Here is a 115343-nt window from a genome sequence, read left to right on the forward strand (position 1 = left end):
CTCATAGCGCGTTAGCCTGTTTGAATACCAAAGTGATGTTTGATTGCTTTGAGGTAGCGTCGGCTAACGGGCACCTTATGACCAGACCTTGTGGCCTGTGATTGGTGAGTGATGATACTTACGCAGGTATTGCTATCTCATAGCGCGTTAGCCTGTTTGAATACCAAAGTGATGTTTGATTGCTTTGAGGTAGCGTCGGCTAACGGGCACCTTATGACCAGACGGCGTAATAATGTCTGCGCTGGCATTCTCGTGTAGTTGAATTTCTTTGATGGCTTGCTCGGCGATTAGGTATTGCTTGTGGCAGCGTAGTAGCGCACTTTTTTCTTCTAAGGTTTTTAGAGTGAGATGAGTGTGGCTTTGTCCCGCAGCGGTAATGATGTGGATCCCGCTATGATCGCTCATCACATATTCTACTTCCGACAGCTGGATCAGCTTAATGGTGTGGTGATAGTAGCAAGGTAAGACTGTTAAGTTAGGCTTGTCATCAAAAAGCATCGGCTTAGGTGTGTGATCTTGTTTTAAGCGGGTCAGTGTCTGCTGTAAACGCGATACTTCAATAGGCTTTAAAATGTAGTCAAAGGCCTTTTCTTCAAACGCTTTAATGGCGTATTCATCATAGGCGGTAACGAACACTATGCGTGGTAGTTGGTTGTCATCGAGCATGCTGGCGAGTTCAAGGCCGGTGATTTTTGGCATTTGAATATCCAAAAAAATCAAATCGGGCTTGAGTTTATTAATTAAACTCAAGCCGGCAATAGCATTGGCTGCTTCGCCGACGAATTCAAACTCGCTTTCTTGCTCAAGTAAATGCTTGAGTTCATCGCGGGCCAAGGGCTCATCATCAATGATTAAATAACGGATCATGAGCGGGGCTCCTTGCTTGTATTTGTTAGGGATTTGGGTAAGTAAATATTCACTTTAGTGTAAACATTTGGCTCACATTCAATGCTTAAACCATAGTCTTGACCATAGGCATTTTTGATTCGTTTATCGACTATGTCTAAGCCCAAACCATCACTGGTTTTGCTGCGATAAAGGCCCGCGTTATCCTGCACACAAAGGCATACTTGCTTTGGGTGTTCGTTTAAGTCAATAGTGATGCAACCTCCCTCTAGTAAGTGAGAGGTGCCGTGTTTGATGGCGTTTTCAATAATAGGTTGTAAGGTAAAGCAAGGTAAGCTCAGCGAGTAGTCATCAGGGCTGATATTGATCTTAACGTCAAGCCTGTCGCCAAAACGAGCGCGCTCTATGGCGAGGTAGGCTTCGACATGTTTAAGCTCTTCCTCTAGTCGCGTAATGTCACAGCTGCGTTTTAAGTTTTTGCGAAAAAAGTGCGACATAGACAACAGCAGTTCGCGGGCTTTATCCGGATCGGTTCGGGTCACTGCACTGATGGTGTTGAGAGCATTAAACAAAAAATGCGGATTTACTTGGGCATGAATCAGCTTGAGTTCTGATTCAGTAAGTAAACGCTTTTGTTCTAAAAACTGGCCAAATAGGATTTGATTGGAGAGCAATTTTGCAATCCCTTCACCTAAGGTGCGATTGATGTTAAGAAACAATTTATGTTTTGGCTCATAGAGTTTAATGGTGCCGACGACTTCACCATCGCCAATGCGTAGCGGAATAATAATTGCTGAGCCCAATCGGCAATGTTTGTCGACACTACACTGATAAGGTAAATTCACGCCATCGGCAAACACAATTTTGTTGTCTTTGATAGCGCCTAATGTCAATGGTGAGCTGATAGCTCGACCGGGTTTATGGTGCTGATGGCCAATACCAGTGAAGGCTAAAATGTGCTTTTTATCGGTGATCGCAACGGCACCGACCTTGGTTTCCTCTAAGATAATATTGGCGATTTGCTCGGCGCTTTGCTGGGTTAATCCCTTGGCCATTATTCCTACTGTACGCTCGGCAATCAACATGGCTTTGGCTGAAAATGCACTGGAAAATTTATCAAACATGGCCTTTTGATCGCGGATCATATGCATAAACAAAGCGGCGCCAAGGGCGTTGGCTATCAGCATCGGCGGGGCGATAAGGGTGACCAGTTGCCAAGCTTGGGCAAAAGGCTTCGCCACAATAAGGATGACCGCCATTTGCACTGCTTCGGCGGCTAAGGTGATGAAAAAAGCAATCAAAGGGCTAAATAGGGCTTCTATGTTACGTTTTCGCACTAAGTACAGGTGCAGTAACCCCCCCATTAATCCTTCTAAAGTTGTGGAAATAGCGCATGCTACATCGGTAAAGCCCCCCATGGAATAACGATGTAAGCCGCCTGTTAAGCCGACAAAAAATCCCACCACGGGGCCGCCTAATAATCCGCCCAATACCGCGCCGACGGCACGGGTATTAGCAATGGCATCTTGTACTGCTAAACCAAAATAGGTTCCCATGATACAAAAGCTACTGAACACCAAGTAAATAACCACTTTGTGAGGCAAAGACACGGAGATCGAAACCAATGGCTTAAATATTGGCGTTTTACTAAAAAGGTACGCGATCACCAAAAATACGCTGAGTTGTTGAATCAATGAAATAATAAGCGCCATAGTGCGATTTTTACCCCGTTTGAGCTTAATGCGTTGTCAACGCCAAGAAATAAATAGGAAAAGGGAAGTCATCTAGGATTACTTAATCTTACAACAGCTTTGTTTATCACTTTGTTAAATAGCCCGCATAAAACCCTATCGATACTGAGTTTTACTGTGCCTTGTTAGTTCGAAATTTGTTCATAAAATTAATAAAAACTAAAACTGGCTTGCAAATCAGGCGCTGATTGGTATTTTGTCATCTCGGCTTGCGCTGAATTATCTACAAATAACCAATGTCGGATTGGTTAAACGATAGGCGAGGCAAAGGAATATGTGTTTCTTTAAGGCCTCATTTTTCAATCCTAAACAAATTTTAAGTTGGGTTTATCATGCAAAAAGACAGTATTAATAACGTTCACATAAGTTCAGAACAAGTTCTGATCACGCCAGCAGAGTTAAAAGCGAAACTACCTGTATCAGACAAAGCGTTACAATTTGTGCAAGATGCACGTAACACCATTTCTGATATTATTCATGGTAAAGATCATCGCTTATTGATCGTCTGTGGTCCTTGTTCCGTCCATGACCTAGACGCTGCTAAAGAATATGCCTATCGTTTAAAGAAATTGCATGATGAATATAAAGACACTCTGTATATCGTAATGAGAGTGTATTTTGAGAAGCCAAGAACCACCGTTGGTTGGAAAGGCTTTATCAATGACCCACATATGGATAATTCATTTGATGTTGAAACAGGTTTGCACCTAGGTCGTGAATTATTGGCTTGGATCGCTGAATTAGAATTACCTGTAGCGACAGAAGCGTTAGACCCGATTAGCCCACAATATTTAGCTGAACTATTCAGCTGGTCAGCCATTGGCGCGCGTACGACTGAATCACAAACCCATCGTGAAATGGCCAGCGGTCTATCAATGCCTGTCGGCTTTAAAAATGGTACCGATGGCAGCTTAGCGACAGCCATTAATGCGGCGCAATCGGCGGCGGCGTCACACCGCTTTATGGGGATCAACCAAGAAGGTCAAGTAGCACTGCTACAAACTCAAGGTAATCCAGATGGTCACGTTATTTTACGTGGCGGTAAGCAGCCTAACTACGATTCGGTAAATGTTGCGTTAGCTGAGCAAGAAATGGAAAAAGCGGGCTTACGTCCTGCCATTATGGTCGATTGTAGCCATGCTAACTCAAGTAAAAATCATGAGTTACAGCCTAAGGTTTGTGACAATGTGATCAGTCAAATTCAAGCGGGTAATCGCTCGATTATTGGTGTGATGATTGAAAGCCATATTAATGCAGGCAATCAAAGCGCTGATTTACCACGTGAAGAAATGAAGTATGGTGTATCAGTGACAGATGCCTGTATCGATTGGGATACCACGGCTGAGTTGTTAAAGAAAACCAATGACAATTTGGTTGCTCCGCTAAAAGCGCGATTAGGTCAATAATAGGTAAGCTTATGGCGCATCCACTAGATAATTTACGCAACCAAATAGATTCTGTCGATCAGCAGTTGGTTGATTTATTGGCGCAACGGCTCGCTTTGGTTGCGCAAGTCGGTGAGGTGAAAACCGAACACGGCTTGCCAATTTATGCACCCGATCGCGAAGCGGCTATGTTAGCGAAAAGGCGTGAAGAGGCAGATAAAAAAGGGGTACCACCTGATCTGATTGAAGATATTTTACGCCGCACCATGCGTGAATCTTATGCCAGTGAAAATGATCACGGCTTTAAGATAGTGAATCCGCAGTTGCGTAATATTGTTGTCATCGGTGGTGGCGGCCAGCTTGGTAAGTTGTTTGTTAACATGCTGCGCTTGTCTGGTTATCAAGTGGATGTGCTAGAAAAAGACGATTGGCAGCGCGCTGACGACTTACTCGGCAATGCCGGTTTGGTCTTAGTGGCGGTGCCAATTGAAATTACCCAAGAGACCATTGCGCGGTTAGGTAATTTACCCAAAGATTGTATTCTAGCGGATATTACTAGTACGAAATCAGGCCCTTTACAGGCGATGCTGGATGTACACTCTGGTCCAGTGGTTGGCTTGCACCCTATGTTTGGCCCAGATATTTCAAGTTTTGCTAAGCAAGTGATTGCTTACTGTGATGGTCGAGATGCGCAGCAATACCAGTGGTTGATTACCCAAATGCAAATTTGGGGGGCACGCTTGTATCGCACTAGTGCTCAGGCACATGATGAAGCGATGACTTTGATTCAAGCATTGCGCCATTTCACTAGTTTCGCTTACGGCGTGCACTTGGAATCGGTCAATGCTGATGTGAAGCAATTACTTGAGTTATCATCGCCAATTTATCGCTTAGAGTTAGCGATGGTTGGGCGCTTGTTCGCGCAAGATCCTGAGCTCTATGCTGATATTATTATGTCGAATCCAGACAACCTGAAGATGATCCAAGCTTATCATCATTCCCTAGGAGAGGGCGTGAAGTTACTTGAAGCGGGAGACAAAGAAGCTTTTGTCGCATCGTTTAACCGGGTAAGTGATTGGTTTGGTGATTATGCGCAAATGTTTATGAAAGAAAGTAAGGCGCTACTCCAGCAGGCTCATGATAGTCGTCACTATCAAGAGGATTAGTCAGTAACCTGTACTCTGGATAAGCATAAGAATATATTTCCCTATACGCTTTGCGCTTTCATCTCTGAAAACGAAAAAGGAGTCTTTGGCTCCTTTTTTCATTTTTATCTTTTGAAAGAGTGTCTTATTAAAGCTAGTGGTTGGTTTTTGTACAGCCTAAATCAAACTTGCTTAGCTTGGCTTCGATATCAATAATCTTACGTTTGTAAGTGCCTTTCACGAATTGGTAGTCCAGCTCTGGTGCAAACCATAAATACAGCTTGCGGTCTTTCTTTTTGATTTGTTGAACTTTGATGGTGCGATAGTTTTTACCTAGTATATTAAGCTCTTCTTCACCGACAACACTGAAGTAGTAATGGCCTAATTCATCACTCTTTTGCATCAGAAAGTCGAATTCTTTCGTGTTGTTTATCAGGTTTTGACGCATTTGTGCGGAAATAGCCTCAAAGTCTAAAATGGGTTGATTGAAATCAGAGTACTCAGTTTTTTCATCATTCGCGGTGACTTTACTGACTAAGCCATTATCACTAAACCACGCACTGACTTTTGTATCTGTTAAGCCCTTTACTTCTTGTTTAAATTCTCGGGTTAGATATTGCTGTTGTGTATTGCTCCAGTACACCTTAGATTGATGTTTACCGGTGAAGTTGAACATTAAAAATGACACTTTACCTGAGGTTGTCATGTCAGCTTGTTGCCGCTGCCATTTTTGTTGACGATGAATATTTCCGACATGACTGTTTTTGTAAAAAAATTGATAGCTGAATGAGTTAGTACAACCTGTGCTGGTGGTACTTGACACCTCGGTTGTGGCACCAGGACTCTGTTGTTGAGTTTGGCTTGTTGTGATTGTTTCGTTGTCTGCTAATGCTGCGTTGGCTTGCATGGTCAATGTCATGCAGCAGGCTAACAGGCTTGCTTTGCTGTAACTCAATAATGGAACGAATGCGCCCTTTGAGGTGTTAAGTAACCACATAAATTTTTGGCTCCTGCCTATTCGTTATGCTTTTTTAGGTTGTTCACTTGCTTACTCAATGCGCCTAACCGTTGTAATTGCGTTGACTCATTGGGCTTAGTATCAATAATAGAGCCATTTAAACCTAATGCATATAAGTCTTTATTAAATAAAAGAAACTCATTGTCGGTTATGTCGCCAAAGGCATGCACTAAAATGGGCAATGATGTATGCGCTTTTAAGCGGCAAGTTTGCATTAAATTTAGTTGGGTGTGCTCTCCTTGGTATTGGCCTTGTTCACATAGTAATACTTGTTGGTTTCCTTGCTCCATAATGGTGGTTGCACAGCTAAGCCAATTATCGTTATTGGCTGTTTTTCCTCGCACTAAAATAACAGGCCGGTGCTGACGGCCCAGTTGTTCTAACAGCTCGCTGTTATGCATTTGGTCACCCGCAACATAAAGTAAGTCGGCATATTTGGCGGCGTTATTAAGCTCATGTAATTGGTGCACCGGTAAAATGAGTAATATGTTAAGAGCCTTTGCCCGTTGCTGGCATGCCTGCCATAGCCCTTGTTGGTTTTGGTTTGAATGGGTTGTATCTTGGTTAATTAAAATGGCCTGTGCACCGGCATTTTTCAGCTGCTGTGCTTGGTTGGCAAAATCATCTTCATTAATTACTGTGGCACATGCAATTAGGTTAAATTTTTGATTGAGTCGACTGAGTGCCGCCGAGTGCGATTCGTTATCTGGCACAGGTGTTACCAATTCGGCACTGTGATGAATTTCAGCCAGTTGGGCACCGGGCACCTGAGTCGCTTTTACTTCATTACTTGGGTAGCAGCCAAGCACTTTGAGATATTGAGTTTGTGGGGTTATCTCGGCTAATGCTTGTGACATGGCTGGGCTGTCTAAATTAGCCGCTAGATCAATATAAAACATTTCCTCCCAAGGATTGCCTTGGATTGGGCGTGATTCTAGCTTAGTCATGATCAGGTTATATTTTTTAAACACACTTAAAACGTTGAGTAATGCGCCAGCTGTTTGCCCCGTTGCCAGTACTAAAGTGGTTTTAGCAGGAATTTGACTGGTCACGTTAATGGCTTTGCGCGCCACCAAAATAAAGCGACTAAGGTTTTCTTGTTGGTTAGTGATATGATTTTTTATGTTAACCAATTCAGTGCAAAACTCTTCTTCAATATTGCAAATAACCGCGGCGTGAGCGTTGTTTTTTACTTGCTCGGCGGCTTGGGCACTGGTTAGGGTATAAACAATATTTATGTTGTCTAGCTGTTGGATGAAGTGGCTAGATTGCTGTGCTACTTGTGGCGTGCAGTACAAGGTATCAATTTGCGTTATTGGCAATTCACGGTTGGCGTACAAGGCATATTCGGTATTAACGACAATTTCACCGACGATAGATAAGCGAGTGTGTTGCAACAGATCGTAAACTTCATTAATGCTGCCTGCACTGGTATTTTCGATCGGTAAAATGGCGCAGTCAGCGCAACCTTGTTCTACTTCTTGTATGGCTTGTTGAAAATGTTTACATGGCCATTGCACTAGGGTTTTACCTTGGCGATTGATGTACTTGATACCAGCGAATAAACTTTCAGTTTCAGCGACAAAGGCCAGCTTGATTTGTGGCAGGCTATGCTCAGGGTTAACTAATTGCTGCAGGTAAACTTGTTGAGAGCGAACCGAGTCTTCTAAAATTGTGTGATATATTTCAGTGATATAGTGTGCGTCTAAGCCAAGATCTTTACCTTGAATAATTAGCCGCTCAAGTAATGCTTGCTCACGCTCTTGGTCGCGTACTGGCCTTGGATTAGCCTGTTTGCTGCGAGCCACATCAAGGGCAATGGCTTTTCGTTTCGCTAATAAGGTTAATAAATCACTATCGAGTTCTGTGATGGTGCGTCTAATTTCTTCTAAGTCTAAGCTAGCCATACTGTTTCCTGAATATAAAAAAACCTCCCAGAGGGAGGTTTATTATGTCGTTTTTATTAATATTTACCAAATTGGTTTTTATGCGGCGGCTTCTGTCTCTTCTTCTACGACGCGCTTATGTATAGCAGTGCGTTGGGCATTCGGTTTATCAACGTGTTTATGCAGCTGTTTTTCTAGCTTTTGCCCCAGCTTATTAATGGCACAGTACAAATCATCATGGGTAGCAGTGGCAAATAAATCTCCGTTGGGAATGCCGATAGATGCTTCAATTTTAAAGCCTTTTGGCTCTTGAGTAATGATGAAATGTGGTTTGATTAACGGTAGCTGCATTTTTTCTAATCGGTCATAACGAGCGCTTATTTTTTCACGCATTGGGGTAGTGATAGCCATATGTTTACTAGTAATTTCTATAGTCATAAATAATGCCCCTTTTTGATAACTATTTTCTGTTGCTCCATTTCAGGTTACGACTTTATAGAAATAAAAAAGTGATCTTGATCACTCTTTGTCATTACAAAGAGAATAAAGAAATCATTTTATGATCTGGTCTTGTTTCTGCTGCAGAATATCTTTTTTGTCCTTGTTTTAAGCTAAGGGGTGTAGCAGTATCAATAAGGATAAGGTGGTGCTGCAGCAAGGCGTGCCTGTGCAATAAATCACTCTTCTGATTAAGATCGTTTTGAGATATAGCTCCTCAAAGTAGGTGAAGTGGCGATTGTTTAGTCAGTTCTTTCTCTTTCTTGCTGTATTAATCATATTAACTACATTTTCTCACCTAATTGATGTGTGGCTAAGTTAATATAATAGTATTAAAGTTCTAAAAGCTATTGGTATATGTTCAAAGGATTATTTAACAAGAAGGCTGGCCATATTACTAGTGAAGAAAGCCATCATTTAGACTCTTCTCCCGAGCAAACTACTAGTAGCAAGTTAGTCGACTCTCGCTCAGATGCTAACCCGTACGAAGGGCAATGCGTTTTTTGGTATTGGGATTTTGCAGATGACAAGATTTATTTTCAAGGTTGCAATTCCACTAAACTGGCCAAAATTACCGCACAATCATCCCTAAAGAGCAGTGAACTTATTGCGTTTGTTTGTCCAGAAGATAGAGCCACATTTCGCGTTTTTTTAGACGAAGCTTGGCGTGGTGAAGCGCCTGCGCCACTTGAATATCGAATGCTCAGCCCGGAAGGCGAGGAATTTTGGGTGGTGACTATGCTCAGTCAGCCCATATTTGATGGTTTAAACAAGCCGAAAATCTTGGCGACAACAACCGAGCAAACTTTATATCGCAGTGCCAATGAATACCGTCAACAGCAAAATAACTTATTATTACATTTAGCGACCGATCCGGCTTTACATCAAGGTGACAGTGCTAATTTTTTTGCCCACTTGGCGGAGCATTTAGAGCCTGTTTTTCAGCTGCAACACATTAGTATTTGGATTGCTAACGAGACTTTGTCTTCGCTTACTTGCGTTGAGTATTCTGGTGATGGCTTTGGCAAACTCGGCGAGGTATTACTACGTCAAGATCATCCCAGTTTTTTTAAGTCCGTTGCTGAAAACAAAACCATAGTGGCCAGCGATATGGCTTTTGCTCCCCATACCCAAAGCTTAGATGTCCCCCAACATATTAGTTCTAGTATCCAAACCAGTATTGTTTCTGAAGGTGTGGTTAAGGGGGTTATTTTATGTCAGTCCGCTGGAAAAATGCGTCAATGGAGTATTGATGAGCAAGCATTTTTAAAATCTGTGGCGGCGTTGGCGGCGCGAGTGATGGAAATGGCGCAACGTGGACTGCAGGAAAAAGCGCGGCTACAGCGTGAAGGATTGATTGATATTATTGCCAGTGCCATTTCGGCTGAAACGGGACAGGGCTTTTTTAATGCATTGGTTAGTGAATTAGCGAAAGCATTAAAAATGCGCAGCGTGATGTTGTGCGAGATTGAATCGGAATATACCGCGCGTACGTTAGCGATGGTGGAAGATGGTGAACTGCAGCAAAGTATGATTTTTTATACCGCAGGCACCCCTTGCGAGAGAGTGGCCAGTGCGGGACCGCAGATTTTTAAAAGAGAGGTGGGAAAATACTATCCCGATTGTGGTGAATTTGTTGATTGGCCAGTAGAAGGATATGTTGCTTGGCCGTTGATTAATGGTCGCGAGCATATTATTGGTTACTTGGTATTAATGAGTGACGATGTGATTGTGGATGAAGCCAATGTAAAAGTGTTGCTGCAAACATTTTCCTTACGGGCGTCGGCAGAGCTGGTACGTAAACAAGACGAAGCACAATTAAAGCTTTCTGCAGTGGCGTTTGAAACCAACGAAGGTATCATTATCGCTGACCCTAATGCTTTGATTTTAAGGGTTAATTATGCTTTTACGGAAATAACAGGCTATGCTGCTGATGAGGTAGCAGGGCAAGACATTAGCATCCTAAATGGTGAGCGTCGTAGCGACCAAGATATTTCTTTGTCACAGAAGTTAGATGAAGAAGGAAAATGGAGTGGTGAGTGTTGGCGGTTACGCAAAAATGGCGAGCTGTATCCACAATGGGAAACCATTACTTCAGTGCGTGATGATGACGGCAACGTAACCCATTATGTTATTTGTTTTGAAGATATGTCAGAGCGTAAAGCTGCTGAAAAGCGTATTGAAAATCTTGCTTATTATGACGAGTTAACTGGCCTACCTAATCGACGCATGTTACTTGAAAGTTTGTCTGATGCATTTGAACATGCTCAGGCGCACAACATGATAGGTGCTTTACTGTTTATCGACTTAGATCATTTTAAAACCATTAATGATTCTTTAGGTCATGCCGCTGGCGATTGGATTTTAGAGCAAGTGGCAAGTCGATTACGTAACATGATCCGCGATGGCGACATTTTGGCCCGTTTAGGTGGTGATGAATTTGTGCTGCTGCTACCGGATTTGTCTGAAAACCCACCTCATGCTGAGCAGCAAGCTAATATTGTGGGTGAGCGCCTCATCCAGATCGTTTCTGCGCCGTATCATTTTGGTGAGCAGATACTTCATATTGGTGCGAGTGTGGGCATCACGCTATTTCCAGGTAAAAAACAAAATGCCAGTGACTTGTTAAAGCAAGCGGATACAGCCATGTATCAAGCCAAATCAGCAGGGCGCAAAACCTTAATGTTCTTTGATATGGACATGCAAAAGCAGGCGGATAAACGCTTAACTATCCATAATGCGCTGCGCTCAGCGATTGAGAAAAATGAATTACTGCTGCATTTCCAGCCTCAGCATATGGTTAAAACGGGCGAAATAGTTGGTGTTGAAGCCTTAGTACGCTGGCAGCCGGAAGGTAAGATGCTGATCAGTCCGGTTGAATTTATTCCCATTGCTGAAGAAAGCGACTTGATCATTGAAATTGGCTATTGGGTGTTACTAGAAGCATGTAAACAGTATATGAAGTGGGTCGAGCAGGATATTCAGTTGCCGCAAATCGCAGTGAATGTTAGTGCAAAGCAGTTTCACCATGTTGATTTTGTTGAGCAAGTAGAAGAAGCGTTGCACTTATCTGGGATGGAGCCAAGCTACCTTAACCTTGAAATTACTGAATCTGTGGTGCTTGGTCATGCCGAAGAAACTATCCGTAAAATGACGCTGTTAAAAGAAAAAGGTATTAGCTTTTCAGTGGATGATTTTGGTGCAGGTTACTCTTCTTTATCTTATTTGAAGCGCTTACCGGCTGATGAGCTTAAAATTGATCGTTCCTTTATTCGTGATATTCCACGCGATGCCAGTGATATGGCCATTGTTGAGGCGGTTTTGGCCCTTGCCAAGCATATGGGGTTTAGTGTAACTGCTGAAGGTGTGGAAACTCGTCAACAGTTAGAGTTTTTACAAAAGCAGGAATGTAACTTCTACCAAGGGTATCTTGCCAGTAAGCCAATCACGGGCGATGCCATTGTCCGTTATGTGAAACGGCTAAAAACCATCTAACCTCTTTCTCTCGTCATATATAGGGGATTTTAGCTTTTACGGTTAAGATCCCAGCAATCTGTTACAAGAATGCCGATCTGGTTTCAACTTAGCGTAAAGATGATTGCATTTCACCTTTGATTAGCTATGGTTGAATGAAACATTTACAGTTGATTTAATTAACTGTTTTTATATCGTTTCAATACCTTAAGGTGTATTACTTGTGATGCAAATTCGACTGACTTGGTGTTGCCTGTGGTTGGGCTTAGCCGCCCCATTTTCTTCTTTTGCAACCACTTCTGATCTTCCTCCCCAACACGGCATTGCCATGCATGGTGACTTAAAGTATCCAGCTGGTTTTAGTCATTTTGATTATGTTAATCCCGAGGCTCCTAAAGGGGGGACGATGCGCCAAGCTGCGCGAGGAACCTTTGATTCATTTAATCCATTTATTGTCAAAGGAACCTATGAGAGTGGGCTGATCACGGCTTATGGTAATTTTTTGATTTATGACACCTTAATGGTTCGATCTGATGATGAACCATTTTCTAAATATGGCTTGATTGCTGAAGGGATTAACGTTGCCGAGGATTTTAGTTCAACGACATTTTATTTAAATCCAAAAGCGACCTTCCATGATGGTCACCCGATTACCAGTGAAGATGTGATTTTCAGTTTTAATACCTTAATTGAGCAAGGCAACCCGCAATATAAATCCTATTACGCTGGGGTTGATCAAGTGACTGCGATAGATCCCCTTACGGTCAGGTTTGACTTTAAACCTGGCGATAATCGCGAGTTGCCACTTATCTTAGGTGAGCTGCCAATTTTACCTAAACACTACTGGCAGCAACGTGATTTTTCTCGCTCAAGCCTAGAGGTGCCCCTTGGCTCGGGGCCTTATAAAATAGCCTCGTTTGATGCCGGGCGTAAGGTGGTTTACCAGCGTGTTAAAAATTACTGGGCCGCTGATTTAAACGTTAACAAAGGACGGCATAATTTTGATCGCTTAGTGTTTGATTATTTTCGTGATACCACGATAGCTTTCCAGGCCTTTAAGGCTGGGGTATTTGATTATCATCAAGAGTATTCTGCCAAAAACTGGGCCACGGCTTATACCGGCGAAGTGTTTGATAATAAAAAAATTATTCGTCGTTTAGTAGATGATGCCAACCCGCAAGGCATGCAAGGCTTCTTTTTTAATTTACGTCGTGACAAGTTTAAATCGCGGGAAGTGCGTCAAGCCATAGGTTTAATGTTTGATTTTGAATGGTTAAATCGGCAATTTTTCTATGGCGCTTATACCCGCAGTGACAGTTTTTTTGCCCATTCAGAACTAGCAGCAACGGGCTTACCCAGCCCTGCTGAGCTTGCTATTCTTGAGCCATATCGAAAGCATTTACCTGAAGATGTGTTTACTCAAGTTTACCAACCACCCGCGACTCAAGGTGACGGTAACATTCGGCCACAAATGCGCCAAGCAGTGGCTTTGATGGAACAAGCGGGTTACCAACTTAAAAACGGAAAGATGCTGGATAAGCAGGGTAATCAGCTGTTCTTTGAATTTTTGGTTTATGACAAAAGTTTCGAGCGAGTTATCCAGCCTTATCGCCGTAACTTAAGTCGCATTGGCATTGCTAGCGAAATTCGTTTAGTTGATGTATCCCAATATATTAATAGGCTAAATAGCTTTGATTTTGATATCACCACTATACGTCAGGGGCAGTCCATTTCACCGGGAAACGAGCAACCAATCTATTGGAGCTGTGACGCGGCCAGTACGCCGGGCTCTCGCAACTATGCCGGCTTATGTAATCCTGTTGTTGATGAATTAGTGCAACAGCTGATTCGTTCTAATACTCGTGAAGAGCTTGTGCTGCGTACTCGGGTGTTAGATCGGGTGTTGCAGCATCTGCATTTTGTGGTGCCGCAATTCTACAGTCCCTCGGATCGAATTGCGTATTGGGATAAGTTTAGCCAGCCAAAGATAAAGCCTGCTTACGCTATTGGTTTAGATACTTGGTGGGCAAAAGAGCAGGGTGCGCTATTAAGCCATTCCAAGGAGGATGCCCATGAGTAGTTATATTTTTCGCCGTTTATTACTGATGATCCCAACCCTCATTGGTATCATGACCATTAACTTTTTTCTTGTTCAAGTCGCGCCTGGTGGACCGGTTGAGCAAGCCATTGCGAAAGTTCAGGGAATTGGCGGCGATGCCACTAATCGCATGGGAACGGGTAATAGCAGTGAGTTGATGACCCGAAATACCCAAGCTAATGCAAGTTATCGCGGCGCCCAAGGCATCGACCCTGAATTTATAGCTCAACTTGAGCGCCAGTATGGTTTTGATAAACCGTTGCTTGAGCGTTATTTTATGATGTTATGGAATTATGCCCGCTTTGATTTTGGTGATAGTTTTTATCGCGATATTAAGGTCACTGATTTATTACTTGAAAAAATGCCGGTGTCGATTTCGTTGGGGTTATGGACTACTTTGTTGGTTTACTTAATTTCTATTCCTCTTGGTATCAAAAAAGCTTCTCGGCATAACTCCCAGTTTGATATATGGACCAGTACGCTAGTGATTACGGGTTATGCGATTCCCGCTTTTTTGTTCGCTATCATGTTGATTGTGGTCTTTGCGGGGGGGACCTACTTTAGCTGGTTTCCCTTGCGTGGTTTAACTTCTGACAACTTTGACCAGCTTAGTTTAGTTGGCAAAATAACTGACTATTTCTGGCACCTTGCCTTGCCGGTTACTGCCTCCGTTATCGGCAGTTTTGCCGCGTTAACTATGCTGACAAAAAATGCCTTTTTAGATGAAATTGGTAAGCAATATGTGGTGACGGCTAAGGCCAAAGGTTGCACTGAGAAACGCGTGTTGTATGGGCACATTTTTCGTAATGCCATGTTGCTGGTGATAGCGGGTATGCCAGCCGCGCTGATTGGTATTTTTCTCACCGGCTCGATGTTGATAGAAGTGATTTTCTCTCTTGATGGATTAGGTTTATTAGGGTTTGAGTCGGTGGTGAACCGGGATTATCCAGTGATTTTTGGTTCGCTCTATATTTTTACCTTAGTGGGACTCTTGCTGAAATTGGTCACGGATATAGCCTATACCATCATTGACCCTCGAATTAACTTTGCGGAGCGCAGCTAATGATGAAGTGGTGGAGTGAAGTTAAAAGTAACCCTATTAATCAGCGTCGTTGGCAGCAGTTTCGCGCCAATAAACGCGGTTACTATTCGTTATGGATTTTCGTGTTTTTATTTGGTCTGAGTTTATTTGCTGAAGTCATCGCGAACGATAAGCCGGTGTTAGTGTATTACCAACAGCAGCTGTTTATGCCGATTATAAGTGATCATCCTGAGACGACTTATGGTGGTGATTTTGATACTTGGACCGATTTTAGTGACCCTTATATTCAACAGCAGATTAATCAAGATGGATGGATGGTGTGGCCGTTAATCCCATTTTCATATGATTCTATTAATTACGCGTTAACTGAGCCAGCCCCATCGCAACCCGATAATGTTAATTGGCTGGGCACCGATGATCAAGGTCGTGATGTGGTGGCGCGCCTGATTTATGGTTTTCGTATTTCGGTGTTATTTGCGCTTGTTTTAACCCTTTCCAGTTCGGTTATTGGCATTACGGCGGGGGCGATTCAGGGCTATTACGGTGGTTGGGTTGATTTGCTAGGTCAGCGATTTATTGAGATTTGGGAAGGCTTACCCATGCTGTTTATGCTGATTATTTTAGCCAGTGTGGTGCAGCCTAACTTTTGGTGGTTATTAGGGTTAATGCTGCTATTTAGTTGGTCTAGTTTAGTCAGTGTGGTACGAGCGGAATTTTTGCGCGGCCGAAATTTGGAATACATCAAGGCAGCAAAAGCGTTAGGAGTGAAAGATCGGGTGATCATGAGTAAGCATATTTTACCCAATGCGATGATCGCGACCATGACCTTTATGCCTTATGTATTTACCGGTGCGTTAACCACCTTAACCGCATTGGACTTTCTTGGCTTTGGCTTGCCGCCGGGCTCTGCCTCACTAGGAGAAATGGTGGCTCAGGGGAAAGCTAATCTGCAAGCGCCTTGGTTAGGTATAACGGCGTTTGTTTCTTTATCGACTATTTTAGTGCTGCTGGTTTTTATTGGTGAAGCGGCTCGCGATGCCTTTGATCCGAGGAAAGCATTATGAATGAGACCCCAGTGACAAAGATGACAAAGCCAGTGATGACAGATCAGCCGCTATTAATTTTAGATAAGCTTTGCGTCAATTTTGCTGATAAAGCCGTGGTGCAAGAAGTGAGTTTTAAGCTAGCTCGTGGCGAAACCCTAGCGATAGTGGGCGAGAGTGGTAGTGGAAAATCGTTAACAGCATTGTCTATTTTACAATTACTGCCAAATGGTGCTTATCACCCGCAAGGGCGAATTCAGTTTGCCCATATTGATGTATTAGAGCAATCTGACGTGGACATGCAACAGCTACGCGGATCGCGCATCAGTATGATTTTTCAAGAGCCAATGACGTCCCTTAATCCACTGCATACTTTAGGCAAGCAATTAGCCGAGGTACTTTGGTTACATCAAGGCTTAACGTATCAGCAAGCCATGCCACGAATGCTGGAATTACTTGAGTTGGTTGGTATTCAAGATGCGCAGCGCCGTTTAGGTCATTATCCCCACGAGCTATCTGGTGGTCAGCGCCAGCGCGTGATGATTGCGATGGCGTTAGCCAATGAGCCCGATTTATTGATTGCAGATGAGCCTACTACCGCGCTTGATGTGACGATACAAAAGCAGATATTAGAGTTACTAAAAGACTTGCAAGCCAAGCTTGGCATGGCCATTTTATTGATTACCCATGATCTCAATATTGTGCGCCATTACGCCGAGCAGGTGGTGGTGATGTGTCAAGGTAAGGTGGTAGAGCAGGGCGCCGCACAGGGTGTGTTTAAGTCACCGCAACATGAATACACCCAATGCTTATTGTCTGCAGTGCCGACAGGAAAAATGGATGCTCTAGTGGCACCTGAGCCGATTTTATCAGCAGATGATATTAAGGTTTGGTTTCCTATTAAAAGTGGTTGGTTTGGTCGCGTTCATGACTACTTTAAGGCCGTTGATGGTATCAATTTAACTTTAAACAAAGGGGAAACCTTAGGCATTGTCGGTGAAAGTGGCTCAGGTAAGAGCACTTTGGCACAGGCCATTCTTGGATTAAATAGCAGTCAAGGTCGAGTGACTTACCTAGGCCAGAGGCTTGATGGTAAAAACTCTGCACAACTTGCTCCTTTACGTAAAGAAATACAAATCGTGTTTCAAGATCCATTTGGCAGTTTAAGCCCGCGAATGTCGGTACAACAAATTGTCAGTGAAGGTTTACTGGTACATGAGCAGTTGAGCAACAATGAAGTGGCGGCGCGGGTGCGTGATGTGCTGTTGGAAGTGGGGTTGGATGAAAAGGCGGCGCAGCGTTATCCTCATGAATTTTCTGGTGGCCAACGCCAACGTATCGCGATTGCAAGAGCCATCATTTTAAAACCCAAATTAATTGTGCTAGATGAGCCTACTTCAGCGTTAGATCGTACGGTGCAAAAACAGATTATTGAATTGTTAAAAAAACTACAGCAAAAGTATCAGTTAAGTTATTTATTTATTAGTCATGATCTTGCTGTAATCCGCGCCCTATGTCATCGTGTCATGGTGATGCAAGGAGGCAAACTAATAGAAGAGTCAGATGTAAATTCATTATTTAGTCAGCCAAAATCTGACTATACTCGCAACTTGTTATCAGCAGCATTAATTTAATTTTTCAGGACATTTAGGAGAGACGTTTGCGTATTACATTGGTCAGTATTTTATTGCTATTTACGAGTTTCAGCCAAGCTAGCTCCTTGTCTGAGCAACGTAGTTTATATAGCAAAGCGTTGGAAGCTCAAAAACAAAAAGATTGGGGCAATGCCGAGCAACTGAGAAAACAACTTGGTGATGATTACCCACTGGCACTTTTTTTGGAATATAACGCATTAAAAAGTCAGCTTAGCTTTCTGCCGATAGAAAAGGTGCAACGTTTCAGCCAAGAAAATCAAGATTCTTACTTGGCTAACACCTTAGAGCGGCAATATTTGTTTCGCCTTGCTGCTCACGAGAAGTGGCACAGCTTTCTTAAATTACAGCCACAACAGCCAAACAACATAGCCTTACAGTGTCATTATTATAATGCCCAATTGCAAGTAGGTGATAAATCTATTGCTTGGGAGGGGGCCGAGAAGCTATGGCTGTCTGGCCAATCTCGTCCTGATGCTTGTGACCCATTGTTTGCAAGTTGGAAGCAAGCCGGAAAGCTAAGCCAGGATTTGATTTTTGAGCGTATGTTATTAGCTTTTAAGGCAAATAAGCCCAAGTTAATGGCTTATTTGCAAAAAAGTTTAACCGGTAAGCATCAAGCCTATGGTGAGCAATTAAGCAGTATTTATGCAAACCCTAAGCTGTTATTAAACGTTAATGATTATCAGCAAAAGACGTCGCCAAATGACAAAATAGTGGCAGTAGGCTTAGATCGCTTAGTTGCGAAATCTACAGCGGGGGCTTTAAAAGCGTACCGCCATTATGACAAGCAATTTAACTTCAGCCAAGAGCAGCGTAAGTCACTCGAGTTAAAGATCATTCAGTATGTGATGTACCGTGATTTGACTAAAGCCTTTAAATGGGCTGATAAACAACTGGCTGAATGGCAAGATGCAACTGTGATTGAGCAGCGCATTCGTTATGCCCTCGCGCAGCAACAATGGTCAACCGCGTTAAAGTGGATTGAGTTGCTACCGCCAGCAGATAAAAACCATGAACGCTGGAAATATTGGCAAGCGCGTTTAAATAAAAAAGCAGGTCGTGATAAAGCTGCCAATGTATTTTTTGCCGAAGTCGCTAAAGAGCGCAGTTATTATGGTTTTATGTCGGCTCAGCAGCTCGGGGTGCCGTATAGCTTAAATATTGAAAAGGTTACGTTAAACAAGGCGATGTTAACGGATCAAATGCCAGTGTTAGCACGCATTAATGAGTTACTTTATCATGGCGCCGATAACATCGCTCGCACCGAATGGGGTCACTTAATTAGTCGTCAACCTAAGCCCATTGTTGATCATTTAGGGCAATATGCCCTTGAAAAAGGTTGGTTGCATTTTGCTGTGTTAGCCAGCATTGAAACAAAAAGTTGGGATTTAGTAGAGCAACGTTTCCCACAAGTGGAAGCGCCAACTTTTAATAAGTTTGCTAAAGAGCGCCAAGTAGACAGTAGCTTCTTGTTTGCCTTGGCGCGTCAGGAAAGTGCTTTTTACGCTCAAGCAAGGTCACCCGTTGGCGCGCGTGGTTTAATGCAGTTAATGCCTGCAACGGCGAAATATACCGCGAAGAAAATTGGCGTTAAATACGAAGGAGTGGCAAGTCTTTACGATCCCGAAGTGAATGTACGCTTAGGCAGTGCTTATATCAAAGGGTTACTGGATGATTACAATGGTAACCGTATTTTAGCCAGTGCGGCCTATAATGCGGGCCCGAATCGGGTAAAAAGATGGCGCGCCAATAGCCCAGGTTTAGCCGCGGATGTATGGGTTGAAATCATTCCGTTTAGGGAAACCCGCGGTTATGTGCAAAGTGTGCTCGCTTATAACGTGGTTTACCAACATCAACAAAATAAGCCGATGTCGATGCTGACTAAGCAAGAGTGGCAAACGCAGTTGTAAACATAGTTGTACATACAGTTGAAATGGATACTTTGTGAATAATAAAAAAGGCGCTCGATGAGCGCCTTTTTTGCAAAGTGATGATAAGTAAAAGAAGCTTATTACCAACAATCCGCCGGGGTTTTCGTGTCTGACTGGTTGAGCTCTAAAGGACTACAAGTGGTCGATCCTTCTTTGTCGCTTGCCTGAGTGGAGCCAGGAACTGCTACTGCTTTTAAAGTGTATGCATGGGCTGTGGCTGATGAGGGGACTACGCTGAAAGTATAGTAAGCACCAGAAGCGCTACTTGCGCCCATTAATGAAGTAATCGAGCTATTATAGGTTGTATTAGTAATGCGCCACGATTCCTGCTCAAGGGAGGCTTTCATTAGGAATGCTTGTGCATCCGCACGACGCGTTTTCTGTATATGGCTTTGGTACGAGGGATAGGCAATCGAAGCTAGAATACCAATAATAGCGACGACTATCATTACCTCCATCAAAGTAAAGCCTGAATGTTTATGTATTTTTGTCATTTATTTTAATCCTTGTGTTTTGCCACTGCTTTACATGATATGCCGTTTTTATTGTTAATAAAGTCAAATGCATAGATAAGGGCATCAGTATATGCCAATTTGGTATCTGCATCACCTATTACGACTCTCAAAGGGGCCACTGATTGTGGTCAATTTTTGTCCGTGATAAAATTCACTGGATAAAATTTCGAAGTGTGCTACATCACAATTTATGAGGTCATGGATGATATCAAAGCCAGTTAAGTTTCAGGGCTTTACTTTAATGGAGCTATTGATCGCGATTGCGGTGCTCTCTATTTTGTTAAGCATTGGGGTTGGCTCTTATAGCAGCCTGTTTAAGCGTAACGAATTACGGGGGGCCAGTGAGTCGCTGTATTCTTTACTTACCTATGCCAAAAGTGAATCGATTAAGTCAAATAGCAAAATCGCGGTAAGTTTTACTGATGGCGACAATGGCGAATGGTGTGCAGGCATGACGAGTGTGACAGCAACAAAAACTTCGTGTGACTGTAGCCTAACCGATTCAAGTTTAGGAACAGCTTGTGCTATCACTTCAGGTGTTCCAGCGAATAACCGCCTAGTGGTAATTGATGGGGATGAATTCAAAAAAATATCCCTTTCCGGTGGCAGTACTATCATATTTGATAATGTTCGAGGTTTTCCTGATAGCACGAGTAGCATGGCTCTACGTACTGATACCAACGATAAAGTTCAGGTGAAGGTAAATGTCATGGGCAATGTCTCCACTTGCACCTTGACAGGTTCATCTGATTATAGCGCTTGTAGTTAAGAGAGTATCGCAGCTTGAATTTGTCAGCTTTGTTAACCACCAAATCGAAACAACATGGTTTCTCCCTCGTTGAATTGATGATCTCTATGGTATTAGGGTTGGCGGTGGTTGGCATGATGATCTCCCTTTATACCAGCAGTATTGTTAACAATAATAAAATCATTAACCAAGGCAAGCTCAACTTGGAAATGAAAAACTTAATTGAGCTAATGTCGCGTGATATCCGCCGGGCTGGCTATTGGGGCGGGGCGACATCCAGTGCCTTGAGCAGTGATTTTAGCAGCAACTTATACAATAGTGCGTCAGCCGCGTTAGCTGTGTCACCCGACAAATCTTGTATTACTTTTGCGTATGATATGGACAGTGCTAACCCAGAGGTAACCGCTCAAGAATATATAGGTTATAAATTACAACAAGGCAGTGTTTATATTCGTTCCGGCTTATCCCCTTGTGGTGCCGAGAGTCATTGGACGCAATTAACAAACGATGCCATATATATTGATAATCTTGCCTTTAACTTAACCAAAGTTAATGCTAAAGGCGAAATTGGCACCGTACCATCAGAGGGCCTAAATACACTGATGAGTACAGTGACGATAAACCTGAAAGCGTCGCTGAAAAGTGATCGACAAAAATCGATAACGCTGGATAAAACAGTGTTGGTGCGCAATCAAGGTTACTGAAGGTTTACTCAAATTAAGAGTTTTCAAAGAGAGACTCAGAGTAAACCCATAAATATAAGCTCATTGAGAAGTACAACGGGAGCTGTATGATCAAACTATCACCCTCTGGTAAACAGGAGGGGATGGCGACCTTGCTTGTCACCATCCTACTCATGTTAAGTGCTACCGCATTTACCTTTTACACGGCTAAGAATAAGCTGTTCGAGATCCGTGCCTCGGGTAATGATTATCGATATAAAGAAGCCTACGCTAATGCTGAACTAGGGCTAGATTATGCTGGCACTTGGTTAGCATTTGGTAAGGTCAAGGTTGGCAGCAAAGAGCAGCCTGCGGCTATGTCATTTATAAATAAAACCAGTGATGAACCACTAAAACTTAATATTGGCTCGAGCACGGATAAAGGGACGCAAAAATTCATTGAGTTTTTTGCTTCTAATCAAGTTGAAGTAGTCGTTAAGCAGAGCCCAACTAATCCTAAATTACTGCAAGTCGTGAGTACCGGTCGCTCCCGAGATGGCCAGGCAAAAGCAGTTGTCAGTCGTGAATTCTACTTCTCAGGAAACGCCAATAACGGCGGCAACAATATACCAATTGCGCCGATTACCACCAATACACAAACTCTTATAGAAGGCTCGGTGCAGCTGGCCAGTAACCCGACTGCATTTGATGATCAAGAGCTGTCTTATTGGAGTAGTTACAGTGCGTTGCAGTTAGCTGGCAACTGGTTTAGCTACAGTAATGATGGCTTTGCTGATCTTTCAAAGTTTAATAATACCTTAGAAGCCGGCGATGCCACGCTAGAAAACGAATTAGGTTGGTATAGTGAAGATACTTTGGAAAGTTTTTCTGAGCTCAATTCGGAGCAAGAATCGTTCGCCAGTGATGACATTTCATTATCAGACCCTCGCTTTCCAGATAGTCTAAAAGAAGAATATTTAGGGGTAGATGAAGCTGACTTTGCCAAACTGAGAAATGAAGTTGCGAAGCAAGCTGCCGAGGGGGAAGAAGGGATTATTTTTGTTGAGCCCAATGATCTTGGTATTTGTGATATTCCTGCCGGTGGGCAAGGTGAAAAAGTCGTTTGGATTTACGGTGATTGCCCTATTCATGTTAATGGTATCGCTGGGGCAGGTTATAGCGCAGGTACACTGACTGAAGGTGTGACTGTCATTATTGATGGTAATGCAGACTTTCGTGGTGGAGCTTCTATAAACGGCCTTGTTTATGTCGTTAATAGTAATATGGAAACCCAAAACAGTGCGGCTGTTAACGCCAAGTTTGGCGGTTCAATTAGCGTAAAAGGCGCCATGATCGTCGATGGAATTTACCATGGAGTGGTATTGACCTCTGGCTCGATCGTGGTGGATTACAGCGCTGATGTATTACGGACTCTATCAGGTGTGAATGCCTCTGCGGTGGGGGGGAGTCGATTTGGCTGGGTGCCAGGTACCTGGCGAGACTTTAACGGGTAAACGGACGTAATCGTTATTTCATGAAACGCAAAGAGCAAGGGTTTAGCTTAGTCGAAATATTAATCTCCGTGCTGATAATCAGCGTGGCGGTGGTGGCGACGGTTAAATTGCAAAAGCATCTTTTTCTTAAAAGCAGCCAAGCGGAAGCGCGCTTGGTTGCGCTTGAGCTCGCTCAAGCAAAGATGGAAGATTTTAAAGACTTTTTGACCGTTGATGACTTTAATGCGATTGCAACAGGTAATGAAGTGCCGCAACACTATGGTATTTTTACCTATGAAGTGAAATGGCAAGTTGAAGAGTTAAAGCTCTTGGACGGCGTAACTAACCCGAAAAAAATCGATATTTCAGTTGCTTGGCAGGGAATAAACCAAACCTCTCATGAAGTGCAATTAAGTGGCTTTTTAAGTCCATTGAGCCACTTCTCATCCGATAATATTTTTAAGGATTTAACTGGCAACTAGCTCCCCGTTTGTTGCATTTCCTCTGATTTTTCTGCTTAATAGTTTTTTCTCTCCGTTATTTATAGGCTCTTAATGTTAGATTTTCGCAGTGATACGGTTACCCAGCCTAGTAATGCTATGCGTCAGGCTATGCTCAGTGCACCTGTTGGTGATGATGTTTATGAAGATGATCCCAGTGTTAATAAGTTACAAGAAATGGCGGCGGAAATGTCAGGGTTTGATGCCGCTTTGTTTACGCCATCAGGCACTCAAGCTAACTTAATTGCATTAATGTCTCATTGCGAAAGAGGCGATGAGTATATTTGTGGTCAACAGGCCCATAACTATATCTATGAGGGCGGTGGCGCAGCTGTGCTAGGGTCGGTGCAAGCTCAACCAATCGAAAACTTAGCCGATGGCAGCTTAGATTTAGTTAAAATGAGAGCTGCTATAAAAAGTGATGATATTCATTTTGTAAAAACTAAACTGATTTCGTTAGAAAATACCATTAATGGCAAAGTGCTGAGCCATGATTTTATGGCGCAAGCTCAAGCCCTCGCATTTGAATATAACCTGCGTATGCATTTAGACGGCGCTCGTGCATTTAATGCTGCGGTGAAGTTAGGCGAGCCTATCAGCAGTATTACCCAATACTTTGATTCTACGTCTATTTGTTTATCTAAAGGTTTAGGCGCACCGGTTGGTTCATTACTGTTAGGTGATACGAAGTTTATTAACAAAGCGAAACGTTGGCGTAAAACCTGCGGTGGTGGCATGCGCCAAGCTGGCATGTTGGCCGCAGCGGGAATCTTTGCTTTAGAGCATAATGTTGAACGCTTAGCTGACGATCACCTTAATGCACGCTATCTGGCTGATGCTCTTGAAAATATCAGTGAGCTAGATGTTAATCCTGCTTTAGTACAAACGAATATGGTATTTGTTAAGTCGAAACAAGTCGACTTTCATGCGTTGGCGGAATATTTAAAGTCACAAGGCATTCTAATTTCACCGGGAAAAGTGTTGCGTTTAGTAACCCATCTTAATGTCGACAAAACCAGCATTGACAATTTAGTAGCTGGCATAAAGGATTTTATTAAGGAAAAGTAAGTTTTAGTGCGTTAGCTGGGTTAGTAAGGCGAATAAATCGGGTTGCCAGTAATGAGCTGGAGAAATGCGCTCTCCTTTAAATGCGACGCCTTCAACTAACAAGCGTTGTTTTTGTTCATGGTACAAGGGGGTATTTTTTGCGATGGCAATTTTTCCTTGGCTCGAAACCACACGATGCCATGGTAAATTCAACTCACTGGGGGCAACTTTTAGCGCTTTACTGACCAAGCGAGCATGTTTTGGTAGCCCAGCCAAATCTGCCACTTGCCCATAAAACGCAACAGATCCTTCAGGGATAAGTTGGATAACTTGATAAATTTGTTGATATTTTTGTTCTGACATTAACTATCGGCCACTAAATTTTTTAACCATTTTTTCCGGTGAACACGAAAAATCATCAACACGGCCTTAACTAACTCTTCCGACAGTGAACATAAATAGACTAAATAAAGTGGCCAACCCCATACGGTAGCAGCGACAAATGTGAGAGGTATACCAATGCACCACATGCAAAATAAGTCGATAAAAATACTGTAATTTACATCACCACCACTGCGCAGTACGCCCATGATCCCCACCATGTTGAGAACTTTTAGGCTTAAAGCCAGTGCCATGATGATTAATACTCGGATCGCGCTGTCCAGTGTATCTCCTTCAAAGCCACTAAATATGCTGGCAATTTGATCTTTAAACAGCAAAATAACCAATGTCATAAACAAGGCGAGCACAGGACTGAAAATAATAAAAACCCAAGACTGCTGCCATGCATCTTCATATTTGTTGGCGCCAAGTTCATGGCCAAGCATGGTCGAACAGGCCACAGCAAAACCGATAAATAGAGCAAAAATACTGCCTTCGACAGAGGCGAGCATGCTCATTACGGCAAGCTCATCAACGCCGATGCGAGCAAAAATAAAGCTATAAATTAAGACCCCAAAAGCCCAAAAACCATCATGAATTAACAGCGGAACAGCGATCAACGAAAAGCGCTTAACCTCTTTTATTGTTAACGCCTGTTGAACATCCAGCCAGCCAAACACGACCATTCGGCGTTTTTTTAGCACATACAAGATCAAAATAAGCGTTTGGAATAAGCGAGAAATAGTGGTGCCCCATGCACTGCCTTCTACACCTAATTCAGGGAAACCTAAATGACCAAAAATCAGTACCCAGTTTAAAAAAACGTTAAGCATGATGGCTAAAATACCAATATTAGTCGGGGTTTTAGCATCACCAATAGCCCGCAATGAAGCCTCAATCGGCACCACCATCGCGGTCAGTAAAATCGTTGCTCCGGTAATTTGTAAATAAGTAGAGCCAAGCTGGACTAGGTTAGTTGCATCGCTGGCTAATGTGATAACAGATGTGGGAGCAAAGGTGTAAATAAGTGCAAACGGCAAGGAAATGGCAACTGCACAGATCACCGCTAATACTAAACAGCGCCGGACCCCAGCTACTTCACCTTTACCGAAGTATTGCGCGGCTAATACACTCACTCCGCCAGATAAACCAAAAATGATCAATAGGTTGAAAAAAAAGACTCGGTTTCCCAATCCAACCGCAGCCACTTCGGCTTCGCCAAGCTGGCCGACCATTAAAATGTCGACCAGACCCAGCAGAGAAAAAAGTAATGATTGCAAAGAAACAGGCAGTGCCAGTTGCCATAGCTTGCGCAAAAAATCTTGATTAGTTGCGGTGGCTATTTTTGCTTTCATCGACTTTCCTCAAGGTTCAACGGGAAACCGAAAAGATTCGATCAGGTGTTGATTTATAAGACCAGTTAACTATATCCGCTTTTGCCAATTGTTAGCATAGTGTAAACTCGCAACATGTTGTTCTAAACTATTATTTGTGAATTTTATGGATTTGTGGCAAGACTGTTGTGAAGCGGCGGATGTCTGCCAAGAAGTGTTTTTTGGCCCTGAAGAAGCTATATACCTACAAGATCAGGGGATTATATTGTGTGGTACCAGCTTAGCGCGAGAGCATTTCCTGGTTCGTCGAACTCGACCTAATTTTCATGTGTTGTTATATAGCATCAAAGGTCAAGGAAGGATGCTCACCCCGAATGCTGAAAAGGTGATTGAAGCGGATACCTTAACCTTATTGCCGGCCGGTACGATTAATGGGTTTCAATTGGATTCAAATGAGTGGCAAGTCGCTTGGCTGATTTTAGAAAACAATGAACAATGGCAAGGTTTGGCCAATGGCGAGCCCGAGGTAAGCTATTGCGAGCATGCCCAAGCGATTTTTCACGCCATGAACATGTTTTTTTCAGAGGCTAAATTAAGTGGCAACCAATCCGGGCTAGCGGTCACTTGCTTAGATATGTTGTTACAGCTAACCCATAAGTCTTTATTTAAACAAGGGCAGCAAAGTGGCTTAGAGATAAAATTACGCCACTTATTTAACCAAGTTGAACAGCAATTACATCACCCATGGTCTGTTACTGAGCTGGCGGAAAAGCTACATTATTCAGAGCCACATTTTTTCAGGCTCTGTTTACAGCATTTAGGCATGAGCCCGAAACAGTATTTATTACAGTTCAAAATGGCGCGCGCTAAGCATTTGTTAGTTACCCAGCGTTGGGGCGTTGGTCAAGTGGCATTGGCGCTGGGATACTCCGATGTGGCAAACTTTTCTAATCGCTTTAAAAAACACTTTGGCATGTCGCCCAGTGCAATGAGACAAAGGTAGCACGCTAAGCTGGTAAAACTCACCGTTACAGGATTTTCCAAGAGTGATTTTATTGCACTTCATATAAGCACTTATTATGCACTCATTTCGCCAGTTGATTTATTGATTCTTTTTCTGTATCAGACTATTAGCTTTACAATGAACAACGGAACAACGGAACAACGGAACAACGGAACGACGGAGCAACCCGATCAAAAAAGCCAGCTCAATGAGCTGGCTTTTGCTACCAATGTTATAGTGAGCGATTAAAGCGCGTGTAGAATATTGTCTACCGACGCTTTAGCGTCACCAAATAGCATTGAAGAGTTCTCTTTAAAGAACAGTGGATTTTGTACGCCGGCATAACCAGAAGCCATTGAACGTTTGAAAATGACTACGTTCGTAGCATTCCATACTTCTAGCACAGGCATACCTGCAATCGGTGAGCCAGGCTCTTTTGCTGCAGGGTTTACCGTATCGTTAGCACCAATAACAAGCACAGTATCAGTGTCTGTGAAGTCATCATTGATTTCGTCCATTTCTAATACAATGTCATAAGGCACTTTCGCTTCAGCGAGTAGTACGTTCATGTGGCCTGGTAAACGGCCCGCAACTGGGTGAATACCAAAACGTACATTAACGCCTTTATCACGCAGCTTACGTGTTAGGTCAGCGACAGGATATTGTGCTTGTGCTACCGCCATACCATAACCTGGTACAATCACCACGCTGCGGCTGTTACGTAGCATTTCTGCTACTTCGTCAGCACTTGCTTCCGTATGCTCACCGTGCTCTGCATCTGATGCAACGGCGCCGCCTTCAGCGCCAAAACCGCCTAAAATAACGCTAATGAATGAGCGGTTCATTGCCTTACACATGATGTAAGACAGAATTGCACCACTTGAGCCGACTAATGCACCGGTGATGATCAGTAAGTCGTTTGAAAGCATAAAGCCTGTGGCCGCAGCTGCCCATCCTGAGTATGAGTTAAGCATCGAAACCACTACTGGCATATCGGCACCGCCGATAGAAGCCACTAAATGCACACCAAAAGCAAAAGCAATTAGCGTCATTAGCAGTAGGGCAAACATGCTGCCGTTTTCAGCGTTAACGAACATCATTAGCAATAGTGCACTGCTGCCCAGAGCTGCAATGTTTAACCAGTTTTTCGCTGGTAGGTTTAACGGTGCGCTGCTGAACTTACCACTTAGCTTACCGTAAGCCACGATAGAGCCTGTGAACGTCACAGCACCAATGAAAATACCTAGGAACACTTCTACTAAGTGGATCATGTGCTCGGCGTGGGCATCTGGTCCTGGGATCACTTCTGGTGGTACGATAAACGAGTTAAAGCCGATTAATACCGCAGCCATACCGACGAATGAGTGCAATATTGCAATCAGTTCAGGCATTTCTGTCATTTCAACTTTTTTCGCTTTATGTACCCCTATCGCGCCACCAATCACCATCGCGAGGATGATCCAAGCTAGGCCGGATACGCCGTCACTGAATACGGTGGCGAAGATGGCGATAGCCATACCCACGATACCGTACAAGTTACCGCGCTTAGCGGTTTCTTGTTTACTCAAGCCATTCAGGCTGAGGATAAATAAAATAGCGGCTATGATATAAGCGGCTGTCATAATTCCTGCTGACATTGATTATCCCCTAGTCTTTAGTAAACATTTTCAGCATGCGCTGAGTTACGGTGAAACCACCGACTATGTTGATAGTTGCAATCAGTACCCCAATAAAGGCTAAGAAACTGGCAAAGCCATTTTCACTGCCTACTTGCAGTAATGCACCGATTACGATGATGCCTGAAATTGCGTTGGTTACACTCATCAGTGGGGTATGCAGCGAGTGGCTTACATTCCACACCACGCCATAACCGACCACACAGGCAAGGACAAACACAGTAAAGTGAGATAAGAAGCTACTTGGTACACTGTCGGCGATCCAGAAAAACGCTAATGCGCCTAAACCAGCAACAATAGGTTTGATCCAAGGATTCGCCGGCTTTTCTTCCACTACGGCGGCAGGCTCAGCGGCGGCAGGTTGCGCAGGTGCTGCGCTTACTTTGATTGCTGGTGGTGGCCAGCTAATTTCGCCTTCTTTAACGACTGTGGTGCCACGTAGCACTTCGTCTTCAAAGTCGATATCGATGTTGCCGTCTTTTTCTTTACATAGCAGCTTCATCAAGTTAACTAGGTTAGTCCCGTATAGTTGACTTGATTGTGTCGGTAAGCGGCCAGGTAGATCGCTGTAACCAACGATTTTAACGCCGTTAACTTCAACCACTTTACCGTTTTCAGTAAAGGCACAGTTACCGCCCGTTTGCGCAGCTAAATCGACGATTACGCTGCCAGTTTTCATCGACATTACCATTTCTTCGGTAATGATCAATGGTGCAGGGCGACCAGGGATAAGTGCGGTTGTAATAATGATGTCAACGTCTTTGGCTTGCTCAGCAATCATCTCCGCTTGGGCTTTCAAGTAGCCTTCACTCATCACTTTTGCATAACCATCAGTGCTTGAGCCGTCTTCTTGATAATCAGGCTTTAGGAACTCAGCACCCATTGATTCAATTTGCTCAGCTACCTCAGGACGCGTATCCGTTGCGCGCACGATTGCACCTAAGCTACCTGCTGCGCCAATGGCCGCAAGACCAGCAACGCCTGCGCCAACCACTAATACTTTCGCTGGTGGCACTTTACCTGCAGCCGTTATCTGACCAGTAAAGAAACGACCAAACTGGTTAGCTGCTTCAATTACAGCGCGGTAACCAGCAATGTTTGCCATCGAACTTAATGCGTCTAACGCTTGTGCGCGAGAAATACGAGGTACGGCATCCATGGCGAGCACGTTGATGTTTTTGCTGCTTAGCTTCTTCATCAAGTCTTCGTTCTGTGCCGGCCAAATAAAGCTGATCAAGGTGGCTCCGTCTTTGATGAGATCAATTTCATCAAAAGTTGGCGCGTTTACCTTAAAAATAACGTCTGATTGCCAGATTGCATTGGCATCGGTCGCCAGTGTCGCGCCTGCATCAACATAATCTTGATCATTAAAGCTGGCTTTTTGGCCAGCACTGGCTTCAATAGAAACTGAAAAACCGAGTTTTAGTAGTTGCTCAACCGTTTTTGGTGTTGCAGCCACACGGGTTTCATTTTCTAACAGCTCTTTTGGTACACCTATCTGCATAGTTATTCCCTGAGTTATTAAGTTTTTGCATATTTTACTGATAACAATCTAAGAAGGCTGGATCTGGATCATGATTCAGTGGCTTATCGTTATTTTCAATAAAGGTGTTATTTTACAACATTTCTTAGTCATCCTAGAGAAAATGACCGCTTCAATCCACTATTTAAGCTAAAAAAGGCTTATCTTTTTAGGATAATTACGTCATTTTTATAACTTAACGGTATAAGAAGGTTTGCCAAATTTATTTTTTAGGTATAAAAAATAGAGGCGATTCGGCCTCTATCGGTTACCTTCTTGCTGAAATGTTGGCTATTTTAGCTCAGATGTTACTTCTGAGCCGGACGTTTCCTGATTTGGAGTGGTCGTCGCTTGTTGTAATGTTACGTAACGACTGATGAGTAAGATCAGGATCAATACTGGGATACCGATGGCCGCCGTAGCAATAAAAAAATGCACATAGCCGAATTTATTAACGAACTGACCTGAAAATCCTGCAATAAATTTTGGTAGTAAGGTCATCACCGAGCTAAACAGGGCATATTGGGTCGCTGAAAAAGTTCGATTGGTTAAGCTAGATAGATAAGTGATAAAGGCGGAGATTGCGATCCCCCCACTTAAGTTATCCAGTGAGATAACCGCAATTAATAAATGAAAGTTAGTAACAATAAATTCCCACGGCTCGGCGCTAAAAAGGGTTAATTGCCCTTGATAAAGCACTTCATCAACTTTGGTCATCGCTAATAAAGCAAAGGTTAAGTTGGTGGCAGCTGAGAGCAGGGCGCCGAGAAACAAAATTTTCATGGTGCCAAATTTATGGATCAAAATACCGCCGAATCCCGCCCCCACTAATGTCATGATCACGCCAAACACTTTAGTGACGGCGGCAATTTGCTCTTTAGTGAACTGCATATCAACATAAAAAGGGTTGGCCATGATCCCCATCACAATATCTGAAATACGGTAGGTGGCAACAAGGGCTAAGATCAGTAACGCTTGCCAACGATAGCGCAAGAAGAAATCCGCAAACGGCATAAAGATGGATATTTGTGCCCAAGCGATTACTCGAGCAAACACTGGGAACATGCCGTTAGCGATAAGGTTGCTTTGTATTTCAAGTTGTTCAGCGTTTGACTTTCTTAAGTCCACATCTGGCTCATGACAAAATAAGCAAGTGATGACGCCAATCAGCATTAAACACATCATGACTAAATAGGATAGTGTCCAAGCGCTGCGATGATAGCCCTGCGCGCCATCGGCAAACAAGGCAGCTAAGGTTAATGCGCCAGCCCCAGCGGCAATCATGGCTAAACGATAACCCGTTAGATAAGACGCCGACATCGCCGCTTGATATTTTTCCGGTGCGGACTCAATGCGATAGGCATCAATCACAATATCTTGGGTGGCCGAGGCAAAGGCCACCATCACGGCAAAAGCGACAAATAGGCCTAAGTGTTCAAGAGGATCGGTAAAGGCGATACCTGCGATAGCGGCCATGATCAACAATTGTGATAATAACAGCCAACTGCGACGACGGCCGAGTAAGTTTGATAATACAGGCAGAGAAAAGCGGTCGACCATGGGCGCCCAAACCCATTTAAAACCATAAGCAAGGCCGGCCCAGCTGGCAAAGCCAATTAAGGCGCGATCAACGCCAGCCTCTCGTAACCAAAACGACAAGGTGCCAAACACCAGTAAAATAGGCAGGCCTGCAGAAAAACCCAGTAAAAATAAAACGGCGACACGTTTTTCAAAGTAGACGCTAATGGCTTGCCACCAGCTTGATTTAGTTATGGCTGAAATTGTCTTGGCCTCGAAACAAGAATGCTTAGGCATTCTGCGAGTCTAAGGCAACAAAATCAAGGAATAACACGAGATAAAACGAAGTAGAAACGGTGATGGTATGGCTTAGTGGTAATATGCCAGTCCAAATCAGGACTGGCTAATTAAACTGAAATATCGTTAATTATTTAGCTTCAATAACTTGAATACTGTTAATCACGACTGGGTTGGTCGGTACGTCACGCGCGCCCGGCATGGCTGCAGTGGTGCCTGTTGCGACATTAGCAATGGCATCAACTACTTCAATGCCAGAAGTGACTTTACCAAACACGGCATAACCGGCGCCATAGGCTCCTTGATCTAAGTTAGTGTTGTTGGCGTGGTTAATAAAAAATTGGCGCGTAGCGGAATCGGGAGCATTAGTGCGCGCCATCGCGATTGTGCCACGGCTGTTTGATAGGCCATTGCTGGCTTCGTTTTTAATTGGCGCATTGGTTGCTAGGCGTTGGTAATCTTGATTGAAGCCGCCCCCTTGGATCATAAAGCCTGGGATCACGCGATGAAACAAGCTATTTTTGAACTCATCTTGTTTGATATAAGCCAAAAAATTATCGACGGTGATTGGCGCTTTATCTTGATAAAGCTCTAGGACAATATCACCTTTGCTGGTTTTGATTTTTATTTCTGGGTTTGCAGCATGGGCTGTGAAGCTGAAGCCAGTTAATAACATCAACAAGAAAGCGGAGAGAAGATGGCGAAAGTTCATCAATTAGTCCTTTTTATTTAGTTCTTCAAAGAGTTGTTTGTCGTTCAAAATATCTGCAAGCAATGTAGTCAGTTGCTTGTTTAAGCCTTCTTCCAGCTCTGCTGCTGTCGGGCTAAACGGGCCTGTTTTCGTTGAAACGGTTTTGTATTGCTTGGTTATTTTACGCGTTGGTTTTTCTATAACCAATGTTAACTGAGTTGTGCTTTGTGCGTCAAAGCTGGTACCGTTTTTGATTATTTTGGTTTCCATTGCTACAACATCAAGGTGCAGTTTGGTACTTGAACTTCCGGTAATGGTGACCCCTTGCTCAGTTAATCCTTGGCCTAGCTTGTCTGCGAGTAAGATGCGCACTGGAACATCGTTATTGACTAAGGTAGTGGGCTTGTCATCCTCTTGAATACTAACAATATGTGGTTGTGTACGTAAATCGCTAGAAACTAAGGCTGTAGTGGTGTTGGCGGGGTACTTTACTGTTTGCTCTGCCACTTTAGGTGATAAATGCAGGTTAAGGGGTAAAGATGATGAGCAACCGCTTAGTAAAGCAAGGCCCAATAATGGGACGAGAAGTGATTTCATAATTGCCTTTAACTGGTAAAGAAATAGAATTCGTGATGATAGCGTATTTGTTTTGAAAATCTATCATTTGATTATTATGTCTAGGCTGATTTTTTATATTACAGAGTAAGTTATGATGTTATTTAGTGGGCATCAGGGGTTGGAGCATATTCAGTTGTCTGGCGCTGACCTTTGGTATCAACCTGACTTTTATTCGCAAAGTCAGGCCGATAATCACCTATTAGCCTTGCAGCAGTTAGCGTGGCAACAGTTAAATATCCGCTTATACGGCAAGGAAGTGCTGCAACCTCGCCAGCAAGTATGGTTTGGCGACAAACCTTATACTTACTCGGGCTTAACATTAACCCCTGAGCCTTGGACCACATTACTGAGCCAGCTTAAGGGGGATGTTGAATTGGCCAGCGGCCATTCTTTTAATACGGTTCTGGGTAATTTATATCGAAATGGCAGTGATTATATGGGCTGGCATAGTGATGATGAAACTGAGCTGGGCCCTAATCCTGTTATCGCATCTTTAAGCTTTGGCGAAACCAGACGGTTTTTATTAAGGCATAAAACAACGGGAGAAAAACTTGAACTCGCTTTGCCTCATGGCGCACTGTTGATCATGGGCGGTTCAACTCAGCACAATTGGCAGCACCAAGTAGCAAAAACGCAAAAGCCTTGTCGCTTACGCATCAACCTTACTTTTCGTGATGTTTGTATGGTTTAAGTGTCTGTAACTGGCAATATCAGGCCGTAAATTGATTTGCTTCATGTATTTACCTACCGCTCCTTGCTTCATAATGATTTTATATTAACATCAAACAATTGTTAATTTTGTTTTCAAATTGATAACAATTGTTTGGGTTTGGCAGAGACCAGCCCATTGCGCAGCTTTAATATGCAAGGATGAAGTCATGTCCGCAGGGATGAGATGGTGTGTACAAATTATTAATCAGAGCTCTGATTGGTTAGGGCGTGCATTGGCTTGGCTGTTGCTAGTGATGGTGTTACTGGTTTTAGTCGTTGTATTACTGCGCTACGGTTTTGCATATGGCTCGATTGGTTTGCAGGAGTCTACCTTATATCTCCATGCCATGACTTTTATGTTAGGGGCAGGCTATACCCTGAAATATGATGACCATGTGCGCGTTGACGTGTTCTATCGTAATTTCTCTCCTAAGACCAAAGCTTGGGTCGATATTATAGGTTTTACCTTTTTGTTATTACCAGTGTGTCTGTTCCTTTTTTTTAGTAGTTGGGATTACGTGATGGGCTCATGGCGCTTATTAGAGGGGAGTCCTGAGCCTGGCGGCTTACCTTTAGTTTTTATTTTAAAAACAAATTTACTGTTAATGCCTTTACTGTTGCTATTACAAGGCATCAGCCAAACGCTCATTAATGTTCTCACCTTATTAGATCAACCGATAAGCCAAGAAAAAGATGAGGTGATGATCTAATGGAATATTTATCGATAGTTATGTTCGTCGCCGTTTGTCTGGTGTTAATGGCTGGCTACCCTGTTGCTTACTCTCTTGCGGGCACGTCTTTGGTTTTTGCATCTATCGGTATTGTAACAGGCCACTTTGACGGAGCTTATCTAGGCGCTTTGCCCAATCGTATTTACGGCATCATGATTAACCAAACCTTACTTGCTGTGCCATTATTTGTCTTAATGGGAGTGATGTTAGAAAAATCGCAAGTTGCCGAAAAACTACTTACTTCCATGGGGCAAGTGATGGGGCAAGTGAAGGGCGGCCTTGCTATTGCTGTGGTCATGGTGGGAATGTTGTTGGCTGCTAGTACCGGTATTGTCGGAGCAACGGTGGTGACCATGGGGTTATTATCATTGCCGACCATGCTAAAACGCGGTTACAGTGCAAGTTTTGCCACAGGCACCATTTGCGCGACAGGCACATTAGGGCAAATTATTCCTCCTTCTATCGCCCTCGTTTTGCTCGGTGATGTGCTATCAAGTGCTTATCAGCAAGCGCAAGTTAAAATGGGTATCTTTTCGCCCGATACGGTTTCAGTTGGCGATCTTTTTGCTGGTGCAATTGTTCCCGGTTTAATTCTGGTGTCCTGTTACTTACTCTATGTCTTTTTAATGAGTTGGTTAAACCCAAATACAATTAATCAAGCCGCGGCAAATGAAGCGGCTGATGAGGCCAGTCCACTTGCGAAAGTGGCGCTGTTACAAGCTTTAATTCCCCCTTTGATGCTAATTTTTGCCGTGCTTGGCTCTATTCTTTTGGGCTTAGCTACGCCCACTGAAGCGGCGGGGGTTGGGGCATTTGGCGCCACCTTATTGGCTTTTATCCAAGGTAAGATGAGCAAGCAAGTGATGGCTGATGTGGTTCAAACCACTCTTAAGATCACTTGCATGGTTTTTATGATTTTGATCGGTGCATCCGTTTTCTCCTTGGTATTTCGTGGCTTTGGCGGCGAAGATCTTATTCATGAATTATTTAACAATATGCCGGGCGGCGCCTTTGGTGCCATGCTGGTGGTGATGCTAGTGGTGTTTTTACTGGGTTTTATTCTCGACTTTATTGAAATTACCTTTGTGGTGGTGCCTATCGTTGGGCCGGTATTGCTCGCCATGGGATTTGATCCTGTGTGGCTGGGGATTATGTTTGCGGTGAACTTACAAACGTCATTTTTAACTCCACCTTTTGGCTTCGCCTTATTTTATTTACGTGGCGTAGCGCCAGAAAGTGTGGCGACAAAGGATATTTATCGCGGTGTTGCGCCGTATATCGCGATCCAGTTAGTGGTGTTAATGGCGCTGGCAATCTGGCCAAGTTTAGTCACTTGGTTACCCGATCAAATTTATAAATAGAAGTTCGTAATTGATAATTAACGATAGTGACTACAGGAGAGCTAAATGAGAAGAATCACCAGATGGGCTTCGGCTATTTTCCTTACGGCGGCAAGTTTGTCACTAGTGGGGTGCGGAGCTGAAAAAGCGGCTGTTAAGGAGCAAGTAAAACAAGAAGCCATTAAGTGGAAATTGGTCACTTCTTGGCCTAAAAACTTCCCTGGCTTAGGTGTCGCGCCAGAACGTTTTGCTGAAAAAGTGGGAAAAATGAGCGGTGGCCGCTTAACCATTAAAGTTTATGGTGCCGGTGAATTAGTGCCCGCATTGCAAGTGTTTGATGCCGTATCAGCAGGCACCGCACAAATGGGGCACTCAGGGGCTTATTATTGGAAAGGTAAATCCCCCGCGGCGCAGTTTTTCTCTACTATGCCATTTGGTATGACCGCGCAAGAGATGAATGCTTGGCTTCACAACGGCGGTGGCTTAGAGCTTTGGCAAGAAGTTTATGCGCCATTTGGTTTGGTTCCATTAGCGGGAGGCAACACAGATATTCAAATGGGTGGTTGGTTTAATAAAGAAATCAATTCAGTGTCGGATTTGGAAGGCCTTAAAATGCGCTTGCCTGGTTTAGGTGGCGAGGTCTTGAAGCGAGCAGGCGGTGTACCAGTTAATATGCCAGGTGGTGAAATATTCACTTCACTACAGACTGGCGCGATTGATGCGACCGAATGGGTGGGACCATATAATGATTTAGCATTTGGTCTTCATAAAGCGGCTAAATACTACTATTACCCAGGCTGGCATGAGCCTGGTACGACCATTGAATTTATGGCTAACAAAGCGGCTTTAGCAGCATTACCTGAAGATTTACGGATGATTGTAGAAGTGGCAGCGAAAGCGACTAACGAAGAAATGCTGGATGAATACATGGTGCAAAATGCCAAAGCACTAAAAATATTGGTTAATGAACACGGGGTTGAACTTCGTCAATTTCCACCCGAAGTAATGGTTAAATTGAAAGCGCTAACCGAAGAGGTATTGCAAGAACAGGTGGCGACCGATCCACAAATGAAAAAAGTGTACGATGCGTACATGACATTTCTCAATGATGCGAAAGAGTACAGTAAGGTTTCATCTAAAGCTTATATGGAACTACGTGATAATTAAGAAAAATTGATTTAAATCAAGTTTGTAAGGCGGCCCGAGAGGGCCGTTTTTGTATTCGACTTTAGTCGTATTTTTGTAACAAGCTGTAAGAAAATTTGTAACAAGCTTGATTCAGCACTAAGGTTTTATTTGTTAATTCACCCGCGAAATTTAAAGGATGATGGTGTCAAATCGCTATTTTTTTTGGCGATTCTGCCATCTTTAATGCTAGAATACAGCGCCTGAAAATTTAGCTGGATGTTATCTTCATGTCGCAGGGGTGTTACAAAGGAACGTAGCACTGGCGTCAGATCAGGTGTCTAGCGAATAAATAGAGTGTCTTTAGGCACAAACCCTTTCTTCCCGTTAAAGTAGTGCAAGTGAGTATGATTACAATAAAAAGAGGACTGGATCTCCCGATTCAAGGTGCTCCAGAGCAAGTAATCCATGATGGCAACGCCATCACTAAGGTAGCTACCCTGGGCGAAGACTATGTTGGCATGCGCCCTACCATGAAAATCAAGGTAGGAGATAGTGTAAAAAAAGGCCAAGTTCTTTTTGTCGATAAAAAGAACGAAGGTGTGCAATACACAGCGCCAGCATCCGGAGTAGTTGAAGAAATTAACCGTGGAGCAAAACGTGTGCTTCAGTCTGTTGTTATTGCCATAAATGGCAACGACAGTGTTTCTTTTGAGAAATACAGCGCAGCTGAATTAACGTCTCTAGGCCGAGAAAAAATCAAGCAAAATTTGGTTGAATCTGGCGCTTGGACTGCGTTACGTACGCGACCTTTTAGTAAGGTTCCGGCAATTGATGCCGCTCCTGTGGCCATTTTTGTTACCGCGATGGACACTAATCCATTAGCGGCATCTGCAGAAGTGATTATCAAAGAGCAAGAGCAAGCATACCTGAATGGTTTAGCTGTATTATCTCAGTTAACTGACGGTAAAGTGTATGTATGTCGAGGCGAAGCTGGTTTGCCAAAAGCATCTCTGTCAAATGTTGAAGAGCACGTTTTTAGCGGTCCTCATCCTGCTGGCTTAGCAGGAACTCATATTCACTTTTTAGAGCCTGCTAGTGCGACGAAACAAGTTTGGTACATTAACTACCAAGATGTGATCGCTTATGGCCATTTATTCTTGACTGGTGAGTTATATACCGACCGCGTCGTGTCATTAGCTGGTCCATCAGTAAACAAACCGCGCTTATTACGTACACGTCTCGGTGCTTGTTTATCTGAGCTAACTCAAGGTGAGCTAAAAGCTGGTGAAAACCGTATTATTTCGGGTTCTGTTTTATACGGTACAACAGCATTAGGTCCAGTTAATTACTTAGGTCGTTACGCTAACCAAGTATCTGTACTAACTGAAGGCAGAGAAAAAGAATTTCTTGGCTGGGGTTACCCTGGCGTCAACAGATTCTCGGTAGCTAACGTGTTTGCGTCTGCATTGAGTAAAAAGTTATTTAACTTTACTACTACTACAGGTGGTAGTGATCGTGCGATGGTGCCAATTGGCCAGTATGAGCGTGTTATGCCCCTTGATATCTTGCCAACCATGCTACTACGCGATTTGATTGCTCGTGATCTTGATAGTGCTGTAGCCCTTGGCTGTCTTGAGCTAGATGAAGAAGATTTGGCTCTATGTACTTTTGTATGTCCAGGTAAGTATGACTTTGGTCCTATTCTTCGTGACTGTTTGACCACGATTGAGAAGGAAGGCTAAAAAATGTTAAAAAAATTGATTGAGGATATCGAACCTCATTTTGAACCTGGTGGCAAGCACGAAAGATGGTATGCGCTATATGAAGCGGTTGCTACTTTTGCTTATACGCCAGGTTTTGTGAATAAAGGTCGCTCTCACGTTCGTGATAGCATCGACTTAAAACGCATCATGATTTTTGTTTGGTTAGCCACATTCCCAGCCATGTTTTTTGGTATGTACAATGTTGGTTTTCAAGCCAACGAAGCCATTGCAATGGGGACGGGGGTCGCATTTGATGACTGGCGTGTTGCGCTACTGCAAATGTTCGGTGTCACCATGGGTGCCGACGCGGGTGTGTTTGCCAACATGCTATTTGGCGCTATGTACTTCTTACCTATCTATGCGGTGACATTCATCGTTGGTGGTTTCTGGGAAGTGCTGTTTGCAACCGTACGACGTCATGAAGTGAACGAAGGTTTCTTTGTTACTTCGGTACTGTTCGCATTGATCGTACCCGCTTCAATTCCCTTGTGGCAGGTGGCTCTCGGTATCACTTTTGGTGTGGTTATCGCCAAGGAAATATTCGGTGGTACAGGTCGTAACTTCTTAAACCCAGCATTAGCGGGCCGCGCTTTCCTATTCTTCGCATACCCATCAGATATTTCTGGTGATTCAGTGTGGACGGCAGTTGATGGCTTCTCGGGTGCAACCTCACTTAGTCTAGCCGCTAACGGTGGTATGGATGCCGTAACCGCTCAGCTTAGCTGGATGGATGCCTTTATTGGTAACATGCAAGGTTCAATTGGTGAAGTGTCAACTATCGCTATCCTAATTGGTGGTGCTTTCTTGATGATCACTAAAATTGCATCTTGGCGTATTGTTTCTGGTGTCATGATAGGGATGGCGGTAACAGCATTCTTATTTAATGCTATCGGATCAGATACCAACCAAATGTTTGCTGTGCCATGGCACTGGCATTTAGTGATGGGTGGTTTTGCATTCGGCATGATCTTTATGGCAACTGATCCAGTATCGGCTTCATTTACCAATCGTGGTAAGTGGATGTACGGTGCGTTAATCGGTGTCATGGTGGTGTTAATTCGTGTAGTCAACCCTGCATTCCCAGAAGGCATGATGCTAGCAATTTTATTTGCTAATTTATTTGCCCCGTTATTTGACTACTTTGTGGTTCAGGCGAACGTTAAACGGAGACTTGCACGCAATGGCTAGTAAAGAATCATTAGGCAAAACCCTCGGCGTTGTGGTCGGCGTTTGTCTGGTTTGTTCTATTGTGGTATCGGTTGCTGCTGTGGGTCTTCGTCCCACTCAACAAGCGAACGCATTGTTAGACAAGCAAAAAAACATTTTAGCTGTTTCAGGACTTGAAATTGGCTCGCAAAAAATGGCGGATGTGTTCGCTAAGAACATTGAACCTAGATTAGTTGACTTAAAAACAGGTGAATATGTTGATGTTAAAGACGTTGAAGGCGTTTCAGATATCAATGAGTATGACCCGCTAAAAGCAGCTAAAGAGCCAGAAAAGAGCACTAAGCTTTCACCAGAACAAGCCATTGCTGGCTTTTCTACTCGTGAAAATATTGGTCTTGTTTACTTAGTGAACAGTGATGCCGGTGAGCTTGAGCGCGTAATTGTACCGGTTCGAGGCGCAGGCCTTTGGAACATGATGTATGCGTTTGTGGCGATTCAACCGGATGGCAATACCGTTGACGGTATTACTTACTACCAGCAAGGTGAAACACCGGGCCTAGGTGGTGAAGTAGAAAACCCAATGTGGAAAGCACTGTGGCCAGGTAAGAAATTGTATGATGAGCAAGGCAACCCAGCGATTAAAATCGTTAAAGGTGGCGCTGCTGAAGGTGATGTACACGGTGTCGACGGCCTATCTGGCGCAACACTAACAGGTACGGGTATCCAACATACATTCGATTTTTGGTTAAGTACTGACGGTTACGGTTCTTACCTGAAAAAGTTAGGTAAAGGAGAGCTTAATAATGGCTAGTGATGCAAAGAAGGTTCTCGTTGGACCTATCATCTCTAATAACCCCATTGCACTACAAATCTTAGGTGTTTGTTCTGCATTAGCGGTGACCAGTAAGCTAGAGACGGCGGTTGTAATGACCTTAGCGGTAACGTTTGTAACTGCTTTTTCTAACTTATTTATTTCAATTATTCGTAATCACATACCAGGTAGTGTGCGAATTATTGTACAAATGGCAATTATTGCTTCTTTGGTAATCGTGGTTGACCAAGTACTTAAAGCGGTGGCATTTGAGCTATCTAAGCAACTGTCGGTTTACGTAGGCTTGATTATTACTAACTGTATTGTAATGGGTCGTGCGGAAGCTTATGCGATGAAGAGTCCACCTGGCGCAAGCTTTATGGACGGAATCGGTAATGGTTTAGGTTACGGCTTCATTCTTGTTGCAGTTGGTGGCATTCGTGAATTCTTTGGTTCTGGTGCGTTATTTGGCATCGAAATCATGCCATTAATTTCTGCAGGTGGTTGGTACCAAAGTAACGGTTTATTACTGTTACCGCCAAGTGCTTTCTTTATCATCGGGTTATTGATCTGGGCAATCAGAACATTTAAACCTGAACAGGTTGAGGCGAAGGACTAATGGAACATTACTTAAGTTTATTCGTACGCTCTATTTTCATCGAAAATATGGCATTAGCTTTCTTCCTTGGTATGTGTACCTTCCTTGCGGTATCGAAGAAAGTAAAAACAGCATTTGGCCTAGGCGTCGCTGTAATTGTGGTATTAGCTATCTCAGTACCGGTTAACCAAGTTATTTACTTTAACTTGCTAGCGCCAGGTGCATTAGAGTGGGCTGGTCTTGGTGAAGCTGATTTAAGCTTCTTAGGCTACATCACTTTCATCGGTGTTATTGCAGCCTTAGTGCAAATATTAGAGATGGTGTTAGACAAATACTTCCCTGCGCTTTACCAAGCCTTGGGTATTTTCTTGCCACTTATCACGGTTAACTGTGCCATTTTCGGTGGTGTGTCATTCATGGTTCAACGTGAATACAACATTGCTGAGTCGTTTGTTTATGGTGTCGGTAGTGGTGTGGGCTGGATGTTAGCCATTGTTGCGCTTGCGGGTATCCGTGAAAAAATGAAATATGCAGATGTTCCAGATGGTCTACGTGGTTTAGGTATTACCTTTATTACTTCAGGTCTGATGGCACTAGGCTTTATGTCTTTCTCTGGTATTCAGTTGTAATCTTGGGGCCGTTTTTCGGTCCCTGAAGCAAGGAAATTGTCGATGGAAATCATTCTCGGCGTTGTCATGTTCACAGTGATTGTTTTAGCCTTGGTATTTATTATCTTGTCTGCTAAATCAAAGCTAGTGGCCTCTGGCGACATTAAAATCTCAGTAAACGGTGATCCTGAAAAGGCGATCACTTGTGGCGCTGGCGGTAAGCTACTTGGCGCCCTCGCGAACTCTGGTATTTTTGTATCATCAGCCTGTGGTGGCGGTGGTTCATGTGGCCAGTGTCGTGTAAAAATCAAATCAGGTGGCGGTGACATTCTGCCGACTGAACTAGACCATATCTCTAAGGGTGAAGCCCGCGAAGGTGAACGTTTAGCTTGTCAGGTAAACGTTAAGCAAGATATGGATATTGAATTACCAGAAGAAATTTTTGGTGTTAAGCGTTGGGAATGTGAAGTTATCTCTAATGATAACAAAGCAACCTTTATTAAAGAGCTTAAACTACAAATTCCTGATGGCGAATCAGTTCCGTTCCGTGCGGGTGGTTATATCCAAATTGAAGCACCTGCTCACCATGTTAAATACGCTGACTTCGATATCGAAGAGCAGTATCGTGGTGACTGGGAACACTTTGGTTTCTTCAACCTTGAATCTAAGGTAGATGAAGAAACGATTCGTGCTTATTCAATGGCTAACTACCCAGAAGAATACGGTATTATTATGCTAAACGTGCGTATTGCTACGCCGCCGCCTAATAATATGAGCTTGCCATGCGGTAAGATGTCTTCGTACATCTTCAGTTTGAAAGCGGGTGACAAGGTAACTATTTCTGGTCCATTTGGTGAGTTCTTTGCTAAAGACACCAAAGCTGAAATGGTATTTGTTGGTGGTGGTGCTGGTATGGCGCCAATGCGCTCTCATATCTTTGACCAGTTCCGTCGCTTGCATACTGACCGTAAAGTTAGCTTCTGGTACGGTGCGCGCTCGAAGCGTGAAATGTTCTACGTAGAAGATTTCGACTCGATTGCGGCTGAAAACGACAACTTTGAATGGCATGTGGCGTTAAGTGATCCACAGCCTGAAGATAATTGGGATGGCTACACTGGCTTTATCCATAATGTATTATTTGAAAACTACTTGCGCGATCATGAAGCGCCAGAAGATTGTGAATACTACATGTGTGGTCCACCAGTAATGAATGCTGCAGTTATCAACATGCTGAAAGAGTTAGGTGTTGAAGACGAGAACATCTTACTGGATGACTTTGGTGGTTAATCACTGATGCCTTTATCCATAACTAAATGGCTAGCCTTGATCGGGCTAGCCTTTTTTATTACTGCTTGCAGTAAAGATCAGGTTCAGTCAGCACCTATGGTGGTGATTGAGGGTGCGACCATGGGCACGTATTACCGTGTAAAGGTAGTGACGGATAAGATAACGGATCAAGCGGCCTTTCAGGCTGAAATCGATAAACGTTTAGAATTGGTCAATGATCAAATGTCGACTTATCGCCCCAATTCAGAGCTGTCTTTATTTAACCAGGCTGAGCAATCTCATCAAGTTTCTGCTGATACAATTGCAGTTGTACAAAAAGGAATTGAGTTGGCTCAGTTAACTCAAGGTGCGTTAGATATTACGGTCGGTCCTTTAGTTAATCTTTGGGGTTTTGGCCCAGACGCGAGGCCAACTCACTCTCCTTCGGCGGAGCAAATTGCTGAGCGAAAAGCCATTACAGGTATTGAGCACTTGAGTGTGTCTGGTTTAACCTTAAAAAAGGCTATTCCAGAGCTATATGTAGATTTATCCTCGATTGCTAAAGGCTTTGGTGTTGATCAAATTGCTGAATATATAGAGAGCCTTGGCGAGCAGCATTACCTGGTTGATATTGGTGGTGAGCTGCGCATGAAAGGCAGTAATGACAAACATCTGCCTTGGCGGATCGCAGTTGAAAAGCCTGTTACCAATGAGCGAGCGATCCAAGAGATTGTATTGCCTGGTGATAACGCTGTTGCGACTTCCGGTGATTACCGAAATTACTTCGAAGAAGACGGCGAGCGTTTTTCCCATATGATTAATCCTATCACTGGCATGCCAATCAAGCATAAGCTGGTTTCAGTGACTGTGATTGATAAATCATCAATGGTTTCCGATGGCTTGGCCACGGCAATTATGGTGATGGGGCCTAAACTAGGTTATGATTTTGCTGTCCAACAAAAGTTACCTGTTTTTATGATCACCAAAACAGAAACAGGGTTTAGTGAGCAATATACGCAGCAATTTGCACCTTATTTGCTGCAGGAGGCAAAATGACGTACTTTCTTGCAACTTTCGTAGTATTTGTATTAGTGATCGCCGCGATGTCGGTGGGTTACATTTTTCAAAAGAAAGCCGTAAGTGGTAGTTGCGGTGGCTTAGGCAGTATCGGTATCGACAAGGAATGTGACTGTCCCGATCCTTGTGACAACCGCAAGAATAAAATGGCAAAAGAAAAAGCCAGACGTGAAATGTTGGAAAAAAACCGTATTATTTAGCTCGTAGTTAATAGATAAAAAAGACCTGAGAGGGTCTTTTTTATTAGCCAAAACTTGAGAACTGATTATTTATACATATACTGTATGAATAATCAGTTTTTTGGATTGGTATGATGCAAAGAAAAATTATTCATGTCGATATGGATTGTTTTTATGCCGCAGTAGAAATGCGTGATAATCCAGCGTTGAAAACTCTCCCTATCGCTATTGGTGGTGCAGCTTCACGACGCGGTGTGCTGTCTACGTGTAATTATGTTGCGCGTAAATACGGGGTGCGCAGTGCAATGCCAACTCATAAGGCACTGCAACTCTGTCCTGAGCTGGTGTTATTACCTGGGCGAATGGATGCATACAAAGCCGCCTCGATGCATATTCAGCAAATTTTTCATCGTTATACTGACATCATTGAACCGCTGTCACTCGACGAGGCTTATTTAGACGTCAGTGAATCGCTATTGTTTTCAGGCTCTGCCACTTACATTGCTCAAGATATTCGCCGCGCCATTGCAGAAGAAACGGGACTCACCGCATCGGCAGGTGTCGCGCCATGTAAATTTATCGCCAAAGTGGCATCCGACGAAAATAAACCTAATGGCTTATGTGTGATCACACCTGCCGAAGTAGATAGCTTTGTCGCCAGTATGCCATTAGAAAAAATCCCTGGTGTAGGTAAGGTCACTTTAGAAAAGTTACACCAACTTGGACTTCATACCTGCAAAGATGTGCAAGGCTATGCCAAAGAATCCCTTTTAACCCAATTTGGAAAGTTTGGCCGTGTATTACTCGATCGCTGTCATGGCATCGATAATCGTGAAGTTGTGGTTGATCGCGCGAGAAAATCCGTCGGCGTAGAGCGGACGCTAAGTCATAATATAAAGCAATTGGGTGAGTGCGAAGCCGTGTTAAGTGACCTATATAAAGAATTACTACGCCGTGTTGCACGCGTGGGAGCTCATGATAAAATTCGTTCACTTGCGGTTAAAATGAAATTTGCCGATTTTCAATTACGCTCTGCCGAGCAACGAGTGCAATATTTACACCCAAGTTGTTATCAGCCATTGTTGCATCAACTGCTGGAAAAAAGTCAGGGTCGTGGCATTAGGCTGTTGGGGTTATCAGCACAGTTGCAACAAGATGAGATGATAGATGCCGCGGCTAAGCAGCTAAAACTGATTTAGTGATTTATTCATCCCAGTCCATCTCTATCACTTCAATATCATATTGCTCTGCTGAATTTGCTTTTTTCGATGGCTCGCTTGGTGTTTTGGCTGATGTTTGAGAGGTTGATTTTTGCTTTACAGGGCTGTTGTTTGAGCTTTCACCAGCGATTGCGGCTTTAGTCTCTTGCCACGTTTTATCCGATGAGGACTTTAGTTTTTGCCAATAGCTACTGTTGGTATCAGTCGTTTCTGACCAAGCTTCGCTACTGTCAGTTTTGACCTCTTGCCATGTTTCACTGGTTTCTTTACTGGTCACTTCCCAAGCGTCAGCTGATGTTTCTTTTGTAGCATCCCAAACATCTCCACTCGTTTCTTTTGTTGCTTGCCAAGCATCAGAGCCAGCTTTTTTAGTACTTTCCCATGCTTCACTCCATGAGTTTGACTGAACGCTAGCGCTCATTGGTAAAGCCAATAGCGAATAAAGTAAAGGTAAGCCAAATCGAGTTAATTTCATCGTATCCTCCCTAATAGCAGGTACACATTCTACGCAACTTAAACTATTAACCAAAGGTATCAACAATTAATTATTGTTTATACGTGTGTTAGTTAATGCTGATACGGTATTTGTTATCCCTACATATTGTGATTCAAGGAAAGCAGAGATGATGCAAGTAGTGATGCTCTCTGAGCATCACTACTTTTATCTTACTTCGTAGGGATTGCTTCGAGCACTTTGACTAGTAGCTGCCAGTATTTTGCCACACTGCCAATATGTACTTTTTCGTCGGGTGAATGGGGGAATTTTATGGTTGGCCCAATCGATACCATGTCCCAGTCTGGATAAACCGCCTTAAATAGGCCGCATTCTAATCCGGCATGGATCATCATTATTTTTGGTGTACTGCCAAACTCGGTTTGGTAAACTTCTCGCACCAAATCGCGCATGTCTGAATCTACCTTTGGTGCCCAACCAGGGTAAGCGCCATCAAACGCTACTTCTGCTCCTGCTAGTGTAAACACAGACGCCAGCATGTTTTGCACATCATGTCGGCTACTGTCATCCATTGACCTGACTAGGCATTGAATATCGATGCCTAGTGCTGTGGTCTTCACCACGCCTAAGTTAGAAGATGTTTCAACTACACCCGCAAACTCGTCACTCATTCTCAGTACGCCATTGACGCAGCCCTGTAGGGCGGCAATAAGCTGATGTTGTTCCTTTTGAGCGATGACGTGACTGACTTGCACTGGCGTTAAGCTAAGGGTTAAGTTTGGTTCAGTGTGGGCTAGGGTCGCTTTGATTTGGTTGGTGAGCTGAGTAAAAAATTGCTGGAGTGCTTGCTGCTTAGTGTCGCTGATAATGAATTGCGCACTGGCTTCACGAGGAATGGCGTTACGTAAACTACCGCCTTGAAGCTGACTGAGTGTTAAATCAAATTCAGCTTGCTGACTCAGCTCATATAAACAGCGGGCGATAATTTTATTGGCGTTACCCCGACCAAGGTGAATATCACACCCGGAATGTCCTCCCTTTAGACCCGATACACTAATTTGGTAGCCAGATTGTGCGACTGCTAATGGTTGGGTTTGAATAGGGAAGTGCACGTTCACATTCACGCCACCGGCGCAGCCCATGTAAACTTCACCTTCTTCCTCTGAGTCGGTATTGATCAGTATTTCACCATCAAAGTAACCTGGCTCTAAGCCAAATGCCCCCGTCATGCCAGCCTCTTCATCAATGGTTAATAATACTTCAATTGGGCCGTGCGCAATGTCTTTACTGGCGAGCACTGCTAAACATGAAGCCATACCAATACCATTATCTGAGCCAAGGGTGGTATCTTTTGCTGTCACCCAATCGCCATCGACATAGGCTTGAATCGGATCTTTGGCAAAATCATGCTCTGTATCGCTATTTTTTTGTGGCACCATATCAATGTGGGCTTGTAGGATAACGCCTTTTTTATGTTCCATACCTGCGCTGGCTGGTTTCTTGATGATTAAGTTACCTATGGTATCTTGCTGCACCGATAACCCTTCTGACTTGGCCCATTGCATGATCCAATCAGATAATGCTTGTTCATGTTTTGATGGATGTGGAATGCTGCATATTTGGCTAAAAAATTGCCATAAGGGCTGGGGAGCAAGCTGGTTTAGCTGAGTCATAAGTAGGGGCACCGTTTACGAGAATGAAGGGCTATTATATGGCGGAAGAGAGCAAATAATAAAGGTTCACCTGCTTCAGAGTTAGAACTTAGCAGTGATTATGAGCAATTTTGTCACTGGTAACAGAATATGCTGATTTATTTTTGCCAATTGAGGCGCTATTTGCCGAGAACTATATTACAAGGACTTAGATGAACAAAATAGCCATTATTGGCTCTGGCGGGGCGGGTAAGTCGACGCTAGCTGTCGCATTAGCCAAGCAGCTGGATTTACCTCTGTATCATCTTGACCGTCTCTATTGGGGGCCTAACTGGCAGCGCGCTGAGCGGCCAGCGTGGGCCCAGTTGCAACAACAGTTATGCGGCCAACAAAGCTGGATTATTGACGGTAATTATTTCAACACGCTAGATATTCGTTTAGCCGCTTGTGATACCGTAATTTTTCTTGATGTCGACCGCTATCGCTGCATTTATCGCGCAGTGAAGCGCACTTTATTTTCCAACCATCGTCCCGATATGGCTGAAGGTTGTCATGAGCGATTTGACTGGACTTTCATTAAGTTCTTGTGGCATTACCCCACTAACATGCGACCTAGGATCTATCAGCAATTAGCCTGCTTTCCTCATAAAGATATTGTTGTGGTGAGCTCAGGGGCACAAGCTATAGAGCAAATGAAGCAACGCCAACTTAACAAAGGTTAAGCTGGTATCGCTTGTGATGAGTGTGAGTTTGCGGGGGGCGACTAGACTTTAAATTGTCCCATTAACTGATTCAACTCTTGCCCCACTAGTTGCAGCTGGCCACTGGCGTCACTAGTGGTTTGATTATGGGACATGGACTCACTGGCCAAATCAGAGATATTGTTTACGTTGCGATTAATCTCATCTAAGGCTTTTGATTGCTGTTCAGCCGCGCTGGCAATTTGATGGTTCATATCGGTGATAATATCAATAGACGCGACAATTTCACTCAATGCCGTCCCAGCGGAGCCTGCTCGTGCTGCTGTTTTACTAGATTGAGCTAGGGTCTGCTCTACTGAATTTGCGACGTCATTGGTACCTTTTTGTAATTTGGCTATCATTTGCTGAATTTCATCGGTGGAGTCTTGTGTTCGCGTTGCCAAAGTGCGCACTTCATCGGCCACGACTGCAAAGCCTCGTCCCTGCTCACCCGCTCTTGCCGCTTCTATTGCTGCATTTAAAGCCAGTAAATTAGTTTGCTCGGCAATGCTGCGGATAACATCTAATATTGAGCCTATTTGTTGGCTATCTTGTTCTAATTGTGTAACTAAGCTAACGGTTTGCTCTAACTCTTCACCTAAGGCCGCGATAGAGCTAACCGTTTCGTCGACAGAGGCTTGGCCATGTTGCGCTCGTTGGTTTGCCTCTGCGGCAGAGTCTGCCGCGAGCTGAGCACTATTAGCGACTTCTTGTGTGGTAGCGAGCATTTCATTCATGGCCGTAGCAACACCATCGGTTTCATGATGCTGCTGTTCGGCAATGCGGTGATTAGATTGTACTGCGTGGTTCAATTGTGCAGCGGTATCTCCAATGTTGTGGCTAACAGGCTGCATTTGTCTGACTAATAAGGCTATTTTTTGAGTGAATAGATTAAAATTATTAGCCAGTTTGGTTATTTCATCTTGCCCTTTACTTTCAAGGGTAACGGTTAGGTCGCCTTCTCCTTGGGCAATATCAGACATCGCACCGGCACTTTGCTTTAATGGTTTAGTAATACTGGCAATAATAAGGGTGGAAAGTCCTAATAAAGTGACGGAAATTGCCATAAAAACGGCGCTAACTTTGTATACCATCTCAAGAAAAAGCCCTTGCACATCGTCTAAGTAAATACCGGTACCGATTACCCAACCCCATGGTTGATAACCTTTAACAAAGGATATTTTATCAACCGGCTCTTCAAAGCCAGGTTTAGGCCATTGGTAATCAACAAAGCCTGCCCCTTGTTTTCTTACTACTTCCGTAAACGCGACAAATAAGCTTTTGCCGTTGGGATCTTTTACATTTGCAAGAGATTGGCCATCTAATTTGGGTTTAATCGGATGCATCACCATATTGGGACCCATATCATTAATCCAAAAATAGTCGGTCTTATTATAGCGAATGGCCTTAATGGCTGATATGGCATTGCGTTTTGCCGTTGCCTCGTCGTATAAACCTGTTTTTGCTTGCTGGTGAAAGTGCTCAATAAGGGAGTACACGGTATCGACTTCAAATTGTACTTGCGCTCGCTTGTCGTTAAGTAGTGCATTCTGATATTGATATAGTACTAACACCACTAAGGCAAACATGCCCATTAAAGCGAGTGCTAAGTTACTGTATAAGCGCTGCCCAATAGATAAGTGTCGTAGAGTTGTCAACATGATAGGCATTCCTTCTACAAGGTTAAGAAATTGATTTGTATCAATAATTAAATGTCATAAACGGGTAGTGCTTCACACTTTAGTATGATGATTGAATATTGCTGATTAAGTTGTGATTTACATTTGATAGTTCATGGTTTTGATTGATTAATTTTATAGCCCTTACCGCGTATTTCTGATTAAAGTCATGGTTAATTGATGAGCAGGCTTTTATAATCCGCGGCTAATTTCACCACGGACCTGCACTTTCAGTTTATAAAGTAGTCATAAAAATGGCATTCCTAGCATTATGTTAAGGAGTGTAGCTGAAGGTGGTTATCAGTTGATAACTCGGTTAATTTAAATGGACGCTCAAGATGTTAGAAAAATTATTTAAACTTAAAGAGCACAACACTAGTGCTCGAACGGAAATTATTGCAGGTATCACTACCTTCTTAACCATGGCTTACATTATTTTTGTTAATCCGGCTATGTTATCGGATACAGGGATGGACCGAGGAGCGGTATTTGTTGCCACTTGCTTAGCTGCCGCAATTGGTTGTTTTATCATGGGCTTTTACGCTAACTACCCAGTGGCTTTGGCGCCTGGGATGGGGCTAAATGCGTTTTTTGCTTATGTTGTGGTTGGTGATATGGGCTATAGCTGGGAAGTGGCTTTAGGCGCTGTCTTCTTATCGGGTTGTTGCTTTGTTTTTCTTAGCTTGTTTCGCATCCGAGAGTGGATTATTAATAGCATACCGCAAGCACTACGCACTGGTATTGCAGCGGGTATCGGTTTGTTTTTAGCCCTGATTGCGCTGAAAAATGCCGGAATTGTGGTAGGTAATCCAAATACATTAGTAAGCCTTGGTGATTTAACATCATTACATGCATTACTGGCGAGTGTTGGCTTTTTTGCCATTATCGCTTTAGTGCACTTTCGCGTGAAAGGCGGCATCATGTATGCCGTGTTGGGTGTCACTTTTCTCGGCTGGGCATTGGGTGATGTCGCTTATGGTGGCATTGTTTCTATGCCGCCATCAGTTGCACCGACCTTTCTTGCTTTAGATATTGCTGGTGCATTTAATGTTGCGATGATCAGTGTGGTCTTTGCTTTCTTATTTGTCGATTTATTTGATACGTCTGGCACCCTGATTGCGGTTGCGGATAAAGCTAAGTTATTGGATGAAAAGGGTAACTTACCTCGCTTGAATCGTGCTTTACTGGCGGACAGCGGCGCATCTATTTCAGGCTCATTATTAGGTACTTCAACTACAACCAGCTACATTGAAAGTGTAAGTGGTGTGGCTGAAGGTGGTAGAACGGGATTAACTGCCGTTATTGTTGGCATTTTATTCCTTTTATGTTTATTCTTTGCGCCCCTTGCTGGCATGGTGCCTGCTTATGCGACGGCGGGTGCGTTGTTTTATGTTGCCATTCTAATGATGTCGGGTTTAACCCGCATTGATTGGCATGACATTACTGAGGCGGCACCTGTAGTTGTGGTAACACTGCTTATGCCACTCACATTCTCGATTGCCCATGGTATTGCCATTGGCTTTATTGCTTATGCTGTAATTAAACTTATTACAGGTAAAGCCATGACTGTGAGCAGTAGCGTTTGGGTACTGGCAATACTATTTGCTGTTAAGTTTGCATTGCATTTTTAGTGATCGCTTTGCGCCAACGTCAACTCGAATCATATTGAGGTAAATATGAGCAAAAAATTCTACGTCTCTTGGGAACTAGAGCAAAGAGAATCTCGCCGTTTGGCGCGTAAATTACTGCCTGCTGATCAATGGAAAGGTATTATCGCTGTGAGTCGCGGTGGCCTAGTGCCAGCGGCAATTTTAGCCCGTGAACTGGGTATTCGTCATGTTGATACTATTTGTATCGCCAGCTACACCCACGATCAGCAAAAAGAGCTGAAAGTAATTAAAGGTGTTGATCATGATGGTGACGGTTTCATTGTGGTTGACGATTTAGTTGATACCGGTGGCACGGCTAAAGTTATTCGCGAAATGTTACCAAAAGCGCGCTTTGTGACTGTGTTTGCAAAACCTGCGGGTAAGCATTTAGTCGATGACTTTATCATGGAAATTCCCCAAGACACTTGGATTGAGCAGCCATGGGATATGACCCTTAGTTATACCAAGCCTTTGGTTGATGAAGAGTAAGGTAGTGACTCAGTCATGAATAAATAAAGCGGCATTGAGCCGCTTTTTTTTGCTCATTTTTTATCTGTCTTTGATCTAAGCTAATGAATAAAATCCAATTTCAGACACATTATTCTTATAAAACACGTATAATTTAATCACCAACTTCACTACATTAGTGTGTTATATGTCGAGCCAAAATCTCTCAGAAAAACTATTTAAAATTAAGTTTAATTACCCTGAAACTTCTACCATCAGTAACCCAAAGGCGAAGCAGCCATCAAATAGCCCTGTTGGTGCAATGATGGACAACGACAATACCCCTGGTTGGTATCGACTATTAAGACGTGCGCAGTGGGCGTGGCAGGGGATTGATCCAATAGAGGTTGAAGCGATTTTGGCAAAAATTGCCATGTCTAAGCAAACACGTACTCGAGATGATCTATTGGATACGGTAACCGATTATCGTAAAGGTAACTGGACATATGAGTGGAGTCAGCCAGGAGCGGTTTGGCAGCATAAAGCCAAAGACGCACTTGCTAATGAGCAATTTGAACTGGCTCGGCATGCTTTTTATATGGCGTCTCAATATTATGCGGTATCTGGTTATCCGCATTTAAAAGGTGATGAGCTGGCGTTACAAGCACACACATTAGCTAATTTATGTTATCGAGAAATGGGGAAGTTACTCCCTAACCCATTACGCATCATTGATGTGCCTTATAAAGGTAAAACGATTCACTGTTATTTGCACTTAGCTCAAGAAGATCAAATTTCGCCTGTGGTGATAGTGTGTGGTGCAATAGACACCATGCAAATTGAATATTACAAGCTGTTTGAGCGCAATTTAGCCCCCGCGGGTTTAGCGATGTTGACCGTTGATATGCCCGGGTTAGGCTTTGCCAGTAGCGCTAAACTTGAGCAAGATAGTACTCAAGTTTTACAAGCGGTTATCGCTCACCTGAAAAAGGTCCCTTGGGTTGATTATGACAATATTGCTTTATTAGGCGGACGCTTGGGCGCCAACCTGGTCACTCGCTTAGCGTATATTGAGCCATTTAGTATCAAAGCCGCAGTGAGTGTCGGTGGCGCGGTGGATAAATTATTTATTGAACCTGAACGGTTTAAGTTATTGCCGCAAATGATGTTAGACACCATTGCCAACCGTATGGGATTAACCAGTGAAGACCATGAGTTATTATTTCAGCGTTGCAAGGTGTTCTCTCTTTCTCGGCAAGGTTTACTTGGCCGCAGTCGCACTAAAGTACCGCTGTTGAGCATTGGTCATGCCGAAGATCTTATTTGCCCTGAAGTCGACATAAAAATGATTGCTCGTGGCAGCTTAGCTGGCGAGTCTATTATTATTAATCAGCCGCCAATTTTTAAATCTTATTATCGTGCACTCGATCAAGCTGCAGAGTGGCTTAAACAATACCTATTAGACAGATAAGTATTAAGCCAAATGTTTCTGAAACGGTGTTTATTCAGTGCTCGCCCATGAGTGTAAGAATATATCGCGAATAGCGTGACATACTCTCATACCAAACGCCGTCAAACCATCCTATGAAGCTGTTGATGGCCTAACTGCCGCTTCTTCGCGGCAGATTTCATCTCAGAAAACATCACTGATTGCTAAATAGTATTTATGTGTTTGCCTTGGGGGTTATTAGGTTACTATTTTTAGTTTAAATAGCAGACTTATTGAGTTATTAATAAATTTACGCGGGGTAGATCTAGCTCCTGACTGGTTAAAGTTGCACCAACTAAGATAATGCGATATTTGTATACTCTCTTACTCTGATGGGGACAAATAAGTATGTCTGAAACGCAATTCCCGCCTCGGGGACGTATAACGAAAAAATTTACCGATATCGGTCCATATTTCCGAGTGGGTAAAAGTGATGACGAAAATTTCTTTTTTGATTGCTTAGCTGTGTGTGTGGGAATCAACGCTGAGCCAGATAAGCGTGAGTTTTATGGCTGGTGGCTTGAGCTGAAAAAAACCGACACGGGTTTTAGCTATCACTACCAGTATGGCTTTTTTGATGTCACTGGTGAATGGCAAGAAAAAGCGATACCAAAGAAGCATCAAGCTGAGGTAACCCGCTCTTTGCAAGTGTTCTATGAAAAAATGATGGATTTAGTTGAAAACACGTTTGAATTAGATTTAGAACCCTCTTCAGCGTTAGATAGCCACCTCGTATTAACTGCGGCATAACCTTGGTTTCCAGCACATTAAGTGGTTGTGCTGGCTCTTTTTTAGTCCTATCTACTCGAATTTAATCTCGTCGTCTTTTAGCAGGTGTGAGCATCCAATAAACTTGGTATTATTGAACAACGGTACGATTTTATTCGTTTTATTTACATAATTATTAGCTAGCCTCATGTTTAAAAAAACCATAGTAGTCAAATTAGGCACCAGTGTATTAACTGGTGGTAGTGCCAAATTAGATCGCGCCCACATGGTCGAGCTTGTTCGTCAATGTGCTAAGTTACACAATGCTGGTCATCAGGTGATTGTCGTGACTTCAGGTGCGGTTGCCGCCGGTCGTGAGCATTTAGGCATGCATGAATTACCCACCACTGTGGCTAACAAGCAAATGTTAGCCGCAGTAGGCCAAAGTCAATTGATCTTAACTTGGGAAAACCTATTTAATATCTATGGCTTGCACGTTGGGCAAATGTTATTAACTCGCGCCGATTTAGATGATCGTGAGCGTTTCTTAAATGCGCGCGATACCATGCGCACTTTACTTAAACATCGTATTATTCCGATCGTTAATGAAAACGATGCCGTTGCGACGTCTGAAATTAAAGTGGGTGATAACGATAATTTATCAGCGCTCGCGGCCATTTTGGCGGATGCCGATTTACTTGTTTTGTTAACCGATCAATCGGGTTTATTTACCGCCGATCCGCGCACCAATAAAGATGCCAAGTTAATATCACAAATAACTGAGATCACGGACGAAATTCGCCATCTTGCCGGTGGTAGTGTGTCGGGGCTAGGCACAGGTGGCATGGCGACTAAGTTGCAAGCGGCTGATGTTGCTATGCGCGCAGGTATTGATGTGGTCATTGCAGCTGGCAATGAAGAGCAAGTAATAAAACGTGTGGCAGAAGGCGAATCTTTGGGCACCTTATTTCTTTCGAAGAAGTCGCCTCTAGAGCATCGTAAACAATGGATTTTAGCAGGGCCGCCACCTGCTGGACAAATTACCATCGACACGGGGGCTGAGACGGCTGTCGTTGCGAAGGGAAGTAGTTTACTACCTAAGGGAATCACCCATGTCGCGGGTGCTTATGGCCGCGGTGATGTTATTTTAGTGATGAGTCAAACGGGTAAGGTCATTGCTCGTGGTATTGCACGTTATTCTAGTATCGAGCTAGAAGCGATTAAAGGCATACATTCTGAAGATATCGAAAAAACCTTAGGCTATGTTTATGGTTCGGTAGCTATCCATCGCGATGATTTAGTGGTGCTCTAGCTATAGGGTAGGGCTTGAATGCTAATAAAAAAGCCAGTGTTAAACAGCACTGGCTTTTTTGATCTTACCTACTGCGGCTAACGTTAGCTAACGGCTTTACCGGCTGCTTGTAAGTCGGCGTGGTAAGAGGAGCGAACAAAAGGACCACATGCAGCATGAGTAAAACCATTTTGTTTTGCGATTTCACCCAGTTCATCAAACTCGGCAGGGGGCACATAACGCTCTACAGCAAGATGGTTACGACTTGGCTGTAGGTATTGACCCAGTGTCAGCATCGTCACGCCGTGTGCACTTAAGTCTTTAATAACTTGCTCGATTTCTTCATTCGTTTCACCTAGGCCCATCATTACGCCTGACTTGGTCGGTATATTTGGGTGAAGCTGTTTAAAGCGTTGCAGCAAAGTGAGTGACCATTGGTAATCGGCACCAGGACGTACTTTTTTGTACAAGCGCGGCGCCGTTTCCAAGTTATGATTAAATACATCGGGTGGTGTATCTTTCAGTATTTCTAAGGCGCGATCCATTCTGCCTTTAAAGTCTGGGACTAAAATTTCAATTTTAATCTCAGGGTTAAGTGCGCGGATCTCTCGGATGCAGTCAGCAAAGTGCTGTGCGCCGCCATCACGTAAGTCATCTCTGTCTACCGAAGTGATCACTACGTATTTAAGCTTCATGTCTTTGATGGTTTGTGCCAATTTTGTCGGCTCTTCTGCTGCGGGTGGCAATGGGCGGCCATGGGCAACATCACAAAATGGACAACGGCGAGTACAAATGGCACCCAAGATCATAAAGGTTGCGGTGCCGTGATTGAAACATTCGGAAAGGTTGGGACAAGAAGCTTCTTCACAAACAGAGTGTAAGTTGTTTTTTCGCATTGCATCTTTAATTTCTTGAATGCGCGCGCTTGAACTTGGAAGTTTTATCTTCATCCAATCAGGCTTTTTCAGCATGGTGGCTTTTTCACTCGGCACTACTTTTACCGGGATCAAAGATACCTTGTCGGCATCTCTCAGTTTTACACCTGCGACGGGTTTGTTGGGTTTGCTCATTGTTTTGGCCCTGTCCATTCAATCTCGCTATAAGCAAGAAGTTGGGTTAATTCATCAATTAGTTGCTGCTGAACTAAAGTAAAATCAATATCAGCTGTAAAGTCGCGCAATTGGGTCATTTCTAAACCAGCGTAACCACAAGGATTGATTCGCTGAAATGGCATTAAGTCCATGTCTACGTTTAAGGCTAAGCCGTGAAAAGAACAGCCTTTACGGATCCTTAGCCCTAAAGAGGCTATTTTTTTGCCATCAATATATACACCCGGCGCATCGGGCTTGGCATAAGCGTTAATGTGGTAACGATTGAGTAACGCTATTAAGGCATTTTCAATATGGCTCACCAAATCGCGTACGCCAAAGGCTTTGCGCTTAATATTGATCAGTATATAAGCCACTTGTTGACCGGGGCCATGATAGGTGACTTGGCCGCCACGGTCTGATGCGACCACAGGAATATCACCCGGCACTAATACATGCTCAGCTTTACCTGCTTGGCCTTGTGTAAATACACTAGGGTGTTGTACTAACCAAATCTCATCACTGTCTTGCTCACCCCGTTCATCGGTAAACGTTTTCATTTGTTGCCAGACAAGACTGTATTCGCTTAAAGGATATTGTCTAACAATCAGTTTATTACTAATCAAGGGCGTTCCTGTAGCTTATAACATTGAATGAGATTTAAAGTACGGTTCTAACTATCTCTATTTTACCCAGTTCGGTATATAAGGTTTCGATATGCTCTTTGCTTTCAACTCTGACACGAACAGAAACCGTGTGGTAAGTGCCTTTGGCACTGGCACGAATTTTTGGGCTGTAATCACCCGGAGCATGTTGTTGTAAGACATTCATGACTAAATCGGGCAGCTCTTTTTGGGCTAGACCTACCACTTTAAATAAAAAGTCGTTTGGGAATTCTAAAAACTCATCGAATCGTGTATTTAATGACATGGCTCACTTCACTTCAGTTGATCAATCAAATCCCATCAAATGGGATATTGTGTGCAATTTTACCTCAGCTCTAGGTTGAGGTATATCACATTTTTTGCAGGGTTTTAATGAGTTGTTCTGTAATGAAAAGCGCCCCGCAGGGCGCTAATACACAAACCACTTCAACATGCCTGTTTAGCGAAAATCGTTGCACTGTTAGGCAAGGCACTATGCGAACACGACTGCGTCAAATAAGTTTGAAAGGGCACAGCCATTAGCAAGCTTATTTTCATTGAACAGCACGCTGTTCGCATGCTGGATGTCGTATCTTGAGGTTGCTTGGGTGTAAAGTCCCGATTAACCAAACCAGCGTTTAAATAATAATTGGAAGTAATCCATTAAGCGGCTAAACCAGCTACCTTCGTTGATATCATTCAAAGCAACGAGAGGGAATTCAGCGAGGGTTTCATTGTCAACTTCATAGAACACCTTGCCGACGACTTGGCCTTTGGCGATAGGCGCGGCGAGCTCAGTATCCAGTACAAAATTTGCTTTTAGGTTTTTAGCTGAGCCACGTGGAATAGTAATGGGCGTGCTTTCAATGACTCCCAAATCTACATATTCTTTGTCACCCATCCAAATACGCTCTGATGCTAGCTTATCACCCGCGTTATAAGGCGTTAAGGTTTCAAAAAAACGAAAGCCCCAGTTTAGTAGCTTTTTACTCTCTTCTTTACGAGCTTGCTCACTGCTGGTGCCCATTACTACGGCAATTAAGCGCATGCCATCTTTTGTCGCTGACGATACCAAGCTATAACCCGCATCGCTGGTATGGCCAGTTTTTATACCATCGACATTTAGGCTCTTATCCCACAACAAGGAGTTGCGGTTGTATTGTGTAATGTTGTTAAAAGAGAACGATTTTTCTTTGTAAATAGCATATTCTTCAGGCACATCACGGATGAGAGCTTTGGCTAAAATCGCCATATCCATAGGTGATGTGTTGTGTGTTTCGGAATGTAATCCATGGCTATTTTCAAAATGAGAATTTGTCATTCCCAATTGTTTAGCCCAAGTATTCATTAGATCGGCAAAGGCTTCTTCACTGCCCGCAATATGCTCAGCCATCGCGACACATGCATCGTTTCCTGATTGGATAATAATGCCGCGATTTAAATCCGCAACAGATACTGTCTTACCCACTTCTATAAACATTTTAGATGAGTCAGGGAAGTTTTTTGACCATGCTTTTTCACTGATCACTACTTGGTCATCAAGGGAAATATTACCGGCTTTGATTTCTTGACCGATAACATAACTAGTCATCATTTTAGTTAAGCTGGCTGGTGGAATAGGGACATCTTGATCTTTTCCCGCGAGAACTTCTCCCGAATCATAATCAATCAATAGGTAGCCTTTGGCCGCTATCGTTGGAGCATTGGGAATAGCCCTAGGTGTCGCCAGTGAACTAAAGCTAACGAATAAGCAAAGGAGGGCTGTTTTTCGAGTAATTTTTGCAATAATCGACATGGAAATGCTGGTCTCTTTATTTGATAAAGCTGTCTGAAAAAAAATCCCCGAAATCGAAGTGCAGACATTTTTCGATTCACGGCTCATATCCGATAAATTTTGGATAGAGATGAGCAAGGCTTTAATTGCTAGTTATGGCTTAATGTTGCCACAAGTAGAAATACAAGCCCTTAAAATTCCATTGTTTATGACAATAAAGTTGCCATAGCGTTCAATTGAACTGCCATTTTTAAGTTAATATCCCTGTTAACTCTTGGTTTAGTTGGCTAAAAGTCGCTTATGGGTATGAACTGACATTAATATGCCAAACCCAGCCAACAACGTCACCATTGAGGTTCCGCCATAGCTTATCAGGGGCAAGGGTACACCGACAACGGGTAATAGCCCACTAACCATACCAATGTTAACGAAAACATAAACAAAGAAAGTGAGTGTTAGCGCGCCAGCGGTTAACCGACTAAACGCACTTTGCCCTTGACTGGCGATAAACAAACCCCGGCAAATGATAAAAATATATAAGCTTAACAACAAAGCGATGCCCACTAAGCCAAATTCTTCAGAAAAAACCGCGAATATAAAGTCGGTGTGGCGCTCAGGCAAAAAGTCGAGTTGCGATTGCGTACCTTGCATCCAACCTTTACCGAAAATACCACCGGAGCCAATCGCAATTTTTGATTGAATAATATGATAACCAGAGCCTAGCGGATCACTTTCTGGATTTAAGAAGGTTAATACTCGCTGGCGTTGATAGTTGTGCATTAAAAAGAACCACAACACAGGGGCAAAAGCCGAGGCGCCTGCTACGGCTACGCCAATTAATTTCCAGTTTACTCCCGCTAAAAACAACGCAAAAATTCCGGATGCAGCGACTAATAAAGAAGTGCCTAAATCGGGTTGCTTAGCGATTAATAACGTCGGCGTGAGAATGATGGCACAAGCCACAAAGGTGTGCTTTAAACTCGGCGGCAAGCTCTTGTTACCGATATAGCTGGCAACCATTAATGGCATCGCCAATTTCATTATTTCAGAAGGCTGAAACATAAAAAAGCCAAGGTTAATCCAGCGCTGTGCACCTTTGCCGACATGACCAAATAACAACACCGCAACCAATAAGGCTACCCCGACCAGAAATACAGGCATCGCCCAGCGGGCATAAAAATTAGGGGACAATTGCGCCATAAAAATCATGGTTGCTAAACCAAACCCTAATCGTACTATTTGCCGAAACATCAGGTCCATGTCTTGGCCACCTGCTGAATACAGCACGATTAAACTAATGCACATCAAACCTAAAATGCCCAACAATAAGGGCAGGTCGATATGTAGTTTGTACCAAATGGTATTTTCTTGATGGCGCTCCATTATTGCGCTCCTGCTTCTGTTGGGGCTAATAAGTTAGCATTATCAATCGACTGAGGAGCAACTAGCGGTAAGTTAAATAGCTTCGCTTCATCGGCAGCCTTCTTCCCGGCAAAGTAAGCATCGAACATGGCTCTGGCAACCGGGGCAGCGTGAGAGCTACCACCGCCGGCGTTTTCGACAACAACAGAGGTAACCACTTCAGGGTTTTCAAAGGGGGCATAGGCAACAAACATGGCATTATCTCGATGGTGTTCAGCCAATTTATCGGCATCGTAAACTTCATCTTCTTTCATATTGACCACTTGAGCAGTACCTGACTTACCGGCCGCCTTATATTCAGTATCAGCAAAAGCTTTTCTGGCGGTACCGGTTTTCTTATTGACTACGCCATACATGCCATCTAATGCCACTTGCCAATAGCTTTCATTGTTTAACACAATCGGTGCTTTACGATCGGGTGGGACTTCAAACGAGCCATTGCCAGTGCGAATAGATTTCAATAAACGGGGCACTATCACTTCACCTCGTCGTGCTAAATTTGCAGTTGCTTGGGCTAATTGTATTGGCGTCGCTGTCCAATACCCTTGGCCAATACCAATTGAAATAGTGTCACCTTGATACCAAGGCTGATTAAATCGAGCGCGCTTCCAACCACGGGATGGCATCACAGCGGTTGTTTCTTCTGCTATGTCAATTCCGGTGTAATCACCAAAGCCGAACTGTTTCATAAAGGCGCTGGTTTTATCAATCCCCACTTGGTAGATCAAGTCATAAAAAAAAGTATCGCAGCTTTGCTCAATGGCGTGATATACATCGACCCAGCCGTGTCCCCAACGTTTCCAATCACGAAAACGCTTAGATGTGTTGGGAATTTGCCATGAGCCGGGATCCCAAATTTTGGTTTGTGGTGTGATGGTGCCTTCATTTAAACCCAACAATGACATTTGCATTTTGATGGTCGAGGCAGGTGGGTAGCGACCTTGAGTGGCGCGATTAATTAATGGCCGGCTAAAAGAATGCAGCAGTTCATTATAGTTTTTACTGCTGATACCATGTACAAATAAATTGGGGTCATAACTTGGGCTTGATACCATGGCGAGCACGCCACCATCTTTAGCGTCGATCATCACCACTGAGCCGCGACGACCATCAAGCAGTTTTTGTGCTTTGCGCTGCATGGCCAAATCAATATTAAGATAAATATCTTTGCCCGGCTCTGGTGGCACAAATTTCAACACGCGGATGATTTTGCCGCGGTTATTCACTTCCACTTCTTGATAACCCGGCACGCCATGAAGCATTTCTTCATAGTAACGCTCTACGCCTTGTTTTCCTATGTCTCTGGTTGCTGCATAGGTTGCTGTTTTTCCTTCTTTTTCTAGGCGGATTACGTCTTTATCATTGATCTTTCCAACGTAACCTAAGGTGTGTGTCAAAGTATCGCCGTGAGGGTAGTAACGCTTTAAGTAAGCTTCAATATTGACGCCATGATATTTATGCTGATTGACACTGAACAAAGCAGCTTGCTCGGTGGTTAGACGGTTCACCAATGCGACCGGCTTGAAGCGGCGTTGGCGTTTTTTTTGTTTGTAAAAATTATCAATATCATCCTGATCTAGCCCGAGTAGTTCAGCGAGTTCAGTGACGGTTTTATCCAGGTCATCTATTTTTTCGATGGTAATTTCTAAACTGAAGATCGGCCGATTTTCTGCTAATAAGACGCCATTTCGATCGTATATCAGACCACGGTTTGGCGCGACAGGCAGTACATTAATGCGGTTATCATTAGAGCGAGTTTTATAAACCTGAAATGATTCTACTTGTAAGTAATAAAGGTTTAGAAAAAGAACTGAAATCAATGCCAACACAAATACAATACTGACCACAACGCGACGGACAAATAGAGCTGATTCGGCACTATGATCTCGCATCGCTATGTTGGATTGATTCATCAATTACTCTCTATGGTAGGGATGGTTAGTCGTCACGCTCCAAGCACGGTATAAAGACTCTGCAACGACCACCCTAACTAATGGGTGAGGGAGAGTTAATGGAGAAAGTGACCATTTTTGTTCGGAGGCGGCAATACAAGCTGGTGCAAGCCCTTCTGGCCCACCGATTAATAAGCTGACATCCCTGCCATCATGTTTCCATACTTCTAGTTGTTTGGCCAACATTGGGGTATCCCAAGGTTTGCCGGTTACTTCTAAAGTAACAATGCGATTGCTTTTGGGAATTGCGGCTAAAGTGAGCTCGCCCTCTTTATGTAAAATGCGCTTAATGTCGGCATTTTTACCTCTTTTCCCAGCGGCAATTTCAATCAGCTCTAGTGGCATATCATGAGGGAAACGGCGGGCATATTCTTGATAACCGCGTTCAACCCAGTCTGGCATTTTACTGCCTACGGCCACTAATTGGATTTTCATTCGTTGCTTTCGCTCGCTTCGCTCCACAGCTTTTCAAGCTGATAGAAATCACGGGTTTCATCTTGCATGACATGGACTACGATATCACCTAGGTCAACCAACACCCACTCACCGGTATCTTGGCCTTCCATACCTAATGGCTTGTTGCCAGCACGTTTTGCTTCGGTATATAGATTTTCCGCAATCGAAATAACATGGCGTTTTGAGTTACCAGAGCATACTACCATGTAGTCTGTTAGGGTTGATTTACCTTGTACATCTAAAATCGTTAAATCACGACCTTTTAGGTCTTCAATTTTATCAATAACGAATTGTCGTAACGCTTCTGCTTGCAATGGTATTTCCTCTCATTTATTTAAGGGCGGCATTCTAACATGATCATGCGAGGGGATTAAGCTTTCTATATTTAAATGGCAGCAAAATAGTGACCGATCATTGAACAGCAAGCCTAAGTGTGTCTAGGTGCACTGACTAGCAATACAATTGGTTGTCTTCGATGTACTGGATCACGCTATCAGGCAACAGGTATTTTATTGATTGTTGCTGTTGTCGTAACTGTCTAATTTTACTTGAACTTATATCTAACTGCGTCACTTGAGTAAAATAGAGTAAGCCATGTTTACGTTGATGGAGTTGGCTGATATCCGAGGTTTGCTTGGGCAAAATATGCTGTTGCAGTGACTCACTATATTGCTGCTGCCAGCCTGGGCGCTGACAAACAATTAAATGACAATAGTCGAGTAATTCCAACCAACGATGCCAAGTCGGTAGGTTAATAAACGAATCCATACCAATAATAAAGCACAGCGGGGTATTGGGGTTTGCTGCACGTAATGCAATTAAGGTGGCTACCGTATAGTTAGGCTGAGGCAGTGATAATTCAGTCATGTCTAAGCAAAGCGCGGGCATATCTGCGATGGCTGCTTGGATCATGTCACAACGCTGCTCGGTGCTGCTATAACCATGACTTTTATGAGGCGCCACATGATTGGGCATCAGCTTCACTTGTGCCAAGCCTAGTTGCTGTTGCAGTTCAAGGGCAGGGCGCAGGTGACCGAAGTGAATAGGGTTAAATGACCCCCCCATAATAGCAATCGGTGCTGTTAGTTGAGCGGTTGTTGCTGGGGGATTAATTGATAGCGGTAAGGTCATATTGCTGTGCACTTTTTCCTTGAAATAAAACACAGATCATTTGCAATATTGGCCAGCTGTTTTGGTCATATTGCGTTTTAATACTAAGCTCAAGCTGGCAACATAACCCTAGCATATGCTCTAGTTGTTGGCTGCTGAGGCGGTTTAGTGCTTGCTGGATCAGTGCTTGCTTGCTACTCCATACCCGGGCATTCTTCATTAGTTGCGCAAAGGGAACGCCGTTATTGAGTTGATACTGATAATCGAGCAGTTTTTTGATTTCGTTGTTGAGTGTGCCACTCAATAAAATAATGTCGGAGCCCTCTTCTTGTAGCTGCTGAAGCATGCGTTGAGCTCGATTTACCTTGCCCGCGAACAGTGTGTCTAGCCACTGAAAGATACCAAAATGCGTATGTCCGGTTATATTATTGGCAATGTCTTGCAAAGTAAGGGGCTGCTGGCCGAATTGCAGTGAGAGCTTTTCTATTTCTTGCGCACAAGCTAATAAATTGCCTTCAAAGTTGCGGCACATAAAGTTGACTATATCTTTATTGGCGCTGAGTCCTGCTTGAGTTAAGCGACGATACATCCATTGCGGGAAATGTTTACTATCAGGATGATTAGTGGGGACATTGATTCCTGCGCCATCCATTGCGACAAACCACTTTGCTTTCATTTGTTGCAAGCTGAGCTTATTGCCATGAATAATAAAGATGGTATCTGGGTTGTTCAGTTGCGCGAGCTCAAGTAATGCATCAGTGATGGTTTTGTCGGTTTTATCTAGCTCGATACTGATCAATTGCTGGTTGGAAAACAATGACATCGCACTAGCACAATCAAATACTTGGTCCCAATTTAGCCCCCCTTCGGTGCTAAATTGGTGATGCTCAACAAATCCTGCTTGCGCGGCGACTTGTTGAATTGCCTTTAAGGCTTCAAGGCGGATAAGGTGTTCATCACCAAAGACTAAATAATAGCCCTTTAGTTTTTTTAAATGTTGGCCAAGTGCTTCAGGGTAAACCCTCACTTAGGGCTCCAGAGTGGTTAAGCGGCGAACAATACGCTGCGCTGCTGTTTCTCGCATTTCACTTAGCATTAACTCGGCTTCACGCGATGAAGCTAAGGCTTGTTCTGGGTTTTCCAAAAAATCACGATGAATATTAATGGTGAAACTGAGTGGCTCTTTGTTAGGGCGCACTATTTGATATTGCAGTGAATAGCCCAGTTCATATTCAGCGCTTTGGGCATTGTCGTATAAAGAAATAGTGCGTCGACTTTGTTGCTCACCGCCGACGCGCAATTGATACATTTGTTCGTCAGGCTGGCTTAAAATGTCGATATTGGCAAACCTAAGCTGCTGTTCTATTTCTCGGGTTAATTGCCCATAAGGATCGGGTGTAGATAAATACACACTATTAATATCGGCGCGAGAAATAACCTGGCCTTTGGGGGTAAACCCGCAGGCGCTAACTAAGATAAGTGTGGCTAGCGCGAGGCTAGCCTTTTTTAATATCGACATTGAGCCTCAACTAATTAATTAGCAACAATATTAAGTAGCTTACCAGGGACGTAAATCACTTTACGTATAGTGTTGCCGTCTAGGAACTTGCTGACATTTTCATCGCTTTTAGCAAGTGCTTCCACACTAGCCTGGTCAGCATCAGCGGCAACAGTTAATTTGCTACGCAGTTTACCGTTAACTTGCACCACAACTGTTTTCGTGTCTTCAATCATGGCTTTAGCATCAGCCACTGGCCAAGGCGCGGCTTCAACATTACCTTGATGACCTAAGTCTTGCCAAAGCTCTGCACTGATATGAGGAGTAATAGGCGCAAGTAAGCGAACAATGGCTTCTAATGCTTCTTGCATTAGGGCGCGATCTTGCTCGGCTTGTTGTGGCGCTTTGGTTAGCTTGTTCATCAATTCCATGACCGCGGCAATCGCGGTGTTGAAGGTTTGACGACGGCCAATATCATCAGACACTTTGTCGATGGTTTTGTGTAGCTCGCGGCGCAGGTCTTTTTGCGCGTTATTTAGGCTAGCCACATCAAGGGCTGGTGCGGCACCAGCACTGATATGTTCATGAGCTAATTTCCACACGCGTTTTAAGAAGCGCAGTGAGCCTTCTACGGCTGAGTCCTGCCATTCTAAGGTTTGCTCCGCTGGTGCGGCAAACATCATAAATAAACGCACGGTATCGGCGCCGTATTTATCCACCATGACTTGTGGGTCGATGCCGTTGTTTTTCGACTTCGACATTTTGCTCATGCCGGTGTAAATCACTTCTTTACCGTCTTTGGTTTGCGCTTGGGTAATGCGACCTTTTTCATCACGTTGCACATCAACGTCAAGGGGCGAAACCCATACTTTGCCGCCTTTAGCGTCTTCATAATAGAAGGCATCAGCCAACACCATGCCTTGGGTTAGTAGCTTTTTAAACGGCTCGTCTGATTCAACAAGGCCAGTATCACGCAATAGTTTATGGAAAAAACGTGAATACAATAAATGCAAGATGGCGTGTTCAATGCCGCCGATGTATTGATCCACTGGGAGCCAGTAGTTGGCTTCTTTTGGGTCTAACATCATTTGATCATTGTTGGCACAGCAGTAACGGGCGTAGTACCAGCTTGATTCCATGAACGTATCAAAGGTGTCGGTTTCGTGAAAAGCCGCTTCGCCGTTATAAGTGGTTTTTGCCCATTCAGGGTCGGCTTTGATTGGCGAAGTAACGCCATTCATTACGACATCTTCAGGTAGTTTAACCGGTAGTTGATCTTCTGGTACAGGTACCACGTCACCGTTTTCAAGATTCAGCATTGGGATTGGCGTGCCCCAGTAACGCTGACGTGAAACACCCCAGTCACGTAAACGGAAGTTAACGGTTTTCTTACCTTTTCCTGCGTTTTCTAGTTTTGTTGCAATGGCGTCTACTGCACCTTGAAAATCAAGACCGTCAAACTCGCCAGAGTTAAATAAAGTGCCTTTTTCCGTGTAAGCTTGCTCTGAAATATCAGACTCACCATCAATAGGCTTTATCACGGCTTTAATGGCTAGGCCGTATTGTTTAGCAAACTCGTAATCGCGTTGGTCATGTGCCGGAACCGCCATTACCGCACCTGAGCCATAGCCCATTAATACGAAGTTAGCGGCGTACACAGGGACGGATTCACCGGTAATAGGATGAATGGCTTTAAGGCCGGTATCGAAGCCTTTCTTTTCCATTGTCGCCATGTCTGCTTCAGCGACTTTGGCATTTTTACATTCTTCAATAAACGCCGCTAGTTGAGGATTATTTTCTGCCGCTTCTAAAGCCAGTGGATGCTGCGCAGCAACGCCCACATAAGTGACACCCATGACTGTGTCAGGACGGGTAGTGTAGATATCAAAGGTGTCATCACGGCCTTCAAGGCCAAACGTCATTTCAACGCCTTCAGAACGGCCTATCCAGTTACGTTGCATGGTTTTTACTTGCTCAGGCCACTCATCTAGCTGGTCTAAGTCATCAAGTAACTCTTGCGCGTAATCGGTAATTTTAATGAACCATTGCGGAATATCTTTTTGCTCAACTAAGGCTCCTGAGCGCCAGCCCCGGCCGTCAATCACTTGCTCATTAGCCAGAACCGTTTGATCGACTGGATCCCAGTTTACCGTGGACATTTTTTTGTACACTAGGCCTTTTTCATACAATTTAGTGAAAAACCATTGTTCCCAACGGTAGTATTCTGGGCGGCAAGTGGCTAGCTCACGATCCCAATCGTAACCAAAACCCAATTGTTTTAATTGCGTTTTCATGTATTCGATATTTTCGTAGGTCCACTTTGCTGGCGCGGTATTATTGTTGATTGCCGCGTTTTCTGCAGGCAAGCCAAACGCATCCCAACCCATAGGCTGTAATACATTTTTACCTTGCATGCGTTGGTAGCGTGACACCACGTCACCTAAGGTGTAGTTGCGAACATGGCCCATATGCAGTCGGCCACTTGGATAAGGGAACATAGAGAGGCAGTAAAACTTTTCTTTGCTTTCATCTACTTCAACTTTGAAACTATTGTCAGTTTCCCACTGCTGTTGAATTTTTGTTTCTATGTCCTTGGGATTGTATTGCTCTTGCATATGATATTTGTCCGCATATCGATAGGGTTAAAATTTATCGGCATAGGATACAGTAGCAAGGGCAAGGCAACAATAAGGGAGTACGCTGAGCTTGAGTTTATTGGTTAAAAATAGCAAAGAGGGGCATGGAAAAGTGGGCTCAGCCAAAAAGGCTTGTGACCTTTTGGCTGAAGTGAGGTTGAATTATCCGCTAATTTTCCGCTCAATACGAAAATGACGCCAAATACATAAGCTGAATATACTGCAGACCCAAACAATAAGTGGCCATGAACCAAAACGGCCATATGGGGTTTGACCGGTCATGGGCACCACATCTTGCGTGATCACTTGGGTTTTAAACTGCTCAGCACGCGAGGTAATGTTGCCATGATGATCGATAAAGGCGGTGATGCCGGTATTGGTTGCGCGCAACACTGGACGGCCAAATTCTAAGGCGCGCATTTGGGCTATTTCTAAATGCTGATGTGGGCCATTTGAGTCGCCAAACCAAGCATCATTGCTCACGGTTAAAATCATACTGGTATCGTCGAGAATGTTTTGCCTAAGTTGCTCAGAGTACGCTATCTCATAGCAAATTGCGGGGGCAATCTTATTCTTTTTAGTTAATAAATTGCTTTGCACATAGTCGCCACGATTGAACGATGACATAGGTAAATCAAAGTAGGGGGCTAGTGGGCGCAGCCAATCTTCAAACGGCACAAACTCGCCAATAGGCAGTAAGTGATGTTTGGCATAGCGGTTAGTATGGTCTGGCTCATAATCGTGCTCTAGGGGCGTATCACCTAACGCGATTAAGGTATTATAGTAAGTTTTTTCCGTCTTACGGTATTCGATAATTCCAGTAATTAAGCTGGTGCCTCGGTCATTCATGTCTTGGTTGAGTCTAACTAAGAAGGGCTCAACGTTAAGTTCAAGAGCGGCAATCGCAGATTCAGGCCAAATAATTAAGTCGAGCTCCTCTTGGATCTGGCTTAGCTCGTAGTAAAGCTTTAACGAAGGCCACAGTTGCTCGTCTTGCCACTTTAAGTTTTGGTCGATATTGCCTTGCACTAATGCCACTTTCGCGACGGGTAAAGGCTGCGTGAAGGTTTGGTTGTTCAAATAACCGCCAGCCGTGAATAGTGCGACAATTAAGCTTGCTGGCCAAAGCCAAGTTTTACTCTTGATGGCAATTACCAAAGAGCCACAAATTAATAAGATTGCGAGGGTGATGCCTTGTACACCAAAAATGGGCGCAAAGCCTGCTAGCGGCGAATCAATTTGGCTATATCCCAACCAAAGCCAAGGAAAACCAGTCATAAAGTGGCCGCGAAGCCAATCAAAAATGAGCCAAGTGACCGGCATTAATAGCCAATACTGCCATTTTAAAGAGACTTTAAAGCGTTGCGCGACATAGCCGGTGAGCAAGGTAAATATGGCGAGATAGGCACAAAGCAGGGCCATTAGTGCCCAAGTAGCCACTGCTGGCATGCCGCCAAATAAATCCATACTGACGTGGATCCAAGTGATACCAAAGGCATACATGCCCATGGCATAGCTGAAACCCAGTTTTGCCGCCATTTTTGCGCTGCGGCCATCAATAAGGAATAAAAAGCCCGTTAAACTGACAAAAACAACAGGCCATAGGGAATAGGGGGCGAATGCAAGGGGAGCGATACTACCTAGCAGAAAGGCGCATAGGTATTGAAGCCAAGGATTGGATTTGTTCACGTTTATTGTTCACTTAAAAAATGGCTACCTAAGTAGCCATAGCAAAGGTTATTCTGACTCAGCTAAGGACTCTGACACTTCCTCGGGTAATTTTACTTGCAGCTGGATCAAACGACGTTTATCAGCACTTACGACTTTAAAAGTAAAACCATCAATTTCAATGCTTTCACCTCGAGCAGGTAAGTGACCAAAAGCATGCATGACCATGCCACCGATAGTATCTTGCTCATCATCGGCAAACTTAACTTTAAACTGATCGTTAAAGTCTTCAATTGGCGTCAATGCGCGCACCGAATAATGACGTTTGCTAATTTTACGAATATCGGCTTGGTTATCGTCTTCAGCATCGGTTTCATCTTCAATTTCACCGACTATCAGTTCTAAAATATCTTCAATCGTGACTAAACCTGACACGCCGCCATATTCATCTACCACGATAGCCATGTGGTAACGTTCGGAACGGAATTCTTTCAGTAATTTATCAAGGCGTTTGCTTTCAGGTACTACCACGGCAGGGCGTAAAATTTGCGCTAAAGAAAAGTCTTCATGTTGTTTAGCAAAGCCGTAACTGATCAAATCTTTGGCGAGCATAATGCCTTCGATATGATCTTTATCTTCATTGATAACGGGAAAGCGCGAGTGGGCGGATTCAATAACGATGGGTAAAAAAGATTCTACGGTCTGGCTCTTTTCTATGGTGACCATCTGGGAGCGAGGGATCATGATATCCCTTACGCGCATTTTTGATACGTCTAAAACCCCTTCGATCATTTCAGCAGTATTTTGATCTATTAAGTCACGTTGGTTAGCATCTTGGATCACACCAACAAGATCTTCCTGACTCTTCGGCTCTGCTTGGAACAGCTGACTGAATTTAGTTAACCAGCTCTTTTTAGCAGAACCGTTGGGCTGGGGAATATCGTCACTCATGCTTATTTTTCTTCCTTTTCACTAATATAAGGGTCGATGAAACCGAGCTGCTGCATAATTTGGGTTTCTAACCCTTCCATTTCTTCGGCTTCATCATCTTCAATGTGGTCATAACCTAGCAAATGTAAACTGCCGTGAACAAGCATGTGCGCCCAATGGGCCATTAATGGCTTGTTTTGCTCTTGAGCTTCTTGTTCAACCACTTGCTTACACACTACTAAATCTCCAAGTAAGGGTAATTCAATACCTGGAGGCGCTTCAAAGGGAAAAGATAACACGTTGGTCGGTTTGTCTTTTCCACGGTAGTCACAATTTAGGCGCTGACTTTCTTCGTTGTCAACAATTCTAACGGTAAGCTCTGCTTCATCTAACGATATGGTGGCATTTAGCCAAGTTTCAATGTCTGTAACACTTGGTAAGTGACTTTCGTCGTTACAGGCCAGTTGTAAATCAAGAATCACTGGCATTTTTTGCCTCGGCTCTGGCTGCTTCGCGTTTACGTTTCAGTGCTAACTCTTGCGCTTGCTCATGCTGCTCAAATGCTTCATAAGCCTGCACGATTCTTGCGACAACAGGATGACGTACCACATCTTCAGCTTGGAAAAAACTAAAGCCGATTTCTTCTACGTTAGGAAGAACTTCAATGGCGTGGCGCAGGCCTGATTTAACATGGCGCGGTAAATCCACTTGCGTGATGTCACCAGTCACCACCGCTTTGGTATTAAAGCCAATACGGGTTAAGAACATTTTCATTTGTTCTACGGTGGTATTTTGGCTTTCATCTAAAATGACGAAGGCATCATTGAGGGTACGACCACGCATGTAAGCGAGTGGGGCGATTTCAATCACGTTACGTTCAATTAAACGCTCTACTTTTTCAAAACCGAGCATTTCAAATAGTGCGTCATATAAAGGGCGCAAGTAGGGATCGACCTTTTGTGATAAATCGCCAGGTAAAAAGCCCAATTTTTCACCCGCCTCGACTGCTGGACGAGTAAGCAGTATGCGGCGTACTTCTTGGCGCTCTAGCGCGTCCACCGCACAAGCAACGGCAAGGTAGGTTTTACCGGTGCCCGCAGGACCAATACCAAAACTAATGTCATTAGTTAAAATATTTGTGACATAGTTAGTTTGGTTTTCACCACGTGGCTTAACCACACCACGTTTAGTTTTGATATTAATGGTTTTATGAAAAGACGCTTGTTCGTGAGCGCCTTGCTCTAACACTTTTGACTCTTGAATTGCTAGGTGCACTTGATCCGGCAGGATATCGGCGGCTTTGCCTTTTACTGGCTGAGTCTCGATATATAGTTGCTTGACGATAGTGCGGGCAGCATTAGCATTTAGCGCTTTACCCACGACTTTAAAGTCGTGGTTGCGATAAGTGATTTCCACCCCTAAGCGACGCTCTATTTGTTTAATGTTGTCATCAAATGGGCCGCAAAGGTTAGCGAGTCGCTCAGGATCAGCCGGGGCTAAGGCAAATTCAATTTTTTCTAGTGTTGTGCTCAATATTAACTCTCTAATTTGGTGTAAAAGAACCCACACCTAAATGGTCTGTATGGTTTGGGTTTTTACGAATAATGTCAGCAGGGCGAATTGATTCACGAAGGTTCATTTCGTCTTCACCGCGAATAAACTCACCGCGTAATGAGTTAGCGTATACGTCGACGATGTTGACATCAACAAATTGACCGATGAACTTGTGCGACGCTTCAAAGTTAACCACACGGTTGTTCTCAGTACGACCACGTAGCTCTAATGGATTCTTTTTCGATGGCCCTTCAACTAAAATACGTTGTGTGGTGTTTAGCATTTGACGGCTGATCTGCATCGCTTGTTGGTTGATGCGATCTTGCAAAATATACAGACGCTGTTTTTTCTCATCTTCTGACACATCATCAGGTAAGTCGGCGGCTGGGGTACCGGGACGAGCGCTGTAAATAAAGCTAAAGCTGTGATCAAAGTTTACATCGCTAATCAGCTTCATGGTTTGCTCAAAGTCTTCTTGAGTTTCGCCTGGGAAGCCAATGATGAAGTCAGAGCTGATGGTGATATCTGGGCGCGCTTTGCGCAATTTGCGAATAGTCGATTTGTACTCGATAGCGGTATGGCCACGCTTCATCAAATTTAAGATACGGTCGGCGCCACTTTGCACAGGTAGATGTAAAAAGCTGACGACCTCAGGGGTGTCGGCATACACTTCTACGATATCATCAGTGAACTCAATGGGATGACTGGTGGTGTAACGAATGCGATCAATGCCGTCAATAGCGGCCACGTAACGCAGTAATTCTGCAAAGCTACAAATTTGGTCATCAAAGGTGGCGCCGCGATACGCGTTTACGTTTTGACCGAGTAAGTTGACTTCACGCACGCCTTGTTCGGCTAATTGCGCGATTTCGTACAGTACGTCATCAAGAGGACGACTGACTTCTTCACCGCGGGTGTAAGGCACCACGCAGAAAGTACAGTATTTCGAGCAGCCTTCCATAATTGAAACAAATGCGCTGGCCCCTTCCGCTCTCGGCTCGGGTAAACGGTCAAACTTTTCAATTTCAGGAAAAGAAACATCCACCACCGAGGAGTTGTCTTCGGTTTGCACTTTCTTAATCATTTCTGGTAGGCGATGTAAGGTCTGTGGACCAAATACGATGTCTACGTATGGCGCACGCTCACGGATGGCTTTACCTTCTTGCGAGGCGACACAACCACCAACACCAATTACTAAGCCTGGTTTTGCTTCTTTCAGGTTTTTCCAGCGACCAAGTTGATGAAATACTTTTTCTTGGGCTTTTTCACGAATTGAGCAGGTATTGAGTAGCAATACATCCGCCTCTTCAGGCTCTTCCGTTAAGGTGTAACCATGGGTGGCGTCTAAGAGATCTGCCATTTTTGATGAATCATATTCATTCATCTGACAGCCCCAAGTTTTTATATGAAGTTTTTTGCTCATGTGCTGCAACTGCTCTATCAACTGGACAACTAAAAAAGAGGACACATTCTACTGATTTCGGTCTGGCCTTGCTAGCTGATAAGTGTAAAAAGTATGCAGGGCGATCTTACGCATTTATGCAAACGCTTATTTTCGTTAAGATAGCGCCAAATAATAAAGTTGAGACAGTGTCAGGGACAGTGATGAAGACGACTCAAGTGATGATAAATGGTGGTGGCATGGTGGGAGCGACGACCGCCTTGATGCTAGCGAAACAAGGTATTCAAGTGACCTTGGTGGAAGCGGCAGCCGCGCCGAGCTTTGATCCTAAGCAAGTGATGGATCTACGGGTATCGGCAATCAGTGTCGCCAGTCAAGAGTTGCTTATTCATGCCGGTGTATGGGATGCCATTACTACCATGCGGTTATGCCCTTATCGACGCTTATCGACGCAGCAGCAAGGTGGCAAGGCGCTCACCTTTAATGCCAATGATATTGGCGCTGATGTATTGGGCTATATCGTGGAAAATAACGTGGTGCAAACGGCATTATGGCAGGCCATGGCAGAGCAGCCATCGATAACCTTACTTAACCCTGAACAAATTCAGCGTTTTGAAAATAATAGCGCTGGAGTAGAAGTGACACTGGCGAGTGGTGAGAAATACCAAGCTCAATTGTTAATTGCAGCCGATGGCGGGCAATCTTTTTGTCGCCAACATGCCGGTATTGGCTTGACGGCTTGGGATTATCGTCAGCAATGTATGTTGATTAATATTGCAATGGCCCAAGACCAGCAAGACATAACTTGGCAAGAGTTTGTTCCCACTGGACCAAGAGCATTTTTACCCCTTGCTGGAAATCAAGCGTCGTTAGCTTGGTATCATCAAACAGCAGATATTCGTCGTTTATCTCAGCTTTCTAAACCAGAATTAAAAAAAGCAATTTTAGCCGAGTTTGCGCAACTAGATTTTGATTTTGAGGTGTTACAAGCCGCTGCGTTTCCATTAACTCGCCAACATGCTCAAAAATATTATGCTGATAGTGTGGTGTTGATCGGGGATGCCGCGCATACCATCAACCCATTAGCAGGGCAGGGGGTCAACCTAGGCTTCAAAGATGTGGCCGCTTTAGTGGGCGTGTTAAATGCGAGTGCATTGGCATCGCCATTTGATAAAAGACAAGCATTAGCGGCTTATCAGCAACAACGTCGCGGTGATAACTTGCTGATGCAATCGGCAATGGATGTGTTTTATAAAGGCTTTAGTAGTCGCTTACCTGGGGTTAAATCACTGCGTGAATTTGGCCTTACCTTGGCACAACATTCAGGGCCAATAAAAAATAAAGTAATGAAATACGCGATGGGCCTGTAAGGGTCTGTCGTTGTGTTGAAATAAAAAAGAGTTGATTGGGTATATAAGACGCTAAGGTGATTTTTGATGAAACTGAAATATGCTGAAGCTGGCTATGAATAAGCTTTAAGAGGGACACTAAATGGTGCGGAAGGAGAGACTTGAACTCTCACACCTTGCGGCACTAGAACCTAAATCTAGCGTGTCTACCAATTTCACCACTTCCGCAGTGCAAAGAAAGAATGGTGGCTACACCGAGATTTGAACTTGGGACCCCATCATTATGAGTGATGTGCTCTAACCAGCTGAGCTATGTAGCCATTCTTTTTTGCTTTAGTCTGAAAGTGAACTCTCAGAATAAATTGGCAGGGATATGAGGATTTGAACCTCAGAATGCCGAGATCAAAACCCGGTGCCTTACCGCTTGGCGATATCCCTGTTGTAACTTTTTGATCAATGATATTCATCATTCAATCAGAATTTGGCAGGGATATGAGGATTTGAACCTCAGAATGCCGAGATCAAAACCCGGTGCCTTACCGCTTGGCGATATCCCTATTTTTTGAGTTTTACGTGTAATAATCTCACACGGATCAAAGTTATTTACTTTGATGTTTATTAAAAGCTTAGCTTCTAATAAATGGTGCGGAAGGAGAGACTTGAACTCTCACACCTTGCGGCACTAGAACCTAAATCTAGCGTGTCTACCAATTTCACCACTTCCGCATCTGTCTTTTCAGTTGAACTAAAAAGAAATGGTGGCTACACCGAGATTTGAACTTGGGACCCCATCATTATGAGTGATGTGCTCTAACCAGCTGAGCTATGTAGCCGTGCTTTTCCGTTCAAGGTTTTGAAGCCCTGTTCGTCGTTGCGGGGCGCATTATGCTGATACTGGCGCTAAGCGTCAATAGTTTTTTAGTAAAAAAAAGCGAGTTTTCTTCTGTGTGCCTATAAATTAAACGCTAGCTTGCCAGTTTGGTGATTTGTTAATCGACTATTAGATAAAGATGAAGATCTCCCGCATTGCGGCTGCTAGCGAAAGCGAGATACGCTGATACTGGCGCTAAGCGTCAATAGTTTTTTATCCAGATACAAAAAAGCCTCGCAGTGCGAGGCTTATCTAATCTGCGGCTTAGATTAACTTAAACGTTAAATAAGAAGTGAATTACGTCGCCATCTTTAACGACGTATGTTTTACCTTCTTGACGCCATTTCCCGGCTTCTTTTGCGCCAGACTCGCCCTTGAATTGAATGTAATCGTCGTAGCCAATAATTTCTGCGCGGATAAAGCCTTTTTCAAAATCGGTATGAATCTTACCAGCGGCTTGTGGTGCAGTAGAGCCTTTCGGGAAGGTCCAAGCGCGCACTTCTTTTACACCTGCAGTAAAGTAGGTTTGCAGCTCTAATAATTCGTAACCTGAGCGGATAACGCGGTTTAGGCCAGGCTCTTCTAAGCCCATTTCGTCCATAAACTCTTTTTTCTCGTCTTCGTCTAGCTCAGCGATTTCATTTTCGATTTCAGCGCACACTGCTACCACCACGGCATTTTCTTTTTCTGCAATGGCTTTAACGATATCTAGGTAAGGGTTGTTTTCAAAGCCATCATCATTGACGTTAGCGATGTACATGGTGGGCTTACCTGTGAGGAAGTTCATGTACGCAACGGCTGCTGTTTCTTCTTTTTCTAGGCCTAGACTGCGGATCATTTCACCTTCTTCAAGGTGCGCTTTAATTTTTTCAAGTACGGTGATTTCAAATTTAGCATCTTGGTCGCCGCCTTTGGCTTTTTTCGCCACGCGGATTAAGGCTTTTTCACAGCTGTCTAAATCAGCTAGTGCTAATTCAGTATTGATCGTATCGATATCATCAGCTGGGTCTACTTTACCTGTAACATGAACGATATTGTCATTTTCAAAGCAACGTACAACATGGCCAATGGCATCTGTTTCACGAATGTTAGCAAGGAACTTATTACCTAAGCCTTCGCCTTTTGATGCACCTGCGACTAGGCCTGCAATATCAACAAATTCCATTGATGTTGGGATCACGCGTTGTGGCTTAACGATCTCAGATAGGGCGTCAAGGCGTAGGTCAGGCACAGGAACTACACCTGTGTTTGGCTCAATCGTACAAAATGGAAAGTTAGCCGCTTCGATGCCTGCTTGTGTTAATGCATTAAATAGAGTTGATTTACCTACATTAGGAAGACCAACGATGCCACATTTAAAACCCATGAGTGTTTACCTTAAATTATTCTGCTTTGAAGCTGTGAAGTCGATTCATCGCTTTTGCGATGCCGTCTTTTGCCAGTATATTCGTTGTGCGAACTGCTTCATCAACCACGCTTTCAATTAAAGCTTGCTCATGTACTGGCGCTTTCCCTAATACATAGCCGGTTACTTTATCTTTATGACCGGGGTGGCCGATGCCAATTCGTAAACGATAAAAATTCTTGTTATTACCCAACTTATTAATGGTATCGCGCAACCCGTTATGGCCGCCATGTCCGCCGCCTAATTTAAACTTGGCTACGCCAGGGGGCATGTCCATTTCATCATGAGCCACTAAGATTTCTTCAGGGGTGACCCGATAAAAGTTAGCCATGGCTACAATGGCTTTACCACTGAGGTTCATAAACGTAGTGGGAATAAGTAGGCGTATATCTTGATTTTCGATCTGAATGCGGCCCGTTAAGCCAAAGAACTTAGCTTCCGGTTTGAGCTGGATATGATGGTATCGCGCAAGTTCTTCAATAAACCAAGCGCCGGCGTTATGTCGAGTGTGCTGATATTCGGGGCCTGGATTAGCCAGGCCCACAAGCAACTTAATATTCGTCGTCACGATTATTCAGCAGCTTCCTCTTCAGTGCTTGGCGCGCCTTTAGCTGTTGCAACAGTAGCAACGGCTTGGTCGTGGTCAGCACCTTTAGCTAGCTCAACTGATTCAACACCTTCAGGTAGTTTTAGATCTGAAATGTGGATCGTTTGGCCAAGTGCAATTTCGTTAACATCAACTTCGATGAACTCTGGAAGAGCACCAGGTAGACAGCTAACTTCAACTTCGTGAGCAGTTTTAGCTAATACGCCGCCTGATTTAACTGATTCCGCTGTATCTTCGTTGATGAAGTGAAGTGGTAATACAGTTTGTAGTTTTTGCGTAGCATCAACACGTAAGAAATCTAAGTGTTGGATTTTTGGCTTGAACGGGTGACGTTGGATGTCTTTTAGTACTGCTTGTACTTCTTTACCGTCAACATTTAGCGTGATAACGCTAGTGTAGAAGCTTTCAACATCGTTTACTTTGATCACAGAGTTGTGAGTTAGAGTAAGTGATACAGCTTCTTGACCTGCACCGTAAAGGATCGCTGGTACTTTATCTGCGTGACGTAGGCGGCGGCTCGCACCTTTCCCTAAATCTGTACGCACTTCAGCGTTAAGAGTGATAGTTGACATAGTATTTCTCCAATAAATAATAATTGCTTCTAGGCTTGCGACCAGCCTAAAAACGCCATAAAAAAAAGGCGCGCCATGTTAACGTGGCAGCGCCTTTTTCTCAAACTGTTTTTTACTCTAACTGCAGTTAAAGCCAGTTAGAATGAAAATTTGTTCAACTTAGTGATGGAACATCGCAGAAATTGACTCTTCATTGCTAACGCGACGGATAGCCTCAGCTAGCATTGCGCTCAATGTTAATTGCGTTACTTTATCAATTTTTGCCATCTCAGCAGAAAGTGGAATTGAGTCAGTTACAATCACTTCGTCAATAACTGATTCAGCAATGTTCTTAGGAGCGTTACCCGAGAACACGGCATGGGTAGCGTATGCAAATACGCGTTTAGCACCACGGTCTTTCAATGCTTTCGCTGCTTGGCATAGTGTGCCGCCCGTATCGATCATGTCATCGACAATAATACAATCACGGCCTTCAACTTCACCAATAAGGTGCATAACTTGCGCTACGTTAGCTTTTGGACGGCGTTTATCAATGATAGCCAGATCCGCGTCATCAAGTAACTTAGCATGAGCACGTGCACGTACCACGCCGCCGATGTCTGGAGAAACAACAACCGGGTTAACCAGTTTTTTGTTCAACATATCTTCAAGTAACACAGGGCTACCAAATACGTTGTCTACTGGTACATCAAAAAAGCCTTGAATTTGTTCAGCGTGTAAGTCAACAGTCATCACGCGGTCAACGCCAACGCTAGAAAGGAAGTCTGCCACTACTTTTGCGGTAATTGGCACACGAGATGAACGAACACGGCGGTCTTGACGTGCGTAACCAAAGTAAGGAATAACAGCTGTAATACGACCAGCAGATGCACGACGCAGTGCATCAATCATAACGATCAGTTCCATTAGGTTGTCGTTGGTTGGCGCACAAGTAGATTGGATAATAAAGATATCGCCGCCACGTACATTTTCGTTAATTTGTACGCTAATTTCTCCGTCGCTGAAAGTACCGACTTCGGCACTACCAAGTTTAGTGAAAAGGCGGTCAGCGATCTTCTGGGCAAGTTCTGGCGTCGCATTACCAGTGAACAGCTTCATGTCAGGCACGGTGGGGAACCTCAGGTTGCTTCCTGTTTAGAGTGATACCAGCTTACGCTGGACGTTTTACTGATGCTTAGGTCAGATAAAACAATATCGACGATTTATTTTTTTATTCGCAATTTCAACTGCTTATATAAGGCAGACTCATTACTTCCCTGCGTTACAAATCCGTTCAGCCACGCAGGGCAACTGTCTAAAATTGATTGGGCGTGCTGCTGGTTATTGCAAGTTGCAAAAACACATGCGCCCGTTCCCGTCAATCTCGACGGCGCGTATTCTATCAAGGCGTCAATTGCCTTGGCAACCTCGGGATATTGTTTTTTAACTAAAGGCTCACAATCATTATGCCAAGAAGCCTGTAATAACTGCTCTATTGAGCATTTAGGGGTGTTTCGAATTAGCTCTTTATGGGTAAACACGCTGACGGTCGCAACGTGTACCGGCGGCACGGCAATCACATACCAAGGCTCGGCTACTTCGACACTGGTTAGTTTCTCACCGACACCTTCAGCAATTGCAGCGCGTCCGTGAATAAAAATAGGGACATCGGCACCTAATTTTACGCCGATATCAGCTAAAACATCATTACTGTAATCTAATTGCCATTGTTGGTTCAGTGCGACTAGGGTCGTGGCGGCATCGGAAGAGCCACCGCCCAGCCCCCCCCCCATGGGTAAGTTTTTCTCGACATCAATGTGCGCGCCAAGTTTTGTGCCACTGAATTGTTGTAATGCGCGAGCGGCTTTAAAGATGAGATTATCTTCAAGCTTAATCTCGCTCTCTGGGGCAATACTGATATGGCCAGATTGATTGACTTGAATCGTTAAGTAATCGGCCTTGTCCACAAACTGAAACAGTGTTTGTAATTCATGATAGCCATCCGGGCGTTGTCCGTTAACGTATAAAAATAAGTTTAATTTAGCAGGCGCTGGCCAGCGTATGGGATCAAGGTTGCTCAAAGGTCCACTCATATATTTTTAGTTTCAGTAAGTTGTCATTGTTTCTAAGGCTAAGATTGCTCGGTAACGTTAGGCCTTGGCTTTGCGTGTGTCCCCCTAAGGTAAGATGCCAAGGCTGCTGTTCTACTATGGCATCGATACTGATGACATTGCCTTGCTCATCGAACTGCGCAGAAGCATCGAGAGGGACACCTTTTACCCATTGCTGCATTTGATTTAACGGTAACACCCATCCGGTTAATTGTTGGATCAATAACTGCGCATTGGCGGCGTAATGCTCTTCACCATTGTTGTCGCGCAGCCAAGCGCCAAATTTGTCTTGCTTCACTTCCAACACGGTTTTGAATAGCTTAGTGAAGGTGATGTGAAACTGTTCTCCTTGTTGCTGCCAGTGCATATCAAGGGCCACGGGTTGTTGTTTTGCTTGGCGAATAGCCATCTTGCCCTTTATTTGCCAATGGTCAAGCTCGGCTAATTGGGTTTGTTGAGGAAATTCTGCTAGTGGTTGTTTTGATGTCGGCTGAAGCAGAGAACAACCTGACAAGCCCATGATAATAAAGCATAAGCAAAAGCGTAATTGATTCAATTTTGATCCCTTTTTGAAGTGCGAAACCAGTATAGCGAGGCCAAGTAAGCAAAACCAGTCAGCAATCCCTTTTATTAAGAGGGAGTTTTCCGTAAAATTGCGCCCTCGCGAATTATAAAGTGATTTAGATGACACTGTTTGCTCTGGGAATAAACCATAAAACGGCTTCTGTTGCACTAAGGGAAAAACTTGCCTTTGCACCAGATGCGATGGCGAGTGCCCATCAACAAGCGTTAACCATTGAAGCATTAAATGAGCTGGTCATTGTTTCGACCTGTAACCGCACTGAATTGTATGGCCATATTGAGGCGGGCAATGAAGAACAGCTATTAGACTGGTTATGTCAATTTCACCATATTGATAAAGAAGAACTTCGGCCTTGTCTCTATGTTTATCAGCAAGAGCAAGCGATTGCCCACCTTATTCGAGTTTCCAGCGGTTTAGATTCACTCGTGCTGGGCGAGCCGCAAATTCTTGGGCAAATTAAACAGGCCTATGGCGTGTCGCGGGAAGTGGGCGCAGTTTTTCGCATTCTAGATAAACTGTTTCAACATACCTTTGCGGTGGCAAAGCAAATTCGTTCGCAAACCGATATTGGCGCCAATGCCGTATCGGTGGCTTATGCAGCGGTTAACCTATCTAAGCAGATTTTTTCTGAGTTATCTGATACCAAAGTGATGTTAATTGGTGCAGGTGAAACCATTGAACTCGCGGCAAAACACCTAGTTGAGCAAAATGTGGCGAAAATGTTTGTGGCTAACCGAACCATAGAGCGCGCAGAGTTACTGTCAGAACAATATGGTGCCAAGGCGATCACCTTAGGGGAAATTCCACACTATTTACACCAAGCTGATATCGTTATCAGCTCAACCGCGGCACCATTGCCGATATTAGGTAAGGGCGCAGTAGAAACGGCGTTAAAACAGCGCAAGCATCAACCTATGTTGTTGGTTGATATTGCTGTCCCTCGTGACATTGAAAGTGAAGTGGCAGAGCTTAACGATGCTTATCTTTATACTGTGGACGATTTACAAGGTATCATAGAGCAAAATATGGAAGCGCGGCAGAAAGCTGCGGTAGATGCCGAACGTATTGTCACTGCTCGTAGCAAAGAATTCATGGCTTGGCTTGCTTCCTTGCAGTCGGTTAACCATATCCGAGAGTATCGCCAGCGCAGTGAGCAAACTCGCGATCTTTGTGTTAATCAAGCCCTGGCCAAATTACAACAAGGCGGTGATGTAGAAGCCGTGATCCGAGAATTAGGATTCAAATTAACCAATAAATTAATTCATCAGCCTACCGTGTCCCTTACCGAAATGGCGCGCAAAGGCCAACAAGACAAACTTGAGACCTTATGCCATAGCCTCGGCTTAAGCACTCACCAAGATTAAATGAATAACTTGGTCTCATTACCGACCAATATAGATAAATACTAATTAAGGGCGAAGGCCCGGAGTAGCAATGAAACCGTCCATTATTTCAAAATTGGAAGGCTTGAAAGAACGTTATGAAGAAGTTCAGGCGTTAATGAGCGAGCCAGATGTCATTTCAAATCAAGAGCAATTTAGAGCATTAAATAAAGAATATTCACAGCTGGAAACCGTGGTGAAGTGTTTTGATGCTTACACCCAAGCGGTGGCGGATTATGCCTCGGCGCAAGAAATGTTGTCAGATGACGACCCAGATATGCGTGAAATGGCGGAAGAGGAAGTAGCGAGCGCCAAAGAAGCCTTAACTGAGATGACCGCTGAACTGGAGATCCTGTTACTGCCACGTGACCCTAATGATGACAGCGATTGTTATATTGAAATTCGTGCTGGTGCTGGTGGTGATGAAGCGGCGATTTTTGCCGGTGATTTATACCGCATGTACAGTAAATATGCTGAAAAACGCGGCTGGCGTGTGAGCATAGTGAATATGAACGAAAGCGACCAAGGTGGTTACAAAGAAATCATCGCAAAAATGGAAGGTGAATCTGTTTATGGCGTGATGAAATTTGAATCGGGTGGGCATCGTGTACAACGTGTACCTGAAACCGAGTCACAAGGCCGTATTCATACCTCGGCTTGTACAGTTGCTGTACTGCCTGAAGTACCAGAATCTGAAGCAATTGATATTAATCCTGCTGATTTAAAAATAGATACCTTCCGTGCATCAGGCGCCGGTGGTCAGCACGTTAACAAAACTGATTCAGCCATTCGGATTACCCATTTACCAACGGGTATGGTGGTTGAATGTCAAGACCAACGCTCGCAACATAAAAACCGTGCCCGTGCAATGAGTGTGTTGCAATCGCGGTTACAAGCTGCGATTGATGACAAGCGCCAAGAGGAAGAACAAAGTATGCGTCGCAGCCTCGTGGCCAGTGGCGATCGCTCTGAGCGTATCCGTACCTATAACTATCCGCAAGGACGGGTATCAGATCACCGTATCAATCTAACCATATACCGCTTAAATGAGGTGATGGAAGGGGATTTGAATGCTTTGATTGAGCCGATATTACAAGAATACCAAGCTGACCAATTGGCGGCACTGGCAGAGAATGACTGATCCATTATTGACGATTGCTGCGGCCCTTAATTGGGGCCAAAAGCAATTAACTCATTCTGATTCTCCAGCGCTTGATGTGCGGGTTTTACTTTGTTTTGCTCTTGAAAAGCCAGACAGTTATTTGTACACCTGGCCGGATAGAGCAATAGAGCCACAGCAGCAGGCTGTCTTTGTTGATTTGGTGGCACGCCGTGCTCAAGGTGAGCCTGTTGCGCATATTGTGTGCCAGCGTGAGTTTTGGTCTTTGCCTTTGATGGTTAACTCGTCAACTTTGATCCCTCGACCTGATACTGAAGTGTTGGTTGAGCAAGCCTTAATGTTGGCCTCTGATCACCCCATGCTAAGGCAAGCAGGCGTGTTGGATTTGGGCTCAGGTACTGGCGCTATTGCTTTAGCATTAGCGTCGGAGTGGCCTCATGTTAGGGTGACGGGGGTTGATGTTAAACCCGAAGCGGTTGAATTAGCACAGTGTAATAGCAACAACTTAAAGCTTGGCAATGCACAGTTTAAGCAAGGCAGTTGGTTTGATCCGGTTGCAGGACAAAAGTTTGCACTGATTGTCTCGAATCCGCCGTATATTGATGCGGACGATCATCATCTCACGGAAGGTGATGTGCGGTTTGAACCACTATCAGCATTAGTGGCGAAAGAAAAAGGTTTAGCTGATTTGGCGTTTATTGCCACGCAAGCAACAGAATATTTATTAGCCAATGCTTGGCTAATCATGGAGCATGGCTTTGCCCAAGGCGAAGCCGTGCGAAACTTATTAACCCAAAATGGTTATTGTGACGTAAACACGGTAAAAGATTACGGTGGTAACGATCGCATTACATTAGGAAAATGGAATCCCTGATCATGTATATGGCATTAAAGCACAGTCACTTTTTATTTATTGGATTAACAATTTTACTGTTTATTGCGCGCTTTGTATTTGTACTTACCGCAAGTCGCTTCGCAGCAAATAAAGGGATTATTGGTGCTTATATGGCATCACTTACAGGCCTTGTTATCACAGGTGCTGGCTTGATTGCGGTGACTGGCTTTATGCCTTTTACTGTAGGCAATGTTTGGCTGACTGAAAAAATATTGGCGTTTGTTGCTGTGCTGCTCTTGCAATATATGGCCCTTAAAGGTGGCCGAACTAAGAGTATGAAAGTGTTTGCATTTATCGGTGCTATCAGTTGGATTGGCTATATGGCCCATTTGGCTGTAAAGCATCAGCCTATGTTGTTGGGATAAGGTGATTAAGTTGATCGAAAAAGACATGCCAGAAGTGAGCTTGCTCGATATGGCATTGATGATCGAGCAAGAATTAGGTGAGCTCGATATGGCCAAGGTAGAGGCAGAATTGGCGCAATTATCAACTCAACTCGCTTGCTATTTAGCAGACAGGTCATCTGCGCGCAATGATAGCAGCCAAACTTGGCAAGACGTGTTGGCGTGTTTTTTCCAACAATGGCAATTTAGTGGTGATTGGCAGCAGTTTTTTGATTACCAAAACACCCTCGTTAGTCAAGGCATCTTAAAGCGCAAGGGAACCCCGTTAACACTAGGGATCTTGCTGGTGCATTTTTTACGTCAATCAGGTGTCACGGCTAACGGCATTTGTTTCCCTGGCCATTTTTTGGTTCGAATAGATGTCGATAATAATTTCCACTACATTGACCCTTTTAACGGTGAGTTGTTATCTTGGCAACAAATGGAACTCAAGCTGCGCGGCGCTAAGGGCGATCTTGCTCGCTTAAAACAGCAAGACTTAAAGCCCGATGACATTAAATCTATTATCAAGCGCTTATTACACACTAAAAAAGGCGCATTGTTGCGAGAGCACCAATTTAACCAAGCGCTACGTTGCTCTGATATTTTATTACGTTTAGCACCTGGTGACCCGTTTGAGATACGTGATCGCGGCTTTATATTTCATGAGTTAGATTGTTTTAATGTTGCTGTTGATGACTTCAACTACTTTATTGATAAGTGTCCAAACGATCCTTCAATTGGCTTACTTAAGCTAAAAATAGAGCAAATGGATCATTCCGAAACAGTTATGCATTAAGTCTGAATTAAGGATTAACTATGAGTCAGAAAATTATTTCAATTGGCGATGTACAAGTGGGTAACTCGCTTCCTTTTGTCCTTTTTGGGGGCATGAATGTGCTGGAGTCGCGCGATTTGGCGATGAAAATGGCAGAAACCTATGTTGAAGTGACCCAAAAGCTAAACATTCCTTATGTGTTCAAGGCGTCATTTGATAAAGCTAACCGCTCTTCAATTAATAGTTACCGTGGTCCAGGTTTAGATGCAGGCTTAAAAATATTTGAAGAGATTAAACAAACCTTCAATATTCCTGTGATCACTGATGTTCATGAACCTTATCAAGCGGCACCCACTGCAGAGGTCGTGGATGTGATCCAACTGCCCGCATTTTTGAGCCGCCAGACCGATTTGGTAGCAGCGATGGCAAAAACCAATGCAGTCATTAATATTAAAAAAGCGCAGTTTTTAGCGCCACATGAAATGGCACACATACTGACTAAATTTGAAGAAGCAGGTAATGACCGTCTCATATTGTGTGAACGCGGCACCAGCTTTGGCTATAACAACTTAGTGGTTGATATGTTGGGCTTTGGCATTATGAAAGAAACCCAATACCCGGTTATTTTTGATGTCACTCATGCTCTGCAAAAGCCTGGTGGTCGAGCTGACAGTGCTGATGGCCGTCGTGCTCAAACCGTTGATCTAGCCTTGGCTGGTATCTCGCAAGGATTAGGGGGGTTATTTTTAGAGTCTCATCCCGATCCTGATAAGGCTAAATGTGACGGTCCTTGTGCACTGCCACTTGATAAGCTTGAGCCATTCCTTACTCAAGTTAAACAGATGGATGAATTAGTGAAAAGCTTTAGCAAAATTGAGACGGCATAAGTCGGTTGGCTTGAGAGCTCTTTAATAGGCTGCCTAGTGCAGCCTTTTTTATTGTCACTCGGTAAAAAAGATCCATAAAAAAAACGCCACCTAGGTAGGCAGCGTTTAACTGTAGCTAAACAGAAGAAGGCTAAATTACCGGCATTGGCCACGTCATAATATAACCTTTCATAGAATGACCTATGAGTGCAAACACAACATTGCAAACCATTAGCTATAGTAAGGTATTTTGTAAAATATTTGTTACAAAATACAAGGCGAGAGCATAGAGAAAAACACTGCTTTTTACATATAGCCTTTGTTGCGTAAAGAAATATAGTCTTTCGCTGGTGATACAACAAACGACAATTTATAATATTTGGCATTAGTTTTTCTAATGGAATGCGGATGTTTAATCGATTACCGCCACTCAATGCCCTGAAAACCTTTGAGTCGGCTGCTCGTCACCTGAGTTTTACCCGTGCTGCCAATGAGTTATTTGTCACTCAGGCTGCGGTTAGTCATCAAATAAAGGCATTAGAAACGCACTTAGGGCTAAAGTTGTTTCAACGCCGTAACCGTGCCTTGCGCTTGACCGAAGAAGGGCAAAGTTACTTTTTAGACCTCAAGGAAATTTTCTTAAGTTTAGGTAATGCTACCGAAAAATTATTGGCACGAACGGCGACGGGCTCTCTTACTGTAAGCTTACAGCCGAGCTTTGCCATACAATGGCTGGTGCCTAGGCTCGTAAAATTCAGTGAACAACACCCTGAGATTGATGTCAGGATAAAAGCTGTGGATGAAGATGAAGGTTCACTGCGTGAAGGAGTGGACTTAGCTATCTATTATGGCCGCGGTCATTGGCCTAACTTACGTTGCCATAAGTTACATGCAGAGTACTTGCTACCACTGTGCTCACCGGCCTTATTACAAGGTAAAAAAAAGCTCGAGACATTAGCGGATTTAAGCCAGCACACTTTATTACATGATTCGTCACGCAAAGAATGGAAAACCTGGATGAAACAGGTGGGAGTAAATTTCCCAAATGTGAATCAAGGGCCGATTTTTAGTCACTCATCTATGGTGTTGCAAGCTGCTATTCACGGACAGGGGATTGCGCTTGGACACAACGTATTAGCCAAGCCTGAGCTTGATGCTGGGCGTTTAGTGTGCCCATTCAGTGAAGTTTTAGTGAGTAGGAAATGCCATTATTTGGTGTGTGAAGAAAGCCAAGCAGAATTAGGAAAAGTGGCCGCCTTTCGTGACTGGATGATCAATCTGGTTGAGCAAGAAGAAAAAGAATTAGACGGTATTATTGAAACGCAGTGATCCCGTCAACTTAATTGAGATCGTAAATTGATGAACAAATACACTATCGACGGCCCAGCGGATGCCTCACATACCTTTATTTTTGCCCATGGTGCAGGCGCCGGCATGGCGCACCCTTTTATGGTAACCATGGCCGAAGGTATTGCCGCGCAGGGCATTAAAGTGGTGCGCTTTAATTTTCCTTACATGCAGCAAATGTTAGCCGAGGAGCGCCGCTTACCCCCCAATAAGGCGCCAATCTTGTTAGCAGCCTTTAAAGAGGTGTTGACCGACTTTACTGGCGAACGCTTAGTTATTGGTGGTAAGTCCATGGGCGGGCGTATCGCAAGCCATTTATTAGCCGAGCCCGAGGTGATTGCTGGTGTTTGTTTGGGGTTTCCGTTTCACCCTGTAGGTAAGCCTGAGCGCCTTAAAGGTGAACATTTAGCCAACCTAAATAAGCCGTGTTTATTAATCCAAGGTGATCGCGATACTATGGGCAGTGAAGCAGAAGTAAAAGATTATGATTTATCGTCTTCGATTCAGCTGCATTTTCTGGCTGATGGCGATCACAGCTTTAAACCGAGAAAAAGCTCCGGCTATAGTTATGAGCAACATATGCAGCAGGCGATCACGCTAGTGAGTGAGTTTATTTTAAGCTGTAACCTTGAAGGAAAGTAATATGCTGGGCACGAGAGTGATGTTTTTATTGGCGGGCTTAAGTGGCGCGTTTGCTGTTGGCTTTGGTGCCTATGCTAGCCATGGGTTAAGTGGCAAACTTGATGCACAGTTATTTAGTTACGTCCAAATGGCACTGCAGTATCACTTTTATCATAGTCTGGCTATCTTAGCGTGCGCGGTTATCTCACTTTTTATCCAACAGGATGGTCGTTATCGGTTATCATATTACGCTTGCTGCTGTTTTGTGGTGGGGTTAGTTCTATTTTGTGGCTCTTTTTATTATTGGGCGCTCAGTGGGCATAAATTGCCTGCATTCGTCACCCCCATTGGCGGTGGAAGTTTTATATTAGGCTGGCTATGTTTAGCCATGATCGCGTTAAGAGGAAATAAACAATGAAGGGCTTATTGCTGTACTGTCGCCCCGGTTTTGAAAGTGACTGCGCTGCTGAGATCCAAGATCAAGCGGCGTTATTAGATTGCTTTGGTTTTGTGAAAACGCAGAGTCAATCTGGTTATGTTTATTTTGAATGTTACGATCCTAGTCATGCTGAGATATTAATTAAACAACTTAACTTTTTCCGCTTGGTGTTTGCTCGGCAAATGATTGCTGTTTCAGAACTAGTGTCAGGTATGGATGTTAATGATCGGATCACGCCAATCTTGGCTGCTGCGCAATCTTTACCTTTAGGTGGAGATATTTGGGTGGAAACCCCAGAGGGCGATGAAACCAAGCCGCTGCTGACTTTTTGTCGCAAGTTTACGGTGCCGTTGCGCGCAGCATTACGTAAAGCTAACAAAATTACGGCTAAAGAGCAGGGACGTAAACCGCGCTATCATGTTTGTTTTCTGGATAATCAAACTGCGTACTTAGGTTACTCAATTACCTATAATAGCTCTCCATTTTATATGGGCATCGCACGCCTTAAGTTTCCAAACGCCGCGCCAAGTCGTTCAACTTTAAAGCTTGATGAAGCAATCCAACTCTTTATTCCTAAAGAAGAGCAAGAAACGCGCTTAGCACCAGGCATGAAAGCGGTCGATTTAGGTGCCTGTCCAGGAGGCTGGACTTATCAGTTAGTACGCCGTGGTATGTTTGTGGCTGCAGTTGATAATGGTCAAATTGCCCAGTCGCTAATGGATACCGGGCAGGTTAAGTACTACGCCGATGATGGTTTTAAATTCCAGCCTTTTATTCGTAACCTTACTTGGTTAACGGGTAAAAATGAGCAGGGTAAAAAGGTGAAATACCCTGAGCATACTCATGTGAACTGGTTAGTCTGCGATATGATTGAAAAACCGCACCGGGTGGCAAAACTAATGGCTGATTGGCTTGAGCAAGCTTATTGTAGAGAGGCTATTTTTAATCTCAAATTACCGATGAAGCGTCGCTACTATGCGGTAAAAGAATGCTTGGATATGATGACACAACGTCTTGGTGAAGATGCCTTTGATTATCAAGTGAAGCACTTGTATCACGACCGCGAAGAAGTAACAGTGCATGTCCGTTGGAAAGATTTTAGTAAGTAACCTCCGTGTTGCAGACAAATATACTATTTTGTTTCTTCAGAGGCCGGGTTAATTACTTTTAAAATGAAAAAGGTAGAGGAGATGTTAGTCTCGTCTACCTTTTGTTTCTTATAGCCTCTCTAATACTGCTTGAGTAAAGTCTGCGCCGCTATGATGGCCACCGAATGCAGAAGTTAGCCTATCATCAAATGAAATGGTTTGGCTTAATGCACTCAGTATTGCTTCCGCTTCGTTATCTCTTCCTAGAAATTCAAGTAAATTCACCGATGCTAGTATTAACGAGGCTGGATCATCTACAGGTGGCTCTGGATTGGCTAATTCAACAGCATAAAATAAGGCCCCGCTACTACCAAGGTGCGACTTAGCACAAAGCCGCTTTGCTGCTGGTTTACCATATAGCTGATTTTTGATTTCTTTACCGAATAAATGATGAGTAATTAAAAAGTTATAGCGCTCGTTGTCACTGGTTAAGTTACGACTGACTTCATCTACGCTGCTAAATTGAACTTGTAGGTCGCTGTACTCTGTTGCGACCGCTCGCTCAATAGCATTAAGTAGTTCAGAAGCATCAGCTGCTTCATCAACCACAGTAATAATACTTTTTTGTTTTAGCCGAGCGGCTTGTAAAGCTTGTTGGGCAAATGCTTGGTAATGAGACCTTAAGTTGAAACCAGCTGCCTTTGGCATATCGTAAATCAAGTTTTGTTCTTGAAACGGCTGAAAGGGACTAGCAGGAAAATACAGCAAATAATAACACTCGGCCGATAAACCGAGTGGGGTTTGCAATTGCTCCTTCAACTGCTCTTCTTCAAGGCTGCCTTCTTTAAGTGGGCCAAGCAAGGCAACCTGATTATCTTGGATTAATTCACAAGTTTGTTGCAATAGCTCAGTAGATTGAGGGTATGTTGCTACCTGTAAAATGACACCAGAGCCAATTTTATCTAAGGCTTGGACCATCGCTTGTGTTAGTACTTCTTCCCCATACAAGCTTGGGATTAGCGCAATTCGTTCAAATGTCATAGTTAACCTTACTTTTATGTGAGAGCTAACAGGATGATGGAAAAGTGCTTTTTTATTTAAAGGTAGCAGAGCAAGATCTTTATGGCAGTTTCTTATTGATTATTTTGCTATACCGAATATCTTTCAGGTTAAAACCTAAGGGAATATCAGCTTTTAGTATGACTAATTTTTTACTCACTAACGCTTCTTCACTGTGCAGTTTGACTTTATTTAATGCTTTATCGGTTTCATATTGGCTAGCAAGCATCATTTCAAGTGACGGATACTGTCCTAATAGTTTCGTGGCTGTTTTAGGACCAATACCGGGAACCCCTTTTATATTACTGCTGCCTACACCTGTTAAGCACCAATAATCAATTAACTGATCTCGTTTAATGCCCGTTTTCTGACAAAATTGCTCAGCAGTTAACCATTGGTGAGTGAAGTAGTCATACTGTTTTATGAGAGGTTGATGAAGTTGAAAAAAGCCTTTATCAGTTGAAACAATACAGCTTTGTTTATTATTTTTTGCCACTGTTAATGCCAAGGTAGCAATTAGATCGTCAGCTTCATCTTGCTCACTAACTAAGGACTCAATGCCATTGGCTAAGAGGGCATCTTGAATATTAGGTAAAAAATCTACCAGTGTTGTGGGAGCTGGCGTTCGGCCTTGTTTATATTCGGGCCATACTTCGCTGCGCCAACTGGGTTGTTGACCATCAAATACAGCAATAACATGAGTAGAAGGAATGTGCCTTAGTAGCTTATTACAGCTATTGACCACGCCATTAAGTGTGGCAATTAGCTGTGATTTCTCTGAGGGTTGTTGTGATTCGGAAACTGCGTGGATGCGACGGATTAGATTCATCGCATCCACGATCAGTAAAGTATTACCCATATTATTTACTAACTATCTCATAGCAAGGTGTGTATTTTGTTCCTGGCAACTTCATCCGATTTTGCTTTACAAAATCTTGTAGCAGTTTATCCATCATTTTCATCAATTTTGGATCGCCATCAATTTGAAAAGGACCATTTTTTTCAATCGCCTTTATACCTTCATCTTTGACATTACCAGCGACAATACCTGAAAAAGCACGGCGTAACTGCGCGGCTAATACTTGCGGCTCTTGATCTAAATTAAGATTAAGGCTGGCCATATTTTCGTGATTAGGAATAAATGGCACCTGAAAATCATGTTCAATTTTTAGCGACCAATTAAACGAATAAGCGTCGCCAATAGCGCGGCGATAATCTTTAACCTTAGGCATTGCCTGCTTAATAACTTGGGCTGCACTGGCGGCATCATCAATGATAATTTGGTAATGGCGTTGGGCTTCAAAGCCAAGCGTATTGCCGATAAAGTCGTCAATGGTTCTGAAATATTCTTCGCTTTCTTTTGGCCCTGTCAGAATAATGGGCAATGGCTGGCGTCTGTTTTCTGGATGCATCATGATGCCCAAAATATAGAGTAGCTCTTCAGCCGTGCCCACGCCGCCAGGGAAAATAATAATACCATGAGACATGCGCACAAAGGCTTCTAAGCGTTTTTCGATATCAGGTAATATGACTAACTCGTTGACAATTGGATTAGGTGGCTCTGCAGCTATGATGCTCGGCTCAGTTAAGCCAATGTAGCGGCCGCTTTTTACTCGCTGTTTAGCATGGCCTACCGTGGCCCCTTTCATCGGCCCTTCCATGGCGCCAGGCCCACAGCCGGTACAGATGTTCAAGCCACGTAAGCCTAGTTGGCTGCCAATTTCACGGGTATAGGCATATTCTATATCGCTGATAGAATGACCGCCCCAGCAAACAACTATGTTTGGGTCAATGCCCGGTTGTAGCACTCGAGAGTTACGTAAAATCGAAAACACTTTATTGGTGGTAAAGGCTGTTAACTCTTCTTCATCGGTGGGGATGGTTTGCGGCAATTGGCTGTTAACGTAAATAAGATCACGTAGTACGGAAAATAAATGCTCTTGAATACCATAAATAAGTTCGCCATCGACAAAGGCATGCTCGGGTGCGTTGAATAGCTCAAGTTTTACTCCGCGCTCACGACGTATCACGCTAATTTCAAAGTTGGCGTATTTTTCGAGAATTTCTTTACTGCTGTCTGTTTTACTGCCCGAGTTTAAGACGGCTAAAGAGCAGTTGCGATACATTTGATAAATGTCGCTGGTAGCGGTTTTTTTTAATCTGTCTACTTCTAGCTGTGACAGTAGATCCATACTACCAACGGGGCTAATGTGTGTGATCATAGTGACCCCCTAATAACAAAGAGGCAAAATTGCCTCTTTAACTTTCTGATTAGTATAGCTTTATAGTTTGTGAATTGCTAAATGCTTAATACCACTCGATCACGACCTTGATGTTTAGCATCATATAGTGACTGGTCAGCTCGCTCAAAAGCATCTAATGGTTGGTCTCCGTCTTTAAAGGCTGTAGCACCAATGGAGACGGAAATGGAAACGCGATTATCTTTAAATTTAAAGGGGATCCCTTTAATTGTTTCGCGTAGTTTGTCTAGTGGACCTTGTAGATCTTTGGTTTCTACATTTGGCATTAAAATTACAAATTCTTCTCCGCCAAAGCGGGCAATAAAGTCAGTGTCTCTTAACGATTTTTGTAACGCTCGGGCAATCACTTTTAATGCTTTGTCACCAGCCATGTGTCCGTAGTTATCGTTAATTGATTTAAAGTGGTCAATATCAACGATGGCTAAGCATAAAGGATGCTCGTAGCGTTGCCAGCGCTTAAATTCAAGCTCAAGACGTTCGTCTAAAGCGGCGCGGTTATACACTTGTGTCAAGCTGTCTAAAAACAGTTTATGCTTTTGCGCACTGAGTCTTTTTTTATACTCAGAGGTTTCTTCTTTCATTAAACTTAGCTTATTTTCCATCTCAGCTAAGCGTTTTTCTAATTCTTTCTCGCGTTGTTCAAAGCTATCCTTTTCAGACAGTAATCGCGTTATTTCTTTCAATTGCGACTGAATAGATAACTTCAATTGCAGTAAGTCATTAGTATTGTCTACTTGCAGGCCCATGGTGCGCAAACGGGCACGTAAGTCCTCATTTATTTCAATCTGTTCGTTGCGTAGGGTACGAGACTCACTGACTGAGCTGCAAAACGTCTGATGAAACGAGGTTAAGCTTTCATTTAGTGAGTAAAGAAATGCCTGAGAGGCTTTTCGCTCTTCCCGAGTACCATCTATGATCAGGTTGATGACTTCTAAACATACACTGGCTAACTCATGGGGGTTAATCCCCGAAAGAATCCGGTTTCGTATTTGCGCCAGTGCTTCGCCAAACTCACCAGCAAAATCGAGCTCAGTAATTAGCCGTTGTAATTCATCGCAGATGCGTTTGTGCGAGAGTGGATCGATGCTGGCAGCTGTGGTTTTTTCTTCTTGTTGATGTGTTCTTAAGTAATCAGGCGCAGGGCGTTCTTGATAATTGAGCAGTTGCTGGTAAAAACCAACCAATATAGCCAGCTTATCTTGGTGATCTCTTAATATTTCAGAGGAGGGGCGGCTTAGGTACTCACGAATATTGCCACGGACTGCACCCGGTAAGCTTTTAAATTGCTGTAGTTTTTCTGCAGCTAAATAGGTTTGCTTATCTAGTTCTGTTAATGCCGGCTTAATAGATATGGGGTTTTTTAATAAATATTGTTCAACTTCATGGGCCTCAGTTAAGGCACTGCCGACTTCACTAACACTTTGCAGCTTAGTCACTAAACGCTCTAGCTTTTCATCAAGCGTTGTGTCGTGGTTTTGTGCACTGAGAGCCAGTCGTTCAATTAATTGAATGATTAATTTATTTTCCATGTCGGCCCTAGATTGGTTGGCATTATTGCGTACTGGCAGTGAGTGCGATTTCTCTTTGAGAGGCTCTCCGCCGTTGCTCCGTATAATGACGCATTTTTGGGTTGGTGCTTTCAATGACAATTCCTGTCAATACTACAGTCCGTTCTCTAATTTCATTTTGCATCAGTTAATTGGTTCACACAAGTCAAGCTGTGCATTTATGCTAGTGAAAGCAAGTTTAGAAAGCAGGTTTTAGCTTCATATTATTACTGGCTTGAATGATTGGCCATACTAATTGGCTCTTATCACCACTGCAGTTGATTTTGACAAGACCTTTTGCAATAGCTTGTTGACCTAATTGCCAAATATCACCATTAAAAAATGCAGCTTGTGGGCAGTCTATAGCGAATAATTCCAGCCAAGCACTTTCCTCTGGTGTTTGTATTTGTTTGGCACCGAGCAAAGCCAAACAAGCTAAATCACTCACTCGTTTATGATCAATCGCAGCTTCAGCTTTAGGTAAAAAAGGATGGTTAACGATACCTATCGCTATACTGGGGGCAAGGTCATATTTATGAGTAAAGCGAGCCAATATATCAGTGAGAAACTGAGCGAGGGATTCGGCATCACTGTCTTCGGTTTTATGGGTAATAAACAACAGCTGATTATCTCGCATTTGATAAAAAGCAGATTGTTCCGGTTGGTGTGTTTGCAAATAAACGCCAAACTCTTTTTCGATGCGTTGTGCTTTTAACGCACCGTATTTCTCGTAGAGATCGGTTAAAAAATTAATGGATATTAACGCATAGTATTGGGGCGTTGTTGCTTCTTTCGGTTTAGTAAATTGTTCACTCTTAAGCTGACTTGACCACCAAGGTAATAGGGTGTGTGGGTGGTGGTTAAGCTGCGTGATCAAGGTTTGACTTGCGGCTTTAAGTTGTTTTAATTTTAGCCAGTTGTGAATATAGCGATAAAGCAATACCAGCAATATGGTAGCTATCACAACACACACCAAGAGAAAGCCTTCGAGCTTACTGGTTAATTTCTGATTATCTTGTTCCAAAACGGTAATTTGCTGCGTGCGTTCAATTAGCTGGTATTGTTCATTGAACTTGTTTTGTTCTAGGGTGAATTCTAATTGTTTAATTTTGGTTTGTAGGGCGTGAAACTGTTTAAAGTTTTCGATGGCTTTTTTGTAATGACCTGTCAGTTCATAAGCTGCAGCAAGCAGCTCATAAGCGCGTTCACGTTGCTCTAAAAATGACAGTGATTCGCTCAGCGCTAATACTTTTTCAAGTTGAATGCGAGCAATGCCAGCTTCGCCTTGTTCAATGTTGAGTCGCCCTAACAGTAACAAGGTATCGGCTAACATTTTGGCGTTATCCATCTTACTGTATTGAAAACGGGCTAAATTAAGATAATTACGTGCTTCATCAACGCTGTGCATTTTTAAAAAGGTTTTACCCATTTCAAAATTACACAAGGCGCTACCAGTTAAGTCTTGTAAGCCTTGTAATAAATCGCCCGCATTCCAAAAATACACCATCGATAATGAATACTCTTGGTTTTGACGATGTAATATCGCCATATAAATTTGCGCGTAAGCTAACTCTCTGTCATCGCCTAAGTCTTGGTATGCGTTTGCCGACAAGTTAGCGTAATGCAGTGCTTTATCTAATTTATTGCCTTGCAGTCGATAGATGTCGGCGATTTCATAAGTTGCTTTTGCAATCAGCAAAAAGTTCTCAGCATTCTCTGCCATGCTTTTTGCATCAACAAAATGGCTCAATGCCAATTGCGGCTGAGAAATGCGAATATAGTAGCGACCCCAATAGTAATTTAGCCAAGCTATGAGCTGAGGTTTATCGAGTTTGTTGGCAATGGTTTTCGCGTTCTCTAGCTCTTGATTTGCTTGTTGGAATTTATCTTTTTGGGTGTAAAAGTCAGCCAATGCGAGATGAATAGATAGTTGTAACTCATCTGTCAGGGGGTGGCTTGAACTATCGGCTTGTAATGATGCCTGTTGTACTTCAAGTAAGGCATCGACATGGCGTTGGGTATGATTAAACAGCAAGCTGCCGTAACTTAGCTTTGCTTGGGCCAGTTCAAAAGGCAGAGAGCTGGTTTGTGCCAGTTCAATCGCAATTTCAATATTGACCATGGCTTGGTCAATATTTTTAAGTTTTTTATAACATTTCGATTTTATTTGGAAGGCGTTTACGATGCTGCTGTTGTTGTTACTGGCCAGTGAAAAGCTATCGTTAAAAACAAATCCTTGTTTAGTTTGTTGTAGTTGAGATTTGTTTTTACCGAGATAAGCGTCGATCAGCTCAATACATTTTAATGGTGCTTTTATGCTTAAGTCATTGGCAGCCGAAAGCTCATCATTCAGCTCCATTGCTGTGATGTCTTCATAGCCGTAGGCTGGCGTGACCCAACTGACTAGAATCAATAAAAAACTAAAGGCAACGCGACTTAGTGTTCGAAATGATCGCAAGATTACGTGTGCTCTCCGGTAAAACCAATAATGGTAGCTGGCAAGCATCATACCGCCAGCCCCATGACAAAAAAACTACTATTGGCGCAAAAGTCTTGGGGTTGTTATCCCGCTCTCAAAGTTACTACGAAATGGGTTAATATCTAGACCACCTCTGCGTGTATATCGTGCAAAAACAGTAAGTTTTGTTGGTTTACAGTAATGATTGATGTCTTGAAAAATACGCTCAACACATTGCTCATGAAACTCATTATGCTGACGAAATGAGATTAAGTAGCGTAACAGCTGCTCTTGGTTTATTTTCGGTCCTTGATATTTAATCAGAACACTGCCCCAATCAGGCTGATTAGTGACCAAGCAATTAGACTTGAGCAAGTGGCTATATAGGGTTTCGTTCACTTCCATCTGGGAAGTACTGTTTTTTAAGTATTCAGGTTTAAACGCAAACTCAGTGACCTCTATGTCTAGCTCATCAATCAGAGTGCCAGCAAAACTGCCAAGCGATTCATAATTTTGGTCAAGATTAGTATGGAGCGTTACTTCAACTTTACCTTGAGCGCACGTTGATAAGTCGCGAGTAAGGGTTTCAAGTACCGCGTCATGAGAATCGAACTTGTGCTGGTTTAGGCTGTTGAGATAAAGCTTAAAGGATTTTGACTCAATTAAGTTTTCGCTGTTTGCATCGACTTTACAGTGCGCTGTGGCGACTACCGGCTTGCCTTTGCTATTAAGCCATGACAATTCATATAAACCCCAGAGGTCAAACCCTTGAAAGGGTAAATTTTGTGCCTGAAGTTGCAAGTCATCACGATTGAGTGAACGTGGTACAGCTTGCAGTAGAGCAGGGTTGTAGTCTGAGTCATATTGAGTATCTTGACCCAGCGATAAGGTATCGAGTATCGATGCGTTTTCGTAGCGAGATGATTTTTTCATTGTTTGACGATAATAGTTACAATGGCATTATTCTAACTGAAAATAGGCAATAAAGCAGTGGCACTATCTCCCTCTCTTGTAGAATTATCCGACTTTTTACAGCGTTGTCAGGCCTACTGGGCAGAGCAAAATCAGTGGCCAGAAGTTGAATTTGACGAACAGTGGCCTTCACCATGTCAGCGCAGTGGCGCGGTTAATGGCATCATCACTTGGCAACCAGAGCCAAATCCGAGTAATGTCAACTTTGACAATATCGCAGCGGCTTTGGAATGCCAGATCCACCCCGATATCAGCGCTTTTTATTGTCAGTGGTTTGCTGATAGCATTGCTTGTACTTTCTCATCTGCTGAGGTGAACCAATACCCACTTGAGTTGATTCAGGCATGGAACCAAGATGATTTTGAACGACTACAAGAAAATATTATTGCACATGTTTTAATGCAGCGGCGTATTAAACAGCCTGACACTATTTTTATTGCTAGTTGCGAAGATGAAATGCAAATCATTTCAGTGGTGAATGAAACCGGTGAAGTTATTTTGGAGCAGTTGGGGAAAGGTGAAATTCGCTCATTAGCAGCCAGTTTACCTGAATTTTTGTCGCGATTGTCGCCAGCATAAAGTTTAAACCAAGCAGCGGAAAAGCCGCTGCATAGGCATTACTTTTTAAAGTCCCAAGATAAGTTTGAGACCAACCGACACGGCTCACACCTAAAATCAAAGATATCAAGCGCAGGCTCAGGTAAACGCCAGTCTTGCTGACAGCGAGGACAGGTGCGCGCCTGCTCTTGAGCTAAACTGCTGCCACCGACACGATACAAATAATAATAAGTAGGCACTTTAGTTAAGTATTCAATTCGCTTAGCCAAGTCATAACCACGACGAAATAAGTGAGAATCTGTACTACTTATTTCATGTAGCGCGCCATGCTCCAAAATTGAGCCATTCATTTGTAATTGATCGCAAGCTTCCCAATCTTCTTGCCATTTTATGGCCTGTTTTTGGCTGCCATTAGCAATGGTTGGGATTTGATAGAGCGGAATGGGGGATAAATCTAAACCACTGCGTAAGGGTGAACAAGTATGCACATAGGTAGTATAAAGAATTTGCCAAGGTGGTTGAGTATCAGCACTGGCCTGTGAGTTAAGGTCTTCACCAACGAGCTTTATTTTGGGGCTTAATAAGCCTGCTTGTTTTAAGCCTTCAATGGCTTTTTTGCCTTGCGGGCTTAAAAAAGAGCCGTGTAAGCTATTTGGCTCTGGTGTTACCAAGCGCAGTTGAAAGTAGCCGTCTTTGATTGCAATCGGAAACTCACGACCAAGGATCTGACCTTGATAGCGTAATGCATCTAAATATTGGTTAATACTGCGCTCAACTTGATCAAAAGTCGTGTCTTGATAGCACTCGAAGATTACGTCATTGATATACATGATTATGAATTTTGTTTGAGTTTTTCTATTTCACTGCGCAGCTCAGCAATGTCTTGATTAAGTAAAGCAACTGCAGCAGTAATCTGCTGTTGAATACGCTTATCTAAGTCATCTTCAACGGCTGCCTGCGTGACGGGTTTATTGGGCGATGAATCAGTGATTTCAGGATGGTCTTGCCAAACTTTTAAGGCGCCAATAATTTTAGGTAAAGGATAGCCTTTCGGCAGTTTGGCTTTTACTAATCCTACACTGGGCGTTTTACCCGTTTTAGCGATTTGCTGTGCGGCTCTTATTGCGTCTTCCATGATTTGTTCTGGGCTCGAGAGAAAGATCGTATAGTACGATATTTTTACCTTCTTAACATTAAATCTAACTGATCGATTACTTCTGCCCAATCTGAATCTTGCCAAATTTGTTCGCGCAAAAACTCTGCTTGGGTGCTATTCCAAAAGGGGGCATCTGCCAATAACGTCATATTGTCTAGCTTATGCTGGTGGGTAAAACGCTGAATGCTAACTTCGTCATTTTTTAAGCCTAGTTGGGCAAATAGGCTCGAAACGTTGTGCGCTGAGTAGTCCATTGGGACCTCCATACTGCGGCTCATTTGTTCAAGTATAGTCTGGCTGGAGGGCTTTGCACCTTCACTCCTTTAACTCGATAACAAAGGCGTTAGGTGCATAGTCTTGAAGGGATATAACGGTTTAAACTACCGACTAAATCATGCGGTATGGCGGGATATCAAAGTGATATTTATGTTGGCCACTTAACCGTAGGTAACCTTGATAGCAGTTTTCACTGTCACTGCTAAATTCAAACACAAAAGTTTGTTCCAAAAAGTGCTCACCCAGTTTAAAACAAATGTTATCACGGGCGACAGAGACCAATTGCAGTTCAAGCTGCTGGCAACGTTGCTCAATCAGCTCTTGAGCTCGCTCGTTTTGTTTACGTTGCTGCCAAAACCAGATACAGATGGCGAAAATAGCAAAAAGCCAAAATAAATCAGACATTCATTAGTTCCAAATTATTATTCAAAAGTTCTGGCATCAATTAGCCAAACAAAAGCCCAATGGCGTGATTGAGTGCAGGGCTTCGCTCTGGCTCACGAATTTTTCCTAACAGTAAATGACGTAATTCAGGTTGTGCCACAAGATCTGCAAATAACTGCACAAACAGTTGACCATGATCGATGACCGCCAACTGTTCAAGGTATTGTGCTAAAAAATCGGGTTCGACTAAGTCTTGCCAACAACGGGCGGCAACTGCGATAAACCATTGTGGGTCTTGCCCTAAACTAGAAGCTAGCTGCTGCTTGAGTAGCATTTGGCGCAAACCTTTGGCTTTACTTGATGATATGGCGCGCAGTGCCAAAGTGGCGACTTGCGGCTTGTCAGCTAGTTTGGCCTGAGCCAGCTCAACTAATTTTTCAGTAAGTTGAGTGCTCATATTTTGGTGCTCTAATGCCTCAAGTAAAATACACAAGGGGGTGTCTGGTAGCTGAGTTAATGCGTTGCCAATATGTGTTTCATTATCATCCTGCTTTAAGCGCACCGCAACGTCAGCGATCCCTTGCATACCTAGCTGTTGCCATTGTTGCCAATCGAGTTGGCCACTGAAATAAGCATGTGCCTGCTCATAGTAACGAGAAGCAGGGCGCACTAGATCAAGATTTAATTTGGCATGAAACACTGCCGTTTTATGCTCAGCAGGTTTAAAAGTGTAAGGGTTGTTAGCAAGGCGCTCTTGCTGTTTTTCATCGGGTTGCTTTTCTAAGCTGGCGCCAAGGGCTTCAACCACCAGTTGAATAAAGTGCGTTTGTGGGCCGGCTAACAGTAAGCCGCGCTCGTCCAAAGGCAGTTTCAAAAACCAAATATAATGCTGTGGGTTATTCACCTGCCAAAATACCACGGCAACCCACGCATGTTGTTGCAATGGGTAAGGGTAGGGAACTTGGTTCAACTCTACTTTTTTGAAATCACTGGCACTGATTTTTGTTACTTTTCTACCAAGATCATAAATTCTAAATTGGCATTGGGCTTTATCGAGAAAATCAGTAAGCGAGTGAATATTCATAATCAGTACAACCAAACATCAAGTGAGCAAATAAATTGGCTATGGATTATAGGGCCTAAGCGCTTCAGATGGTATATTCTCGGCAAATTTACCACAGATAATCCAAGGACATCATGAGTCAAGCCTTATCTTTGTTACCCTTATTGGCACAACTTAAACAATCGATGCAGCAAGCCCAGTTGTGGCAAGCAGACATACCAAGCGATGAGGCCCTTGCCAGTCAAGCGCCGTTTTGTGTTGATACGTTAACCTTTGCGCAATGGTTACAGTTTGTGTTTCACCCCAAATTGTCCTTGATGGCAGAGCAACAAATGCCGTTGCCAAGTAAGATTGCTGTGCTGCCAATGGCAGAAGAAGCATTTAAATTAGAAACTAAACCCACCGATGAGGTGATGCGGATCATTAGCCAAATAGATACACTCTTAACTCAAGATGAGCCCGTCTCATTACTGGACATTGTTTATCAAGATGAGTATTTAGTTGCCATAAATAAGCCATCAGGGTTATTGGTTCACCGCAGCTGGCTGGACAAAGGCGCCACCCAATTTGCCATGCAAATGCTACGCGACCAACTTGGCCAATATGTCTATCCCATTCACCGCCTTGATCGTCCTACTTCGGGCGTACTGTTGTTTGCACTAAGCTCTGACGTGGCTAGGCTGATGAGCGAACAGTTTGCTGAGCGCGCACCAACAAAAATGTATTATGCCCTAGTGCGTGGTTGGTGTGGCGATGGTGAACTTGATTACCCATTAAAAGAAGAATTAGACAAAATAGCAGATAAGCATGCTAGCCAAGCTGCAACGTTCAAAGAGGCGGTAACGCAATATCAATGTTTACAGCAAGTTGAATTGCCGTTTGCAGTCGGTCGCTACGCCACCGCACGTTTTAGTTTGATGCAACTTATGCCAAAAACAGGGCGTAAACACCAATTAAGGCGACACCTAGCCCATTTGCGCCACCCCATTATAGGTGACACCAGTCATGGTGATGGCAAACAGAATGCGTTCTCTAAGCAGCAGCTTAATAACCACCGCCTATTGCTACATGCTGCGCAGTTAGCATTTACTCACCCGATAACGCAGCACGCCACTGTTATTGATGCCCCCTTGCCTGCTGATTTTGAACGCGTGCTAAAAACATGTGGTATTGACCGCTTTTCCGTATGATATCTGCGCTTATTTAACTTGAATTCAGTATATTTGACTTAAATAAGCGTTACCGTTGGTGACCTGTGTTCCTACTTGGTAACTAAGTTCCTTGTTTTATCGACTCACTCAATTCAACTAATTGTTTTTAAAGGCTTTTAATTGTTACTCTTTGTTACATTGCAAGGGGTAAGTTTTTGAACTGTAACAAGTTTCCATTCCTCAATCCTGTGCTTTAATTAACTCATGCGCTGGGGCCATGTTATATGGCGGCAAAGTCCGGTGAAATTTTAAATCGAGGAGAGTTGATATGTTTAAAGCACTGTTTGCAAATCTGCAAAAAGTGGGTAAATCACTGATGCTACCAGTATCAGTGTTACCTGTTGCAGGTATCCTACTTGGGGTGGGTGCCGCCAAGTTTAGTTTCCTTCCAGATCTTGTTTCCCAGCTAATGATGAACGCGGGTGACTCAGTATTTGGTCAAATGGCCTTGTTATTTGCTGTGGGTGTGGCGTTAGGCTTCACTAAAAACGACGGTGTTGCTGCATTGGCTGCTATCGTTGGTTTCGGCATTATGAAGGCAACATTAAGTGTCATGGCGGGGTTAGACTTTAACTCAGCGGTAGAGGCAGCCAAGGCGGCGGGCCAAGTGTTATCGGAAGCCGATTTAGCCACGCTTAAGGCGGCGATTAGTAAAAACTATGAGACGGGTGTACTTGGCGGTATTTTAGCGGGGTCATTAGCGGCGTGGGCATTTAATCGTTACTACCGTATCCAGTTACCTGATTACCTTGGTTTCTTTGCTGGTAAGCGCGCTGTGCCCATTATCACAGGTTTCCTTGCCATCGTATTGGGTGTCGTACTTTCTGTTGTGTGGCCACCAATTGGTGGCGTGATTGCTACTTTCTCACACTGGGCAGCTAATCAAAACCCAACCGTTGCTTTTGGTATCTACGGTGTGGTTGAGCGTAGTTTGATTCCATTCGGCTTACACCACATCTGGAACGTGCCGTTCTTCTTCGAAGCGGGTCAATGTCTCGACTCTTCTGGCGCTGTGCGTAACGGTATCTTAACCTGTTATCAAGTAGCGGATGACGCATCTCGTGCTGCCGGCAATGGCTTTGGTCAATTAGCGGGTGGTTTCATGTTCAAAATGTATGGTCTGCCTGCAGCGGCGATTGCCATTTGGCACACAGCAAAACCTGAAAACCGAGCAAAAGTGGGTGGCATTATGGTCTCCGCTGCGCTTACCTCCTTTCTAACAGGTATTACTGAGCCTATCGAATTTGCTTTCTTATTCGTAGCGCCTGTGCTTTATGCAATCCACGCTGTATTGGCAGGCTCTGCATTTGTATTAACCAATATGTTAGGCATGGTACACGGTACCTCTTTTTCACACGGTCTAATCGACTTTGTGGTGCTATTCGCTAACTCAAATAAAGGCTGGATGTTCCCATTATTGGGTATGTGCTATGCCGCGCTTTATTACGTTATCTTCCGGGTCGCTATTGTTAAACTCGATCTAAAAACACCTGGTCGTGAAGATGATGTAGCAGACACAAGCGCCGCGGTAGAAAGTTCTGAAATGTCTAAAGAGCTAGTCGCTGCCTTTGGTGGTAAAGAGAACATCACCAACCTAGACGCATGCATTACGCGCTTAAGAATCAGCGTAAAAAGTGTTGATGCGGTTAACAAAGACCGCCTTAAAGAGCTAGGCGCAAAAGGTGTGGTTGTAGCAGGTGACGGTGTCCAAGCTATTTTTGGTACGCAATCAGATAATTTAAAAACCGATATGGAAGAGTACATTTCAGGTTTGTAAGTTAAACGTAACCTCAATATGAAAAAGGAGCCAAATGGCTCCTTTTTTATTTTTATTTGATTTATACTGCGACGCTAATTATTCATGACCGAATTTTCGTGATTACGCATTTTGCTTATCCGGTGTTCTTCGCGTTACAGAGCTATTATTTTGTTTAGATTCAACGCCCGTTATTTTGTCTGCAGTCTTATACTATTGCTGACCTTAATTGTTATCGCCCTATTTATTCGTGACTCATTTATTCGGCCATTCCTTGGCGATGTGTTAGTCGTTATTTGGCTGTATTTACTTTTGGTGGCTTGCTTATCTTACTCCAAAAAAAGCATCGCGATATTTGTTTTAGCATTTGCTTGCTCTCTTGAGGTTTTGCAGTACTTTCAATTAATCAATTTACTCGGGCTACAAGACCACCAAGCCGCGCGGATCATCATTGGCGCAACATTTGATTGGCTGGACTTGGTGGCTTATGCGTTAGGGATTGGCTTTATTGGTGTATTTGAACGCCTCTTAAATAAGGGATGAGTATGAGCAATCAGAGCGGTGTAAAAACCCTTTGGATTGGATTAATGATCATCGCAGGTGTGTTGTTACTACCTGAATTTTTCATTTTCTTGATATATGTTTCGCTTACGATCTGGATGTTGGCATACTTTACATTGCTGTTGCCAACTTGCTGGCGGGCTTCTATTTCAGACTCTGATGCATGGAAGTGCTGGTTTGCCTTTACCGTATCATTATATTTTTTATTGGGTTGTTGTTGGTTATTTGAGCTTAGTATTTTGGGATTTAGCGTGCATGGATGGTTTTATTATTTCATCATGTTAATGACTGTTCCTTGGCTCTCCTCGTACTTTCTGTTCCACACTGGCGCATATATTGATATTGCTTCTAGTGGCCGGTATTTGAGATGTCGAGATTGGATTTACTATGATGGTAGATCAATCCCCGCTATTGCTTATAACTTTAGATCGTTAGATGTGGAAGGTGAAAATAACCTATCTGGTTATGGGACTGATGGCGTTGATATTTTTTTCAAAGGTGAAACAGTATTAGGTGCTGAACCTCGTTCATTTAGGTGCTGAACCTCGTTCATTTAGGTGTTTATCCGAGTCAGGAAATGGTTATTGGTGTGATCGGCAACGAGTTTATTTTGAAGGTCAAGTCCTTGAAAATGCAAAACCAGATTTCTTTTCAGTCATGAATCTGCAGAATCAGAGTATATTTGGCCATTGTCAGGGGGTACTGTATGTAGGTGCCAACTGCATTCCAGAAGTCGATTTAGCAACCTTTCACTTTCTTGTTGATCATTGGTTGTTTGCTAAAGATAAATCCAATGTTTACGCTATTTATGACAACAAACTCAGAGTAATAGATGTCGATGTTTCCAGCTTTAAGATATTTGAAGGCGGAATAATAGTTAGAGATAATTTGCGTGCTTTTGTTGTTATCTCAGGCGCTGTACTTAAAATTATCCCTGATGCGGATTTACATACCTTAACGCTACTAGACTGCGGTTATGTTAAAGATAAGTACCGCGTTTACTATCATGATGTTGGTTTAGACGATCAAATATTAATTAGTAGTGCAGATCCTGCTTCATTCGTTGTTACAGACTATGAGTCAACGATTTCTGATAGCCTAAATGTCGATGCTAAAGATAAATTTGGACATTACTATCGAGGTATTTTGCTAAGAAATACGCTGATAGAAGATGAGTGAGGTACTCTGATTTGATGATCATCACGGAGCACATTGGGCTGGCTTGCTTTTACTGCAACCTTAATATCTAATAAGTCAAATTTTAATCACCTAGGGCGTAATGTTGAGTTATTACATGCTGGCAGGCTGTGTGTACTTTTCGCTGCTGTGCGCAATTGCTGCGCACAAAAAAAATCGTCATGTTTTATTGTGGGCGATGGGCGGTGCTTTGGGTGGGTTAATTACTTTTACTACATTAGTGCTTAGCGCTAACGTGTGCCGCCAATGTGGGCGCTCTACACGCGCTTCATATTGTGCTCATTGTGGATTTCATAACCCTTAGTAACTCTCTCTGTTTTTCTTATCGAGAATCTGAGCTAATTCCCACCTCGCTGCGTATCAAGTATTTTAGTCGTGATATAAGGCTCATTATGTTCGCTTGGTTATTTGGCCCCCCTGAAGCGCGTTTGCGCAAACAATACGATGCAAAACTTGAGCAAGCCATGCTGGCACAGCGCCGTGGTGATATGAAGTCCTTTGCTTTTCTTAGCCAAGAAGCAGAAGGGATTTGGAAAAAAATAGAAGCTTTTGAAAAATAGTCTTAAATGTAAAAAACCTCGCATCGGCGAGGTTTTTTGTTTCAGCAATATAACTTTGTGCGATTATTTTTGCGTGGCTGCTTTCATGCTGCGGATGAAGCTATCCATTTCAGCTAGTAGTGCGGCTTCATCATTTAAATTACGCTCAATGATTTTCACTACTGCTGAGCCGGAAATTGCGCCAGCAGCACCCGCTGCAATCGCCTCTTGTACTTGTGCTGGCTCTGAGATACCAAAGCCAAGTAGTGCGGGCGGTGCTTGGTATTTATTCAGGTTGGCCAATAAACTTTCTACTGGTTTACCCGCTTTGGTTTCCGCGCCTGTCACGCCCGCGCGGCTCAGTAGGTAAGTGTAACCACCGCCGTATTTACCCACTAGCTCCATGGTTTGCTCATCGCCATTTGGCGGTGCAATAAATATAGGGTGAATATTATATTTTGCCGCCGCTTCACGATAAGGCGCGCTTTCTTCCACTGGCACATCGGCAATTAACAGCGAATCAACACCGACTTCGGCGCAGCGCTGATAAAAGCGATCAATGCCGTTGCTGAATACCAAATTGGCATAAAGCAGTAAGCCAATCGGCAGCTCAGGGTACTTAGCGCGAATTTCCGCGAGCATTTCAAAACAGTTGTCTGGGTTGGTGCCGTTTTCCAATGCGCGGGTTGACGCATCTTGAATAGTTGGGCCATCGGCAACGGGGTCGGAAAAAGGAATACCCAGTTCAAGGGCGTCAGCGCCAGCAGCGACTAAGCAATCAACAATTTTTAATGATAGCTCGCGTGTTGGGTCGCCAAGGGCGATAAAGGGCACAAATGCACCTTGGTTTTTCTCTGCTAATGCTGCAAAGCAATTTTCATAACGTTGGCTCATTACATTAATCCTTTTTCTTCAAATAGCTCAGCCACTGTGAAGATGTCTTTATCTCCTCGGCCAGACAAGTTCACTATGATGCTTTGCTCTTTATCGTCTTGTTCAATGATTTTTAAGGCATAAGCAAGGGCATGCGCCGATTCAAGGGCGGGGATAATCCCCTCTTTTCGTGCTAGCTCGTGAAATGCGGCTAATGCTTCATCATCGGTGACTGACTCATATTGCGCGCGGCCAATGGCGTGTAGATGTGCGTGTTGCGGGCCAACGGATGGAAAGTCTAAACCGGCCGATACCGAGTAAGACTCTTCCACTTGACCAAACTGGTCTTGCATCATCATTGATGCCATACCGAAGAAAATACCTTTGCGACCGTGACGCAATGGCGCGCCGTGTTGCGGGGTATCAATGCCTTTACCTGCTGGCTCTACGCCAATTAATTGCACGTTTTCATCTTCGATAAAGTCAGCGAAGATACCAATAGCATTGGAGCCACCGCCCACACAGGCAATCACTTTATCAGGTAATACGCCTTCTTTTTTCAGATGCTGGGCTTTCGCTTCTTCGCCGATCACGCGTTGGAATTCACGAACGATGGTTGGGAAAGGGTGAGGACCCGCTGCGGTGCCCAGTAGATAATGGGCTCTGTCGTAACTAGCGGTCCAATCACGCAGTGCTTCGTTACAGGCATCTTTTAACGTTGATGAGCCAGACGTGACCGGGATCACTTCAGCGCCCATTAGTTTCATACGAAACACGTTTGGCTTCTGGCGCTCACAGTCTTTTGCGCCCATGTAAACTTTACATTTTAACCCCAATAGCGCACATGCTAATGCAGTGGCCACGCCGTGTTGACCAGCGCCGGTTTCGGCGATGATCTCAGATTTACCCATGCGTTTTGCTAACAACGCTTGGCCTAGCACTTGGTTCGTTTTATGAGCGCCGCCGTGTAATAAATCTTCACGTTTTAGGTAAAGCTTGGTTTTTTTACCTTTGGTTAGGTTTTGGCAAAGCGTTAGTGGAGTAGGGCGACCAGCATATTCGGTCAGTAACTCTCTAAACTCAGCAATAAACTCAGGATCGTTTTGTGCCTTAATAAACTCTTCTTCAAGTTGGTTCAAGGCTGGCATTAGAATTTGTGGCACAAACATGCCACCAAATTCACCAAAATACGGGTCTAATTTACTCATCTTTTCGCCTTAATTCGTTATTTTAATACTGTCTAATAGCGGCAAATGCGCTGTCTAATTTCTGTTTGTCTTTAATCCCTGGCGCTGACTCAACACCTGAATTCAGATCGAGCCCTAAGCAATCTTGATGGGCCGCGTGTTGCGCATTCTCTGGGGTAATCCCCCCTGCGAGCATCAGATTGCTTTTGTTTTGTTTGGCTAAAATTTGCCAGTCAAACGCTTGCCCAGTACCACCCGATTGCGCGGCGGTGCGCGTGTCGAACAATTGCATGTCAGCAGTTGGGCATAACTGTGGCTCGCTACCATCAATGCCAATGGCTTTCCAGATGGCGCAACCGGCAGGTAATAGCGGGCGCAAGGTGGCAATGTAAGTTTGGTCTTCGTCGCCGTGTAGCTGCACTGCGTTTAACCCTAAGGCCTTTGCGTGCTCTGCCACTGCGTTAACATCATGATTTTGAAACACGCCCACGTATTCAAGGGGGGCAGCCATCATGATAGTTTTGGCTTGCTCAAGGTTGACGCAGCGCGGCGATTTTTCAACAAAAATCAAGCCGCCTAATACCGCGCCAGCACTGTAAACATTGGCGGCATCGGTCGCTGAAGTTAAGCCACACACTTTGTTATTGCCTAAAATAAGCTTGCGACAAGCCAGCTCAACGTTGTCTTGCGACATAATCGAGCTGCCGACTAAAAAGCCTTTAGCAAAATGGCGCAGCTCTTTCACTTGGTCGTGATGGTAAATACCCGACTCACAGATCACCACTTTACCTTCAGGAACCAATGGAGAAAGCGCTTTGGTGCGGTTTAAATCGGTGCTGAGATCGCGCAGGTTACGGTTGTTGATGCCGTAAATGCGTACATCGAGAGCCAAAGCTCGCGCCATCTCTTGTTCGTTACTGACTTCCGTGAGTATGCCCATGTTGTAGCTATGAGCGACTTTAGCCAGGGCGATATATTCCTCATCAGATAACACCGATAGCATGAGTAACACGGCATCGGCTTGGTACAAGCGTGCCAGCTTGATTTGATAAGCGTCGATAACGAAATCTTTACAGATCACAGGTTGTGTCACTTGATTGCGCACTTGAGTGACATAATCAAATTGACCTTGGAAGTACTTCTCATCGGTTAATACCGAAATTGCGCTGGCGTGATTTTTATAGGCGCTAGCGATTAAATCCAAGTCGAAATCTTCACGGATCAAACCTTTAGAAGGCGAAGCTTTTTTACACTCTAAGATAAAGTGGGTGCCCGGCGCTTCAAGGGCGGCGTAAAAGTCGCGCTCTGTTGGCTTAAGCAGGTGTTCAAATTCAGCTAACGGCTGGCTTGCTTTGCGCGCTTCAACCCAAACTTTCTTATCATCAATAATTTTACCTAAAATGGTATTTTCAAGTTCTGATTGCATTAGCATTGGCTCATCTCCGCCAGTTTGTTTACTAAGGCCAGCGGCTCACCGCTATTCATGGCGGCGAGGGCAAGCTCTGCGCCGTGCTTAAAGTTATCGGCTTTACCATTGAGCACTAACAGCGCGGCAACGTTAATCGCTACTGCACTTTGTTGGCCCGGTGTGCCTTTGCCTTGGAGTATTTTTTCAATAATGGCTTTGTTTTCTGCTGGTGTGCCGCCAAAGATCGCCTCGATTGGGTACTCTTCAAGGCCAAAATCAGCCGGCGTGACTGTGTATTCTTTAATAATGCCATCTTGCAATTCAGCTACTTGCGTTGGGCCATGAAGGGCAAACTCATCCAGCCCTGAGCCATGAACCACCATCACGCGCTTCATGCCTAAGGTTTTATGCACCTGTGCAATGGGGCGCAGTAAGCTTGGGTCGTAAACGCCATTAAGCTCTGTTTGTGGCCGAGCAGGATTCACCAGTGGGCCTAGTACATTAAAAATGGTGCGGGTTTTTAGGGCGGCGCGAACCGGGCCGGCAAAGCGCATGCCGGCGTGATATTGCGGCGCAAAAATAAAGCAGACATTTAGCTCATCTAAACAAGCTCTGGCCACTTCGGGGCTCATATCAATGTTGATGCCAAAGGCGCTAAGTAAATCAGAAGCGCCTGATTTACTTGATACACTGCGACTGCCGTGTTTACACACCTTTAGACCACAGGCAGCGCCAACAAAGGCGCTGGCGGTTGAAATATTGATGGTGCCAAAGCCGTCACCGCCGGTACCGACTATATCGGTGAAGGCATAATCAGGGCGAGGGAAGTCTTTCGCGCTTTCCAGTAAGGCTGACGCTGCGCCGGTAATTTCCTCTGGCGTTTCGCCTTTGAGTTTTAATGCGGTTAATACCGACGATAAAACAATCGGGTCCACTTCGCCTTTGATGACTTCACGGAAAAACTCATGGCTTTGCTCAGCGCTGATGTTTTTTCCATCGAGTAGTGTTTCTAACATATTGCTCATTGTGCTGTCCTTAGCTCGCTGGCTGCGAAATGAGATCTAAACTGGCTTCAAGCAGCTTAGCGCCTTCGCTGGTCAAAATAGACTCGGGGTGGAATTGAAACCCGATCACCCGATCTTGCTCTTGATAAATAGCCATGGGCATGTCGTTAAAGCTGGCGACAATTTTAAGGCTATCGGGCACAAAAGTCCCGACTAAAGAATGGTAACGTGCTACCGGTAAGGGCTGAGTTAACCCGGCGAACATACGATTGCCGCAGTGATTAATGTCAGACGATTTACCGTGCATAATTTCTTCTGCTGGGCCAACAATGCCGCCATAGTGTTCAATTAAGGCTTGATGGCCTAAACATATGCCCAAAATAGGTACTTCACCACGACACAATTGGATCAACTCCGGCATGCAACCTGCTTCAGATGGACAGCCGGGGCCGGGTGATAATACCAGAACCGAGTCTGGGATAGCGTCTATCTCAGCTTTAATTTTGCTGGCATCCACGCTGTTGCGATAGATTTTGACTGGGTGGCCTAAGCTGCGAAATTGATCCACTAGGTTGTAAGTAAATGAATCAAAATTATCCAGTAACACAATGGTGTAAAGGCTTTGATTTGAATTAGACATTGCTAACCGCCTCCAATGTAGTGCCGTGCGCTTGGGCAATGGCGTTTAACACGGCCGCGGCTTTGCTGCGGGTTTCATCTGCTTCTGCTTGGGGTTTTGAGTCATAAACCACCCCCGCGCCTGCTTGCACATGGGCGACTTGGTTTTGTACAAAAGCGGAGCGGATCACGATACACGTGTCCATTTCGCCTTGACCGGTTAAGTAACCTACGGCGCCGCCATAGCTGCCGCGGCGCTGTTGTTCTGTTTGACGAATCAGCTCTGAAGCGCGAATTTTCGGCGCGCCGGTTAAGGTACCCATATTCATACAAGCCTGATAGGCGTGCAGCGCGTCTAAGTCACTGCGCAGTTTACCCACCACCCGTGACACTAAATGCATCACATGGCTGTAACGGTCAACTTTGAGTAAGTCGGCCACATGGCGAGTGCCGGGCTCGGAAATGCGCGCCACATCGTTACGTGCTAAATCCACTAACATTAAATGCTCAGACATTTCTTTTTTATCAAGGCGTAGCTCTAATTCAATGCGGCCATCAAGGTCTTTATTGATGCTGCCATCGGGATTAAAACCACGACGACGGGTGCCTGCAATCGGGTAGATTTCTACGTCATTAGACTGGTGGCAGTACTTAATCGCACTTTCTGGTGACGCGCCAAACAACACAAAATCACGGTCGTTTAAATAAAACATATAAGGGCTAGGGTTGGTTTCTTTTAACTTACCGTAAGCGCTTAATGAACATGGGCACTCCAGTGAGAAGCTACGTGAAGGTACCACTTGAAAGATATCACCCTTGCGGATATAGCTTTTCAGGGTTTCAACCTGACGGCAAAACTCAACATCAGAAACATCAACGCTGACCTTGCTGGTCACGATATCGGTGGTGGTAATGGGCTGAGAGGTAAAGTTTTCACAGAGAGTAGCGATGTCTTGCAGGCGTTGTTCGATGTTGGCTTGGTTGGCTTGACTATTTGGCCCGCTAAACACTGAACCTATCAACTCACATTGTTGTTGCTGGTGGTCTTGCAGCAGCAAGGTTTCAGCGACATAAAATAGGTAATCTGGGCATTGATTGGTGCCGTTTGGCACGTCTGGCAAACTTTCAAAGGTGCCGATAAAGTCATAAGAAAACGCGCCGCCGATAAACAAAGCCTCATTTAAGTCGGACTCGGTTTTCACTGTGTTGATGATGGTGCGTAGGCCGTCCACTGGGGAATGAGACTTTAATCGAGTGTCTTCGTCTGAATCTCTATCTGGCGCTGGGAAGGTTAATGTTAAACGGCGTTCATTGAGTTCAACTGCCACGTTTGATTCAAACTGCTCAGTTAAAAATACCAACAAGTTATAGCCATTATCCGTTAACGCTTCCATGGTCACGTTTAAGCCGTGGCAAGCAATGCGCACAGCGGCATCAAGTAGCATTAAACTTTTTAAGTCGGCTTTACTGTCTATTTCTGCGGAATCGAGTAGCAAGCTGTTATCACCGGGGCGGCTCAAGGCTTGGTATAATGGCAGCGATTCCGTGCTGTATTGGCTGTGCCTGCGTAAGGTGGCAAGTTCGCCTGTGTATCCTGATGTATTCATTTTAACTCCGATATAATTAACATTTTGTTTTTATAGGGTTTAGTTGTTAATTCACCATCGCCAATTGTGTTTTTTTACCTGTATTTGCATTTCAACCGTCCTGATACGAAAAAAGCCCGCTTAGTTGCGGGCTTTTTGTCGGTTTTCTTTAATATATTTTACATATAACAAACCACACAACCCGCTTATTCTGGATTGTGCCACCACCAAATTAGAGAAGAATGTGTTAAATTATGCATCTCGGCGATTTCGTTACATGAATGATGCCTAATTCTTCTTTTATTTGACCTATAAAGTCAAGTTATATTTATGGATAATTGATGTTAATCGACTTTCACTCACATACCACTTCCTCAGACGGGTTGTTATCACCTGCTGAACTCGTACAGCGAGCCGTTGAACGCCGAGTCGATGTATTAGCCATTACCGATCACGACACGACCGCGGGTATTGCACCCGCTCGCCAAGCGATTGCAGAGCTTGATTTGCCGTTAACGCTGATTAATGGCATTGAAATTTCATCGGGTTGGGAAAACCATGAAATTCACGTGGTGGGATTGCGTATGGACATCGACCATCCTGCTTTGCAGGCGTTTATTCAGGGCCAAAGTGAAAAACGTGAAGCCAGAGCCA

The 115343-nt window shown here is 43.8% G+C and carries 108 protein-coding genes, 6 tRNA genes and 1 pseudogene (1 of these 115 only partly in view); 53 read left to right on the forward strand and 62 right to left on the reverse strand.

Going from position 1 to position 115343, the window contains the following annotated elements; all coding sequences use genetic code 11:
• Positions 1-147 precede the first annotated feature (147 nt).
• Complete coding sequence (gene btsR, locus K1M91_RS03275; protein ID WP_232800130.1) at positions 148-867, reverse strand: two-component system response regulator BtsR; 720 nt, start codon at positions 865-867, stop codon at positions 148-150.
• Positions 864-2558, reverse strand: a complete 1695-nt coding sequence (locus tag K1M91_RS03280) for a sensor histidine kinase (protein WP_232800131.1) — start codon at positions 2556-2558, stop codon at positions 864-866. Before K1M91_RS03280 ends, btsR begins: the two co-directional genes overlap by 4 nt.
• Positions 2559-2929: 371 nt before the next feature.
• Here K1M91_RS03280 and K1M91_RS03285 point away from each other — a divergent pair, with 371 nt between their 5' ends.
• Positions 2930-4003, forward strand: coding sequence for a 3-deoxy-7-phosphoheptulonate synthase (locus tag K1M91_RS03285; protein ID WP_232800132.1), 1074 nt, complete (start codon positions 2930-2932; stop codon positions 4001-4003).
• Positions 4004-4014: 11 nt separating this feature from the next.
• On the forward strand, positions 4015-5148 hold the full coding sequence (gene tyrA / locus K1M91_RS03290) for a bifunctional chorismate mutase/prephenate dehydrogenase (RefSeq protein WP_232800133.1): 1134 nt from the start codon (positions 4015-4017) through the stop codon (positions 5146-5148).
• Between the two features lie 133 nt (positions 5149-5281).
• On the opposite strand, the gene K1M91_RS03295 is transcribed toward tyrA, so the two are convergent.
• From K1M91_RS03295 to raiA, 3 genes are all read right to left on the reverse strand, one after another.
• Positions 5282-6124 (reverse strand): DUF3108 domain-containing protein, encoded by an 843-nt coding sequence (locus tag K1M91_RS03295; RefSeq protein WP_232800134.1) that lies wholly within the window; start codon positions 6122-6124, stop codon positions 5282-5284.
• A gap of 17 nt (positions 6125-6141) precedes the next feature.
• Positions 6142-8052 carry a chorismate mutase gene (locus tag K1M91_RS03300; RefSeq protein WP_232800135.1) on the reverse strand — a complete coding sequence of 637 codons (1911 nt, stop codon included), beginning with the start codon at positions 8050-8052 and terminating at the stop codon, positions 6142-6144.
• A 78-nt stretch (positions 8053-8130) separates the two neighbouring features.
• Positions 8131-8469, reverse strand: a complete 339-nt coding sequence (gene raiA / locus K1M91_RS03305) for a ribosome-associated translation inhibitor RaiA (protein WP_232800136.1) — start codon at positions 8467-8469, stop codon at positions 8131-8133.
• Positions 8470-8886: 417 nt separating this feature from the next.
• Here raiA and K1M91_RS21335 point away from each other — a divergent pair, with 417 nt between their 5' ends.
• The 6 genes from K1M91_RS21335 (at position 8887) to K1M91_RS03350 (ending at position 19751) form a co-directional block, all read left to right on the forward strand.
• The gene (locus tag K1M91_RS21335; RefSeq protein WP_282561083.1) at positions 8887-12024 is read left to right on the forward strand and encodes an EAL domain-containing protein; all 3138 of its coding nucleotides are present in this window, start codon (positions 8887-8889) and stop codon (positions 12022-12024) included.
• Between the two features lie 205 nt (positions 12025-12229).
• Positions 12230-14083 carry an extracellular solute-binding protein gene (locus K1M91_RS03325; RefSeq protein WP_232800322.1) on the forward strand — a complete coding sequence of 618 codons (1854 nt, stop codon included), beginning with the start codon at positions 12230-12232 and terminating at the stop codon, positions 14081-14083.
• A complete protein-coding gene (locus K1M91_RS03330) occupies positions 14076-15164 on the forward strand; it encodes a microcin C ABC transporter permease YejB (protein WP_232800137.1) in 1089 nt (362 codons plus the stop codon). Before K1M91_RS03325 ends, K1M91_RS03330 begins: the two co-directional genes overlap by 8 nt.
• A gap of 2 nt (positions 15165-15166) precedes the next feature.
• Positions 15167-16207, forward strand: a complete 1041-nt coding sequence (locus tag K1M91_RS03335; RefSeq protein WP_303512646.1) for an ABC transporter permease — start codon at positions 15167-15169, stop codon at positions 16205-16207.
• Positions 16204-17820 (forward strand): ABC transporter ATP-binding protein, encoded by a 1617-nt coding sequence (locus tag K1M91_RS21340; RefSeq protein ID WP_282561084.1) that lies wholly within the window; start codon positions 16204-16206, stop codon positions 17818-17820. The genes K1M91_RS03335 and K1M91_RS21340 overlap by 4 nt, the downstream gene beginning before the upstream one ends.
• A gap of 26 nt (positions 17821-17846) precedes the next feature.
• The gene (locus K1M91_RS03350) at positions 17847-19751 is read left to right on the forward strand and encodes a transglycosylase SLT domain-containing protein (RefSeq protein WP_232800139.1); all 1905 of its coding nucleotides are present in this window, start codon (positions 17847-17849) and stop codon (positions 19749-19751) included.
• 101 nt (positions 19752-19852) lie between these two features.
• Here the strand turns inward: K1M91_RS03350 and K1M91_RS21345 are convergent, their stop codons facing one another.
• Positions 19853-20266 (reverse strand): type IV pilin protein, encoded by a 414-nt coding sequence (locus K1M91_RS21345; protein WP_282561085.1) that lies wholly within the window; start codon positions 20264-20266, stop codon positions 19853-19855.
• Between the two features lie 223 nt (positions 20267-20489).
• Between K1M91_RS21345 and K1M91_RS03365 the strand changes: the two genes are divergently transcribed.
• The 5 genes from K1M91_RS03365 to ltaE all read left to right on the forward strand — a co-directional run bounded on the left by K1M91_RS03365 (position 20490) and on the right by ltaE (position 24758).
• Positions 20490-21056: a GspH/FimT family pseudopilin gene (locus K1M91_RS03365; protein ID WP_232800140.1), complete on the forward strand. Its 567-nt coding sequence runs from the start codon at positions 20490-20492 to the stop codon at positions 21054-21056.
• Positions 21057-21076: 20 nt separating this feature from the next.
• Positions 21077-21739, forward strand: coding sequence for a prepilin-type N-terminal cleavage/methylation domain-containing protein (locus K1M91_RS03370; RefSeq protein WP_232800141.1), 663 nt, complete (start codon positions 21077-21079; stop codon positions 21737-21739).
• 86 nt (positions 21740-21825) lie between these two features.
• Complete coding sequence (locus K1M91_RS03375; protein WP_232800142.1) at positions 21826-23211, forward strand: hypothetical protein; 1386 nt, start codon at positions 21826-21828, stop codon at positions 23209-23211.
• A 20-nt stretch (positions 23212-23231) separates the two neighbouring features.
• Positions 23232-23672 (forward strand): prepilin-type N-terminal cleavage/methylation domain-containing protein, encoded by a 441-nt coding sequence (locus K1M91_RS03380; RefSeq protein WP_232800143.1) that lies wholly within the window; start codon positions 23232-23234, stop codon positions 23670-23672.
• A gap of 72 nt (positions 23673-23744) precedes the next feature.
• Complete coding sequence (ltaE, locus tag K1M91_RS03385) at positions 23745-24758, forward strand: low-specificity L-threonine aldolase (protein WP_232800144.1); 1014 nt, start codon at positions 23745-23747, stop codon at positions 24756-24758.
• A 3-nt stretch (positions 24759-24761) separates the two neighbouring features.
• Here ltaE and K1M91_RS03390 read toward each other — a convergent pair whose 3' ends face one another.
• Positions 24762-25100 carry an MGMT family protein gene (locus K1M91_RS03390; RefSeq protein ID WP_232800145.1) on the reverse strand — a complete coding sequence of 113 codons (339 nt, stop codon included), beginning with the start codon at positions 25098-25100 and terminating at the stop codon, positions 24762-24764.
• Positions 25100-26473: an MATE family efflux transporter gene (locus tag K1M91_RS03395; RefSeq protein WP_232800146.1), complete on the reverse strand. Its 1374-nt coding sequence runs from the start codon at positions 26471-26473 to the stop codon at positions 25100-25102. The genes K1M91_RS03390 and K1M91_RS03395 overlap by 1 nt, the downstream gene beginning before the upstream one ends.
• 145 nt (positions 26474-26618) lie before the next feature.
• Here K1M91_RS03395 and K1M91_RS03400 point away from each other — a divergent pair, with 145 nt between their 5' ends.
• Positions 26619-27455, forward strand: a complete 837-nt coding sequence (locus tag K1M91_RS03400) for an AraC family transcriptional regulator (protein ID WP_232800147.1) — start codon at positions 26619-26621, stop codon at positions 27453-27455.
• 245 nt (positions 27456-27700) lie between these two features.
• Here K1M91_RS03400 and pntB read toward each other — a convergent pair whose 3' ends face one another.
• The 5 genes from pntB to K1M91_RS03425 all read right to left on the reverse strand — a co-directional run bounded on the left by pntB (position 27701) and on the right by K1M91_RS03425 (position 33756).
• Entirely contained in the window at positions 27701-29092 is a 1392-nt protein-coding gene (gene pntB / locus K1M91_RS03405; protein ID WP_232800148.1) for a Re/Si-specific NAD(P)(+) transhydrogenase subunit beta, read from the reverse strand.
• 10 nt (positions 29093-29102) lie between these two features.
• Positions 29103-30635, reverse strand: coding sequence for a Re/Si-specific NAD(P)(+) transhydrogenase subunit alpha (locus K1M91_RS03410; RefSeq protein WP_232800149.1), 1533 nt, complete (start codon positions 30633-30635; stop codon positions 29103-29105).
• Between the two features lie 309 nt (positions 30636-30944).
• Entirely contained in the window at positions 30945-32468 is a 1524-nt protein-coding gene (locus K1M91_RS03415) for an MFS transporter (protein WP_232800150.1), read from the reverse strand.
• A gap of 130 nt (positions 32469-32598) precedes the next feature.
• The gene (locus K1M91_RS03420; RefSeq protein WP_232800151.1) at positions 32599-33180 is read right to left on the reverse strand and encodes a peptidylprolyl isomerase; all 582 of its coding nucleotides are present in this window, start codon (positions 33178-33180) and stop codon (positions 32599-32601) included.
• A gap of 3 nt (positions 33181-33183) precedes the next feature.
• Positions 33184-33756 carry a YajG family lipoprotein gene (locus K1M91_RS03425; RefSeq protein ID WP_232800152.1) on the reverse strand — a complete coding sequence of 191 codons (573 nt, stop codon included), beginning with the start codon at positions 33754-33756 and terminating at the stop codon, positions 33184-33186.
• A gap of 112 nt (positions 33757-33868) precedes the next feature.
• Between K1M91_RS03425 and K1M91_RS03430 the strand changes: the two genes are divergently transcribed.
• The 13 genes from K1M91_RS03430 to dinB all read left to right on the forward strand — a co-directional run bounded on the left by K1M91_RS03430 (position 33869) and on the right by dinB (position 46355).
• Positions 33869-34468 carry an alpha-ketoglutarate-dependent dioxygenase AlkB gene (locus tag K1M91_RS03430; protein ID WP_232800153.1) on the forward strand — a complete coding sequence of 200 codons (600 nt, stop codon included), beginning with the start codon at positions 33869-33871 and terminating at the stop codon, positions 34466-34468.
• A 187-nt stretch (positions 34469-34655) separates the two neighbouring features.
• Complete coding sequence (locus K1M91_RS03435) at positions 34656-35198, forward strand: TRAP transporter small permease subunit (protein ID WP_232800154.1); 543 nt, start codon at positions 34656-34658, stop codon at positions 35196-35198.
• Positions 35198-36580, forward strand: coding sequence for a TRAP transporter large permease subunit (locus tag K1M91_RS03440; RefSeq protein WP_232800155.1), 1383 nt, complete (start codon positions 35198-35200; stop codon positions 36578-36580). The genes K1M91_RS03435 and K1M91_RS03440 overlap by 1 nt, the downstream gene beginning before the upstream one ends.
• 45 nt (positions 36581-36625) lie before the next feature.
• On the forward strand, positions 36626-37726 hold the full coding sequence (locus tag K1M91_RS03445) for a TRAP transporter substrate-binding protein (protein WP_232800156.1): 1101 nt from the start codon (positions 36626-36628) through the stop codon (positions 37724-37726).
• Positions 37727-38091: 365 nt separating this feature from the next.
• Positions 38092-39429, forward strand: coding sequence for a Na(+)-translocating NADH-quinone reductase subunit A (locus K1M91_RS03450; RefSeq protein ID WP_232800157.1), 1338 nt, complete (start codon positions 38092-38094; stop codon positions 39427-39429).
• Between the two features lie 3 nt (positions 39430-39432).
• Positions 39433-40638, forward strand: a complete 1206-nt coding sequence (locus tag K1M91_RS03455; RefSeq protein WP_232800158.1) for an NADH:ubiquinone reductase (Na(+)-transporting) subunit B — start codon at positions 39433-39435, stop codon at positions 40636-40638.
• Complete coding sequence (locus K1M91_RS03460; RefSeq protein ID WP_232800159.1) at positions 40631-41428, forward strand: Na(+)-translocating NADH-quinone reductase subunit C; 798 nt, start codon at positions 40631-40633, stop codon at positions 41426-41428. Before K1M91_RS03455 ends, K1M91_RS03460 begins: the two co-directional genes overlap by 8 nt.
• On the forward strand, positions 41421-42047 hold the full coding sequence (locus tag K1M91_RS03465; RefSeq protein WP_232800160.1) for an NADH:ubiquinone reductase (Na(+)-transporting) subunit D: 627 nt from the start codon (positions 41421-41423) through the stop codon (positions 42045-42047). Before K1M91_RS03460 ends, K1M91_RS03465 begins: the two co-directional genes overlap by 8 nt.
• Positions 42047-42655, forward strand: coding sequence for an NADH:ubiquinone reductase (Na(+)-transporting) subunit E (nqrE, locus tag K1M91_RS03470; RefSeq protein ID WP_232800161.1), 609 nt, complete (start codon positions 42047-42049; stop codon positions 42653-42655). The genes K1M91_RS03465 and nqrE overlap by 1 nt, the downstream gene beginning before the upstream one ends.
• Before the next feature lie 42 nt (positions 42656-42697).
• A complete protein-coding gene (nqrF, locus tag K1M91_RS03475) occupies positions 42698-43921 on the forward strand; it encodes an NADH:ubiquinone reductase (Na(+)-transporting) subunit F (RefSeq protein ID WP_232800162.1) in 1224 nt (407 codons plus the stop codon).
• Positions 43922-43927: 6 nt separating this feature from the next.
• The gene (locus K1M91_RS03480; protein WP_232800163.1) at positions 43928-44956 is read left to right on the forward strand and encodes an FAD:protein FMN transferase; all 1029 of its coding nucleotides are present in this window, start codon (positions 43928-43930) and stop codon (positions 44954-44956) included.
• Positions 44953-45177 carry a (Na+)-NQR maturation NqrM gene (gene nqrM, locus K1M91_RS03485; protein WP_232800164.1) on the forward strand — a complete coding sequence of 75 codons (225 nt, stop codon included), beginning with the start codon at positions 44953-44955 and terminating at the stop codon, positions 45175-45177. The genes K1M91_RS03480 and nqrM overlap by 4 nt, the downstream gene beginning before the upstream one ends.
• Before the next feature lie 110 nt (positions 45178-45287).
• Positions 45288-46355 (forward strand): DNA polymerase IV, encoded by a 1068-nt coding sequence (dinB, locus tag K1M91_RS03490; protein WP_232800165.1) that lies wholly within the window; start codon positions 45288-45290, stop codon positions 46353-46355.
• A 4-nt stretch (positions 46356-46359) separates the two neighbouring features.
• Here dinB and K1M91_RS03495 read toward each other — a convergent pair whose 3' ends face one another.
• Together K1M91_RS03495 and K1M91_RS03500 are read right to left on the reverse strand one after the other, a co-directional pair.
• Positions 46360-46851: a hypothetical protein gene (locus K1M91_RS03495; protein WP_232800166.1), complete on the reverse strand. Its 492-nt coding sequence runs from the start codon at positions 46849-46851 to the stop codon at positions 46360-46362.
• Positions 46852-47042: 191 nt separating this feature from the next.
• Complete coding sequence (locus K1M91_RS03500) at positions 47043-48503, reverse strand: aminoacyl-histidine dipeptidase (RefSeq protein WP_232800167.1); 1461 nt, start codon at positions 48501-48503, stop codon at positions 47043-47045.
• 191 nt (positions 48504-48694) lie between these two features.
• Here K1M91_RS03500 and K1M91_RS03505 point away from each other — a divergent pair, with 191 nt between their 5' ends.
• Positions 48695-49204 carry a hypothetical protein gene (locus K1M91_RS03505; RefSeq protein ID WP_232800168.1) on the forward strand — a complete coding sequence of 170 codons (510 nt, stop codon included), beginning with the start codon at positions 48695-48697 and terminating at the stop codon, positions 49202-49204.
• 41 nt (positions 49205-49245) lie between these two features.
• On the opposite strand, the gene K1M91_RS03510 is transcribed toward K1M91_RS03505, so the two are convergent.
• Positions 49246-50883 carry a methyl-accepting chemotaxis protein gene (locus tag K1M91_RS03510; RefSeq protein WP_232800169.1) on the reverse strand — a complete coding sequence of 546 codons (1638 nt, stop codon included), beginning with the start codon at positions 50881-50883 and terminating at the stop codon, positions 49246-49248.
• A gap of 356 nt (positions 50884-51239) precedes the next feature.
• On the opposite strand from K1M91_RS03510, the gene K1M91_RS03515 reads away from it, so the two are divergent.
• The 5 genes from K1M91_RS03515 to proB all read left to right on the forward strand — a co-directional run bounded on the left by K1M91_RS03515 (position 51240) and on the right by proB (position 56506).
• Complete coding sequence (locus K1M91_RS03515) at positions 51240-52532, forward strand: NCS2 family permease (protein WP_232800170.1); 1293 nt, start codon at positions 51240-51242, stop codon at positions 52530-52532.
• Between the two features lie 33 nt (positions 52533-52565).
• On the forward strand, positions 52566-53039 hold the full coding sequence (gene gpt, locus K1M91_RS03520) for a xanthine phosphoribosyltransferase (RefSeq protein ID WP_348983259.1): 474 nt from the start codon (positions 52566-52568) through the stop codon (positions 53037-53039).
• 166 nt (positions 53040-53205) lie between these two features.
• Positions 53206-54468 carry an esterase FrsA gene (frsA, locus tag K1M91_RS03525; protein WP_232800172.1) on the forward strand — a complete coding sequence of 421 codons (1263 nt, stop codon included), beginning with the start codon at positions 53206-53208 and terminating at the stop codon, positions 54466-54468.
• 366 nt (positions 54469-54834) lie between these two features.
• Positions 54835-55236 (forward strand): sigma factor-binding protein Crl, encoded by a 402-nt coding sequence (crl, locus tag K1M91_RS03530; protein ID WP_232800173.1) that lies wholly within the window; start codon positions 54835-54837, stop codon positions 55234-55236.
• Positions 55237-55402: 166 nt separating this feature from the next.
• Positions 55403-56506 carry a glutamate 5-kinase gene (gene proB, locus K1M91_RS03535; protein ID WP_232800174.1) on the forward strand — a complete coding sequence of 368 codons (1104 nt, stop codon included), beginning with the start codon at positions 55403-55405 and terminating at the stop codon, positions 56504-56506.
• Positions 56507-56589: 83 nt separating this feature from the next.
• On the opposite strand, the gene lipA is transcribed toward proB, so the two are convergent.
• From lipA to miaB, 17 genes are all read right to left on the reverse strand, one after another.
• A complete protein-coding gene (gene lipA, locus K1M91_RS03540) occupies positions 56590-57555 on the reverse strand; it encodes a lipoyl synthase (RefSeq protein ID WP_232800175.1) in 966 nt (321 codons plus the stop codon).
• The gene (lipB, locus tag K1M91_RS03545) at positions 57552-58199 is read right to left on the reverse strand and encodes a lipoyl(octanoyl) transferase LipB (protein WP_232800176.1); all 648 of its coding nucleotides are present in this window, start codon (positions 58197-58199) and stop codon (positions 57552-57554) included. The genes lipA and lipB overlap by 4 nt, the downstream gene beginning before the upstream one ends.
• A gap of 34 nt (positions 58200-58233) precedes the next feature.
• Complete coding sequence (gene ybeD / locus K1M91_RS03550) at positions 58234-58503, reverse strand: DUF493 family protein YbeD (RefSeq protein ID WP_232800177.1); 270 nt, start codon at positions 58501-58503, stop codon at positions 58234-58236.
• A gap of 336 nt (positions 58504-58839) precedes the next feature.
• Positions 58840-60012, reverse strand: a complete 1173-nt coding sequence (locus K1M91_RS03555) for a serine hydrolase (protein ID WP_232800178.1) — start codon at positions 60010-60012, stop codon at positions 58840-58842.
• Between the two features lie 258 nt (positions 60013-60270).
• Positions 60271-61374: a rod shape-determining protein RodA gene (gene rodA / locus K1M91_RS03560; RefSeq protein ID WP_232800179.1), complete on the reverse strand. Its 1104-nt coding sequence runs from the start codon at positions 61372-61374 to the stop codon at positions 60271-60273.
• Complete coding sequence (gene mrdA / locus K1M91_RS03565; protein WP_232800180.1) at positions 61374-63326, reverse strand: penicillin-binding protein 2; 1953 nt, start codon at positions 63324-63326, stop codon at positions 61374-61376. Before mrdA ends, rodA begins: the two co-directional genes overlap by 1 nt.
• 3 nt (positions 63327-63329) lie before the next feature.
• Positions 63330-63800 carry a 23S rRNA (pseudouridine(1915)-N(3))-methyltransferase RlmH gene (gene rlmH, locus K1M91_RS03570; RefSeq protein ID WP_232800181.1) on the reverse strand — a complete coding sequence of 157 codons (471 nt, stop codon included), beginning with the start codon at positions 63798-63800 and terminating at the stop codon, positions 63330-63332.
• Positions 63797-64135, reverse strand: coding sequence for a ribosome silencing factor (gene rsfS, locus K1M91_RS03575; RefSeq protein WP_232800182.1), 339 nt, complete (start codon positions 64133-64135; stop codon positions 63797-63799). The genes rlmH and rsfS overlap by 4 nt, the downstream gene beginning before the upstream one ends.
• A gap of 136 nt (positions 64136-64271) precedes the next feature.
• On the reverse strand, positions 64272-64964 hold the full coding sequence (gene nadD, locus K1M91_RS03580) for a nicotinate-nucleotide adenylyltransferase (protein ID WP_232800183.1): 693 nt from the start codon (positions 64962-64964) through the stop codon (positions 64272-64274).
• Entirely contained in the window at positions 64930-65958 is a 1029-nt protein-coding gene (gene holA, locus K1M91_RS03585) for a DNA polymerase III subunit delta (RefSeq protein ID WP_232800184.1), read from the reverse strand. Before holA ends, nadD begins: the two co-directional genes overlap by 35 nt.
• The gene (gene lptE / locus K1M91_RS03590) at positions 65959-66450 is read right to left on the reverse strand and encodes an LPS assembly lipoprotein LptE (RefSeq protein ID WP_232800185.1); all 492 of its coding nucleotides are present in this window, start codon (positions 66448-66450) and stop codon (positions 65959-65961) included.
• A gap of 14 nt (positions 66451-66464) precedes the next feature.
• On the reverse strand, positions 66465-69044 hold the full coding sequence (gene leuS, locus K1M91_RS03595) for a leucine--tRNA ligase (RefSeq protein WP_232800186.1): 2580 nt from the start codon (positions 69042-69044) through the stop codon (positions 66465-66467).
• 183 nt (positions 69045-69227) lie between these two features.
• Positions 69228-70754 (reverse strand): apolipoprotein N-acyltransferase, encoded by a 1527-nt coding sequence (lnt, locus tag K1M91_RS03600; protein ID WP_232800187.1) that lies wholly within the window; start codon positions 70752-70754, stop codon positions 69228-69230.
• A gap of 48 nt (positions 70755-70802) precedes the next feature.
• Positions 70803-71684, reverse strand: a complete 882-nt coding sequence (gene corC / locus K1M91_RS03605; RefSeq protein ID WP_232800188.1) for a CNNM family magnesium/cobalt transport protein CorC — start codon at positions 71682-71684, stop codon at positions 70803-70805.
• A gap of 2 nt (positions 71685-71686) precedes the next feature.
• On the reverse strand, positions 71687-72151 hold the full coding sequence (gene ybeY / locus K1M91_RS03610) for an rRNA maturation RNase YbeY (protein ID WP_232800189.1): 465 nt from the start codon (positions 72149-72151) through the stop codon (positions 71687-71689).
• A complete protein-coding gene (locus K1M91_RS03615; protein WP_232800190.1) occupies positions 72135-73196 on the reverse strand; it encodes a PhoH family protein in 1062 nt (353 codons plus the stop codon). Before K1M91_RS03615 ends, ybeY begins: the two co-directional genes overlap by 17 nt.
• A 10-nt stretch (positions 73197-73206) precedes the next feature.
• Positions 73207-74640: a tRNA (N6-isopentenyl adenosine(37)-C2)-methylthiotransferase MiaB gene (gene miaB, locus K1M91_RS03620; protein WP_232800191.1), complete on the reverse strand. Its 1434-nt coding sequence runs from the start codon at positions 74638-74640 to the stop codon at positions 73207-73209.
• 182 nt (positions 74641-74822) lie between these two features.
• Here miaB and K1M91_RS03625 point away from each other — a divergent pair, with 182 nt between their 5' ends.
• Positions 74823-75989: an FAD-dependent oxidoreductase gene (locus K1M91_RS03625; protein WP_232800192.1), complete on the forward strand. Its 1167-nt coding sequence runs from the start codon at positions 74823-74825 to the stop codon at positions 75987-75989.
• A 122-nt stretch (positions 75990-76111) separates the two neighbouring features.
• Here K1M91_RS03625 and K1M91_RS03630 read toward each other — a convergent pair.
• From K1M91_RS03630 to lolB, 12 genes are all read right to left on the reverse strand, one after another.
• A tRNA-Leu gene (locus tag K1M91_RS03630) sits at positions 76112-76196 on the reverse strand.
• Positions 76197-76211: 15 nt separating this feature from the next.
• Positions 76212-76288: transfer RNA gene (locus tag K1M91_RS03635), tRNA-Met, on the reverse strand.
• Between the two features lie 43 nt (positions 76289-76331).
• Positions 76332-76406 (reverse strand) — tRNA-Gln (locus K1M91_RS03640).
• 44 nt (positions 76407-76450) lie between these two features.
• Positions 76451-76525: transfer RNA gene (locus K1M91_RS03645), tRNA-Gln, on the reverse strand.
• An 84-nt stretch (positions 76526-76609) separates the two neighbouring features.
• Positions 76610-76694: transfer RNA gene (locus tag K1M91_RS03650), tRNA-Leu, on the reverse strand.
• 30 nt (positions 76695-76724) lie between these two features.
• Positions 76725-76801: transfer RNA gene (locus K1M91_RS03655), tRNA-Met, on the reverse strand.
• Between the two features lie 312 nt (positions 76802-77113).
• Positions 77114-78205, reverse strand: a complete 1092-nt coding sequence (gene ychF / locus K1M91_RS03660) for a redox-regulated ATPase YchF (RefSeq protein WP_232800193.1) — start codon at positions 78203-78205, stop codon at positions 77114-77116.
• 16 nt (positions 78206-78221) lie between these two features.
• Positions 78222-78812 (reverse strand): aminoacyl-tRNA hydrolase, encoded by a 591-nt coding sequence (gene pth, locus K1M91_RS03665; protein ID WP_232800194.1) that lies wholly within the window; start codon positions 78810-78812, stop codon positions 78222-78224.
• A gap of 2 nt (positions 78813-78814) precedes the next feature.
• Positions 78815-79423 (reverse strand): 50S ribosomal protein L25/general stress protein Ctc, encoded by a 609-nt coding sequence (locus tag K1M91_RS03670; RefSeq protein ID WP_232800195.1) that lies wholly within the window; start codon positions 79421-79423, stop codon positions 78815-78817.
• A gap of 159 nt (positions 79424-79582) precedes the next feature.
• On the reverse strand, positions 79583-80530 hold the full coding sequence (locus K1M91_RS03675) for a ribose-phosphate pyrophosphokinase (RefSeq protein ID WP_232800196.1): 948 nt from the start codon (positions 80528-80530) through the stop codon (positions 79583-79585).
• A 95-nt stretch (positions 80531-80625) separates the two neighbouring features.
• On the reverse strand, positions 80626-81495 hold the full coding sequence (gene ispE / locus K1M91_RS03680; protein ID WP_232800197.1) for a 4-(cytidine 5'-diphospho)-2-C-methyl-D-erythritol kinase: 870 nt from the start codon (positions 81493-81495) through the stop codon (positions 80626-80628).
• The gene (gene lolB, locus K1M91_RS03685) at positions 81470-82069 is read right to left on the reverse strand and encodes a lipoprotein insertase outer membrane protein LolB (protein ID WP_232800198.1); all 600 of its coding nucleotides are present in this window, start codon (positions 82067-82069) and stop codon (positions 81470-81472) included. Before lolB ends, ispE begins: the two co-directional genes overlap by 26 nt.
• Before the next feature lie 128 nt (positions 82070-82197).
• Here lolB and hemA point away from each other — a divergent pair, with 128 nt between their 5' ends.
• From hemA to rlmM, 10 genes are all read left to right on the forward strand, one after another.
• On the forward strand, positions 82198-83460 hold the full coding sequence (gene hemA / locus K1M91_RS03690; protein WP_232800199.1) for a glutamyl-tRNA reductase: 1263 nt from the start codon (positions 82198-82200) through the stop codon (positions 83458-83460).
• Between the two features lie 70 nt (positions 83461-83530).
• Positions 83531-84619 carry a peptide chain release factor 1 gene (gene prfA, locus K1M91_RS03695; protein ID WP_232800200.1) on the forward strand — a complete coding sequence of 363 codons (1089 nt, stop codon included), beginning with the start codon at positions 83531-83533 and terminating at the stop codon, positions 84617-84619.
• Complete coding sequence (gene prmC / locus K1M91_RS03700; RefSeq protein ID WP_232800201.1) at positions 84612-85472, forward strand: peptide chain release factor N(5)-glutamine methyltransferase; 861 nt, start codon at positions 84612-84614, stop codon at positions 85470-85472. Before prfA ends, prmC begins: the two co-directional genes overlap by 8 nt.
• 2 nt (positions 85473-85474) lie before the next feature.
• Positions 85475-85858 (forward strand): SirB2 family protein, encoded by a 384-nt coding sequence (locus tag K1M91_RS03705; protein WP_232800202.1) that lies wholly within the window; start codon positions 85475-85477, stop codon positions 85856-85858.
• Position 85859: 1 nt separating this feature from the next.
• Positions 85860-86675, forward strand: a complete 816-nt coding sequence (locus tag K1M91_RS03710; protein ID WP_232800203.1) for a tetratricopeptide repeat protein — start codon at positions 85860-85862, stop codon at positions 86673-86675.
• Positions 86676-86695: 20 nt separating this feature from the next.
• Positions 86696-87541, forward strand: coding sequence for a 3-deoxy-8-phosphooctulonate synthase (gene kdsA, locus K1M91_RS03715; protein ID WP_232800204.1), 846 nt, complete (start codon positions 86696-86698; stop codon positions 87539-87541).
• Positions 87542-87928: 387 nt separating this feature from the next.
• Positions 87929-88849: a transcriptional regulator GcvA gene (locus K1M91_RS03720; RefSeq protein ID WP_232800205.1), complete on the forward strand. Its 921-nt coding sequence runs from the start codon at positions 87929-87931 to the stop codon at positions 88847-88849.
• Between the two features lie 30 nt (positions 88850-88879).
• Positions 88880-89509: an alpha/beta family hydrolase gene (locus tag K1M91_RS03725; protein ID WP_232800206.1), complete on the forward strand. Its 630-nt coding sequence runs from the start codon at positions 88880-88882 to the stop codon at positions 89507-89509.
• 1 nt (position 89510) lies between these two features.
• Entirely contained in the window at positions 89511-89906 is a 396-nt protein-coding gene (locus K1M91_RS03730) for a DUF423 domain-containing protein (protein ID WP_232800207.1), read from the forward strand.
• On the forward strand, positions 89903-91036 hold the full coding sequence (gene rlmM, locus K1M91_RS03735; RefSeq protein ID WP_232800208.1) for a 23S rRNA (cytidine(2498)-2'-O)-methyltransferase RlmM: 1134 nt from the start codon (positions 89903-89905) through the stop codon (positions 91034-91036). Before K1M91_RS03730 ends, rlmM begins: the two co-directional genes overlap by 4 nt.
• A gap of 108 nt (positions 91037-91144) precedes the next feature.
• On the opposite strand, the gene K1M91_RS03740 is transcribed toward rlmM, so the two are convergent.
• From K1M91_RS03740 to queF, 6 genes are all read right to left on the reverse strand, one after another.
• Complete coding sequence (locus tag K1M91_RS03740) at positions 91145-92056, reverse strand: isocitrate/isopropylmalate family dehydrogenase (protein WP_232800209.1); 912 nt, start codon at positions 92054-92056, stop codon at positions 91145-91147.
• A gap of 79 nt (positions 92057-92135) precedes the next feature.
• Entirely contained in the window at positions 92136-92933 is a 798-nt protein-coding gene (gene xni / locus K1M91_RS03745) for a flap endonuclease Xni (protein WP_232800210.1), read from the reverse strand.
• A gap of 1 nt (position 92934) precedes the next feature.
• Entirely contained in the window at positions 92935-94296 is a 1362-nt protein-coding gene (ppnN, locus tag K1M91_RS03750) for a nucleotide 5'-monophosphate nucleosidase PpnN (protein ID WP_232800211.1), read from the reverse strand.
• A 77-nt stretch (positions 94297-94373) separates the two neighbouring features.
• Entirely contained in the window at positions 94374-95984 is a 1611-nt protein-coding gene (locus K1M91_RS03755; protein ID WP_348983258.1) for a diguanylate cyclase, read from the reverse strand.
• A gap of 97 nt (positions 95985-96081) precedes the next feature.
• Positions 96082-98340 (reverse strand): hypothetical protein, encoded by a 2259-nt coding sequence (locus K1M91_RS03760; RefSeq protein ID WP_232800213.1) that lies wholly within the window; start codon positions 98338-98340, stop codon positions 96082-96084.
• 78 nt (positions 98341-98418) lie between these two features.
• Positions 98419-99273: an NADPH-dependent 7-cyano-7-deazaguanine reductase QueF gene (gene queF, locus K1M91_RS03765; RefSeq protein ID WP_232800214.1), complete on the reverse strand. Its 855-nt coding sequence runs from the start codon at positions 99271-99273 to the stop codon at positions 98419-98421.
• Between the two features lie 57 nt (positions 99274-99330).
• Between queF and syd the strand changes: the two genes are divergently transcribed.
• A complete protein-coding gene (syd, locus tag K1M91_RS03770) occupies positions 99331-99891 on the forward strand; it encodes a SecY-interacting protein (protein ID WP_232800215.1) in 561 nt (186 codons plus the stop codon).
• Positions 99892-99929: 38 nt separating this feature from the next.
• Here syd and K1M91_RS03775 read toward each other — a convergent pair whose 3' ends face one another.
• The 5 genes from K1M91_RS03775 to K1M91_RS03795 all read right to left on the reverse strand — a co-directional run bounded on the left by K1M91_RS03775 (position 99930) and on the right by K1M91_RS03795 (position 102770).
• On the reverse strand, positions 99930-100700 hold the full coding sequence (locus tag K1M91_RS03775) for a Zn-ribbon-containing protein (protein ID WP_232800216.1): 771 nt from the start codon (positions 100698-100700) through the stop codon (positions 99930-99932).
• A 2-nt stretch (positions 100701-100702) separates the two neighbouring features.
• Entirely contained in the window at positions 100703-101005 is a 303-nt protein-coding gene (locus tag K1M91_RS03780; RefSeq protein ID WP_232800217.1) for a hypothetical protein, read from the reverse strand.
• 44 nt (positions 101006-101049) lie between these two features.
• On the reverse strand, positions 101050-101280 hold the full coding sequence (locus K1M91_RS03785; RefSeq protein WP_232800218.1) for a DUF2789 domain-containing protein: 231 nt from the start codon (positions 101278-101280) through the stop codon (positions 101050-101052).
• A 133-nt stretch (positions 101281-101413) separates the two neighbouring features.
• Positions 101414-101707: a DUF3301 domain-containing protein gene (locus tag K1M91_RS03790; RefSeq protein WP_232800219.1), complete on the reverse strand. Its 294-nt coding sequence runs from the start codon at positions 101705-101707 to the stop codon at positions 101414-101416.
• Positions 101708-101747: 40 nt separating this feature from the next.
• Entirely contained in the window at positions 101748-102770 is a 1023-nt protein-coding gene (locus tag K1M91_RS03795; protein ID WP_232800220.1) for a DUF3549 family protein, read from the reverse strand.
• 113 nt (positions 102771-102883) lie between these two features.
• Here K1M91_RS03795 and K1M91_RS03800 point away from each other — a divergent pair.
• The 7 genes and pseudogenes from K1M91_RS03800 to K1M91_RS03830 form a co-directional block, all read left to right on the forward strand.
• Positions 102884-103180 (forward strand): annotated as a pseudogene (locus K1M91_RS03800) (YqcC family protein); the annotation flags it as partial.
• A complete protein-coding gene (truC, locus tag K1M91_RS03805) occupies positions 103163-103939 on the forward strand; it encodes a tRNA pseudouridine(65) synthase TruC (protein ID WP_232800325.1) in 777 nt (258 codons plus the stop codon). The pseudogene K1M91_RS03800 and the gene truC, both read left to right, overlap by 18 nt.
• 289 nt (positions 103940-104228) lie before the next feature.
• The gene (gene ptsG / locus K1M91_RS03810) at positions 104229-105737 is read left to right on the forward strand and encodes a PTS glucose transporter subunit IIBC (protein ID WP_232800221.1); all 1509 of its coding nucleotides are present in this window, start codon (positions 104229-104231) and stop codon (positions 105735-105737) included.
• A gap of 195 nt (positions 105738-105932) precedes the next feature.
• Complete coding sequence (locus K1M91_RS03815; RefSeq protein WP_232800222.1) at positions 105933-106259, forward strand: DUF2809 domain-containing protein; 327 nt, start codon at positions 105933-105935, stop codon at positions 106257-106259.
• Positions 106260-106261: 2 nt separating this feature from the next.
• Complete coding sequence (locus tag K1M91_RS03820; RefSeq protein ID WP_232800223.1) at positions 106262-106819, forward strand: hypothetical protein; 558 nt, start codon at positions 106262-106264, stop codon at positions 106817-106819.
• Positions 106791-107456 carry a DKNYY domain-containing protein gene (locus K1M91_RS03825; protein WP_232800224.1) on the forward strand — a complete coding sequence of 222 codons (666 nt, stop codon included), beginning with the start codon at positions 106791-106793 and terminating at the stop codon, positions 107454-107456. The genes K1M91_RS03820 and K1M91_RS03825 overlap by 29 nt, the downstream gene beginning before the upstream one ends.
• Before the next feature lie 410 nt (positions 107457-107866).
• A complete protein-coding gene (locus K1M91_RS03830; RefSeq protein WP_232800225.1) occupies positions 107867-108034 on the forward strand; it encodes a DUF6435 family protein in 168 nt (55 codons plus the stop codon).
• Positions 108035-108097: 63 nt separating this feature from the next.
• On the opposite strand, the gene trpA is transcribed toward K1M91_RS03830, so the two are convergent.
• The 6 genes from trpA to K1M91_RS03860 are packed head-to-tail and all read right to left on the reverse strand — an operon-like array spanning position 108098 to position 114710.
• Positions 108098-108907, reverse strand: a complete 810-nt coding sequence (trpA, locus tag K1M91_RS03835) for a tryptophan synthase subunit alpha (protein WP_232800226.1) — start codon at positions 108905-108907, stop codon at positions 108098-108100.
• A complete protein-coding gene (trpB, locus tag K1M91_RS03840) occupies positions 108907-110094 on the reverse strand; it encodes a tryptophan synthase subunit beta (protein ID WP_232800227.1) in 1188 nt (395 codons plus the stop codon). The genes trpA and trpB overlap by 1 nt, the downstream gene beginning before the upstream one ends.
• Positions 110095-110116: 22 nt before the next feature.
• Positions 110117-111505, reverse strand: a complete 1389-nt coding sequence (gene trpCF, locus K1M91_RS03845; RefSeq protein ID WP_232800228.1) for a bifunctional indole-3-glycerol-phosphate synthase TrpC/phosphoribosylanthranilate isomerase TrpF — start codon at positions 111503-111505, stop codon at positions 110117-110119.
• Positions 111499-112506, reverse strand: a complete 1008-nt coding sequence (gene trpD, locus K1M91_RS03850) for an anthranilate phosphoribosyltransferase (RefSeq protein ID WP_232800229.1) — start codon at positions 112504-112506, stop codon at positions 111499-111501. Before trpD ends, trpCF begins: the two co-directional genes overlap by 7 nt.
• 10 nt (positions 112507-112516) lie before the next feature.
• Positions 112517-113125, reverse strand: coding sequence for an aminodeoxychorismate/anthranilate synthase component II (locus tag K1M91_RS03855; protein WP_232800230.1), 609 nt, complete (start codon positions 113123-113125; stop codon positions 112517-112519).
• Positions 113118-114710: an anthranilate synthase component 1 gene (locus K1M91_RS03860; protein WP_232800231.1), complete on the reverse strand. Its 1593-nt coding sequence runs from the start codon at positions 114708-114710 to the stop codon at positions 113118-113120. The genes K1M91_RS03855 and K1M91_RS03860 overlap by 8 nt, the downstream gene beginning before the upstream one ends.
• Positions 114711-115030: 320 nt before the next feature.
• Between K1M91_RS03860 and K1M91_RS03865 the strand changes: the two genes are divergently transcribed.
• On the forward strand, positions 115031-115343 hold the 5' end (the start) of the coding sequence (locus tag K1M91_RS03865) for a PHP domain-containing protein (RefSeq protein ID WP_232800232.1). The gene runs 542 nt beyond the window's last position; the window shows 313 of its 855 coding nt (coding positions 1-313); the start codon lies at positions 115031-115033; the stop codon falls past the right edge of the window.

This window comes from Motilimonas sp. E26 (assembly GCF_021278025.1).
Lineage (GTDB): Bacteria > Pseudomonadota > Gammaproteobacteria > Enterobacterales > CBDFNC01 > Motilimonas.

What these genes read in the sequence shown, in the direction of transcription:
- btsR (WP_232800130.1), bottom strand. Translation starts at nt 867, where the DNA reads ATGATCCGTTATTTAATCATTGATGATGAGCCCTTGGCCCGCGATGAA.
- K1M91_RS03280 (WP_232800131.1), bottom strand. Translation starts at nt 2,558, where the DNA reads ATGGCGCTTATTATTTCATTGATTCAACAACTCAGCGTATTTTTGGTG.
- K1M91_RS03285 (WP_232800132.1), top strand. Translation starts at nt 2,930, where the DNA reads ATGCAAAAAGACAGTATTAATAACGTTCACATAAGTTCAGAACAAGTT.
- tyrA (WP_232800133.1), top strand. Translation starts at nt 4,015, where the DNA reads ATGGCGCATCCACTAGATAATTTACGCAACCAAATAGATTCTGTCGAT.
- K1M91_RS03295 (WP_232800134.1), bottom strand. Translation starts at nt 6,124, where the DNA reads ATGTGGTTACTTAACACCTCAAAGGGCGCATTCGTTCCATTATTGAGT.
- K1M91_RS03300 (WP_232800135.1), bottom strand. Translation starts at nt 8,052, where the DNA reads ATGGCTAGCTTAGACTTAGAAGAAATTAGACGCACCATCACAGAACTC.
- raiA (WP_232800136.1), bottom strand. Translation starts at nt 8,469, where the DNA reads ATGACTATAGAAATTACTAGTAAACATATGGCTATCACTACCCCAATG.
- K1M91_RS21335 (WP_282561083.1), top strand. Translation starts at nt 8,887, where the DNA reads ATGTTCAAAGGATTATTTAACAAGAAGGCTGGCCATATTACTAGTGAA.
- K1M91_RS03325 (WP_232800322.1), top strand. Translation starts at nt 12,230, where the DNA reads ATGCAAATTCGACTGACTTGGTGTTGCCTGTGGTTGGGCTTAGCCGCC.
- K1M91_RS03330 (WP_232800137.1), top strand. Translation starts at nt 14,076, where the DNA reads ATGAGTAGTTATATTTTTCGCCGTTTATTACTGATGATCCCAACCCTC.
- K1M91_RS03335 (WP_303512646.1), top strand. Translation starts at nt 15,167, where the DNA reads ATGAAGTGGTGGAGTGAAGTTAAAAGTAACCCTATTAATCAGCGTCGT.
- K1M91_RS21340 (WP_282561084.1), top strand. Translation starts at nt 16,204, where the DNA reads ATGAATGAGACCCCAGTGACAAAGATGACAAAGCCAGTGATGACAGAT.
- K1M91_RS21345 (WP_282561085.1), bottom strand. Translation starts at nt 20,266, where the DNA reads ATGACAAAAATACATAAACATTCAGGCTTTACTTTGATGGAGGTAATG.
- K1M91_RS03365 (WP_232800140.1), top strand. Translation starts at nt 20,490, where the DNA reads ATGATATCAAAGCCAGTTAAGTTTCAGGGCTTTACTTTAATGGAGCTA.
- K1M91_RS03375 (WP_232800142.1), top strand. Translation starts at nt 21,826, where the DNA reads ATGATCAAACTATCACCCTCTGGTAAACAGGAGGGGATGGCGACCTTG.
- K1M91_RS03380 (WP_232800143.1), top strand. Translation starts at nt 23,232, where the DNA reads ATGAAACGCAAAGAGCAAGGGTTTAGCTTAGTCGAAATATTAATCTCC.
- ltaE (WP_232800144.1), top strand. Translation starts at nt 23,745, where the DNA reads ATGTTAGATTTTCGCAGTGATACGGTTACCCAGCCTAGTAATGCTATG.
- K1M91_RS03390 (WP_232800145.1), bottom strand. Translation starts at nt 25,100, where the DNA reads ATGTCAGAACAAAAATATCAACAAATTTATCAAGTTATCCAACTTATC.
- K1M91_RS03395 (WP_232800146.1), bottom strand. Translation starts at nt 26,473, where the DNA reads ATGAAAGCAAAAATAGCCACCGCAACTAATCAAGATTTTTTGCGCAAG.
- K1M91_RS03400 (WP_232800147.1), top strand. Translation starts at nt 26,619, where the DNA reads ATGGATTTGTGGCAAGACTGTTGTGAAGCGGCGGATGTCTGCCAAGAA.
- pntB (WP_232800148.1), bottom strand. Translation starts at nt 29,092, where the DNA reads ATGTCAGCAGGAATTATGACAGCCGCTTATATCATAGCCGCTATTTTA.
- K1M91_RS03410 (WP_232800149.1), bottom strand. Translation starts at nt 30,635, where the DNA reads ATGCAGATAGGTGTACCAAAAGAGCTGTTAGAAAATGAAACCCGTGTG.
- K1M91_RS03415 (WP_232800150.1), bottom strand. Translation starts at nt 32,468, where the DNA reads ATGCCTAAGCATTCTTGTTTCGAGGCCAAGACAATTTCAGCCATAACT.
- K1M91_RS03420 (WP_232800151.1), bottom strand. Translation starts at nt 33,180, where the DNA reads ATGAACTTTCGCCATCTTCTCTCCGCTTTCTTGTTGATGTTATTAACT.
- K1M91_RS03425 (WP_232800152.1), bottom strand. Translation starts at nt 33,756, where the DNA reads ATGAAATCACTTCTCGTCCCATTATTGGGCCTTGCTTTACTAAGCGGT.
- K1M91_RS03430 (WP_232800153.1), top strand. Translation starts at nt 33,869, where the DNA reads ATGATGTTATTTAGTGGGCATCAGGGGTTGGAGCATATTCAGTTGTCT.
- K1M91_RS03435 (WP_232800154.1), top strand. Translation starts at nt 34,656, where the DNA reads ATGTCCGCAGGGATGAGATGGTGTGTACAAATTATTAATCAGAGCTCT.
- K1M91_RS03440 (WP_232800155.1), top strand. Translation starts at nt 35,198, where the DNA reads ATGGAATATTTATCGATAGTTATGTTCGTCGCCGTTTGTCTGGTGTTA.
- K1M91_RS03445 (WP_232800156.1), top strand. Translation starts at nt 36,626, where the DNA reads ATGAGAAGAATCACCAGATGGGCTTCGGCTATTTTCCTTACGGCGGCA.
- K1M91_RS03450 (WP_232800157.1), top strand. Translation starts at nt 38,092, where the DNA reads ATGATTACAATAAAAAGAGGACTGGATCTCCCGATTCAAGGTGCTCCA.
- K1M91_RS03455 (WP_232800158.1), top strand. Translation starts at nt 39,433, where the DNA reads ATGTTAAAAAAATTGATTGAGGATATCGAACCTCATTTTGAACCTGGT.
- K1M91_RS03460 (WP_232800159.1), top strand. Translation starts at nt 40,631, where the DNA reads ATGGCTAGTAAAGAATCATTAGGCAAAACCCTCGGCGTTGTGGTCGGC.
- K1M91_RS03465 (WP_232800160.1), top strand. Translation starts at nt 41,421, where the DNA reads ATGGCTAGTGATGCAAAGAAGGTTCTCGTTGGACCTATCATCTCTAAT.
- nqrE (WP_232800161.1), top strand. Translation starts at nt 42,047, where the DNA reads ATGGAACATTACTTAAGTTTATTCGTACGCTCTATTTTCATCGAAAAT.
- nqrF (WP_232800162.1), top strand. Translation starts at nt 42,698, where the DNA reads ATGGAAATCATTCTCGGCGTTGTCATGTTCACAGTGATTGTTTTAGCC.
- K1M91_RS03480 (WP_232800163.1), top strand. Translation starts at nt 43,928, where the DNA reads ATGCCTTTATCCATAACTAAATGGCTAGCCTTGATCGGGCTAGCCTTT.
- nqrM (WP_232800164.1), top strand. Translation starts at nt 44,953, where the DNA reads ATGACGTACTTTCTTGCAACTTTCGTAGTATTTGTATTAGTGATCGCC.
- dinB (WP_232800165.1), top strand. Translation starts at nt 45,288, where the DNA reads ATGATGCAAAGAAAAATTATTCATGTCGATATGGATTGTTTTTATGCC.
- K1M91_RS03495 (WP_232800166.1), bottom strand. Translation starts at nt 46,851, where the DNA reads ATGAAATTAACTCGATTTGGCTTACCTTTACTTTATTCGCTATTGGCT.
- K1M91_RS03500 (WP_232800167.1), bottom strand. Translation starts at nt 48,503, where the DNA reads ATGACTCAGCTAAACCAGCTTGCTCCCCAGCCCTTATGGCAATTTTTT.
- K1M91_RS03505 (WP_232800168.1), top strand. Translation starts at nt 48,695, where the DNA reads ATGAACAAAATAGCCATTATTGGCTCTGGCGGGGCGGGTAAGTCGACG.
- K1M91_RS03510 (WP_232800169.1), bottom strand. Translation starts at nt 50,883, where the DNA reads ATGTTGACAACTCTACGACACTTATCTATTGGGCAGCGCTTATACAGT.
- K1M91_RS03515 (WP_232800170.1), top strand. Translation starts at nt 51,240, where the DNA reads ATGTTAGAAAAATTATTTAAACTTAAAGAGCACAACACTAGTGCTCGA.
- frsA (WP_232800172.1), top strand. Translation starts at nt 53,206, where the DNA reads ATGTCGAGCCAAAATCTCTCAGAAAAACTATTTAAAATTAAGTTTAAT.
- crl (WP_232800173.1), top strand. Translation starts at nt 54,835, where the DNA reads ATGTCTGAAACGCAATTCCCGCCTCGGGGACGTATAACGAAAAAATTT.
- proB (WP_232800174.1), top strand. Translation starts at nt 55,403, where the DNA reads ATGTTTAAAAAAACCATAGTAGTCAAATTAGGCACCAGTGTATTAACT.
- lipA (WP_232800175.1), bottom strand. Translation starts at nt 57,555, where the DNA reads ATGAGCAAACCCAACAAACCCGTCGCAGGTGTAAAACTGAGAGATGCC.
- ybeD (WP_232800177.1), bottom strand. Translation starts at nt 58,503, where the DNA reads ATGTCATTAAATACACGATTCGATGAGTTTTTAGAATTCCCAAACGAC.
- K1M91_RS03555 (WP_232800178.1), bottom strand. Translation starts at nt 60,012, where the DNA reads ATGTCGATTATTGCAAAAATTACTCGAAAAACAGCCCTCCTTTGCTTA.
- rodA (WP_232800179.1), bottom strand. Translation starts at nt 61,374, where the DNA reads ATGGAGCGCCATCAAGAAAATACCATTTGGTACAAACTACATATCGAC.
- mrdA (WP_232800180.1), bottom strand. Translation starts at nt 63,326, where the DNA reads ATGAATCAATCCAACATAGCGATGCGAGATCATAGTGCCGAATCAGCT.
- rlmH (WP_232800181.1), bottom strand. Translation starts at nt 63,800, where the DNA reads ATGAAAATCCAATTAGTGGCCGTAGGCAGTAAAATGCCAGACTGGGTT.
- lptE (WP_232800185.1), bottom strand. Translation starts at nt 66,450, where the DNA reads ATGTCGATATTAAAAAAGGCTAGCCTCGCGCTAGCCACACTTATCTTA.
- leuS (WP_232800186.1), bottom strand. Translation starts at nt 69,044, where the DNA reads ATGCAAGAGCAATACAATCCCAAGGACATAGAAACAAAAATTCAACAG.
- corC (WP_232800188.1), bottom strand. Translation starts at nt 71,684, where the DNA reads ATGAGTGACGATATTCCCCAGCCCAACGGTTCTGCTAAAAAGAGCTGG.
- ybeY (WP_232800189.1), bottom strand. Translation starts at nt 72,151, where the DNA reads ATGCCAGTGATTCTTGATTTACAACTGGCCTGTAACGACGAAAGTCAC.
- miaB (WP_232800191.1), bottom strand. Translation starts at nt 74,640, where the DNA reads ATGAGCAAAAAACTTCATATAAAAACTTGGGGCTGTCAGATGAATGAA.
- K1M91_RS03625 (WP_232800192.1), top strand. Translation starts at nt 74,823, where the DNA reads ATGAAGACGACTCAAGTGATGATAAATGGTGGTGGCATGGTGGGAGCG.
- ychF (WP_232800193.1), bottom strand. Translation starts at nt 78,205, where the DNA reads ATGGGTTTTAAATGTGGCATCGTTGGTCTTCCTAATGTAGGTAAATCA.
- K1M91_RS03670 (WP_232800195.1), bottom strand. Translation starts at nt 79,423, where the DNA reads ATGTCAACTATCACTCTTAACGCTGAAGTGCGTACAGATTTAGGGAAA.
- ispE (WP_232800197.1), bottom strand. Translation starts at nt 81,495, where the DNA reads ATGAGTGGACCTTTGAGCAACCTTGATCCCATACGCTGGCCAGCGCCT.
- hemA (WP_232800199.1), top strand. Translation starts at nt 82,198, where the DNA reads ATGACACTGTTTGCTCTGGGAATAAACCATAAAACGGCTTCTGTTGCA.
- prfA (WP_232800200.1), top strand. Translation starts at nt 83,531, where the DNA reads ATGAAACCGTCCATTATTTCAAAATTGGAAGGCTTGAAAGAACGTTAT.
- prmC (WP_232800201.1), top strand. Translation starts at nt 84,612, where the DNA reads ATGACTGATCCATTATTGACGATTGCTGCGGCCCTTAATTGGGGCCAA.
- K1M91_RS03705 (WP_232800202.1), top strand. Translation starts at nt 85,475, where the DNA reads ATGTATATGGCATTAAAGCACAGTCACTTTTTATTTATTGGATTAACA.
- kdsA (WP_232800204.1), top strand. Translation starts at nt 86,696, where the DNA reads ATGAGTCAGAAAATTATTTCAATTGGCGATGTACAAGTGGGTAACTCG.
- K1M91_RS03720 (WP_232800205.1), top strand. Translation starts at nt 87,929, where the DNA reads ATGTTTAATCGATTACCGCCACTCAATGCCCTGAAAACCTTTGAGTCG.
- K1M91_RS03725 (WP_232800206.1), top strand. Translation starts at nt 88,880, where the DNA reads ATGAACAAATACACTATCGACGGCCCAGCGGATGCCTCACATACCTTT.
- K1M91_RS03730 (WP_232800207.1), top strand. Translation starts at nt 89,511, where the DNA reads ATGCTGGGCACGAGAGTGATGTTTTTATTGGCGGGCTTAAGTGGCGCG.
- rlmM (WP_232800208.1), top strand. Translation starts at nt 89,903, where the DNA reads ATGAAGGGCTTATTGCTGTACTGTCGCCCCGGTTTTGAAAGTGACTGC.
- K1M91_RS03740 (WP_232800209.1), bottom strand. Translation starts at nt 92,056, where the DNA reads ATGACATTTGAACGAATTGCGCTAATCCCAAGCTTGTATGGGGAAGAA.
- xni (WP_232800210.1), bottom strand. Translation starts at nt 92,933, where the DNA reads ATGGGTAATACTTTACTGATCGTGGATGCGATGAATCTAATCCGTCGC.
- ppnN (WP_232800211.1), bottom strand. Translation starts at nt 94,296, where the DNA reads ATGATCACACACATTAGCCCCGTTGGTAGTATGGATCTACTGTCACAG.
- queF (WP_232800214.1), bottom strand. Translation starts at nt 99,273, where the DNA reads ATGAAAAAATCATCTCGCTACGAAAACGCATCGATACTCGATACCTTA.
- K1M91_RS03775 (WP_232800216.1), bottom strand. Translation starts at nt 100,700, where the DNA reads ATGTATATCAATGACGTAATCTTCGAGTGCTATCAAGACACGACTTTT.
- K1M91_RS03780 (WP_232800217.1), bottom strand. Translation starts at nt 101,005, where the DNA reads ATGGAAGACGCAATAAGAGCCGCACAGCAAATCGCTAAAACGGGTAAA.
- K1M91_RS03785 (WP_232800218.1), bottom strand. Translation starts at nt 101,280, where the DNA reads ATGGACTACTCAGCGCACAACGTTTCGAGCCTATTTGCCCAACTAGGC.
- K1M91_RS03790 (WP_232800219.1), bottom strand. Translation starts at nt 101,707, where the DNA reads ATGTCTGATTTATTTTGGCTTTTTGCTATTTTCGCCATCTGTATCTGG.
- K1M91_RS03795 (WP_232800220.1), bottom strand. Translation starts at nt 102,770, where the DNA reads ATGAATATTCACTCGCTTACTGATTTTCTCGATAAAGCCCAATGCCAA.
- truC (WP_232800325.1), top strand. Translation starts at nt 103,163, where the DNA reads ATGCGGATCATTAGCCAAATAGATACACTCTTAACTCAAGATGAGCCC.
- ptsG (WP_232800221.1), top strand. Translation starts at nt 104,229, where the DNA reads ATGTTTAAAGCACTGTTTGCAAATCTGCAAAAAGTGGGTAAATCACTG.
- K1M91_RS03820 (WP_232800223.1), top strand. Translation starts at nt 106,262, where the DNA reads ATGAGCAATCAGAGCGGTGTAAAAACCCTTTGGATTGGATTAATGATC.
- K1M91_RS03830 (WP_232800225.1), top strand. Translation starts at nt 107,867, where the DNA reads ATGTTCGCTTGGTTATTTGGCCCCCCTGAAGCGCGTTTGCGCAAACAA.
- trpA (WP_232800226.1), bottom strand. Translation starts at nt 108,907, where the DNA reads ATGAGCCAACGTTATGAAAATTGCTTTGCAGCATTAGCAGAGAAAAAC.
- trpB (WP_232800227.1), bottom strand. Translation starts at nt 110,094, where the DNA reads ATGAGTAAATTAGACCCGTATTTTGGTGAATTTGGTGGCATGTTTGTG.
- trpCF (WP_232800228.1), bottom strand. Translation starts at nt 111,505, where the DNA reads ATGCTAATGCAATCAGAACTTGAAAATACCATTTTAGGTAAAATTATT.
- trpD (WP_232800229.1), bottom strand. Translation starts at nt 112,506, where the DNA reads ATGAGCAATATGTTAGAAACACTACTCGATGGAAAAAACATCAGCGCT.
- K1M91_RS03855 (WP_232800230.1), bottom strand. Translation starts at nt 113,125, where the DNA reads ATGTCTAATTCAAATCAAAGCCTTTACACCATTGTGTTACTGGATAAT.
- K1M91_RS03860 (WP_232800231.1), bottom strand. Translation starts at nt 114,710, where the DNA reads ATGAATACATCAGGATACACAGGCGAACTTGCCACCTTACGCAGGCAC.